Annotated in this window: 113 protein-coding genes, 1 other RNA gene, 2 riboswitches and 1 other annotated feature; of the genes, 6 read left to right on the forward strand and 108 right to left on the reverse strand. The window is 29.9% G+C overall.

Annotation, left to right across the window (positions count from 1 at the left end):
• Positions 1–85: 85 nt before the first annotated feature.
• Positions 86–892 carry a GTP diphosphokinase gene (yjbM, locus tag GOQ27_RS04455; RefSeq protein WP_203365630.1) on the reverse strand — a complete coding sequence of 269 codons (807 nt, stop codon included), beginning with the start codon at positions 890–892 and terminating at the stop codon, positions 86–88.
• Between the two features lie 85 nt (positions 893–977).
• Positions 978–2,369, reverse strand: a complete 1,392-nt coding sequence (asnS, locus tag GOQ27_RS04460; RefSeq protein WP_203365631.1) for an asparagine--tRNA ligase — start codon at positions 2,367–2,369, stop codon at positions 978–980.
• 52 nt (positions 2,370–2,421) lie between these two features.
• Positions 2,422–2,631 (reverse strand) — a binding site (T-box leader).
• A gap of 132 nt (positions 2,632–2,763) precedes the next feature.
• On the opposite strand from asnS, the gene lplA reads away from it, so the two are divergent.
• Positions 2,764–3,756, forward strand: coding sequence for a lipoate--protein ligase (gene lplA, locus GOQ27_RS04465; RefSeq protein ID WP_203365632.1), 993 nt, complete (start codon positions 2,764–2,766; stop codon positions 3,754–3,756).
• 34 nt (positions 3,757–3,790) lie between these two features.
• On the opposite strand, the gene GOQ27_RS04470 is transcribed toward lplA, so the two are convergent.
• From GOQ27_RS04470 to GOQ27_RS04695, 47 genes are all read right to left on the reverse strand, one after another.
• Positions 3,791–3,955: a hypothetical protein gene (locus GOQ27_RS04470; protein ID WP_203365633.1), complete on the reverse strand. Its 165-nt coding sequence runs from the start codon at positions 3,953–3,955 to the stop codon at positions 3,791–3,793.
• Positions 3,948–4,958: an FtsW/RodA/SpoVE family cell cycle protein gene (locus tag GOQ27_RS04475; protein ID WP_203365634.1), complete on the reverse strand. Its 1,011-nt coding sequence runs from the start codon at positions 4,956–4,958 to the stop codon at positions 3,948–3,950. The genes GOQ27_RS04470 and GOQ27_RS04475 overlap by 8 nt, the downstream gene beginning before the upstream one ends.
• 217 nt (positions 4,959–5,175) lie before the next feature.
• A complete protein-coding gene (locus GOQ27_RS04480) occupies positions 5,176–5,607 on the reverse strand; it encodes an FHA domain-containing protein (RefSeq protein WP_203365635.1) in 432 nt (143 codons plus the stop codon).
• 154 nt (positions 5,608–5,761) lie between these two features.
• Positions 5,762–7,147: a dihydrolipoyl dehydrogenase gene (gene lpdA / locus GOQ27_RS04485; RefSeq protein WP_203365636.1), complete on the reverse strand. Its 1,386-nt coding sequence runs from the start codon at positions 7,145–7,147 to the stop codon at positions 5,762–5,764.
• 12 nt (positions 7,148–7,159) lie between these two features.
• Positions 7,160–8,479 (reverse strand): dihydrolipoamide acetyltransferase family protein, encoded by a 1,320-nt coding sequence (locus GOQ27_RS04490; protein WP_203365637.1) that lies wholly within the window; start codon positions 8,477–8,479, stop codon positions 7,160–7,162.
• A gap of 15 nt (positions 8,480–8,494) precedes the next feature.
• Positions 8,495–9,475, reverse strand: a complete 981-nt coding sequence (locus GOQ27_RS04495) for an alpha-ketoacid dehydrogenase subunit beta (protein WP_203365638.1) — start codon at positions 9,473–9,475, stop codon at positions 8,495–8,497.
• Complete coding sequence (gene pdhA, locus GOQ27_RS04500) at positions 9,475–10,563, reverse strand: pyruvate dehydrogenase (acetyl-transferring) E1 component subunit alpha (RefSeq protein WP_203365639.1); 1,089 nt, start codon at positions 10,561–10,563, stop codon at positions 9,475–9,477. The genes GOQ27_RS04495 and pdhA overlap by 1 nt, the downstream gene beginning before the upstream one ends.
• A gap of 124 nt (positions 10,564–10,687) precedes the next feature.
• Positions 10,688–12,412, reverse strand: coding sequence for a phospho-sugar mutase (locus GOQ27_RS04505; protein WP_203365640.1), 1,725 nt, complete (start codon positions 12,410–12,412; stop codon positions 10,688–10,690).
• A gap of 101 nt (positions 12,413–12,513) precedes the next feature.
• Positions 12,514–13,020, reverse strand: a complete 507-nt coding sequence (locus tag GOQ27_RS04510) for a DUF2179 domain-containing protein (RefSeq protein WP_203365641.1) — start codon at positions 13,018–13,020, stop codon at positions 12,514–12,516.
• 32 nt (positions 13,021–13,052) lie between these two features.
• On the reverse strand, positions 13,053–13,298 hold the full coding sequence (locus GOQ27_RS04515) for a hypothetical protein (RefSeq protein ID WP_203365642.1): 246 nt from the start codon (positions 13,296–13,298) through the stop codon (positions 13,053–13,055).
• Between the two features lie 130 nt (positions 13,299–13,428).
• Positions 13,429–13,635 (reverse strand): CDGSH iron-sulfur domain-containing protein, encoded by a 207-nt coding sequence (locus GOQ27_RS04520; RefSeq protein ID WP_203365643.1) that lies wholly within the window; start codon positions 13,633–13,635, stop codon positions 13,429–13,431.
• Positions 13,636–13,773: 138 nt separating this feature from the next.
• A complete protein-coding gene (locus GOQ27_RS04525) occupies positions 13,774–14,316 on the reverse strand; it encodes a GrpB family protein (protein ID WP_203365644.1) in 543 nt (180 codons plus the stop codon).
• Positions 14,317–14,332: 16 nt separating this feature from the next.
• Positions 14,333–14,854, reverse strand: a complete 522-nt coding sequence (locus GOQ27_RS04530) for a GNAT family N-acetyltransferase (protein ID WP_203365645.1) — start codon at positions 14,852–14,854, stop codon at positions 14,333–14,335.
• Positions 14,855–14,904: 50 nt separating this feature from the next.
• Positions 14,905–15,342 carry a GNAT family N-acetyltransferase gene (locus tag GOQ27_RS04535; protein WP_252187749.1) on the reverse strand — a complete coding sequence of 146 codons (438 nt, stop codon included), beginning with the start codon at positions 15,340–15,342 and terminating at the stop codon, positions 14,905–14,907.
• A 60-nt stretch (positions 15,343–15,402) separates the two neighbouring features.
• On the reverse strand, positions 15,403–16,296 hold the full coding sequence (locus GOQ27_RS04540; protein WP_203365646.1) for a GNAT family N-acetyltransferase: 894 nt from the start codon (positions 16,294–16,296) through the stop codon (positions 15,403–15,405).
• Between the two features lies 1 nt (position 16,297).
• Positions 16,298–16,864: a GNAT family N-acetyltransferase gene (locus tag GOQ27_RS04545; RefSeq protein ID WP_203365647.1), complete on the reverse strand. Its 567-nt coding sequence runs from the start codon at positions 16,862–16,864 to the stop codon at positions 16,298–16,300.
• A 58-nt stretch (positions 16,865–16,922) separates the two neighbouring features.
• A complete protein-coding gene (locus GOQ27_RS04550) occupies positions 16,923–17,978 on the reverse strand; it encodes a hypothetical protein (RefSeq protein ID WP_203365648.1) in 1,056 nt (351 codons plus the stop codon).
• A 79-nt stretch (positions 17,979–18,057) separates the two neighbouring features.
• Positions 18,058–18,306, reverse strand: a complete 249-nt coding sequence (locus GOQ27_RS04555) for a hypothetical protein (protein ID WP_203365649.1) — start codon at positions 18,304–18,306, stop codon at positions 18,058–18,060.
• A 680-nt stretch (positions 18,307–18,986) separates the two neighbouring features.
• A complete protein-coding gene (locus GOQ27_RS04560) occupies positions 18,987–19,415 on the reverse strand; it encodes an NUDIX hydrolase (RefSeq protein WP_203365650.1) in 429 nt (142 codons plus the stop codon).
• A gap of 432 nt (positions 19,416–19,847) precedes the next feature.
• A complete protein-coding gene (locus GOQ27_RS04565; protein ID WP_203365651.1) occupies positions 19,848–20,294 on the reverse strand; it encodes a GNAT family N-acetyltransferase in 447 nt (148 codons plus the stop codon).
• 158 nt (positions 20,295–20,452) lie between these two features.
• Positions 20,453–20,806, reverse strand: coding sequence for a hypothetical protein (locus tag GOQ27_RS04570; RefSeq protein WP_203365652.1), 354 nt, complete (start codon positions 20,804–20,806; stop codon positions 20,453–20,455).
• A 222-nt stretch (positions 20,807–21,028) separates the two neighbouring features.
• Positions 21,029–21,592 carry an AAA family ATPase gene (locus GOQ27_RS04575; RefSeq protein ID WP_203365653.1) on the reverse strand — a complete coding sequence of 188 codons (564 nt, stop codon included), beginning with the start codon at positions 21,590–21,592 and terminating at the stop codon, positions 21,029–21,031.
• A 226-nt stretch (positions 21,593–21,818) separates the two neighbouring features.
• Positions 21,819–22,622 (reverse strand): GNAT family N-acetyltransferase, encoded by an 804-nt coding sequence (locus GOQ27_RS04580; RefSeq protein WP_203365654.1) that lies wholly within the window; start codon positions 22,620–22,622, stop codon positions 21,819–21,821.
• A 65-nt stretch (positions 22,623–22,687) separates the two neighbouring features.
• The gene (locus GOQ27_RS04585; RefSeq protein ID WP_203365655.1) at positions 22,688–23,056 is read right to left on the reverse strand and encodes a YybH family protein; all 369 of its coding nucleotides are present in this window, start codon (positions 23,054–23,056) and stop codon (positions 22,688–22,690) included.
• 4 nt (positions 23,057–23,060) lie between these two features.
• The gene (locus tag GOQ27_RS04590; protein WP_203365656.1) at positions 23,061–23,300 is read right to left on the reverse strand and encodes a hypothetical protein; all 240 of its coding nucleotides are present in this window, start codon (positions 23,298–23,300) and stop codon (positions 23,061–23,063) included.
• Between the two features lie 118 nt (positions 23,301–23,418).
• A complete protein-coding gene (locus GOQ27_RS04595; RefSeq protein WP_203365657.1) occupies positions 23,419–23,910 on the reverse strand; it encodes an NUDIX hydrolase in 492 nt (163 codons plus the stop codon).
• 174 nt (positions 23,911–24,084) lie between these two features.
• Positions 24,085–24,729 (reverse strand): class I SAM-dependent methyltransferase, encoded by a 645-nt coding sequence (locus tag GOQ27_RS04600; RefSeq protein WP_203365658.1) that lies wholly within the window; start codon positions 24,727–24,729, stop codon positions 24,085–24,087.
• 152 nt (positions 24,730–24,881) lie between these two features.
• Positions 24,882–25,520, reverse strand: a complete 639-nt coding sequence (locus GOQ27_RS04605) for a hypothetical protein (protein ID WP_203365659.1) — start codon at positions 25,518–25,520, stop codon at positions 24,882–24,884.
• 534 nt (positions 25,521–26,054) lie between these two features.
• Positions 26,055–26,432 carry a hypothetical protein gene (locus GOQ27_RS17050; RefSeq protein WP_252187750.1) on the reverse strand — a complete coding sequence of 126 codons (378 nt, stop codon included), beginning with the start codon at positions 26,430–26,432 and terminating at the stop codon, positions 26,055–26,057.
• A 458-nt stretch (positions 26,433–26,890) separates the two neighbouring features.
• Complete coding sequence (locus GOQ27_RS17280; protein WP_286673012.1) at positions 26,891–27,022, reverse strand: hypothetical protein; 132 nt, start codon at positions 27,020–27,022, stop codon at positions 26,891–26,893.
• Between the two features lie 43 nt (positions 27,023–27,065).
• Positions 27,066–27,641: an ANTAR domain-containing response regulator gene (locus GOQ27_RS04615; protein ID WP_203365660.1), complete on the reverse strand. Its 576-nt coding sequence runs from the start codon at positions 27,639–27,641 to the stop codon at positions 27,066–27,068.
• Positions 27,642–27,703: 62 nt separating this feature from the next.
• Positions 27,704–29,038, reverse strand: a complete 1,335-nt coding sequence (gene glnA / locus GOQ27_RS04620; protein ID WP_252187751.1) for a type I glutamate--ammonia ligase — start codon at positions 29,036–29,038, stop codon at positions 27,704–27,706.
• Between the two features lie 258 nt (positions 29,039–29,296).
• Positions 29,297–31,675 (reverse strand): glycogen/starch/alpha-glucan phosphorylase, encoded by a 2,379-nt coding sequence (locus tag GOQ27_RS04625; protein WP_203365662.1) that lies wholly within the window; start codon positions 31,673–31,675, stop codon positions 29,297–29,299.
• Positions 31,676–31,680: 5 nt separating this feature from the next.
• On the reverse strand, positions 31,681–33,156 hold the full coding sequence (malQ, locus tag GOQ27_RS04630; RefSeq protein WP_203365663.1) for a 4-alpha-glucanotransferase: 1,476 nt from the start codon (positions 33,154–33,156) through the stop codon (positions 31,681–31,683).
• A 78-nt stretch (positions 33,157–33,234) separates the two neighbouring features.
• Positions 33,235–34,062, reverse strand: a complete 828-nt coding sequence (locus GOQ27_RS04635; RefSeq protein WP_203365664.1) for a carbohydrate ABC transporter permease — start codon at positions 34,060–34,062, stop codon at positions 33,235–33,237.
• Positions 34,062–34,925 (reverse strand): carbohydrate ABC transporter permease, encoded by an 864-nt coding sequence (locus GOQ27_RS04640; RefSeq protein WP_203365665.1) that lies wholly within the window; start codon positions 34,923–34,925, stop codon positions 34,062–34,064. The genes GOQ27_RS04635 and GOQ27_RS04640 overlap by 1 nt, the downstream gene beginning before the upstream one ends.
• 65 nt (positions 34,926–34,990) lie before the next feature.
• Positions 34,991–36,355 (reverse strand): ABC transporter substrate-binding protein, encoded by a 1,365-nt coding sequence (locus GOQ27_RS04645; protein ID WP_203365666.1) that lies wholly within the window; start codon positions 36,353–36,355, stop codon positions 34,991–34,993.
• Positions 36,356–36,480: 125 nt separating this feature from the next.
• The gene (locus tag GOQ27_RS04650; protein WP_203365667.1) at positions 36,481–37,503 is read right to left on the reverse strand and encodes a LacI family DNA-binding transcriptional regulator; all 1,023 of its coding nucleotides are present in this window, start codon (positions 37,501–37,503) and stop codon (positions 36,481–36,483) included.
• A 107-nt stretch (positions 37,504–37,610) separates the two neighbouring features.
• Positions 37,611–38,360 carry an AlbA family DNA-binding domain-containing protein gene (locus tag GOQ27_RS04655; RefSeq protein ID WP_203365668.1) on the reverse strand — a complete coding sequence of 250 codons (750 nt, stop codon included), beginning with the start codon at positions 38,358–38,360 and terminating at the stop codon, positions 37,611–37,613.
• Positions 38,361–38,545: 185 nt separating this feature from the next.
• Positions 38,546–39,301: a DUF975 family protein gene (locus tag GOQ27_RS04660; protein ID WP_203365669.1), complete on the reverse strand. Its 756-nt coding sequence runs from the start codon at positions 39,299–39,301 to the stop codon at positions 38,546–38,548.
• A 157-nt stretch (positions 39,302–39,458) separates the two neighbouring features.
• Positions 39,459–39,887: a hypothetical protein gene (locus GOQ27_RS04665; RefSeq protein ID WP_203365670.1), complete on the reverse strand. Its 429-nt coding sequence runs from the start codon at positions 39,885–39,887 to the stop codon at positions 39,459–39,461.
• A 128-nt stretch (positions 39,888–40,015) separates the two neighbouring features.
• Positions 40,016–40,522, reverse strand: coding sequence for a flavin reductase family protein (locus GOQ27_RS04670; protein WP_203365671.1), 507 nt, complete (start codon positions 40,520–40,522; stop codon positions 40,016–40,018).
• A 13-nt stretch (positions 40,523–40,535) separates the two neighbouring features.
• Positions 40,536–41,975: an NAD-dependent succinate-semialdehyde dehydrogenase gene (locus GOQ27_RS04675; RefSeq protein WP_350445879.1), complete on the reverse strand. Its 1,440-nt coding sequence runs from the start codon at positions 41,973–41,975 to the stop codon at positions 40,536–40,538.
• An 88-nt stretch (positions 41,976–42,063) separates the two neighbouring features.
• Complete coding sequence (locus GOQ27_RS04680) at positions 42,064–43,356, reverse strand: sensor histidine kinase (RefSeq protein WP_203365672.1); 1,293 nt, start codon at positions 43,354–43,356, stop codon at positions 42,064–42,066.
• A 167-nt stretch (positions 43,357–43,523) separates the two neighbouring features.
• Positions 43,524–44,696: a dicarboxylate/amino acid:cation symporter gene (locus GOQ27_RS04685; protein WP_203365673.1), complete on the reverse strand. Its 1,173-nt coding sequence runs from the start codon at positions 44,694–44,696 to the stop codon at positions 43,524–43,526.
• 141 nt (positions 44,697–44,837) lie between these two features.
• On the reverse strand, positions 44,838–45,563 hold the full coding sequence (locus GOQ27_RS04690; RefSeq protein WP_203365750.1) for a sulfite exporter TauE/SafE family protein: 726 nt from the start codon (positions 45,561–45,563) through the stop codon (positions 44,838–44,840).
• A gap of 128 nt (positions 45,564–45,691) precedes the next feature.
• Entirely contained in the window at positions 45,692–45,916 is a 225-nt protein-coding gene (locus GOQ27_RS04695) for a DUF1450 domain-containing protein (RefSeq protein WP_203365674.1), read from the reverse strand.
• Positions 45,917–46,060: 144 nt separating this feature from the next.
• Positions 46,061–46,192: riboswitch (cyclic di-AMP (ydaO/yuaA leader) on the forward strand.
• Positions 46,193–46,199: 7 nt separating this feature from the next.
• On the opposite strand from GOQ27_RS04695, the gene GOQ27_RS04700 reads away from it, so the two are divergent.
• Positions 46,200–47,102, forward strand: a complete 903-nt coding sequence (locus GOQ27_RS04700) for a peptidoglycan-binding protein (protein ID WP_203365675.1) — start codon at positions 46,200–46,202, stop codon at positions 47,100–47,102.
• A gap of 67 nt (positions 47,103–47,169) precedes the next feature.
• Here GOQ27_RS04700 and GOQ27_RS04705 read toward each other — a convergent pair whose 3' ends face one another.
• The 57 genes from GOQ27_RS04705 to GOQ27_RS04985 form a co-directional block, all read right to left on the reverse strand.
• Entirely contained in the window at positions 47,170–48,633 is a 1,464-nt protein-coding gene (locus GOQ27_RS04705; RefSeq protein ID WP_203365676.1) for a 4Fe-4S dicluster domain-containing protein, read from the reverse strand.
• 20 nt (positions 48,634–48,653) lie between these two features.
• Entirely contained in the window at positions 48,654–49,826 is a 1,173-nt protein-coding gene (locus GOQ27_RS04710; RefSeq protein WP_203365677.1) for a SpoIIE family protein phosphatase, read from the reverse strand.
• A complete protein-coding gene (locus tag GOQ27_RS04715) occupies positions 49,826–51,550 on the reverse strand; it encodes a [Fe-Fe] hydrogenase large subunit C-terminal domain-containing protein (RefSeq protein ID WP_203365678.1) in 1,725 nt (574 codons plus the stop codon). The genes GOQ27_RS04710 and GOQ27_RS04715 overlap by 1 nt, the downstream gene beginning before the upstream one ends.
• 2 nt (positions 51,551–51,552) lie before the next feature.
• Positions 51,553–51,798, reverse strand: coding sequence for a (2Fe-2S) ferredoxin domain-containing protein (locus GOQ27_RS04720; protein WP_203365679.1), 246 nt, complete (start codon positions 51,796–51,798; stop codon positions 51,553–51,555).
• A gap of 535 nt (positions 51,799–52,333) precedes the next feature.
• On the reverse strand, positions 52,334–52,921 hold the full coding sequence (locus tag GOQ27_RS04725; protein ID WP_203365680.1) for a hypothetical protein: 588 nt from the start codon (positions 52,919–52,921) through the stop codon (positions 52,334–52,336).
• Between the two features lie 424 nt (positions 52,922–53,345).
• Positions 53,346–53,555: a heavy-metal-associated domain-containing protein gene (locus GOQ27_RS04730; protein ID WP_203365681.1), complete on the reverse strand. Its 210-nt coding sequence runs from the start codon at positions 53,553–53,555 to the stop codon at positions 53,346–53,348.
• Positions 53,556–53,606: 51 nt separating this feature from the next.
• A complete protein-coding gene (locus GOQ27_RS04735) occupies positions 53,607–53,759 on the reverse strand; it encodes a hypothetical protein (protein WP_203365682.1) in 153 nt (50 codons plus the stop codon).
• A 110-nt stretch (positions 53,760–53,869) separates the two neighbouring features.
• Positions 53,870–54,046 (reverse strand): Spo0E family sporulation regulatory protein-aspartic acid phosphatase, encoded by a 177-nt coding sequence (locus tag GOQ27_RS17055; protein ID WP_203365683.1) that lies wholly within the window; start codon positions 54,044–54,046, stop codon positions 53,870–53,872.
• 40 nt (positions 54,047–54,086) lie between these two features.
• Positions 54,087–54,914, reverse strand: a complete 828-nt coding sequence (lgt, locus tag GOQ27_RS04745; protein WP_203365684.1) for a prolipoprotein diacylglyceryl transferase — start codon at positions 54,912–54,914, stop codon at positions 54,087–54,089.
• 24 nt (positions 54,915–54,938) lie between these two features.
• Positions 54,939–55,220 carry a hypothetical protein gene (locus GOQ27_RS04750; RefSeq protein ID WP_203365685.1) on the reverse strand — a complete coding sequence of 94 codons (282 nt, stop codon included), beginning with the start codon at positions 55,218–55,220 and terminating at the stop codon, positions 54,939–54,941.
• A gap of 507 nt (positions 55,221–55,727) precedes the next feature.
• Positions 55,728–58,205, reverse strand: coding sequence for a heavy metal translocating P-type ATPase (locus tag GOQ27_RS04755; RefSeq protein WP_203365686.1), 2,478 nt, complete (start codon positions 58,203–58,205; stop codon positions 55,728–55,730).
• Between the two features lie 1,064 nt (positions 58,206–59,269).
• Positions 59,270–59,622: a transfer-messenger RNA gene (gene ssrA / locus GOQ27_RS04760) on the reverse strand.
• 3 nt (positions 59,623–59,625) lie between these two features.
• Positions 59,626–60,090 carry an SsrA-binding protein SmpB gene (smpB, locus tag GOQ27_RS04765; protein ID WP_203365687.1) on the reverse strand — a complete coding sequence of 155 codons (465 nt, stop codon included), beginning with the start codon at positions 60,088–60,090 and terminating at the stop codon, positions 59,626–59,628.
• Positions 60,091–60,158: 68 nt separating this feature from the next.
• Positions 60,159–61,241, reverse strand: a complete 1,083-nt coding sequence (locus GOQ27_RS04770) for a GIY-YIG nuclease family protein (RefSeq protein ID WP_203365688.1) — start codon at positions 61,239–61,241, stop codon at positions 60,159–60,161.
• Between the two features lie 58 nt (positions 61,242–61,299).
• Positions 61,300–61,992 carry a TrkA C-terminal domain-containing protein gene (locus GOQ27_RS04775; RefSeq protein ID WP_203365689.1) on the reverse strand — a complete coding sequence of 231 codons (693 nt, stop codon included), beginning with the start codon at positions 61,990–61,992 and terminating at the stop codon, positions 61,300–61,302.
• Between the two features lie 30 nt (positions 61,993–62,022).
• Complete coding sequence (gene rnr, locus GOQ27_RS04780) at positions 62,023–64,146, reverse strand: ribonuclease R (protein WP_203365690.1); 2,124 nt, start codon at positions 64,144–64,146, stop codon at positions 62,023–62,025.
• A gap of 122 nt (positions 64,147–64,268) precedes the next feature.
• Positions 64,269–65,909, reverse strand: a complete 1,641-nt coding sequence (locus tag GOQ27_RS04785) for a Mur ligase family protein (RefSeq protein WP_203365691.1) — start codon at positions 65,907–65,909, stop codon at positions 64,269–64,271.
• A gap of 211 nt (positions 65,910–66,120) precedes the next feature.
• Positions 66,121–68,130: a sodium-translocating pyrophosphatase gene (locus tag GOQ27_RS04790; RefSeq protein WP_203365692.1), complete on the reverse strand. Its 2,010-nt coding sequence runs from the start codon at positions 68,128–68,130 to the stop codon at positions 66,121–66,123.
• A gap of 33 nt (positions 68,131–68,163) precedes the next feature.
• A complete protein-coding gene (secG, locus tag GOQ27_RS04795; protein WP_203365693.1) occupies positions 68,164–68,403 on the reverse strand; it encodes a preprotein translocase subunit SecG in 240 nt (79 codons plus the stop codon).
• 177 nt (positions 68,404–68,580) lie between these two features.
• On the reverse strand, positions 68,581–69,870 hold the full coding sequence (eno, locus tag GOQ27_RS04800) for a phosphopyruvate hydratase (RefSeq protein ID WP_203365694.1): 1,290 nt from the start codon (positions 69,868–69,870) through the stop codon (positions 68,581–68,583).
• Between the two features lie 136 nt (positions 69,871–70,006).
• Complete coding sequence (gene gpmI / locus GOQ27_RS04805) at positions 70,007–71,539, reverse strand: 2,3-bisphosphoglycerate-independent phosphoglycerate mutase (RefSeq protein ID WP_203365695.1); 1,533 nt, start codon at positions 71,537–71,539, stop codon at positions 70,007–70,009.
• Positions 71,540–71,553: 14 nt separating this feature from the next.
• Positions 71,554–72,300 (reverse strand): triose-phosphate isomerase, encoded by a 747-nt coding sequence (gene tpiA / locus GOQ27_RS04810; RefSeq protein ID WP_203365696.1) that lies wholly within the window; start codon positions 72,298–72,300, stop codon positions 71,554–71,556.
• 12 nt (positions 72,301–72,312) lie between these two features.
• Positions 72,313–73,506, reverse strand: a complete 1,194-nt coding sequence (locus GOQ27_RS04815; RefSeq protein WP_203365697.1) for a phosphoglycerate kinase — start codon at positions 73,504–73,506, stop codon at positions 72,313–72,315.
• Between the two features lie 85 nt (positions 73,507–73,591).
• The gene (gene gap / locus GOQ27_RS04820) at positions 73,592–74,605 is read right to left on the reverse strand and encodes a type I glyceraldehyde-3-phosphate dehydrogenase (RefSeq protein WP_203365698.1); all 1,014 of its coding nucleotides are present in this window, start codon (positions 74,603–74,605) and stop codon (positions 73,592–73,594) included.
• A gap of 40 nt (positions 74,606–74,645) precedes the next feature.
• Positions 74,646–75,671 carry a sugar-binding transcriptional regulator gene (locus GOQ27_RS04825; RefSeq protein WP_203365699.1) on the reverse strand — a complete coding sequence of 342 codons (1,026 nt, stop codon included), beginning with the start codon at positions 75,669–75,671 and terminating at the stop codon, positions 74,646–74,648.
• 220 nt (positions 75,672–75,891) lie between these two features.
• Positions 75,892–77,274, reverse strand: coding sequence for an RNA polymerase factor sigma-54 (gene rpoN, locus GOQ27_RS04830; protein ID WP_203365700.1), 1,383 nt, complete (start codon positions 77,272–77,274; stop codon positions 75,892–75,894).
• A 146-nt stretch (positions 77,275–77,420) separates the two neighbouring features.
• Complete coding sequence (locus tag GOQ27_RS04835; protein ID WP_203365701.1) at positions 77,421–78,356, reverse strand: ABC transporter permease; 936 nt, start codon at positions 78,354–78,356, stop codon at positions 77,421–77,423.
• On the reverse strand, positions 78,346–79,497 hold the full coding sequence (locus GOQ27_RS04840; protein ID WP_203365702.1) for an ABC transporter permease: 1,152 nt from the start codon (positions 79,495–79,497) through the stop codon (positions 78,346–78,348). Before GOQ27_RS04840 ends, GOQ27_RS04835 begins: the two co-directional genes overlap by 11 nt.
• Positions 79,487–80,986 carry an ABC transporter ATP-binding protein gene (locus tag GOQ27_RS04845; protein ID WP_203365751.1) on the reverse strand — a complete coding sequence of 500 codons (1,500 nt, stop codon included), beginning with the start codon at positions 80,984–80,986 and terminating at the stop codon, positions 79,487–79,489. Before GOQ27_RS04845 ends, GOQ27_RS04840 begins: the two co-directional genes overlap by 11 nt.
• 116 nt (positions 80,987–81,102) lie before the next feature.
• Positions 81,103–82,164, reverse strand: a complete 1,062-nt coding sequence (locus tag GOQ27_RS04850) for a BMP family lipoprotein (protein ID WP_203365703.1) — start codon at positions 82,162–82,164, stop codon at positions 81,103–81,105.
• A gap of 194 nt (positions 82,165–82,358) precedes the next feature.
• Positions 82,359–83,543, reverse strand: a complete 1,185-nt coding sequence (gene grdD, locus GOQ27_RS04855; protein WP_203365704.1) for a glycine/sarcosine/betaine reductase complex component C subunit alpha — start codon at positions 83,541–83,543, stop codon at positions 82,359–82,361.
• Between the two features lie 15 nt (positions 83,544–83,558).
• Entirely contained in the window at positions 83,559–85,094 is a 1,536-nt protein-coding gene (gene grdC, locus GOQ27_RS04860) for a glycine/sarcosine/betaine reductase complex component C subunit beta (RefSeq protein ID WP_203365705.1), read from the reverse strand.
• A 68-nt stretch (positions 85,095–85,162) separates the two neighbouring features.
• Entirely contained in the window at positions 85,163–86,470 is a 1,308-nt protein-coding gene (gene grdB, locus GOQ27_RS04865; protein WP_203365706.1) for a glycine reductase complex selenoprotein B, read from the reverse strand.
• Between the two features lie 37 nt (positions 86,471–86,507).
• Positions 86,508–86,984, reverse strand: coding sequence for a glycine/sarcosine/betaine reductase complex selenoprotein A (grdA, locus tag GOQ27_RS04870; RefSeq protein WP_203365707.1), 477 nt, complete (start codon positions 86,982–86,984; stop codon positions 86,508–86,510).
• A 29-nt stretch (positions 86,985–87,013) separates the two neighbouring features.
• Positions 87,014–88,300 carry a glycine/sarcosine/betaine reductase component B subunit gene (locus GOQ27_RS04875; protein ID WP_203365708.1) on the reverse strand — a complete coding sequence of 429 codons (1,287 nt, stop codon included), beginning with the start codon at positions 88,298–88,300 and terminating at the stop codon, positions 87,014–87,016.
• 69 nt (positions 88,301–88,369) lie between these two features.
• Positions 88,370–88,687 (reverse strand): thioredoxin TrxA, encoded by a 318-nt coding sequence (trxA, locus tag GOQ27_RS04880; RefSeq protein WP_203365709.1) that lies wholly within the window; start codon positions 88,685–88,687, stop codon positions 88,370–88,372.
• A gap of 38 nt (positions 88,688–88,725) precedes the next feature.
• Positions 88,726–89,664 (reverse strand): thioredoxin-disulfide reductase, encoded by a 939-nt coding sequence (gene trxB, locus GOQ27_RS04885; protein ID WP_484477103.1) that lies wholly within the window; start codon positions 89,662–89,664, stop codon positions 88,726–88,728.
• Between the two features lie 92 nt (positions 89,665–89,756).
• Positions 89,757–90,125, reverse strand: coding sequence for a GrdX family protein (locus GOQ27_RS04890; RefSeq protein ID WP_203365711.1), 369 nt, complete (start codon positions 90,123–90,125; stop codon positions 89,757–89,759).
• Between the two features lie 147 nt (positions 90,126–90,272).
• A riboswitch (glycine riboswitch) is annotated at positions 90,273–90,373 on the reverse strand.
• A 121-nt stretch (positions 90,374–90,494) separates the two neighbouring features.
• Positions 90,495–91,601, reverse strand: a complete 1,107-nt coding sequence (locus tag GOQ27_RS04895; protein ID WP_203365712.1) for a DUF362 domain-containing protein — start codon at positions 91,599–91,601, stop codon at positions 90,495–90,497.
• A gap of 159 nt (positions 91,602–91,760) precedes the next feature.
• Positions 91,761–93,380: a Na/Pi cotransporter family protein gene (locus GOQ27_RS04900; RefSeq protein ID WP_203365713.1), complete on the reverse strand. Its 1,620-nt coding sequence runs from the start codon at positions 93,378–93,380 to the stop codon at positions 91,761–91,763.
• Between the two features lie 111 nt (positions 93,381–93,491).
• Entirely contained in the window at positions 93,492–93,962 is a 471-nt protein-coding gene (gene trmL, locus GOQ27_RS04905) for a tRNA (uridine(34)/cytosine(34)/5-carboxymethylaminomethyluridine(34)-2'-O)-methyltransferase TrmL (RefSeq protein WP_203365714.1), read from the reverse strand.
• Between the two features lie 17 nt (positions 93,963–93,979).
• Positions 93,980–94,456 (reverse strand): chemotaxis protein CheX, encoded by a 477-nt coding sequence (locus tag GOQ27_RS04910; protein ID WP_203365715.1) that lies wholly within the window; start codon positions 94,454–94,456, stop codon positions 93,980–93,982.
• Positions 94,443–95,372 carry a DUF362 domain-containing protein gene (locus GOQ27_RS04915; RefSeq protein WP_203365716.1) on the reverse strand — a complete coding sequence of 310 codons (930 nt, stop codon included), beginning with the start codon at positions 95,370–95,372 and terminating at the stop codon, positions 94,443–94,445. Before GOQ27_RS04915 ends, GOQ27_RS04910 begins: the two co-directional genes overlap by 14 nt.
• A 75-nt stretch (positions 95,373–95,447) precedes the next feature.
• Entirely contained in the window at positions 95,448–96,269 is an 822-nt protein-coding gene (locus GOQ27_RS04920; RefSeq protein ID WP_203365717.1) for a Cof-type HAD-IIB family hydrolase, read from the reverse strand.
• Positions 96,270–96,301: 32 nt separating this feature from the next.
• Positions 96,302–98,536 carry a transglutaminaseTgpA domain-containing protein gene (locus GOQ27_RS04925; protein WP_350445880.1) on the reverse strand — a complete coding sequence of 745 codons (2,235 nt, stop codon included), beginning with the start codon at positions 98,534–98,536 and terminating at the stop codon, positions 96,302–96,304.
• Positions 98,537–98,550: 14 nt separating this feature from the next.
• Positions 98,551–99,726: a DUF58 domain-containing protein gene (locus GOQ27_RS04930; RefSeq protein WP_203365719.1), complete on the reverse strand. Its 1,176-nt coding sequence runs from the start codon at positions 99,724–99,726 to the stop codon at positions 98,551–98,553.
• Positions 99,727–99,737: 11 nt separating this feature from the next.
• Positions 99,738–100,658: an AAA family ATPase gene (locus GOQ27_RS04935; protein WP_203365720.1), complete on the reverse strand. Its 921-nt coding sequence runs from the start codon at positions 100,656–100,658 to the stop codon at positions 99,738–99,740.
• Positions 100,659–100,803: 145 nt separating this feature from the next.
• Positions 100,804–102,087: an esterase/lipase family protein gene (locus GOQ27_RS04940; protein WP_203365721.1), complete on the reverse strand. Its 1,284-nt coding sequence runs from the start codon at positions 102,085–102,087 to the stop codon at positions 100,804–100,806.
• A 77-nt stretch (positions 102,088–102,164) separates the two neighbouring features.
• A complete protein-coding gene (locus tag GOQ27_RS04945) occupies positions 102,165–102,839 on the reverse strand; it encodes a DUF2225 domain-containing protein (RefSeq protein WP_203365722.1) in 675 nt (224 codons plus the stop codon).
• A 21-nt stretch (positions 102,840–102,860) separates the two neighbouring features.
• Positions 102,861–104,246 carry a VanW family protein gene (locus GOQ27_RS04950; protein WP_203365723.1) on the reverse strand — a complete coding sequence of 462 codons (1,386 nt, stop codon included), beginning with the start codon at positions 104,244–104,246 and terminating at the stop codon, positions 102,861–102,863.
• A gap of 125 nt (positions 104,247–104,371) precedes the next feature.
• Positions 104,372–106,342, reverse strand: coding sequence for a cell division protein FtsA (locus tag GOQ27_RS04955; protein ID WP_252187752.1), 1,971 nt, complete (start codon positions 106,340–106,342; stop codon positions 104,372–104,374).
• Between the two features lie 23 nt (positions 106,343–106,365).
• The gene (gene nth / locus GOQ27_RS04960) at positions 106,366–107,025 is read right to left on the reverse strand and encodes an endonuclease III (protein WP_203365725.1); all 660 of its coding nucleotides are present in this window, start codon (positions 107,023–107,025) and stop codon (positions 106,366–106,368) included.
• Between the two features lie 10 nt (positions 107,026–107,035).
• Positions 107,036–107,317 (reverse strand): DUF503 domain-containing protein, encoded by a 282-nt coding sequence (locus GOQ27_RS04965; protein WP_203365726.1) that lies wholly within the window; start codon positions 107,315–107,317, stop codon positions 107,036–107,038.
• 130 nt (positions 107,318–107,447) lie between these two features.
• Positions 107,448–108,626: a glycine C-acetyltransferase gene (locus tag GOQ27_RS04970; protein WP_203365727.1), complete on the reverse strand. Its 1,179-nt coding sequence runs from the start codon at positions 108,624–108,626 to the stop codon at positions 107,448–107,450.
• A gap of 139 nt (positions 108,627–108,765) precedes the next feature.
• Positions 108,766–109,335 carry a signal peptidase I gene (gene lepB, locus GOQ27_RS04975; RefSeq protein WP_203365728.1) on the reverse strand — a complete coding sequence of 190 codons (570 nt, stop codon included), beginning with the start codon at positions 109,333–109,335 and terminating at the stop codon, positions 108,766–108,768.
• Positions 109,336–109,431: 96 nt separating this feature from the next.
• Positions 109,432–110,262 carry a deoxyribonuclease IV gene (locus GOQ27_RS04980; protein WP_203365729.1) on the reverse strand — a complete coding sequence of 277 codons (831 nt, stop codon included), beginning with the start codon at positions 110,260–110,262 and terminating at the stop codon, positions 109,432–109,434.
• Positions 110,263–110,277: 15 nt separating this feature from the next.
• Positions 110,278–110,760, reverse strand: coding sequence for a DUF456 domain-containing protein (locus tag GOQ27_RS04985; RefSeq protein WP_203365730.1), 483 nt, complete (start codon positions 110,758–110,760; stop codon positions 110,278–110,280).
• Between the two features lie 123 nt (positions 110,761–110,883).
• On the opposite strand from GOQ27_RS04985, the gene GOQ27_RS04990 reads away from it, so the two are divergent.
• The 3 genes from GOQ27_RS04990 (at position 110,884) to rodA (ending at position 113,926) form a co-directional block, all read left to right on the forward strand.
• Complete coding sequence (locus GOQ27_RS04990) at positions 110,884–111,150, forward strand: DUF3243 domain-containing protein (RefSeq protein ID WP_207751263.1); 267 nt, start codon at positions 110,884–110,886, stop codon at positions 111,148–111,150.
• A 93-nt stretch (positions 111,151–111,243) separates the two neighbouring features.
• The gene (locus tag GOQ27_RS04995) at positions 111,244–112,653 is read left to right on the forward strand and encodes an aminotransferase class V-fold PLP-dependent enzyme (protein ID WP_203365731.1); all 1,410 of its coding nucleotides are present in this window, start codon (positions 111,244–111,246) and stop codon (positions 112,651–112,653) included.
• A gap of 172 nt (positions 112,654–112,825) precedes the next feature.
• Positions 112,826–113,926 carry a rod shape-determining protein RodA gene (gene rodA, locus GOQ27_RS05000; RefSeq protein WP_203365732.1) on the forward strand — a complete coding sequence of 367 codons (1,101 nt, stop codon included), beginning with the start codon at positions 112,826–112,828 and terminating at the stop codon, positions 113,924–113,926.
• A gap of 18 nt (positions 113,927–113,944) precedes the next feature.
• On the opposite strand, the gene GOQ27_RS05005 is transcribed toward rodA, so the two are convergent.
• The gene (locus tag GOQ27_RS05005) at positions 113,945–114,517 is read right to left on the reverse strand and encodes a GerMN domain-containing protein (protein ID WP_203365733.1); all 573 of its coding nucleotides are present in this window, start codon (positions 114,515–114,517) and stop codon (positions 113,945–113,947) included.
• A gap of 99 nt (positions 114,518–114,616) precedes the next feature.
• Between GOQ27_RS05005 and GOQ27_RS05010 the strand changes: the two genes are divergently transcribed.
• Entirely contained in the window at positions 114,617–114,829 is a 213-nt protein-coding gene (locus GOQ27_RS05010; protein WP_203365734.1) for a YgaP family membrane protein, read from the forward strand.
• A gap of 25 nt (positions 114,830–114,854) precedes the next feature.
• On the opposite strand, the gene GOQ27_RS05015 is transcribed toward GOQ27_RS05010, so the two are convergent.
• Positions 114,855–115,313, reverse strand: coding sequence for an NUDIX domain-containing protein (locus GOQ27_RS05015; protein WP_203365735.1), 459 nt, complete (start codon positions 115,311–115,313; stop codon positions 114,855–114,857).
• Between the last annotated feature and the right edge of the window lie 30 nt (positions 115,314–115,343).

Genomic DNA, 115,343 nt, shown 5'->3' on the forward strand with positions numbered 1-115,343 from the left:
CACCTTCAGTGTTCGGGACTTTCACCCTATAGACTATGCCCATGCCGGGCACACTTAAAAAAATAGGTACTTGTTAAACAAGTACCTATAGTATCATTTGAATATTATATTTTTTTGCTAGCTCATCTAATCTTTTCTTAAACTCTCTTAGTTCTGCAAAATCTCCTCTTTCCTGTATTCGAAAGAATTCTTCTCTATAATCATCAATATCTTTTATTTTACCTGAAAAATATAGAGTTTGTATCTTATTTAAGATATCAGCTACTAAACTGCTTTTCACTTGAAAAACTTCCTGAGAGTCGATTATCTCTTCTCTAATTTCTGACATTTCCTGATCCAACTTTGATGCCGCCTCAGCAGCATTTTTAAGTCTAACCCTTATATGCTTAGGAATATTTCTTTCAAACTTATAATTTAAAGAATGTTCAATGGTTGACCAAAAATTCATAGCTAAAGTTCTAATTTGAATCTCTGCTAAAATCTCTTTTTCACCAAATGCAGTATGAACAGGATATTTAATTATCATATGATAACTTCTATATCCGCTTTCCTTTTTGTTTTTTATATAATCTTTCTCATAAGCTACTTTAAGATCTTTTCCATCTCTCTCTCTAATCAAATCAACAACTCTATCAATATCCTCAACCATTTGACACATAATTCTGATGCCTGCTATATCTTCCATCTGTTCTGTCAATTTATCTAAAGGTATATCTAGCTTCTTGGCTTTATCCAAAATACTAGAAATTTTTTTAACTCTTCCTGTAACAAATTCTATAGGTGAGTATTCATCCATTCTTCTATATTCATTTCTAATACTCTTAAATTTAATTTTAAGTTCTTCTACTGCTTGATCATAGGGTATGAGCAATTGATCCCAATTTTGTATCATGTAATCACTACCTTCCATCATAACATTAATGATGATAAATATATTCTACAAATGTATAGTAAATACCTTTAAAAATATATTTTTCCTAAAATTCTGCTGACTTTGTTGTTCTAGGGAAAGAAATTACATCTCTAATATTACTCATGCCTGTTAAATACATTATTATTCTTTCAAAGCCAAGTCCGAATCCTGCGTGCTTAGTAGTACCATACTTTCTTAAATCTAAATACCACCAATAATCTTCTGCATTAAGTTCAAATTCTTCTATTCTTTCTTCTAGTTTATCCAAACGTTCTTCCCTTTGGCTACCTCCAATAATCTCTCCCACTCCTGGTACTAATAAATCCATAGCAGCTACAGTTTTATTATCATCATTTAGTCTCATATAGAAAGCTTTTATATCTTTAGGGTAGTCAGTAACAAATACAGGTTTATTAAATACCTTTTCTGTAATATATCTTTCATGCTCTGTCTGAAGATCTGAACCCCATTCTATAGGAAACTCAAATTTTTCTTTTGCTTTCTTTAAAATTTCTATTGCTTCAGTATATGTTATTTTTTCGAAGTCAGAGTTTGCAACATTAGTTAATCTATCTAAAAGACCTTTATCTATAAATTTATTAAAGAACTCTATTTCTTCTTTTGCATTGTCCATAACATATTTAATGATATACTTCATCATATCTTCTGCTAGTTTCATATCATCCTGAAGGTCAGCAAATGCTATCTCAGGCTCCACCATCCAAAATTCAGCTGCATGTCTTGGAGTATTTGAATTCTCTGCTCTAAAAGTAGGTCCAAAGGTATATACATTTCTAAAGGCTTGAGCGTAAGTCTCTGCTGCTAATTGACCACTTACTGTTAATCCTGTCTCCTTACCAAAGAAATCTAGTCCATAGTCAACGTTACCATCTTCGTCTAATGCTGTGTTTTTAAGATCTATTGTAGTTACCCTAAACATTTCTCCTGCACCTTCAGCATCACTTGTAGTTACAATAGGTGTATGGGTGTATACAAAGTTTCTCTCTTGAAAAAACTTATGTATTGCATAAGATGCTAATGATCTAACTCTAAATACAGCAGAAAAAGTATTACTTCTTGGTCGTAAATGAGCAATAGTTCTTAAGTACTCAAAAGTATGTCTTTTCTTTTGTAGTGGATATTCATTAGTAGACTCTCCTTCTATTTCTACCTCTGTTGCTTGAATTTCAAAGGGTTGTTTAGCATCTGGAGTTAATACTAATTTTCCTGTCACTACTATAGCACTACTTATAGATAATTTAATAAGTTCCTTGAAATTTTCTAACTCATTTCCAATAACTACTTGTATTCCTTTAAAAAAAGTACCATCATTAAGCTCTATAAACCCAAAGTTTTTTGAACCTCTTGAAGTTCTAATCCATCCTGATACTTTAATTTCTTTATGACTATAAAATTCTTTGTCTTTGTATATTTCTCTAACTAATGTAGTTTTCATATTTAACCTCCTATTTATTATTATTAGGCAATAAAAAAAACCTCTCTTCCCTATAAGGGACGAAAAGATTCCGCGGTACCACCCTAGTTGCCACTTGGCCAACTCATCAAATAACGGTTTGAATCCGTCTAAGCCTACTATCAAAAAGATTTCGGTTAGAAACTCAAGGATGTTCTTCAATATAGGGTTCATGTTGAACTCTCACCATAATCAACTCGCTTAAATGTTTACCTATATCTACTCTTCCTATCATTGTCTATTAAATATATTATAACCTTTTATATTATCGTTATTATAATATATAAAAAAATATATGTAAAGACTATTTTATACTATTAATATATATTTTTTTGGGTATCAATTACTCACATTAAATCTTTAGGGAGTGAATTATATGCTTTATATTAAAAATGATAAAATAAATCCCCATTATAACTTAGCACTAGAAGAATATGCTTTGAAATATCTAAATATTGAAGAAGATATACTTATATTGTGGCAGAATGAGCCCTCAGTTATTATTGGAAGAAATCAAAATACTATAGAAGAAATAAACCCTCAATATATTAAAGATAATGATATTAATGTAGTTAGAAGACTTTCTGGAGGTGGAGCAGTTTATCATGATTTAGGAAACTTAAACTTTACCTTCATTACTAAAAATGACAAATCAAATGTCAATAACTATAAAAAATTTACACAGCCAGTTATCGATGCATTAAAGAAGCTAGGGGTAAATGCCGAATTTCATGGAAGAAATGATATTGTAGTAGATGGAAAGAAAATATCAGGAAATGCACAGTATTTTTACAAAGATAAGATGCTTCATCATGGTACAATACTTTTTAATTCTACCTTAGAAGATATAGTGAATGTACTAATGGTTAATAATGAAAAAATCAAATCAAAGGGCATTAAGTCAATTAGAAGTAGAGTAACAAATATTTATCCATATTTAGAAGAAAAGATCTCTATTGATGAATTTAAAGATATATTACTAAAATTTATTTTAGATACCAATGACATATCTTCTCAAGAATATAAACTGGAAGAGAAAGACTTAAATAAAATAAATGAACTTATGGATGATAGATATAAAAAGTGGGAATGGAATTTTGGAGAGTCCCCAGAATTTAATATTCAAAAGACTAAAAGATATGAAGCAGGATCTTTAGACATTAGATTAACCGTTAAAGATGGTAATATAAAAGAGTGTAAAATATATGGAGATTTCTTTGGAGACAAAGATGTGAGTAATTTAGAAAAGGAATTTATAAATAAAAAATATGACGAAGAATTTATTAAAGCTACTTTAGATGAGATAGAATTAAATGAGTTCTTCTATGGTATAGAAAAACAAGATCTAATAGATTGTTTATTCAATTAAATAAATAATAATATAGCCACAGTGTTATCTGTGGCTATATCTCTATATCCTGTTCAATTGTATTTCTAAAGTTATTAGGATGTTCTTTTAACTTCCATGCATCAAATAAATTAAAATAGGTTAAATAGACAATTATTAATACAAAAAGACTTATTATAAATACAAATAATTTTATTATTCTCTTATTATCTCTATTCACTATGAAATTCCCCCTCCAATTCTTGAGAAGCAACCTGTAATAATCCTATTGATACAAAACTCATAACTATAGAACTGCCACCATAACTAACAAATGGTAATGTAATTCCCGTTAATGGAATTAACTTAATAGATCCTCCTATAATTATAAATGCTTGAAATCCAGTCATCATAGTTATACCTAATGCAACTTGCCTGATAAAATTATTTTTTTGATTTAAAGTTATCTTTATTCCTTTATATATGAATAAAATATATAATAATACAATAGCAATACCCATCAATATGCCCATTTCCTCAATTATTGCCGAAAATATAAAATCAGTTTGAACCTCAGGTATATATTTGGGGTGACCTTTACCTAACCCTACCCCTAAATATCCTCCTTCAGAAATAGCAAATAGAGACTGGGTTATTTGATATCCAGCACCATCAATGTACTTCCATGGATTTATCCATGATATCATCCGTACTTTTACATGATCAAATATAATAATACTATTAATTCCTACAATAATTGCTCCAAATAGATTCATTAATAGTGCAAATTTATTTTCCTCATTTAAGTAATATATTGACATGAATACTAAATATAATAAAAGGGCTGACCCTAAATCTTTTTGAAAGAAAAATAATCCTATAATCGAATAAACTATGAATAAGAAGTAGGATTTTTTTAATTTTTTATCTCTATTCGTAAAATAACTGGCAATAAATAATATAAATAATATTTTTATTACTTCTGAAGGTTGAAAGCTAATGCCATTAAATTTTATCCAATTTATTGAGCCTTTAATTCTACTACCAAATATAAAAGTCATAATAAACATTATATAGATTACACCCATATATAAATAGGTATATCTGTTTGTAATAAAATATTTTTTGAAAACAAAAATTACAATAAAAAATACTATTAGTCCAAATATATACCAAAGAGTCTGTCTAAAAGCTAATTCTTTATCTATACGATATATCATAGGTAGTCCTATAGTTAGGAGCATAAATACTATTGAAAGTATAATATATTCTCCTTTAAATATTTTTTGATATAAAATACTAGATATGAATATTATCAATGAGAAAATAATCCATATCATAGAAAATTTGTATGTATTCTCTTGATATAAATCTTTAATAATAAAAAAATATAATATATTAGTTATCAATAAAATATATATAGGTAGCAAACTTTTCTTTAAAAATTTATTATGATCCAAGTTATTCACCTATCTCTCTAATAAAAACAAATTTTATAGTTCCTATTTGTAAAATATCGTTATTTTTTAATTCTCTTTCACCCTTTATAACCTTTCCATTAATCATTAAACTAGTATTAGCATATGTATTAACAAAATACTTCTCCTCTTCAATCTTTATTTCTGCATGATATTTATCTATAAAATCATTCTTTATTACTATATCATTATGAGTGGCTCTTCCAATCTTCATGCTTTTATATATATTATAAGTTTCTTCTACTTTAAAAGAAATATCACTTTTTCTATTCAATAACTTTAAATAAGGATATTTATCATATCTTAAATTTCTCATTAATTTCACATCTAAATACAAATACTTAAAAATAATAAATATAAAAATATATACTGATATAATTAATAAAATCTTTATGAGTTCTGATATTCCCTGCAAATATATGCCTCCTTTTCAAAAAAATTTAATCTATATATGAATATAATATCATATTTATTACTAAATATATCCTTTGTAATCATACCTTAATATTAAATGAATCCATAAAATTATTTGTCTTTAAATAATTTAAAGACTAAAGGGATCGATCCCTTTAGTCTTTAAATATATGAATTGGTTTATCTATTGCTCCATGGGCTGCTTCCATAACTATCTCTGATAAAGTTGGATGAGGATGAATAGCTTTAGCTAGCTCATACACAGTACCTTCTAACTCCATTGTAGTAACAGCTTCTGCAATCATATCTGTTGCATGGGGGGCTAAAATGTGTACTCCTAATACTTCTCCATATTTTTTGTCTGCTACTATCTTAATAAATCCATCACTTTCTCCTTCTGCTAGAGATTTACCATTTGCAGACAGAGGGAATGTACTAACAAGAACATCATGCCCTTTTTCTTTTGCCTCCTTCTCAGTTAGCCCGGCTACACCTATTTCTGGGAATCCATAAATACAAGATGGAACTGTATTATAGTTGATTTTTGATTCTTCACCTAGGATGTTCTCTACTGATGCTATACCTTCTGCTGATGCTACATGAGCTAACATAAACTTGCCATTTACATCTCCAATAGCATATACATTTTCCACATTAGTTCTCATGAATTCGTCTGTAACAATACCTCGTTTATAGGTTTCTAGGTTTAAATTTTCTAAACCTTTCATATTTGGCACTCTACCAATACTTGATAAAATTTTATCTCCTTCCAGAACTCTCTCTTTTCCATCTATAACTACTGTAACTTTATTATCTTCTATCCTTTCGATGGAGGTATCATATATTATCTCCACCCCATCTCTTTCAAGAATTCTAGACATATTATCTCTAATATCTTCATCTATATTTCCTAATATTCTGTTAGATCTTTGAAGTATAGTTACTTTAGAACCTAAAGTGTTATAAAGAGTAGCGAATTCTACTGAAATAACTCCTCCACCAATAATTAGTAATTTTTCAGGAATTTCTTCTAAATCTAATATTTCCTTACTGGTTACTATGAACCCCTTCTCCATAGCTTCTTTAAATCCTGGAGTATTGGAAATTCGAGGAGATGATCCCGTGGCTATAATAATATTTTTAGTGTTTATTTTCTCATCATTTATTTCTATAGTATTTTTATCCACCACTGTTCCGAATCCATTATATACATCCACACCGTTTTTCTTCAGAAGAACTCCAACTCCACCTGTTAATTGCTTCACCACTTTATCTTTTCTGTTTTTAATATTATCCCAATTTATATTAATACTACTTTTATCTTCTAAATCAATTCCATACTTTTCTGAGTTCATCATATATTCATAAACCTTGGCACTCTTTAATAAAGTTTTTGTAGGGATACATCCCCAATTAAGACATACACCACCTACATTATCCTTTTCTATTAAGGCTGTCTTTGCTCCCATTTGAGCAGCTTTTATGGCTGCTACATAGCCTCCTGGTCCTCCTCCAAGGACTGTAATATCATAATTCTTCATATTATTACCTCCTTAGCTTAGTAACAGAAGCATAGGATCTTGTAAATATTCTTTTATTCTATTTAAGAATCTACCTGCATCTGCTCCGTCTATCACTCGATGATCTATACTTATTGATATAGGCATAATGTCTCTTATTACAATATCATCCTCAATTACTACAGGCTTCTTAGATATTTTACCAATACCTAATATAGCTACCTCTGGATGTTTGATAACTGGTACTCCATAGGTAGAGCCTACTGCTCCATAATTTGTTATAGAGAATGTACCTCCTCGAAGTTCATCTAAACCTATAGATCTATCTTTAGATTTCTCTATTACTTTATTCATATCTCTAGAAATCTCTAATATTCCTTTTCTATCAGTTTCTTTAATTACTGGTACCATAAGCCCTTCTGGAGTGTCCGCTGCTATACCTACATTGTAGTATTTTTTCAATACTATTTCTTCATTATTATCATCATAGCTTGCATTAAACATTGGGAACTCTTTCAGAGCTAAGGTTACTGCTTTAATGATAAATGGCATATAAGTTAATTTTGTTCCTTGGGCTTCAGAAATATGTTTTTGTTCCTTTCTAAACTTCACTAATTCTGTAACATCAAAATCATCCATAGAAGAAGCATGAGGAATTACAGTTTTTGATAATACCATATTTTCTGCTATGGTCTTTCTCATCTTTGAGATTGGTACTCTTTCAACCTCTCCTTCTATCTTTAATTCTGGAATTTCAATATTCCTTTGATGCTTAGATTTCTTAGTTTCTTGTTTTTCTTCTTGTTTTTCACCTTTCTTTTCCTCACTAGCTTTATAGATATCTTCCTTCATAACTCTTCCATTAGCTCCGGACCCTTCAATAGTAGTTATATCTACTCCTAGGTCTTTTGCCAATTTTCTAGCTACTGGCGTAGCTAATACTTTTCTTTTGGAAGAACTTTTCTGAGTTTTAGTACTATTTTCATCACTGCTCTCTAGAACATCTTCTCCTATTTCTAACTCTCCTACAACTCCAGCTACTTCTTCATCACCTTCATCAACAGTTTCTTTTTTTGTTCCTTCATTAATAGTAGTTTCAGTTGTTTCTGTACTATCCTCACCATCATCTATCTTAACTACAATATCACCCACGTGGATGATATCTCCTTCTTCTGCTAACTTCTCAGATATCTTACCATCCACAGGAGATGGTATCTCTGCATTAACCTTATCTGTTTCTACTAAAAATAAGGTGTCTCCATCCTTCACTTCATCTCCAACATCAAACATCCACTTTAAAAGTTTACCTTCATGGATTCCTTCACCTATATCTGCGAATTTAAACTCATACATTTATTATCACCTCTCCTAATACTCTACTAATTCTTTAATCTTATCTGCTATTTTTCTAGTATCCACCATAAAGTAATGTTCTGACTTAGGTAAAGGTACAGTTACGTCTAAGCCTGTTACTCTAGTAGGAGGAGCTTCTAAATACAGGAAGGCCCCTTCATTTACTATAGACATTAATTCTGCACCGGGTCCAAAGGATTTTATTGCCTCATGAACTACTAAAAATCTTCCAGTCTTCTGTACAGATTTTATTATTGTTTCTTTATCAATTGGAGAGATTGTTCTAAGGTCAATTAATTCTACACTAATATCTTCTTTTTCTTCTATTTCCTTGATAGCCTTTTGTGTTTCCCTTACTAAAGCACCCCAAGCTACCACAGTAATATCTTCTCCTTCTTTCACAACTTTAGCCTTACCTATAGGTATTGAATAGTCTTCTTCAGGTACTTCTTGCTTGAATGCTCTATATATTCTTTTTGGCTCCATAAATATAACAGGGTCAGGATCTCTTAGAGCTGATATCATAAGTCCCTTTGTATCATAAGGAGTAGAAGGGATTACAACCTTTAATCCTGGTATATGAGCGAATAATGTCTCTAGACTCTCTGAGTGATGCTCTAAGGCTCTTACTCCTCCACCATAGGGCATTCTTATCACCATAGGAAGATTATAGCTTCCTCTAGATCTATTTCTCATTCTAGCTACATGGCCTACTATCTGATTATAGGCTGGAAGCATAAATCCCGAAAATTGCATCTCTACAACTGGCTTTAGGCCGTTTATTGCCATTCCTACCGCTGATCCTACTATCCCTGCTTCTGCTAAAGGTGTATCAAAGCATCTATCTACCCCATACTTCTTTTGAAGTCCTTGAGTAGCTCTAAATACTCCACCTTCATATCCAACATCCTCACCATAAACTACAATAGTATTATCTCTTTCCATTTCCTGGTCTAGTGCATATGTTAATGCTCCAATATTATTTAATAATGGCATTATTTTTCGCCCCCTTCATAATATCTTTTTTGTTCTTCATATTGCTCTTTAAGATTAGGTGGCATTTCTGCATAATTATATTTAAATACATCAATTAGTTTAGTATCTGCACCTGTTTTTTCTATTTTCTTGAAAGTTTGTGTCACTTGATCTGCATATTCATCTCTTAATTTCTCATCTTCTTCTTGAGTTAGTATGCCTTTATCCAATAAATATTTTTGGAATCTTGTTAATGGATCCTTAAGAGCCCATTCTTCAACCTCTTCATTTGTTCTATATATTGTGGGGTCATCAGAAGTTGTATGGGGTCCTAATCTATAGGTTACCGCTTCAATCAATGTGGGTCCTTCTCCTCGTCTTGCTCTTTCCACTGCTTCCTTAGTTACAGCATACATAGCAAGGACATCGTTACCATCCACCTGAACTCCTGGTATCCCATATGCTATTGCTTTTTGGGCTAAAGTTTCTGATTTGGTTTGAATATTTCTAGAAACTGATATAGCCCACTGATTATTTTGGATAATAAATACATTTGGTGTATTAAAAACTCCAGCAAAGTTTAATGCCTCATGAAATTCTCCTTCACTAGTTCCTCCATCACCAACATAAGCTAGAGTAACATCATTTTCTTTCTTTATATTTGTTGCCATTGCTATACCTACTGCATGATTCAATTGAGATGCTATAGGTACAGATATAGGTAACACCTTTACATCCTTCTCAAACCTACTTCCTTCTTCATTACCATACCAATATAAATATATCTGATCTAAAGATACTCCTTTATATAACCATGCTCCTAATTCCCTAAAGGCTGGCACTAACCAATCTTCCTTTTCTATTGCAGCTACTGAACCTATTTGAGCAGCTTCCTGACCTTTATTAGGTGCATAAGTAAGCATTCTACCTTGTCTTTGATATTGTAATGTTTTAGTGTCAATTATTCTTGTGAAAAGCATTGTTTTGTACATGTGTTTTAATTTATCGTCTTCAATATCTGGAAGAATGTCTTCTCTAACAACCTCCCCTTCTTTATCTAATATAGTTACCATTTCATCCTCAAGAGGATTAAAGTTTTGTATAATCATAACTAACCTCCTTCAATTAATATACTCATTAGATACCCTAATAAAATTAAACATAACAATTAATTATATCTGTTACAATTAATTTTATTTTTAACAATATAAAGAGCCCTTATATTTAAGGACTCTACTTTATACTATGAAGTTTATCTAAAACATTTTCCTTTATTTTTTTAACTATTTCTTCTGCCTCAGACTTATTTTTGCCTTTACTATATATATATATTTTAATCTTAGGCTCAGTTCCAGAGGGCCTTATAGCATACCAGCTGTCATTATCAAATTCAAATTTTAAAGCATTAGTCTTTTTCATTTCTATTTCTTCCTCTGACTCATTTAAAAGATCTCTTCGTAACTGATTTTCAAAGTCAGTAATCCTAGTTAATTTAGCTCCTGCTATTTCTGTTAAGTAATGTTTTTTATAGTTTTCCATCATTCTACCTATCCTTTCCTTCCCTTCTATACCTTCTAAGACAAGAGAGAATAGATCCTCGCTATAGTAACCATATTCATTATAGATATCTTCTAATATATCTAAAAGGGTTTTCTCTTTATTCATATAAAAAGCTGCCGCTTCTACTATTAACATAGCTGCTATTACACCATCTTTATCTCTTACAAAAGTATCATATACATAACCTATACTTTCTTCATATCCAAATAAATATGTATACTCTCCTGTTTTTTCAAATTCATTTGCTTTACCACAAATATTTTTAAATCCAGTTAGAGTTTCTACAGTATGAACTCCATAGGATTTGGCAATATCTTTACCTAAATCTCCTGTTACTATAGATTTCACTATAACTGCATTAGAAGGAATTTCATTCTTTTCTTTTAATGCTTCTAATACATAATTTATGAGTATTGCTCCAGTCTGATTCCCATTTAGAGGAATGTACTCTCCCTTTTTGTCCTTGATCATACACGCCATTCGATCACAGTCAGGATCATTTGCTATTAGTAAATCAGCATTTTTTTCTTTTCCTAATTTAATAGCATATTCAAAGGTTTTAATATCTTCAGGATTAGGGTAACCAATGGTGGTGAAGTTAGGATCTGGGTTTTCTTGTTCCTTAACTACAAAAACATTATTAAATCCTCGTTCATCTAATACTCTTCTTACAGGAATATTTCCAGTTCCATTAAATGGAGTATATACTATTTTTATATCTTTTTTTATTTCATCTCTTAAGGATAATTCTTTTACTTTTTCTATATACTCATCATCAATATCTTTTCCTATAATCTCTAATAGTCCTTCTCTTAGAGCTTCGTCTTCATCCATTCTTTTGATTTTTGCAATATCCTCTATCTCATCTATTTTTTCAGTTACTCTAGCTGCAATATCAGATAGTATTTGACTTCCTTCATCCCAATATACTTTATATCCATTATAATCCTTTGGATTATGACTAGCAGTAACTACTATCCCTGCTTGAGTACCTAATCTTCTAACAGCATAAGAAAGTTCTGGGGTAGGTCTTATACCCTCAAATAGATAGGCTTTTATTCCGTTATTCGCCAATACTAATGCTGCTCTTTTAGCAAATTCATCTGATTTATGTCTTACATCATATGCTATTACTACTCCCTTTTTGCAAGCTTTTTTTCCTTCAGCTTTTATCACTTCTGCAATTGCTTGAGTAGCCATGGAGATAATATATTTATTCATCCTATTAGTTCCTGCCCCCATTTTCCCTCTAAGTCCCGCAGTACCAAAGGATAAGTCAGTATAAAATCTTTCTTCGATTTCTTCTTTATCATCTTTAATTTTCATTAACTCATCTTTTGTTATCTTGTCTATATTCTCATTACTAATCCATTTTTCATATTTTTTTATATAATCCATTTGCTTCACCTTCCTATTTATAATATCTAAAGTCCCCATTATTATATATTTACCCTAACAATTTAAAATAATCAAAAAAATAACCACAGCTTAAGCTGTGGTTATTTTCGTATACCGTATCCTCCATATATAACTTTAGTATCATTTACAGATATTACAGTAGGTATATCTGAATTATCAATCAATCTAAGAATCTCGTTTTTCCTTTTTCTTTTGGCATGCACAATGAGTAAATGTCTATTTTTCTCTATACCTTCTGCACCTATTACTGTGACTCCAATTTTTTTATCTCTTAAAATTCTTGCTAACTTTATTCCATTTTCTTCAGTCACAATTATATTTAAGGTCATAAGTCCTAATGCTAACTTCTCTTCTATATATGATCCTACATAATTACCACAAGCAAATCCTAATCCATATACTACCATTCTTAAAGGATCATCTTGTATCCCTATAAGAACACTTCCTATTAAACTAAGCCATATCATAACTTCGAAAAAGCCTATTATTGAACCATATACTTTTTCTCCTTTAGTTATAAGTACTACTCTTAAAGTCATAAAAGCTACTTCAACAATTTTTGCTAAAAATATAAATAAATAAGTCATAACTCTCTCCTAACTAATATACAAGGTTATTACTAAAATATTAAATCCCTCAATAACTGGATTTCATCATCTGTAATATCTTCCAAGTCCGCATCACAATATATTGCTAAATCAACTCTTAAAAATTCTAAAATATTATTAATCTGTTTATTAGTAATTTGATTATTATATTTTTTCAATGCTAATTTAAAAGAATGAAAATCAGTATAGTTTCTATAGTCTACACCTAATAACAACTGATTTGATGAAATTTTATAATTTACTGCATTTGCTTCCAATTCTCTCTTCTCCTTTTACATTAAAATTATCACACTTCTTATGAAAGCCAAATCACCAGTAAATTATATTAATTTTTTAAAAATAAATCAATATATTTTTAAAAAATATAGTCTAAATAGACCATATTTTTTATTTTATTTCTTCTGCTCTTACAACGCTTTCAAATCTCCCTCTATGAGTTCCATCGCAAAAAGGTTTAGTTTTAGATAACCCACATCTACAAAGATATTTATTATTCTTTGTTTCTAGTTCTTTACCTTTTCCATCCACTAACTCTACATCTCCATCAATTTCATAAGAACCATTGTCATTAACTTTAATTTTTACTTTTGACATTAAAAAACCTCCTACTATTAATAATCTCTTAATATTTTATTACCCATCTATAGGTAATAAAAATCAAAGTTATTTTATAAAAAAATAACTAATTATTCCTTTGCTAAAAGAAATGACTAGTCATTTATATATTATTCTTTAATTATTTTTCTTATGTCCTTTTTCCACCATGGCCAGTTCAATAGTATTCAAAATAAAATCTTCTTTTTTACACGTATATGTATTTCTATCATCTCCATACTCTCGAGCAAGTCTTTTCTTCAACACTTCATACTCATGCTTAAAATCTTGATGTTTTATTAGGTAATCTCTGAAGAGAATTAAGTTAGTCCAATTTTTATCCCCATATTCTACAATATTAACATGGTGAGTTCTATTATCTTCATTACCTTTAGCAAAAAACAATCGATTACTTTTTCCCATATGGCCTTTGTAATGATATCCTAACTTCTCCAAGGGTTTCATACACTGTAATCCATCTTTAAGTTCTTTTATACCAATTACTATATCTATTATAGGCTTTGAATCCATATGAGGAATGGAAGTACTACCTACATGTTGAATATCTATTATAAACTTTCCAATACTTTTTATTAATTCATCCTTTTCCTTTTCAAATAATATACTCCATTCCTTAGAATAAGGACTTAATTTAACTTTCCCTCTAGGCAACCCTATCATTTTGATACTCCTTTTCTTAGATGTATTTCAAGTTTTTATTCTCAAAACTTTTAGTTTTAGCATATAGCGAATAATCAAAATAATTGCATTGAAATTCCACTGCATTATGCAGTAATCCTTCTTTTATATAATTATTCTTTATTGCAACCTTTTCACTTATCTTATTTCTCGGATCCATTCTAATTTCAATTCTACCTAAATTTAAATCCTCAAAGGCAACTCTCTCTAATTCTTGTACAGCTTGAGTAGCAATACCCTTTCCTGAATAATATTTATCCACAAAATATCCTATTTCACCGATATGATCATATTCTTGGTAAATAGTAAGACCACAACCTCCTACAACTTTTCCATTGTAGATAATAGCATAGTTGTATTCTAATTTATTTTCTCTTTTATACTTTCTTCTTTCTATCCATTTTATTTCCATTTCAATTGAATCAGGAATAGTTGCATAATAATATGTAGTATCAATGTTATTTAATATTTCATAAAATCTCTCTGCATCTTCTACCATGGGATATCTAAGTTCTATCATATTGTTATCCTCCTATAAGTTTTTTTAAACGTGCATTAAATATACTAAATTTAGTAATCTAACCTCATAATATGTTCATCACCAAATACTTGTCCATTAAAATAAAACCCAAAACTCTTATATAGTTTTACTGCATAAGTATTTTGTTTATGTACTCCAAGAAACACCTTATTGTGAGATTTATCTTCCTTTATAATTCTCAAAAGTTCTTCTAAAGCCTTCTTACCATATCCCTTTGATTGATAGTTCTTATCAGTCATCATACGATAAATCCAATATTCTCCATCATCTTCATCTATACAATACATTAAAAATCCAATTATTACTTCCTCATCATATACTGCAAGGGGTATACATTCTGGTTGAACTTTAGACTGAGCTATTGAAACAGCATTTGAGGTTACAAAGTTAACTTGTTCTTGGGTAACTTCTAAGGAAATACAATCCCAAAAATTTTCCTTAGTTATTTCTTTAAATAATATCATCATTAATTACCTTCTTTCTAATTTAATATTTTCAACAAAGAACCTTTTATACTTACTATTCATTTACATCTTTTCATTATTTTTTATACTCTTAGTAAAATAACATAACTGATTAGTCTGCTTAAAACCTATCCTCTTATATAATTCCACTGCTTTTTTATTTTCTGAATTGACACATAAAGTAATGTCATTTACTCCTTCAAAAGTAAATAACCACTTTAATGCCATAGATAATAGTTTATTTCCTATTCCTTTACCCCTTTGTGTTTCTTCAACAGCAAAGAATTCAATACTCCCTTCTCCAAACCGTGGATTAACTTCTGTATATATATAACCTGCTAAATCATTGTTCTCAGTATTAATAAATACCTTTCTATAGTTATTTAATCTTTCTATTATCTCCTTACCAGTATAATAGGTTTTTGGAAAAACTTTATCATGTAAAGATTCCATATCTTGATAGTAAATAGGAGAAAGTTCAATATTTGGTATACCCAAGAGTTTAGAAATGTTTCTCCTTTCAAAATTAAAAATTATCTCCTCACTCTTTTTATTGAAATTTAAATTTTCTACTAAACTTAGACATCTTTTATTTTTCTTATTAATAAACATACTTATTAACTCTATTTCATCAGCTAATCTTTCTATCATCTTACCCCACATATCATAGACAATATTCCATTTCGATTCCTTAATAAATGGCCCCCAAACTTCAACATTATTGCTACTAAAGTCAGTATCGAAACCCAAAACACCAATAATTTTCTCATTCTGATAAGCTATTATAAAGCTTTTATAAAAGGGAATATCTGTGATATCTTCTATTAATGAGTGGAAAATTTCGTTATTATCAATTCCACAAAATCCAATATTACTTTCTTCTACTTTATTAATTTCTGCAATAAAGTCAGATATTTGATTTATATCTTCTTTATTAGCTAATTTAAATTCTATCAAGCTAATCACCTCCTATATTTAACCTTCTGGCATCTTGTGCTTGTACAACTTTAAATCCTAAGTCTTTATATAGCTTTAATGCTTTCTCATTACTAGCTAGTGCATTTAAATTCACACTTGTTGGACTCTGTTCTAAACCTCTATTTATTGTATATTCTAATATTTTCTTACCATAACCTTTTCTTTGGTATTTAATATTAACAAATAGTAATTCAATTTCCGCATTCTTTACCATTGAAGCTCCTAGGATTTCATTGTTTTTAAAAAATAGATAATTGTACTCTTTTTCTTCTAAGCTTACTTTTCTATTGTTTTCAATTGCCTCTTTACTTGCATTTAAATACCAATTATCAGGTATTATCAATTCACTTGTAGCAGCCCCCATTTCAACATAACAATGATTACCACTCATCTCTAAATGAATAAATCCTTTAATTCCTCTATCCTCATATACAAGAATTTTTGACGCAGACTTCAAGTTTTCAATCTCTGCTGGCATTGCCTTATATTCTAATGTATGTAATCTAACGATCTCCTCAATATCAGCTTGATTATAATCTCTAATCATAATTACTTTCCCTTTAATTAGCTAAATTCATTACCTTTTTACAATACGTCTTTCACTCTTAATTATGACTCCTTAAAATTTTATTTATTTTCAGTACCCTAAATGTCGATTCCAGTTCATAGGCTAATAATTTTCGTCTATTTTCTCCTAAATCCATATGTCTACCGTGTACCCAACATCCTGTTTTTTTTTGTAGAACAATTTTAGGAAATTGATATGTACCTTTTTCACTTCTGTACTCTTTCAGTTTATTATAGTTACTTTTAAACCAATTATCTTCTACGGCATTTTTAAAATGAGCCATTAATTCAAGGCGATGTAATATTTCAGGAGTTAATATATCATCCTGATTTATCGGTAACTTGGCATCCCAACCCATTGCAAGATAATTTCTATCACCATTTACTAATATACCATACCCATCATCAAACTGAAGGTAAGCTGAATCTAAAATATAATCAATGACTGATTTTATCTTATTTAAAGTAGTTTCATCAGCCTCTTTACTCATTTCAGCTAATCCATAAATGTCATATATTAAGGGAATCTTAAAATGACCATTTATATAAAGATCTGGTTTGATAATTCTTCTATTTTTAAATGAAGTGGGTATACTTTTATAATAATTATTATTATCATAAATATCATAATTTTTTTGTATGGTAAAGTTATAAAGTATATCTAATCTTTCAACCATGAAATTTTTTATCCAGCTTTCTCTAAATCCTGATTTATATAGAAAAGGAAAAATAATAATATTAATAAAGTTTGAAAAGACATGATCTTCTGGAAAAACTTGCTTTTTAAGACGTTCAAGAATCGGTTTCATAATCTTATCAAAAGTAACAAATCCTTTCTTTACACCATAATCAAGTAACATAGGCAAAGAATTTTCTAAATGATAATTTGTGGCTCCATGCACTCCATTAAAATCATGAAGCTTGTCTTTACTTTCCAAATAATATAATCTCTTTTTGGTTTTACTATATTCCACTAATTGTTTTTTAAGATTTTGAACTTGATTGTCATCAGTGACTTCTAGTAATTCTGTCATTGTGCGATATTTAATAACTGGATCACCATGATTTAATAAAAAATCAATTGTATTTTCCACATTGATTTCCTCCTAAAGAATTTATAATTTAACTAATGTTAAAAAAAGTAGGTGGTTCGTAAAAGTTCCTGCTTTTAACCTAAATCTTTAATTTTGGTAGGGTTTCATCATAGTCATAGATCCAAAGTTCAAGAATGATTACTTTTTCATCACTTTTCATTAGAATAACATCATTCAAATAATTAATAAATTCTTCTGTTCCCCAACATCCTGGATGCTCATAATTATCAAATTCTAATAAATACTCTTTAAGTCTTTTAATAATCTCTTCTGGTCCCTCAATTATCGAAGCTCCCTCATCATATTCATCTGTTATTAGAGCTTTCACTAGGATCACCTCTTCTCGAAGTTTATTGTACTTATGTAATTTCCAACAATGCTACTCATTCTATATTTTTTCATATAGTATGGTTATCTGGCTACTTATTATTTTGTTTATTATGTCTCATGTTTTTCAACATACCAATTCCCCTACGCTAAGTCTTCATGAGTAAATTATTTAATATATAGCCTTGTGTTTATTATGATATGTTTAAATATTCTATATATAATTCTCCAATACACAATATAACTCCTGTTTTTTTCTTTTCTTACCAATACTTTTGAATCTATATTCAAAAAAATTAAAGGATAGCCTATTGTCTACCCTTTCTCATACTTATATATTATCCATTTTAGATATAGTTTCTACCTTAGTTTTAATCATTACTAAAACTTATACCAATAATATGTATATTGATATTATTTTTCAAGACCAAGTTTTTCTGCAATAGATTTTGATCCATCATTATCTTTACTACAATCCCATTGTAGTTATATATCCTTCATCCTACATTCATTTTAAAAAATTAGCTACTTTATACCCATATCCTTTTCTTCCCGGATTGCTTTACCCAAAAATTATATGCATCGAACTCCCATACTTTTTTGTTTTTCTCAATATAATCTTTCATTAGCACCTTTGTGCAAAAAAATGTTATAAAACGAGTGTCGCCCGCAAACCTTCTGCTACCATTTCCTATTTGCTTTTAATTCAATAACCTTTCTATGTATTAGTGGTTGTATTTCTGGATAGGTTAAATTTGTTGGCATTTCATTAAAAAGTCTTACTTCTTCTATTTCCATATTAGGTAGATCCCCAAACACTTCAATTTCACTATAAAATAGTCTCCCATAGCTAGTCTTTTCTTCTCTTGAAACTGAATAATCACACACCTTATGTATTGAGAATTGCTTTGCACCTGTCTCTTCTTCTAATTCTCTTTTACCTGTTTCTTCAATCACCTCACCAATCTCTCTCCGTCCACCAGGTATTTCCCATGTTTCCCTTTCTTTATGTCTTACAAAAACAAATTTCCCTTTATATATACAGCAAATAACTGCATACTCTAATTTTTCATTATCAATAGTACCTATATCATAAAAATCCACTACCATTTCATTAACTCCTTCTGTTCTTCTTTTTAATAAACATACTCTCTATAGCGAGAATGTGTGGCACTCATCCCCATAGGCTTCTTTTATCCTAGAACGTCCTTACACAACCATAGTTTTAGCAGACCGTTTTCCCCTATACATTAATGAACCAACTCAATCTATCATAATGACTACTTTCATAACCTTAGTAAAAACTATTTCTATCTAACTCATCTTTAAAATAATAATCTATTACTGTTAAATCATAATAAGGATCTCCAATGTCTACAAAACCCTAATCAATAATCTCACTATTATTCTCTTTATCTAACATAATATATTTTGTTCTAAAATCTCCGTGAAGTAGTGAACCTTGTTCTCTTCCAGTTTTGTTTTCAATATGCCACTTAAAAATCTTTTCAGGAAATTCTCCTCTCTTGTAATCAATATATCTTATAGAACTTGTTGCATATATAAAGTGTTAGGATAAAACCCTAATTTTCTATAAAAGTTAATAGTAGATTCATTTTCCTGAGATACTGTAACCCCAATAGATTTACAATTCTTTTCTTTCATCCACTCAAGATGTTTAACTACAATTTCTTTTCCAATACCAATACCTCTTTTGGATTCATCTACATGGATTGATTCAAGTTCCCCTTTTTCTTCAACTATAGTTGATATGCAATAACCGATATACTTATCATTATATTTAGCAATGGTTATTTTAAGTGTATCCCTGCAAAACTCATCATAGCCTTTAATCCTATCTTCAAAGCAAATAGAGCGATATGCATCACTAAAATATTCTGAGCTATCTTCATGGTACTGCCGATTCTTCTCCCATAATTTTTTTATAATTTTAATATTATCAAAGGGTATATCAAATATCTCAATCATAATTAAGTCTCCTTTTTTTAATTTTATTTTCTACCGAAAATTTCTCCATTATGGTGATTTCATTAATATAAGTCATCAATTATGTAGCAATATTTTAAATAATGCATCATAAATTAATTCTTCGAATATATATCCTTTACCATCCTTTTTATATCTTTCTAATCAATATGTTTTTCGTCAAAATTTTTTTTGATTTTATAGTAAATAATTGTAGAAATAAATATACCAATTAAAGATGCAATAATATCATTATTATCCCATGCCCCTAATTTGAGAATCACATGTAGATATTCTATAAGTAAAAAAACAGTCATATTAAGTATATTAATCAACCATATAAACACAGGCCTATGAATTACATCAAGCCCTTTAAAAAGTATAGGTGCTATATAAAATATACCTACTAAGGTGAAGAGAAAACTTGGTACAAGATTTGGTGCCGTTTCTGCGAATAAAGTAATATATTGATTTCCTAATTTATATAAATTTTCTCTAAACAAATACACTAACATAAATAAAGCGTATATAAGAATAATTGTTCTACTTAAATAATTATATGCTTTGATGTTAAATAAATTTTTGTTTATATTAATTGGTTTAAAATTATTAATTATACTCACCTCTGAAATTTCACTTAAGTTTTTCTGCAATTCTTTACTCTACAATACATTCAATTTTTATGACTTTTAAAATATATATTAAATCTTATTCTTAATTACGTATAACTTCTAGCCCTAAAGATATTTTTGCCTATTAATAAACCTATTTACTTTAAGATAATCTAGTACTATATTAACTCTTTCTTGGATAGACTGATCTCCCTCTATTCGCAAAATTGGACAGGATAAGCTAGACATCCAATACTCATGTAGAGTCTTGCTCCTAACCTCTAAACCACCTTTATCATACAATGATGCCCACTCAAGATAAATCTTTGATTGTTCATATCTACTTCCACCAGGTAAGATTTCATCACCATACCTCTGCAATTCTCTCTCCTGCAACCTTTTAAGTCTTATTTCTTCGGGGGTATAGACAAAGATAACCAAATCAAAATATGACTTGAATTCATCACCCCATCCACAAACTGCCCCTGATAAAATCCATTTTTTATAATTTTTAATATCTTCTTTTAACAAGTTCACTCTATCTTTAGGTGCTCTCTGTTTACTAAACTTTTCAGCCCAAAAATAATCATCACCATCAAAATTCACATGTGGAAGAATTAAAGATAACTCCTTCCCTAGGGTAGATGCTCCAGAACCCGATGCTCCAAGGATATGTATTCGATCTTTCATAATAGTCTCCTTTTATAATTTATGATAATTTTAATATAGCATATTTACGCCTTGCACAAATTAACTTTTTTCTTCATAAAAAACTACTTCATAGTTCCTCCCTCATTTCTTAGATATTACAAGTTTCATACTTTTGTACTTGCTATATTTGTGTAGCCAATATTCTTTATAGACTGTCTTAAAATACAATGTTAGGTGTAAGTTTTTACATCATTTTTAATAATTACTAGAACTTATACCAATAACATGTATAATCATATTCTTTTTCAAGACCAAGTTTTTCTGCCATAGATTTTGATCCATCATTATCTTCACTACAATCCCAGTGTAGTTCTATCCCCTTCATTCTACATTCCTTTATAAAAGCCTTAGCTACTTTATAACCATATCCTTTTCTTCGATGTTTTTCTAATGTTTCTATTCCAACTGTATGAATATTACCTTTCACTAAACCAGAATAACAAATACTCACTATTTCATTTTCTATTAAGTAATAACTGCATATACCCTTATTCATAAAATTCTCTATATTTCCCCAGAATTTTTGTGTCTCATTTTTCAGAAAATCAATATTAGAAATTTGTAAGTTAAATGTATTTTTATTAAACAGCCTTATATTTTCTATACTTTTTTCACTAATTGATATTTCATTTTTTAGCTTATATACTAATTGCTTATCTTTACCTAAGTTTTTGTTTGAAAAAACTTCCTCAATTATTCTATTCCATTCCTCTGAAACTCCTGAAATTTCGATCCAACTTATACCTATATTATTTAACCTTGAATAGACTACCTCTTCAACGAAAGACAAAAGTTCACTTTTAAATTGAGTATTAGTATAGTCTCCTAATAAATAAAAACCTCCCATACCTTTACAAAATATCAATGCTGTTTTTGGATTATTTATGTTATCAACAAAAATCCAACCTGGGTTATTCTTTAAAATTACTGATGTAGCTTCTGGAAACTTATCATTTTTAATTAAATTATAGACTTCACAATATTTATCTTTACTCAATTCTTTAATCATTGCACCTTTATCCTTTCTGCTAATATTGCTTATTGTAAGTGAAGTTTTATATTCATTTTTAAAAATTATTTATGTATAGTGTTCTGATCATGTATTAAAAGCCATTTTTCTTCTTGTTTACGAAAAATTAAATTCAAATAATAATTCATTTTAATTATGTTTCCTTCTTCATCATAATCTTTATAATCAACTTCTATTAATGCATATGCCATTTCTGAACTTTCTTCAATATTTAATATTTTATAGTTTAAATTCCAATCATTATCTTCAAACCAACTTTTATGTAACTCTAAAAATTCTTCCTTATCTCTTACTAGGTCTCCGTTAGGCATAATCAAAATAATATTTTCTAATTTAACTGTTGAAAGAAAATTGTTTAAATCTTTGTTTTTCATAGAATTTAGATGCAACATTAAAGTGTTCTTAAAACTCATATCCTTACCTCCCTTTGTTTATCTTTTCATTTCCACGCTTGAAATTGCCAGTAACTTTAGCCATTATTAATTGTGATTCTATTGTACCTGCTGTAGATATTTTAGATAAAAATTTCTTGCTTTCTTTCCCCTTTAATATCTTAACTTGTTTTCCTTCCCAAAAAATAAATATCTTATCATCCTTTGATACTTTATACGAAAAAATTTCTTCTTCAAGTTTATTTCGTTTATCTACATTTTTCAATTTATTCAGTCCTCCTTCAACTCAACTATTGTTATTACATTATACCTAAGAACACAAAGACCCATAAAATAACTATGATATAAATAAATCACTTCATAGCATTTAATTCAAATTATTTCTAAATTAATTGTAACCACTCTATTATTGAAGGCTTCCCGACCATAAATATTCCTTCTTCAAATAACCTGTAAATTTCTTCCTTTGAAACTAATTTTGCTTCACTGACTTCTTCTGGTTGGCATATCACGTCTTCTATATCAATATCTTGTTCGAATAACCAAACATCTGCGAAATACGAACACTCTCCTTCATGCACTGTACTCCTTATAATCCTTCCATTACTAGTTAACTCTATCCCTAATTCTTCTTTTACTTCCCGTACTATAGCTCTAAAGCTATCCTCTCCTGCAATTGCTGATCCACCCGTTATCTCCCATGTATTGGGGAATGCTTTATTCGGTGTTCTTTTAGAGATGAGAATTTGACCCTTTGAATTCTTAATGAATGCAAAAACAACTAAATGAAACTCACCAGGATTCATTGGTTTACCTCGTTCAACTATTCTTCTTGTTTTTTTCCTATTCTTATCTAATACATCCCATAATTCCATAATAATCCTCTTTTCATTTTAGTTACTGTTCAGAAACTCTCTTGAATTCACAACACTAGTTTTTTAATATCGTCTAACGTTCTTGCTATCGTAGCTATGGTCCACATACTTTTCGTGGACTCTCTGCAAATAGCATGTTAAATGATGGTTAGTTTGGAACTACCTACAGCTTCATTATTGTTTTTTTCCATGAATAAAGTAATGCCAACTACTTGTATCATTAAATATATCTTCTATATGCCTTATTCTTATAATATGAAAATCTTTTAAAAGTTCTCTCACATCTTCTAAGTTTGAATAAAAATGAGGCACATCAATTTCTGGCTCTTCAATTTTTATAATTGTGTTATCATCGATTCTTGGATAGTTCTTCTTACTAAACGAAGGGCTATTTTTTGAACATAATGTTACGAAAAATTCTCCACCACTTTTCAACACTCTATTAATCTCACTGATTATCTTTATTATCCCTTTTGTATCTGTATGAGAAATAACATGATATGCTAACAAACAATCAAATGAACTTGTTTCATAAGGTAAGCTATTTATATCGCCTAACTTGATATCGATATTTAGATTATCATCTTTAGCTTTCTTCTTTAGTACATCTAGTCCATCTTGTGATAAGTCAAAACTGTACGTTTCAAAGCCATTTTGAGCAAATAATATCGAATGTCTACCAAGTCCACAACCTAAATCTAAGAAATTATTATACTCTTTACTTTTCCACCTATTTACATAATAATAAACATCTTCTGATGGCACATTCCAAAAATTTTCTTTTACTTCTTCCCAATTCCATTCTTTTGATTTAACCATGCTATCCTCCACTCCTTCTTAATATTTTCGTTCTCAAGTTTTTATTCTCAAAACCAACTGTCATTTAACATTTTAGGTATTGACCTTGTACAAAGTATTTTTATTGTATAGGGGCAATGCCTTGTTAAATGATGTGCTTGACTGAAAAATACTTACCTTTCCCAATCTATACGATATCTTTCATCTAACCATTCGCAAATATTTGTTCCTAACCAAAGAGCTAATACCGTTATTGCTGTGAATGTCCAACCTTCATCAAAGAGCCAACTTGCCTTCTGGTTCAATAAATTCAACGTTATATCTAGTGTATATAGAGATACAATAATTGATATAGCTAGTGGAATATAACGTAAAATCTTGATTTCATATTTCTCTTTCAATGCTTGTCCTAATCCAACCTCATCTTCAAGATTTAATCTTCCTCTTTTTATCACTCCCCACAATGCATTACCACATGGAATTAGTCTCATCAACGAGTTAGTGTATCCTACTGCACCAACAATAATAACTGTTTTAGTTGATAATTCTACTCTAAGTAAATTACTAAAAATCATAGCAATTAATAGTGTTATTGGTACCCCTAGATCCCAAATCATTTTGGGTGAATTGTCATATTCCATACGAAATTCAACATCTGAAGGCTTCTTGCCTAGGTCACCAACTTTATTAAACCCGGTACTTACCCTGATTCCTGATAAATAACACGAAATTCCATGACCTAATTCATGAGCAAATGTAGAAATAATAATTGAAACCACTAGCGTGCCTAACCATAGAATAGAATTAGTCACCTTTTTTCCTCCTAAATTAATAAACTTCGAAATCTCTAAATAAAATCTATACAACTCAATATCACAAGCATTTCATTTAACGTTCCGTGTTTGCGACTCCTTCGAACTGGACCTCAAAGCACTACTTCCTTGGCGGTGCTTCGCTCCTAGTTAAAAGGTGTGGTTCACACCACCCAAAAGCCTATCCATAGTGCACCCTTGTACAAACATATTGTTATCGGATGTTTGTAGTTTACATCTACTATTTAGCCTTATTTTTAGCTCGCATTGATTCGTTTATATGCACAAGATTGTGTCGAGTAACTGGCATCAATAAAATACCTGCATAATTTCTCTTACCCCAATAATTGATTTGCCAGTTAGAACTTTCTACATCTAATACAGCACCTTCATCTAATACTCGTTGTAATCTTTTTTCATCTATTATTGTTCTTAAATCTGAAGGATTAAGATTTTGTATAATTTTTCTCGTTTTCCTACCTACAGCAATTCTATATTTTTTTAATTCTTTAATATTTATATCCTTACTAAATTCTAAAATTCTTCTCGTGACATTGCATTTCCAGTATCACATATGTTTGACCCTATTTTTTCTAGCCAATTATTTGTACTAATAATTTGTTTTTCATTGGCAATTAATATATTCAAGGTTATATCCTCTATTCTAGTTGAATGCCATAAACCATAAGCAACTGTGCGTCCTTTATTATTTGTTACTGTTCTGAATGTAGCTTCATCAATCTCTTCCCATAACTCATCTTCTAAAGTAGTCTTGTTTATTTGTGACATTTCTGATGAATGAACCATTGCATGTTGTTCTAGACATAAATTAATCGCCTCATCGAAATATTTTGATTTCAATATTTCTCTCAATTTTTTCTGTTTTGAATTCCATACCTGTTTTTTATTCATTCAATATCTCTCCTTTTAAGTATAAAAATGTCCGATAACAATATCTTCCCGAACCTGTGGTTCGTATTTTATTACTAAATATAGGTATTCCCGGACTTTGTTTCGATAATATCTACTTATGTCTGATGTTTATCTCCCTTTTTTAAAAAGCCTATCTAATGGACTTTCTATTTTATTTAAATTCGTTTTAGTTACATGTTTATATATCTCTGTTGTTTTTGAACTTTTATGTCCCAGTAATTCTTGAATATATCCTAAACAGTTCCTCCTTCCAATAAATGTGTTGCGAAAAAATGTATCAATATATGTACAGAAACTACTTTCTTGATTTGGTTTTTTCACAGTCTTTATCAAAATTATATAATTCATCAAAATTTATAATTGTAAATTTGAAAATATTACTCCAATCAATATCGTAATTTAATAGCAGTTCCATAAGCTTAGTCTTATTACTGGGATTACTTAGAACAATCCAGCATCTCATTATTAGTTCCAATCTTCTTCTTATTACTCTCTAATTTGTTTGAATATTCTATATATAATTCTCCAATTACTAATATAACTCCTGCTATTTTTTCTTTTTTTTTCAATATTTTTAAATCTAGTACAAAAAAATAAAGAATAGCTTCTCAGCTATTCTTTACTATATTTATCAATTATCCTATTTGCTGTTTCTTCAATCTTTTCGCACCTATCCATACTTTCTCTTCTAATGCTTTTATAGGCTTCTTCTTCTGTTATCTTTTCTTTATCCATTAATATACCCTTTGCTTTATCAATTATCTTTCTTCCTTCAAGCTTAGATTGGAGTTTACTAACCTTTTTCTCTAGATTTTTGATTTTATTAGCATTCATTAATGCAAACTCAACCATTTGATATAGATTATCCTTCATGATTGGATTACTAATATAGGCAAAGACTTTCATTTTTTTTATTTGTTCTAAAAAATTCGAGTTTACATTATTAGTTATATATATAACTGTGGAAAGATTATCTTCCTCTATTATCCTGCCAACTTGAAAAGCATCCATTCCCCAAAGATTTGTATCTATAATAACTAACTCTGGATATATTGTTCTGCACATTCTTATAGCACCAAGCCCATCTGTTGCCTCATATATCTTATAGCCTCTTTTAGTTAATAAATCTTTTATACTTTTTCTAGTATATTCTCCACTATCAGCTATTATAATTTTTCCCTTCAACATATAACCACTCCAACATTATACCTTAATATAGATATTATATTGATAAAAGCTAATATTTTCAATTAGAATTTCATTAGATATCTATCGATCTCCCACTGAGATATATATTTAGAATATTCATTCCACTCATATAATGCAGCATTTATTACTCTTTCAAATAAATGATCTCCTAAAGCATCTTTCATAGTCTTATCTTGTGAAAATTCAATTATTGCTTCTTTAAGATTCGTAGGTAATCTATCTATTCCTAAATCCTTCAGTTCTTTTTCATTCATGTCATATAGATTACTACTCACTTTATTTTTAGGCTCTACTTCATTTTTAATTCCATCAATTCCAGCTTTTAATGTAGTAGCTAGTGCTAGATATGGATTAGCTGATGGATCAGGACTTCTTAATTCTACTCTAGTAGAATTTCCTTTTTTAGCTGGTACTCTTATCAAAGGACTTCTATTACTCTCTGCCCATGCTATCATTACAGGAGCTTCATATCCAGGTACTAATCTTTTATAAGAGTTTACAGTAGGGTTAGTTATAGCTGTAAATGCTTTAGCATGTTTAACCAATCCACCTAAAAAGTGATATGCAGGCTTGGATAGCTGGATCTTATCATTCTCGTCATAGAAAGCATTACTTCCATCTAAATTAGCTAGAGATATATTAAGATGCATTCCTGATCCAGCAATATTATCCTTAGGCTTTGGCATAAATGTAGCATGCAATCCATGTCTTTGAGCTATAATTCTAACTACCATTTTAAATGTCATTATATTATCTGCTGTAGTAAGAGCATCTGCATATTCAAAGTCAATCTCATGTTGCCCTGGAGCACATTCATGATGGGATGCTTCTATCTCAAATCCCATTTTCTTTAACACAGTAATCATAGATTTTCTAGCATTTCCTCCTAGATCAACCGGTGCTAAATCAAAATATCCTGCATTATCATGAGTTTCTAAAGAAGGTTCCCCTTTTTCATCTGTATTAAACAAGAAAAATTCACATTCAGGTCCAACGTTCATTGTATATCCCATTTCTTTAGCTTCATTTATTATTCTTTTTAATGTGTTTCTAGGGCAGCCTTCAAAGGGTGTGCCATCAGCATTATAGATATTACAAATAATTCTTGCTTCTTTATACTCACCAGACCATGGAAACACTTGAAAAGTTGATAGATCCGGTCTTAAATACATATCAGATTCTTCAATTCTTACAAAACCATCTATAGAAGATCCATCAAACATAATTTCATTATTTAAAGCCTTACTCAATTGTTCACTAGTAATTGATACATTCTTCATTACTCCCATGATATCTGTAAACTGTAGATGTATAAATTCCACCTCAAGTTCCTTGACTCTTTGTAATAATTCCTCTTTACTATAATTCTCTTTCAACATAATCCCTCCTAATTTTCTTATACATTTTTATATCTCTTATGGAACGTTCTAAACACTTTACAATAATATTTAATAATTAGACAATAAAATAGCGTCCCCAACAAAAGGGATTAATTCCCTTATGTTTTGGACGCCTTTGCCCTGTCAATATTTTATTATAGACATATTATATACATAATTATTTAATTATGCAATACTTTTAAATTAATATCTTAATATTATTATATTTTTTTCAGTAATTTATGTGATTAATTCTTATATTCTCTTAGAATTAATACTCCATATTTCCTCAGCGTACTGTCTTATTGTTCTATCACTATTAAATTTGCCAGCATTTGCCATATTAATCCAACACTTTTTCGCCCATACTAATTTATCTTTATATGCATTACTTACTTCTTCATGGGACTTTCTATAATCATCAAAATCTCTAAATATGAAATAATGATCTGGTTCATGCCAGCTAGCTCCTTTTAATAATGCATCGTATAGTTCTTCAAACATACCTGTTCCTTCGTCATCAAAAGTACCATCTATTAAAGTATCTACTACTCGTTTTAATCCTTTTATATTTTCATAGTATTTTTCAGGATCATAACTATTATTCTTTTTCATTTCTTCAATTTCTTCTACTCTAGCTCCAAATATAAAGTTATTATCTTCTCCTGCTTCTTCTACTATTTCCACATTAGCTCCATCATATGTTCCTAATGTTGGAGTACCGTTAAGCATGAATTTCATATTTCCAGTTCCTGAAGCTTCTTTTCCTGCAGTAGATATTTGCTCAGATACATCAGCTGCTGGGAACAGTTTTTCAGCATAAGAAACTCTATAGTTATGAACAAATACAACTTTAATTTTCTCATTTACTTTAGGATCATTATTTATCAACTTCGCTATTTCATTGATATATTTTATTATTCCCTTTGCTCTAAAGTATCCTGGAGCAGCTTTTGCACCAAATATGAATGTTTTTGGAACAAAGTCCATATTAGGATTTTCTTTAATTCTATAATATAAGTCTAAAATATGGAATGCATTTAATAATTGTCTTTTATATTCATGAAGCCTTTTAATCTGTATATCAAATATTGAATCTATATTGATATCTATACCTTCTTCTTCCTTTATATATCTTGCTAATTGTTCTTTCTTTTCTCTCTTAATACCTAAGAATTTATTTAGAATTTCTTCATCATCACTATATTTTTCTAATTCTTTTAGCATACTTAAATCAGTTAGCCAATCTTCTTGTCCTAGCAGCTCCGCAATAAAATCTGTAAGCTCTTTATTTGCTAATGCAATCCACCTTCTAGGAGTTATACCATTAGTTTTATTTTGGAATCTATTAGGATATAGTTTATACCAATCATTTAATTCTTGATTTTTTAATATGTCTGTGTGTAACTGAGCTACACCATTAGTAGTATAAGTTCCATGGATAGCTAACCATGCCATATGAATCAATTCATTCGATATAATTCTCATTTCTTCTATTTTATCTTCTTTAATATTTTTTGATTTCAATTCTTCAACAAATCTCTCATCTATGAGAGTAATAATTTCATATATTCTAGGAAGAACTTTTTTAAACAACGGTACATACCATTTTTCCAATGCTTCTGATAATATAGTATGGTTTGTATATGCAAATGTCTTCTGAGTTATTTCCCAAGCTTTACTCCAATCTAGCCCTTCACCATCTATAAGTAATCTCATTAATTCTGGAATTGCTACTACAGGATGAGTATCATTTAACTGTATTGCATGATACTTTGGAAATTCAGAAAAATCAATGTTTCTTAATTTAAACTCTCTAATTAAATCCTGTAATGAAGCAGAAGCTAATAAATATTGTTGTTTTAGTCTTAATATTTTACCTTCTTCCTTTGAATCATTTGGGTACAGAACTCTTGTTATATCCTCAGCTCTGTTCTTTTCTTTAACTGATTTATCATATTCTTGTTCATTAAATAAAGTAAAATCAAACTCCATAATTGGTTCTGCTTGCCATAACCTTAAGGTATTAACATTGTTTGTTCCATATCCTATTATCGGAGTATCATAAGGTACAGCTTTAACTTTACTATCACTAAAATCAACTATAACTGTATCTTCTTCTCTTTTAACAGACCAAGGATCACCATGCTTTAACCAGTTATCTGCCTTTTCCACTTGAAATCCATTTTTAAACTCTTGTTTAAAAATTCCATAATTATATCTTAATCCATATCCTGTCACAGGTAAACTTAATGTAGCACTAGAATCCATAAAACATGCTGCTAATCTACCTAACCCTCCATTACCTAAACCTGCATCCTCTTCTAAGTTTTCAATATTGTTTATATCTATTTCTAACTCATTCAATACTTCTTTAACATCTTCATATAAACCTAAATTAATTAAATTATTTCCTAAAGCTCTACCCATTAGATACTCAGCAGAAAAGTAATAGGCTTCTTTTCCTTCTTTATACTTTATATCTGTTTTAATCCAATTATCTGTAATTAAATTCATTATAGCTTTAGAAACTGCATAATATTTTTCATTACTTAATGAATTATCAAGACTTTTCCCAAAATGAATTTTTAAGATTTTTAATATGTCTTCCTTAAAATCAACTTTATTAAACATATTCTCTACCTCCCATAAAGCATAGTCATATCGTATATTCTATTCGCTAAATCATCAGTTAGTTTTTCTTTTTTCACTCTCCATTGCCAGTTACCTCCAAGAGTTGATGGGATATTCATTCTAGCTTCAGATCCTAATCCTAGAAAATCTTGCATTTGTGCTATGGCTAAATCCCCTACAGAACTCCAAGCACCTCTAATAAATCCCCAGTTATAACCTTCCTCTTCCGTCAATTTCAAGTAATTAATTGCTAAATTTAAATCGGTCTTATCCACCGTTTCTAACCATCCATTGATAGTATCATTATCATGAGTACCAGTATAAACTACACAATTTTTATTATAATTATGAGGTAAATAGTCACTCTCTTCCCTTGGATCAAAAGCAAATTGTAATACTTTCATCCCAGGATAGCCTGAATCTTCTCTTAGTTGAATTGTATCTTCAGTTAAAAAACCTAAATCCTCTGCAATAATATTAACTTCTCCTATTTCTTTTCTAATTGCATTAAATAATTTCATACCAGGTCCCTTAACCCATTTACCGTTCTCTGCTGTTTTATCCCCATAGGGTATAGACCAAAAGGATTCAAATCCTCTAAAATGATCAATTCTTATCACATCATATAGTTTTATATTTCCTCCTATCCTTTCAATCCACCAGTCAAATCCCCTTTTCTCTAATACTTCCCAATTATATAAGGGATTTCCCCATAATTGACCTGTACTTGAAAAAGCATCTGGAGGACATCCAGCTACTTTAGTAGGAGAATTTCTTTCATCTAATAAAAAGATTTCATTGTTAGCCCATGTATCTGCACTATCATTGGCTACATAGATTGGGATGTCTCCTATTATTTTTATTCCCTTTTCATTTGCATAAGTTTTTAAATTTATCCACTGTTGAAAAAACAAGTATTGAAGAAAATTCCAATATTCAATTTCATATTTTAATTTTTCTTTGTATTTTTTAAGTGCACTTTCCTCTCTTAGTTTTATATCTTCATCCCATTCATGCCACGGTTTTAACCCAAATTCATTTTTCACAGCCATATATAGAGAATAATCCTCCAACCATTCTTTATTATCCTCTTTGAATTTTAATATCTGCTCTTTATATTTATTTTTACCATTTTCATAAGCTACTTTTAATACTGGCATTTTGTTTACAAAAATCTTACCATAATCTACTTTATTATCATCACCAAAGTCTATATTTTTGTAATCTTCTATTGATAATAATCCATCTTCTGCTAATAAGTCTAAGTCAATAAAATATGGATTTCCTGCGAAAGATGAAAATGACATATAAGGAGAATCTCCATAGCTAGTAGGTCCTACAGGTAATATTTGCCAATATTTTTGGCCTGATTTCTCTAAAAAATCTACGAAATTATATGCTTCTATTCCAAAAGTTCCTATTCCGTAGGGACTTGGAATAGATGTAATATGCATGAGTATACCACTGCTTCTTTCTGCCATAATACTTCTCCTCTTTTTTTATAATTTATAATAATCAATTTAAAGTAATTGATTTGTTTTCAATTTAAACATTATTAACTATTTAATTGATCCATCTGTTATTCCTTTAATAATGTGTTTTTGAGCAAATATATAGAATATTACTATTGGTACCATTGATATAACTAATCCAGCTAATGCTAAGTGCCATTTTTTAGAATACTGTCCAAAGAAGTAGAACATTTTTAACGGTATTGTTTGCCACTCTGGTCTATTAATAACTAGTTGAGGTAATAGGAAGTCATTCCATATCCACATTACATTTAAAATACTTACAGTCACTGTGATTGGTTTTAATAATGGAAAAATTATATACCAAAATATCTGGAATGTATTACACCCGTCTATAATTGCTGCTTCTTCCAATTCAACTGGAATATTCTTAATAAATCCATGATACAAAATAATTGATAAACTAGACCCCAATCCTAAATACATAAATATCAAACCTAAAGGATTTAAAAATCCTATTCTTCCCATTAAATTCACTAGCGGAAGCATTACTGCTTGAAAAGGTATAAGCATTGCTACTGCAAATAGAAAAAATAAGAATGCACTTACTTTTGTCTTTGTTCTTACAAGCATCCAAGCTGCCATTGAGGCAAATATTATTATAACTAATGTGCTTCCTACTGTGATGAACAATGAATTGAAAAATGACCTTATGAAATCTAATTGTTCAAAGGCTTCTGGATAATTCTCTAAAGTGAAAAATTCTCCAAAGGGAAGTCCCATTACATTCATAAATATTCCCTTCTGGGTTTTAAATGAATTTGTTAATATTATATATAATGGCAATATGAATATTGCTGCTAATGTTAATCCAAGAGCTGGAGTTATAATTTTTTTCTTTTTTTCCTCTACCATTACATTTCAACCTCCCTTTTTTTGCTATAGTATAATTGGGTAACGGTTATAACTGCTACTGCTAAAAGGAAAACTACAGCTTTTGCTTGAGCTAATCCTAGTTTATTCATTGTGAAGGCTGTTTTATATATATTTAATGCTAGCATTTGTGTAGAGTCATAGGGACCTCCCCCAGTTAATGCTAAATTCTGATCAAACAACTTAAAAGAATTTGATAAAGACAAAAATATACCTACAGTGAAGGCTGGTGCCACTAACGGTAATATAATATGTCGTAATTTTTGTAAGCCATTAGCTCCATCTATCTGGGATGCCTCTATTAAAGAATCTGGAATACTTTGAATAGCTGCAATATATATGATCATCATATATCCTGACATTTGCCAACTCATCAATATCACTAACCCCCAGAATCCAGTAGCAGTTGTTGATAGCCACCCTTCCAGAAAACTCCATCCAAATATAGATCCTAATGAAGCAAAACCTTTAGTAAATATGAATTGCCAAACAAAACCTAAAATAATTCCACCTATAAGATTAGGCATAAAGAATATACTTCTTAGAAAATTACTTATTTTCATTTTCTTTGTAACTAATAAAGCTAGTCCGAAGCCAATGATATTTATAGTGAAAACTGATACTACTGCAAATGAAGCTGTAAATTTAAATGCATCTCCAAATTTTTCGTCAGAAAAAGCTTTTATATAGTTTTCTATACCTACCCAGTTTGGAGTATTAGTTATACCATTCCAATCTGTAAATGAGAAGTAAATACCTACTATCATAGGTATAATAACTACCATTAAAAAAGCTAATAGAATAGGCCCGACAAATATAGGAAACCATTTTTTATAATTATTCATTATGGACCTCCTTTATAGAAAATTTGAGGAGAGATAAAAATCTCTCCTCAATGATTATTTCATTATTATCTCATTTCTTCCCATTTTGCTTGAGAATTAGATATTAATTCTTCCCATGTAACTTCTCCAGCAAAGTATTTTTGAATTTCAACACCTAAAGCATCCATACCCCATCCTGTTGGATAACCCATAAATACCCATGGAGTAGTTTTTCCTGCTTCAGCATATCTCTTAACTGCTTGACCTAATGAGTCTTTAGGTTCTAAATTATCATATCCTTTTAAAGGTGGTATAAAGAAGAACTCATTAACAACATATTCCTTACCTTTTTCTGAAGTGTATAACCAGTTTAAGAAAGCTTTAGAAGCTGCCTTATCAGCATCTTCACTGTTTTTATTAACTGTCCAATACATAGGTACTCCTACTGGAATTGAATCTTCCTTTGCTCCTGCAATAGGCATTGGTAATATATCAAGTTTTTGTGCTACATTCTCATCTATATCATTTACTCCACCATATATCCAGTTACCTTGTTGAATTATAGCTACTCTCTCTAAAGCTATACCTTCATCAACTTGTGTTGCATAATCTACTGCATTTAATTTTGCTTTTGAATCAGCATATGGAGAATAGTCAGCTTGTAAATCAATTAAAGCTTTTAATCCGTCCCCATGCTCAAAAGCTACTTTATCAGCATCAAATGAATCTAATGAACTATCAAATTCTTGACTTAATGCTACATTAGAAGTGTGTAAACCAGTTACCCAAGTTTCTTTTGCAGGATAAGAGAACACAGCTTCAAGTAAGGGATAGTCATCTTCTAAATCTCCTGCTTTTATTTTGCTATCTAATTCTTTAACTGCAGATTCTAAACTTGAATAATCTTTTATATCTGCTACATCAATACCTGCATCTTCAAATATAGCTTTATTATAGATAAATCCATATCCTTCAATTGCGAAAGGTAATGCATAAACCTTGTCTTCAACAGTTACTCCAGATAAAACTCCATCTAATGCTTGATCTACCCACGGTTCATCTGAAAGATCTTCTAATTTTGACATCCAATCCTCAACATCCTGTGGTCCACCTACGTTGTATATATCAGGTTCTTGACCAGATTGAAATTTAGCTCTTAATGCAGCACCATAGTCGTCTCCACCACCAACTGTTTCTATGTTAACTTTAACATTTGGGTTCTCAGCTTCAAATTCTCTCGCAGCTTCTTGTAATTTTTCTGCAATTTCTACTTTAAATTGGAATATATCTACTTCTGCCTCTGCTAATTCGTCTCCTGTGCCTTCTGAATTCTCGTCAGTTTGAGGTTCTTTAGTATCATCAGCTGTATCATTAGAACATGCTCCTAAAAACATTGTTGAAACTAACAAAAAGATAACTGCTAATGCTAATACTTTTTTTGATCTCTTCACATTAAATCCCCCTTAAAATTATTTAAATTTAATTTATATTATCCAGTTATTAATCGTTAATAAAAAAGAAAAATAACTAAGAATTAATATCTAGAATAAATTTTCACAAAAATGTAGTTTAATAATTAAATTTGTCTACAAGATTCTCTTTTTAATAATTTCGTATCTAATATTATATGTTGATGGTCAATTTTCCCATCAATTAATTTAAATAATATATCTATACTCTTATGTCCAAATTCCTCCTTTGGTTGCTCTATAGTTGCTAAAGAAGGATGAAAATATCGAGAATACTCTATACCATCAAAACCTATAACTGATATATCTTCTGGAATTCTTAACCCCCTAGATAATATTGCTTTAGCAGCACCAATTGCCATAATATCAGATATTGCGAATACTGCTGTAATTTCTTTATTTTTATCTAGTAAATCATTCATCTCATTATAGGCAGATTCAAAAGTAAATTCTCCAACTCTTACATACTCTTCATTATAAGAAATGTTATTATCTTCTAATGCTTTCTTATAACCATCTAACCTCAATTCACCAATACTCTTTTCTTTTAACTCGGTAACAATAGTTGCAATTTTTCTATGACCTAATTTAATAAGATAATCTACTGCATTATAGGCAGCTTCCTCATTTTCTATTACGATACTTGAGAAGGTTTTCCTATATGCTTCTTCAATAATATTTGGAGATGTTATAACTATAGGGGTCTTGATATATCTTAATTGTTCATCATCTTCATCGTTAAAGTCTCCCCCTAGATATATTAGACCTTTTAATCTTTTTTCTTTTATGAATTGAATTGCTGCTCCAATATCATTTATGTTGTCATACTTATAATGGATAATCATAGAGTAACCAGCATCATTTAGCCTATTTTCTATTGTATGAACTATTTCTGAGAAAAAAGGATTATATATACCTTTTACTAATAATCCAATATTGTTAGTTTCGGTTTTCTTTAAGTTTCTAGCACTATTATTAGGGATATAATTATGCTCCTCAATAACCTTTAATATTTTCTCCCTAGTTTTATCTGAAACATCCGGATGATTATTTATTACTCTTGAAACAGTACTAACACCAAAACCTGATATTTTTGCTATATGTTTGATATTTAGATTCCTTTTAATCATAAAGCACCTTCTTTATAAACTAATTATTAGAAACGTTACTGGTAACGTTTCCAACTTTAAATATATTCTAACACACAATATTCAAAAAATAAAGATAAGAGTTAAAATTATTTTTTAGTATTTTCTAATATCTTCTCTATACCTTCTATTCTCTTATCTATACTTTTGATTAGATTTAATGATTTATCTGAATAACTCATTGCTTGATTAGAAATATATTCTGCATTCTCCGCGCTTTTAAATACTCTATCTAAGGAATTTTCAACACTTACTTGCATTATTTCTACATTTTTCAAGAGATTATCCATTTCAGTATTAACTTTATTTTTAGTGTCAGTAAGATGGTTTTCAAATTCTTTTGTAGCTATTTGAAATCTATTTATAAATATTTCACTCTCAGATTGAAGAAACATCTGTAATAATTTTCTAGGTAATATTGCATTATTTCTACCATCTCCTCTAATTTTATATGTTCCTCCAGATGTACAATAGGGCTTTTCCCTTCCAGTAAGAATTTCTATTCTATAAAAAGGAGTCTTTTCACTGTTTTCAATATATACTTTCACTTCTATTGGTGGAATACAACTATCTGCTTTACTTAATATACTCATTTTTTCTGTATCACCTACTGGACAACCTACAACTTGACCTCTTTGACGACCTTTTATTTCCACTTCCTTTACTCCAATAAGTATTGCTCCCCCTTTGTCAGAATTAGCAAAAGCAACAAAATCGGAACTATCTAAACCGCTTAAACTTTGTTTAAAGTCTACGTCGTATCCTTCTTCTCTATTTAAAAGATATTTAGCTCTATCTGATATATTTTTATATTCCATATTTCTTTTATTCGCTCCCATATGATTTGTCCTTCCTTCTTATTTTAGAGGACTTAATAAATAATATCTAATAAAAGCCTCTATTATTCCACTATTTTTTATCATACAATTAAATATTTAACTTCCCTTTACCCAAATAAAGATCTGAATAATCTAATCCAGATCTTTATTACAAGTATTTTATTATATAAAAATTATATCATTTCTCAATCTAAAGGTTTTTTTAACCTTAACTCTTCATGGGTAGATAGATTATTTGCCAATGTATATTTTCGCAACACTATATATAACTCACCTTTAGTTGCATATACATATGGCATTACAAATAAAACACCTATACCTAAAGCAATTAATCCCAAAATATACCATCCCAAAAATGAAAGGTCTAGTACAAACATGTCAAATTTATGTCCCCTAGTCATTTTCTTACTTAAATCCAATGCTCTTTTATAGCCAATATTAGGGTTATCCCCTAGTATATATGGAACCATACTATAAGAGTAAGCTTTAATAATTCCAGGGATGAGCAATAGTAAATACCATAAAAAATTTAATATTCCTTTCCACAACATAGATTTAATAACATCAAAATATATACCTTTTTCAAAAGCAAACCCTAAATTATTCATATTTATGTCGTCTTGAGCTGACTTTACAAAGTATTTCTTACCACCTACTTCTAATGGATATCCTAAAAATATGCGAATTCCCATTGCTATAGTAAGTGCAAATAATCCTACAATAATCATGATAAAGATTATAACTGGTAAGGCCGAATACCCTATGTCTCCACCAAAATTTTGTATACCATCTCTGCTCCCACTAAAACTTGAAGCTCCACCGCTCCTACTACCAAGATTTCCACCAATAAAAACAAGTACTAAGCTCACAACAAAAGCTTTCCAATAGGATTTTCTTAGTACATCCTTCGCTCGATTCTTAAGCTCTTTTCTAGTCCACATTTTAATACCTCCTAAAACATCTATATTTATATATTTTTTTTATTATAAAATTATACAAATATATTAATACTATTATAATTCTTTAATGTATATACTTTTCCCTTCTTATTCAGAAAGAAAAGGTTATGAATTGTAAAAATTCATAACCTTTTCTCATCTAATAAAAATATCCTCGTCTGTATCCTCTTCGATATCCTCGTCTATAATAAGGTCTTCTAAATATAGCTGTCACTAATAAAAACCACAGCAATAGACTAGACCCACCAAAATATTGAGCACTTCCACTGTTATATCTTCTAGTACTAGATTCTTCCAATTTAATTAATCCTTTAACACCATCAATTCTTTTTCTAACATCACTATCTATGAATCCTTCCATCCTTGATAATCTATCTAAATTTCTTAAATGAATTTGTTTAATATCATTTGGAACTTCTTGTTGAACTTTATTGATTTCATCAAATAAATCTTTATCTGACTTCTGACCATACTCCTTTAAAAATTCATCATATCTATCTACATTCTCTTCCCCTAGTATCATTCTATTTAATAAGTTACTCATATTCACATTATAATTGTCATCCATTTATCTTTTACCTCCATCCTATTATTCATACTTATTCAATAATACTATATGTCATTTAAGCCTAACCGTTACACTATCTAAATAAATTTAAAGAATAAAAAGGAAATCACTTAAAAGTGATTTCCTTTTTATTCTTTAATATAACTTGCTACAATCTCTCCATAATATAGGACATGATAGTCATAATTCGGATATTTTTGATCTTTAATTTCTTTGTTTAACATTCCTGGCTCCATTGTTTGTTGATATACTACTTTACATTCATAATGAAGTTCACATTCATCTATTATAGGTGTGTCTATAATCTTACTTTCCTTAGGTGTTAATTCACATACTTTAAACTTATCAATTTCTCGTCTTGATTTTGTACCACAGATTCCTAATTCTTCTTTTAAATTACCCTTTAAGGGAACACTAACTGAAAATTCTTTTGCATTTTCAAGCATTTCATAAGTATATCTTGAATACCTTACAGCAACCATAAATACAGGTTTATTCCATATAAATCCTATACTTCCCCAACCTATTGTCATAGTATTTAATTTGTCTTCATTCTTTGTAGTTAAGAATGCTCCCCTGGGAAGTTGATCTAACATTTCTTGTGAGTACTCATTATATTTTATATTTCTATACATCTTATCTCCCTTTCTATAATCCTATTGATATATATTTTACTTCTAAAAATTCCTCTATTCCTAAATGTCCACCTTCTCTTCCTATTCCACTTTCTTTGAATCCTCCAAAGGGGGCTTGAGGTGTGGAAGGTGCTCCATCATTTAACCCTACTATTCCATATTCTAATGCTTCAGTAACTTTAAATCCTCTAGATAAGTTTTCAGTAAATACATAGGCTGCTAGTCCATAATTAGTATCATTGGCTAGTTTTATTGCTTCATCTTCGTATTTAAATGTAGTTACAGGTACAATGGGTCCAAAGGTTTCTTCATTCATCATTATCATCTCTTCATTGGCATTATCTAAGATTGTAGGTATAAAGAAGTATCCAAAGTCATTACAATCACCTTCATGCTTTCCATTTCCCCCGGTAACAATACTAGCACCTTTGTCTATTGCATCCTTGATATGCATATTTATCTTATCATAACCTTCTTTATCTATTATAGGACCAATATCAGTATCATTATCAAACCCATTACCAACAGTTAGTATACCTACTTTTTCTTTTAATTTAGATAAATACTTTTCTTTTATACTCTCTTGTACATATACTCTATTTGTAGCAATACAAACTTGACCTCCATTTCTAAATTTTGAAGACATGGTTCCTTCTACAGCTTTGTCTAGGTCAGCATCTTCAAATATTAATAATGGCGCATGCCCTCCTAACTCTAAAGAAATATTTTTTACTGTTTTCGATGACTTTTCCATTAGCATTTTACCTACTTTAGTTGATCCTGTAAAGGTTATTTTTCTTACTCTTTCATCATTTAATAAAACCTCTCCAATATCATTTGCTGAGCCTACTATTAGATTAGCTACTCCTTGAGGTAATCCTGCCTCTTCTAATAATTCAAATAGTTTAACTGCTGTTAAAGGTGTAGCTGATGCTGGTTTAACTATTGCTGTACATCCAGCTGCTAATGCAGGAGCTATTTTTCTTGTTATCATTGCGGCAGGAAAATTCCAAGGTGTAATGGCCCCTATAACTCCTACTGGCTGTTTATGAACTAATATTCTCTTATTATTACTATTAGATGGTATTGTTTCACCATATATCCTTTTGGCTTCTTCAGCATACCATTCTACAAACCCTGCTCCATATATTATTTCACCTATAGCTTCCTTCATCGGCTTCCCTTGTTCAGAAGTCATTATTTTAGCTATATCTTCTTTGTGTTTAATTATTAGTTCATACCATTTTCGAAGTATTCTACTTCTATCTTTACCCGGAGTTTTTGACCAAGATGTAAAAGACCTATGAGCAGCATCAATTGCATCTGAAGTATCCGAGGTAGTTCCTTTTGCCATTTTTCCTATTAAATCTCCATTAGCAGGATTATTCACATCTATCCACTCATTACTTGATGATTCTCTCCATTCTCCATTAATAAACAATTTATACTCCACTCTAACATCTCCTTTCTAATCTATTATATTTATACGCTAATACTAGTATAATACGCTTATTATAAAAGTGCTCTATAAAAGAGCACCTTTAATTATTATAATCTATGCCATAGATATCAGATAACTCTACGGTTATTCTTTCGATTCTTTGATCCTCTATATCTACTTTTTTATTTTCATCATTATTTTTACTTATAGTATGTACTGGTATATTAATAATAAATTCTGTCCCCTTACCTACTTTAGAATTTACCAATATATTCCCATTATGTAATTCCACAATAGATTTCACTAATGATAATCCTATTCCACTACTTTGTATATCTTTTAGTGAAGAGTGGTCAATTTGAGTGAACCGATCAAATATTTTTTCCAACTTATCTTCTGGTATACCTCCTCCATTATCCTTAACAGATAAATCTATAGTGTCACCTTTATCCTTTACACTAACATAAACTTCACCATCATCATGAATATTCTTAATTGAATTAGACAATAAATTCAATATAACTCTTTCTATCATATAGGGATCACAAGCTATTATCTTTTCTTCAATATCTGTATCAAATACTATCTCAATATTTTTAATCTTTACATACTCAGCTATAGATTGTGTAATATCTTCTACTATTTCTACTATATTATAATTACCTAAATCAATATCAAAAAAATTGGCCTCCATTTTTGATATATCGATTATATTATTAATTAACCTCAATAAACGATATGAGTTCTGTTTTGCAATTCTTATAAATTTCTTAGATTGTACTTCTTTCTCTATTAATGGAAAAACATTAATCAATATGTTTAAGGGTGTTCTCAACTCATGGGATAAATTAGCAAAGTACTCTGATATTTTTTTATTATAGTCTTGACTTTCCTTTAATAATATCTTATCTTTTTTTAGCTTTTCTTCTAATTTAACCTTGTCTATAGCTATTCCAATACTTTGTCCAATTGTATCTAATACTTCTCTTTTCATAGTATCAACAAAAAATGTCTGTTCCCATTTTAATAGTATAAATCCTATAATGTTACTTTTAGATATTATTGGTATTCTTGTTATAGATAAATCTTCGTACTCTAGACTAGAAACAACTTCATAAACATCAAAATCTTCTTTGACTATGATATCTTCATCATTAAAAGAGTAAGGAAGTGACTTAATAACATTTTCGTCAATATTTTTAGAAATAATTATATCATCCTCACTGAAATCTTCAAACAAATAAATAGTACCTCCATCAATTTCAAAATTAACTAATAATATATCTAAAACAAAATCTAAAAAACCTTCTATATCCGAAATTTCATTAGACTTCTTAATTATTTCAGATAATACTACTCCAAACTTATCTCTATTTCTGCATATCTCTACCATATTAACTTCTCCTTTTTAACATTAATATTGGTACCCCTTATATACATTTCTATTTTTCTTTTAATATTCCTGCCTAGTATAGAAATTAATGGTAAAAATTTTTATTAGTCTATTGTCTTTATATTAACAAAAAAAAGGTATTCATTAATGAATACCTTTTTTATATATTATTTATTTACTTTCCTTTTTGCAACTTTATCCATTATTATTGCAATTGCACCGTCTCCAGTAACATTCGTTGCTGTTCCAAAACTATCTTGAGCAAAATGTAAAGCTATCATTAATGCTTGTTTTGCTGGTCCGAAACCTAACATAGTCTCTATAAGACCTAAAGCTGCCATTACTCCCCCTCCAGGTATTCCTGGAGCTGCAACCATAGTTACTCCTAACATTAGTATAAACGGAACCATTACAGCTAACGTTGGTTCATTTCCATGCATAAGCATAACGCCCATAGAAGCAAGCACTAGTGTTATAGTATCTCCTGCAAGATGAATCGTAGCTCCTAAAGGTATAACAAAATCAATTATATCTTCTTCAACTTCATTTTTACGAGTACTTTCAATTGTTACTGGGATTGTTGCTGCTGAAGATTGAGTACCTAAAGCTGTAAAATAAGCTGGAAGCATATTTTTGATACTCTTTATAGGATTCTTCCCTGTATAGAAGAATGCAATTAAATATTGAATAATAATATAGCTTAATTGAAGAATAATAATCATAGCAAATACTGATGAGAACGTTTTTATAGTATTAAAAATTTCCCCTGTAGCTGTAATTTTAGCAAATATACCTGCTATGTGTAATGGTATAAATGGAATTAAAAAGTACTTTACTACACCTTGAATAATTGATTGGAAATCTTCAAGTACTCCAAATAATCTCTGTTGTTTAATATATGCCATTCCTAATCCTAAAATAAATGCAGTGATTAAAGCTGTCATTACACCCATCATAGGATCTATCGTAATTTCAAAATATGGATCTACATTAACACTTGCACCGCTAGCTAATTCACCAACTTTAATTACATGAGGTAATATAGCTGATCCTATAAAGAATGCCATTATACCTGCTACAACTGCTGATATATAGGCAAATAAAGCTGTTATTCCTAATAATTTACCTGCACCTCTTCCTAAATCAGCAATACCTGGTGCCACAAAGGCAATTATTACAAACGGAATAATAAAGTTTAAAAAGTTACCAAAAAAACTACTAAAAGTACTTAAAAATCTTACTACTACATACATCTCAATTTGCTTTGATATAAGTCCAATAATGATACCTAAAATAATTCCAATTATCAGTTTGGGTAATAAACCTAACTTCTTTTGCATTTTCTCACTCCCTTTTTGTATTTTTTATAGAAAATTCTCATAACTATTTTACTTTATTTTCTGAATATATGCAATAGTGCGACAGACTTTTCTTTAATAATAACAAAACAGAGAAAACACTTTGATTTTTATTCTTCTTTATTATCTAACTCCTGATATAATAGATAAAATCCCCATAAATATTATTAATACTACTGTAAGCTTTTCAAATACTTCTTCTTTCACTTTATCACCTAATCTTATTCCTAGAGTTACTCCTATAATTAATGATGGTAACAAATATACTGAGTACTTTATTACCTCTTCTGTTATTAGTCCTTTATATATAAATGTAAATATAGTCATTATATTTAGTATCCAAAAATATGCAGTTAAAGCAGATCTGAAAATTTGCTTTCCTACTCCTTGATTTGTTAAAAATATAATCACAGGAGGTCCACTTAAACTTACGCTTCCATTTAATAATCCACTTAAAATTCCAACTGGTATATATGCTAACTTTTCATTCTTAAATTTCACTTTATAACCTAGATAAAAGGCTATGGCAGAAATAGTAACTATAATTCCAACTCCAATTTTCAATAAGTTTTCATCAAAATTCATCAATATATTCGCACCAATTGGAGTTGCAATTATTGCCGAAATTATTAATAAAATTATCTTCTTTAAATTTACATATTCTCTTACCTTATATAAAATCATAGAATTCATTATAAGACTAAAAATCACTAAAATAGGAACTATTAATTTTAATGGCATAATTATACCTAACAAAGGTACAGCCAATAAAGAAAATCCAAAACTTGTTATTCCTTGTATCATTCCAGCAGTAAAAATAATAATAATTCCAATTAAAATCAATAACATTTCACTCAACTTTTCTTTTCCCCCTTATTTCAACTAATATTTATTATAACATCCAAGGATAGAAAAGTCCTTTATAAAAATTCTAGCCAATTACTTGAATCAACTATTCTATAATACTAAATTAATTATTATTTATTTGTTTTAGATTTTATTTTATTATACAAATCTTCTTTATCTTCTGCCAATATAATATCTTCCTTAATTTTAGCTATAGGTTGTAATGCACATTCGACACAATACCCTATACATGGTTGTACTTCGATTGTAGTATCTTCTAAGGAATTCTTAACTCTTTCTGCTATTTCTTTACTTCCATGTTTAAAATTATTTTCACAAAATTTAACTTTATTCATATATAATCGCCTCCAACTTATTGTTATCAAATATATTCTTACACTAAAGATTGATATTCATTCATGTACATATGTAATATATGGTATATTCTTTGATTGGTTGACATAATGTCTTTTACTCTGTATAATATTGATACTGTAAACAAGCCACACTTGCTGAAATCTATTTTTATAGATGCGGAGGAACCAACTAAGGGGTTAATCCAAATATTTTGGTAGGGAACCTTCTATCCCGAACCCGTCAGCTAACTTCGTAAGCAATTATAGGAAGGAGTGTATAAAGATGAAGAAATTTAATATTGCAATATCCATAATAGCAATACTATTATTGCTAACAATATTAACTACTAATGCATTTGCTGAAAACTATAACCTATTGAACATTGGAAGTAGAGGTAGCGAAGTTGTTAATCTACAGAAAGCTTTAAATGAACAAGGTTATAATTCAGGTGTTATTGATGGTATATATGGTTATAATACTAGAAGTGCTGTTACTAACTTTCAAAAAAGTAATAGTCTAGTAGTAGATGGGATTGCTGGCCCAAATACTCAATCTAAATTATATAGTTCAAATAAAGAGCTACTAAAATATGGTATGAGAGGTAGTCAAATTACTAAATTGCAAAAAGCTTTAAATAATAAAGGTTTTTCTGTAGGTGCTATAGATGGAATATTTGGTTATAGAACTAAAACTTCTGTAATTAATTTTCAAAAGGCAAATAGTCTTTTAATAGATGGGATAGCTGGCCCTGAAACTCAGAGTAAACTATATTCTTCTCAATCAGTAAATAGTACAAGCATTGCAGAGAGCAACTATTCTTCAAATGATGTATATTGGCTGTCAAGAATTATCCACGCTGAATCAAATGGTGAACCTTATAAAGGTAAGGTAGCTGTAGGAAATGTAATAGTAAATAGAGTAGACTCAAAGGATTTTCCTAACACTATAAAAGGTGTTATTTTCGAAGATTATAAGGGTATTCATCAATTTAGTCCAGTAGCTTCAGGGACTATATATAACGAGCCATCACCACAAAGTGTACAGGCAGCTAAAGAAGCTTTAAATAATAGCAATCCTGTAGGAGATTCAACATATTTCTTCAATCCAGATAAAGCATCATCTACATGGATTGAAAATAATAAAACTTATGTAGCTCGAATTGGTGACCATGTATTTTATAAGTAATTTAATTTTAAAAAAGCTATGGCTTAATTTTTAAGCCATAGCTTTTTTATTCATTTCATTCTGTCTTTTAACTAAATTTTCTATGAAATTCAATATCATCCACGTCAAAAATTCTAAGAGAATCTTTCACTTTGGATTCTAAGGCTAATTTCCCATATTTATCTACTTCATTTTTATCCTTTGGTCCATGAGTCAGGGAAGCAGCACCTCCTATACAGCCTCCTTTACAGGCCATTCCCTCTATAAAATTACCATTTAGTCTATTTACTTTAGTCATTTTTAATGCTTTATCACATTCATCAAGCCCATCACATCTAATTGGTCTAAAATCAACCTCTAAATTTTCTTCTTCAATGATATGATTTATCGCTTCTGATAGACCTCCTGATCGAGCAAATATACGTCCGAAGAAAGATGCATTATTTAATAGTCCTTCCTCGCATTCTTCTAACCTAATGTCTGCTGCATCAATCATAGCTGCTAGTTCCTCAAACGTAATAACATAATCTGTACTCTCACTAAAGTTTTCCTGCTTAATCTCCATTTTTTTTGCTGTACATGGGCCTATAAATACTACTTTACCCTTAGGATCTATTTTTTTAATTAATTTTGATATAGCTATCATTGGTGATACAGTGCTAGATATCTTGTCCTTAATTTCTGGATAATTTTTTTGTATGTAAGAAACAAATGCAGGACAACATGAACTAGTTATTACATTTTTTTCTTCTATGGACTCTGCATATTCTTTAGTTTCATGTAAAGCTACCATATCAGCACCTAGTGCTACTTCTACCACATCGTGAAAACCTAGTTTTTTTATACCAGTAATAACCTGTTCAATTTTAACATAGGTAAATTGACTAGATATAGCAGGAGCAATAATTGCGTATACATTGAGATTGCTATCTAATCTTGATTCTTTTAATAATTCTAATGCGTCAATAATATAAGACTTGTCCATTATTGCTCCAAATGGACATTGGTACACACATGCCCCGCATTGAATGCACTTTTCATCATCTATAACAGCTTTCTTTTTTTCATTAATAGATAAAGCATCTGCTCTGCATGCTCTTCTACAGGGTCTCATCACATCAGAAATTGCATTATAAGGACAAACATTTTTACATTTCCCACACTCTATACACTTATGTTGATTGATGTATGCTCTATGATTTATAAAGGTAATTGCTCCCACAGGACAAACGTCCGTACATCTATGTGCAAGACACCCTCTACAGGCTTCCGTAACTACAAATCTATCTATTGGACATTCATCACATGCTTCATCTAAAACTTGTATCACATTATTACTTGTATAATTATCTCCTATAGCTAAGTTAACTCTTTCAACTGTAATAGCTCTTTCTTTATGTATACAACACCTTGTTCGTGGCTCCGGTCCTTTATCTATAACTTCAGGAATTAAATGTTTTTTTTCTTTAAGAGTACCTTCTAGAACTAGTCTAGAAATCTCTCTTAATACTTCATATTTAATTTTCTGAACATGATTTTCAAATCTTCGCATCCCGAGAACACCTCACTTATTTATATGTAATTAACTTTGACTTTTTTTCCTAACCGTTCCATTAACATAACTAACTCATCTACTACTTTTAATTTTATACTTAGATCAATAGGTAAATCAGGATTTTGGTGTGCTGGATTGATAGCTTTTCCAACCCAAAGATTTAAGTGAGTACAATTATTTAATAAATGATCTACTAATATGGAAGCCCCATCTTTATTATTAAAAATTATATTTGAATTTGTATTTGTACTAGGATCAATAAATACTTTTATTTTTTCTACCGTCTTACTTAATGTTAAAACTCCTTCTGTAGCTAAATCTATTCCTTTTATTGTAGCTGTAGGAGGAACATCGACTACCATTGAGTCCATATTAACTTCTAATTCAGCACCTAGCTCCCGGGCCACAATTTTAGATGCTGTACCACCACATACAATCTTTTTTCCTTTAGATCTCATTAAATTTATTACAACTTCCTTATCCATATTATTATCTTCTGGTGGACCTGTGAATAAGTTGATTATCTCAGGGTTTCTTACCTTTACTGCAACTACTGTTGTATCATCTCCAGGTCTATTTGCATAAAGATTATTACATACTCCTAATAATTCATTTGATATATTTTTAGAGCTTTTTTTATTGGTAGATATACCTTCTAAATACTCAGCAACATTTTCCCATTGCCAACCTAGGTTTAACGTTCCTCCTACTCCTGCATGTACTACTCCATCACTTACAATAGTTAATAAATCTCCCTCATTTAACTCAAAGTTACTTTCTTTTATAACTTTTCCTTCTATTTCAATATTAATTTTCTTTGTTTCATTTATTTTCTTCTTTTTAACTAAAAAATATGGAGGATTATCATATTCAGCCACATATACCTTTCCATTACTTTTTACTTTTATTATAGTGAATGTGGAGTATGCTAGTTTTCTTACATTGCAAACTGGCAAAGTATTACTGATAGTTTTTACTGTTTCATAAATACTAGCTCCTTCTCTAAGCATAGTAGCAGCAATCTTTGTGGTCAAAGTTGCCAAAATATTTGCCTTTACACCACTACCTAAACCATCTGCTAGAACAATGATCACACTATCTTCATTTCTAATAATTTCTACATTATCACCACATAATTCTTCATCTCTTTTATTTAAATGATCATAGGCTACATCAATAAAATAACTCATTAAAAATCACCCATTTCTCCATTTGTTATATTCTTTAATTTTGTAAGTATCATTTTAGTTTCAGCCGTAGTTTCTCCTAATAGACTGGCAATTTCTTGAGCAACTCTCATTTGCTTCTCTATAACACTTTGGGCAGCATCTATAGTTTTTTCTTTCACTCTATGTAGCTCTTTCTTATTAGATTCCTCTATTGTTGCATCAATCATTATTGCTAATATTATATTTTGATCTGATAGATACATGATATTTTGAATAAGAACTAATCCATACTCATCATAATATACTTTCTGTCTTATGATATCCTCTTTAGTTCTACGAACATTATTAAAAATTTCTTCATCAATAATTAAAGATATAGGTTTATCTTTAATAAAACTAGATTGTATATTAAATAACTTTTCAGCTGCAGGATTAAATTCTTTAACATTTAAGTTTTCATCAATAAGCATTATGCCATTAGGACTTTTTTCAAATATTACATTTTTTAAACTTTCTGCCTTACTCCTCATATAAGGTAAACACATATTCATTTCAGCCATACCCTCAATTATTGCTCTAGCTTTATCTTTACATGTGTCGTAACCACATGCTCCACAATTTAACTCATCTAACTTAGAATTCTTCCCCATATCTCTTAAGGTTTTTTCAATATCCTCTTGACTTATTTTATTATTTATTATTGATCTATCGAAAAACCGTTTTATAAATTCTTTATTATCATATTTTTTCCCATCAGATATTACTATATTTTCTTTTCTTTGAGATACATAATTTCTAACTTTATATTTTCTTTTATAAAAGTCTGTTTGTTCCTTTGGCATTGCAGGTCCACCAATACAACTCCCTTTACAAACATGTGCTTCTATACAAACCCTATCTAAGGTATTATTCTTTAAAGAATCAAATACTTCTATACACTCATCGATTCCATCTACAGTGATCAGTGAATACTCTTTCTCTAATTCTCCCTGTAATAAGTTATGTATAACTCCTCCCTTCAGAGGATAAGATATTCCATCATCTGTAGTAAAATTATCCAGTGTAGAGGGTTCTAAAGAATTTAAGTCAATATTTTCTCTTTCAAACCATTCAGAGATTTCTTCGAAAGTTAATACAGCATCTATGACACTACTATGTTGAAAATTTGATGCTTCAATCTTTTTTGCAGTACAAGGTCCCATAAATACAACAAATGAGTCCATGCCATAATGTTTTTTTAATATTTTACCGTGAGCTAACATAGGTGATACAATTGGTATCATGTATTTCATAATAGACGGATAATATTTCTCTATTAAATAACAAGATGAGGGACAACTAGTTGTGATTATATTTTTTAGATTATTTTCTTTTATATGCTTTCTATATAAATCAGTTACAACATCAGCTCCTATTGCAGTCTCTTCAACCACTTTAAAACCTAATTCTCTTAATCCAGAAATAATTTTAAGAGCATTATCTACGTCAAATGCCCCGCTAAAAGATGGTGCAATGCTAACTATTACTTTTTTATTCTCTGTAATTGCATCTCTTACTTCATATAAATCACTTTTTATATTTCTTGCCTCTTGAGGACAAATTCTCATACACTGTCCACAGCCAATACATCTTTCCTCTACAATTGTAGCTTGTTCATTTTTTATTTGAATGGCTTTAACAGGACAATATCTTAAACACTTATAACAATTCTTACAATTTGCCTTTGAAAAGTTGAGGAAGTTCAAGGTTATAACCCCCTTAAAATATACTCTTTAAAAAATTCTTCAACTTCAGTATCACTTACCGACACTATAGGCTTATCATCAACTTTTACCGAAACTGCCTTTGTACATTCCCCTAGACAAAATGCAGCTTTTACAGTTACTTCATCCTTTAGTCCCTTCTCTTTAACTATTTTTTGAAGGCTGTTGACTACATTATAGGCCCCTTTTAAATGACATGCACTTCCTATACATACATTAATTGTTTTCAAACAATCAACCCCTTTTATGTAATATATCATTCTAATATTTTAAATAAAATTTATAATTTGTTATTCTATCTTAGTATATGATATTGTTATTTTATAGTCAATCTTGTGGAGATCTATTATATGTTTAAGATTTATTAATATATTATTTGTATTATATTTACTGTATTAAGCCATTAATTTTACAGAATTATTGCTATATTATTAAATTTTCATTCACTGAAAACTTTGTTATATTATTAACTATATTAATCAAATGAAGATTTGCTTTATTAATAAAAGAAATTTTTATGATATTTTATAGCATTATAAAGTTCCTCTCAGCATATTCTAATTTTTGAACCAAATAATCACCACAATATAATTTTCAGAAGCATAAGTTGATCAATATATTATGTATTATCTAGTTAAAGAGCTACTCTATTGGTTAGCAGGATAATGATAAAAACTTTATGCAAAGGGAATACCTACTAGAGGTATACATGATCAGTCGAACGTTATTTATAGAATTGAGCTCTTGGCAGAGATGGTAAGTTAATTAATAGTTAAAAAATTTTAATACATCTTGTTCCCACCTAAATTTTCGAGATTCAATATTATCTAAACCTCTAATTTCTATCTCAATAAACTTAGTAGAATCATCAATTATATTTGTTCCTTCATATTTTCTAGGGATTTCTAGATATCCAGAAATATGGTGTCCACCTCCTTCAGTTTTCTCCCATCTAAAACCATCTGATATAACTATTTCTTTATCAGTAGTCAAGCTAACTAAATTAGCATAATCAATATCATCTAAATTCACTGAATGAGTGTTTAACATTAATTCGAAGGTAAGATTCTCTTTATTCTCTTCTACTAGATTTAAAAAGAGTATACCAGCTCCTATACTTCCCTGGCTATCATATCTTATATAAGTGTCCTTCTCTCTCTCGTTTTGACTTAAGTTAGATTCATCCTCTCTATTATCCTCTCCCTTATTTGCTCTAGTAGAAGTGGAGGATCCTTGTTCATATTCCCCTTTAACTTCTTTTTCATTATCCTCTTTATATCTCCCTTTAAACATTATAGATCCTATTAAAACTACTAGGATTACTACTAACCCTAAATATATTAATTTTTTCATGCTTTCTTCCTCCATTTCTTAAATGATTATATTTTCTACTAGTTAATATAAAGCAAGATTTATGCCAATCAATATATATTTCAAAGTATAATAAATTCTTTAATCAATAGGTTGTCCTACTTTTTTACTTATGAATAACTAACCATAACCACCATCCTCCACCCATCATTCCAAATCCCATCATAAGTTATTCACCTCTTTTTAAGTTTGATTTTAACGCTAATCAATTTTTAATGTGTATTAACTATATGTTTTGCTTAGCAATTTAAACAACTAAATACTTAATTCTACTTATAATAATACTATTATTATCATACTCTTAAGTAAATTATTTAATATACTAAACCTTTTTAAATTCTGTAAAATAAAATACCCTAAAAGCTTATAATTGACTTTTAAGGTATTTGAGATATTGTCTATTTAATTATTGTACTGATATTGGTGTATAACCAGCTACTTCAACAGCCATTTCTAATTTATCAACTGCTATATCTTTATCTAATTCTATTATAGCTCTTTTATTCTCTGAACTAACCTCAGCAGACTTTACTTCGTCTAAAGCTTCTAATTCTTTCTTTACTCTACCTGCACAATGTCCACAAGTCATACCTTCGATATTAATTATTCTTTTCATTTATATTCCTCCCTTTATTTAATACATCATTTATTTTGATTGCATATAAACCTATTTAGGTTTAAAATCCTTTAATTTCAATGTATTAGTTAATACTGATACTGAGCTAACCAACATTGCAACATCTGTATCTGATCCTATTGCCATATCTACATCTGTAACAGCTATAATTCCCACTAAATTATCATTTATTGCTATAAACACATAAAAGTAAATTTATTTATAGATTAGCTAAAAATAATTATAATAGAGATTGATAAAAAATAATAAATACATTGTTCTATTCCTTAGACATTTTCTAATTATTCATTATATTATCCAATAAGTTCACTCTTCTTTAGCATGTAGTATGAAACAATAAGCTGATCCATTTGATCACTTACTTTTATTACATTAGCATCGGTAAGATTCTCACTTAAACTGTATTCAAGTACTTGTCTTTGCTTTTGAATTTGTTCATTAATTTCTATAATTTTATTTGAAATCCCCACTTTGTTTCCCCCTTTACTATTGTTTAATACGTTATATATATTAATGTATATAGTAGTAGAACCATACTCCTACTACTCCAATTAGTCCAATAATTATATACTCTAATAATGAAGAGTTAGAGCCTCTATTATTTTGTTTACCCTCTTGAATTTTATCCTTCTTTATATATTTATTTACTAATAGAGCAATGATTATTATAACTAAACTAGTTACATGGGCAACTGTGAAAGGACCAAATACAATTGGATTAAATCTAAAGAATTCTACTATACCTCTAATTATAGAAAATCCTATTATATACTTTATAAATATTTCTCCATTATATTTAATCTTATTTCTTATTCTCCATAGATACATAAATAGCAATAGATCAAGTATTGCCTCATAAATCTGAGTAGGATGAAGTAATTGATTATTGATTTTTATACCCCAAAAATACTGTTCTGACATTGGAATTCCAAATACATCACAACCTATCCTTCCAATTGCCTGTCCAATTATTATTCCTGGTGCAAAGGTATCAGCTATTTTCCAGAAGTTCAAGTTATTCTTTTTGGTATACCATAGAGCAAACATGATACCAAATATTAGTCCTCCTTGTATGGATAAGCCACCTTCTCTTATAGCAAATATTGCTTTAGGATTATTTAAATAATATTCTAGGTTAAAAACTAGGATGTAAAAAAGCCTAGCTCCTATTACAGAAATTACTAATGTGTATATCAATAAATCCATAAGTTTATCAGTACTTATTCCTTTTCTTTTTCCTTCCTTTAACATCACCAATGATCCCACTATCATTCCTAAAGCTATGGTTATTCCAAATAAATATATTGTAAAATGTCCTACTTTAAATATTTCTACCATCTTTATCCTCCTTTTTATTGTCAATTATTTAAATAAAATATACTCAGTTATCACAACTGTATTTTTTGCAACAGTAATTGTGGCATATAACACAATATATAATATTTCCTGAATATTTATTGCATTTTGTTTTACTGTATCTGCTATAATTAAATTTTCTTTATTCTTATCTTTTTCTTCATACTCATAAGTATCATTATGCCTATGATGTCTTCTGTGTCCACTACAGCACACACCTCTTTTTATAATTAAAGAGATTAAGCAAACTAAAGCTAATAAATAAAAAATTATTCCTATCACTATCATTTAAACTCCCTCTGTAAATACTTTAGAATGATTACTTAGAGTATTGACTTTACCTAGGATACTATTTTTACATTAATCTATATATTACATATATAAAAGCAATAATTATGCCAAATAATAAAATGATTTTTTAATAAATCTGTTTATTTAGCTTTATTAAAAAGTTTTTTACAATATAAAGTCCCTTAGTCTTAGGACTAAGGGACTTTCATACTAATCTACTTTTAAAAGTTTAGTATGAATTGCTACTATCACCGTACTTAAAGACATTAGTATTGCACCAACTGCCAGTAATATCACTATTCCTATTCCATAAAGTACTCCTGCTGTTAAGGTATTGCAAATATATTATAACCTGTGGCCCATATAAGATTTTGAACCATCTTCCTATATGTAACCTTACCAAATTTAATTAATGAGGCTACGCAATACCTACATCAAATATTTCTATAAAATTTACACCAAACTCTCCTATTGTTTTTTATATTTAAGCTTTTCTGACTTATATCATCTACTGAAGCTTGGTTCAATATCTTTCTTCTTTAGCCTTAATGAATTATATACTACATTTAAAGAGCTTACAGCCATAGCAGCAGCACCTATCATTGGATGTAATAATCCCATCACAGCAACTGGAATAAATACTGCATTGTATATCCATGCCCAGAAGTAATTTTCTCTAATTTTTCTAAATATAGCTCTAGATAATTTGATTGCTGATATAATTCCACTTAGTTCTCCTCTTACTAATGTAACATCCGCAGCTTCGATAGCTATATCTGTTCCTGTTCCTATAGCAATACCTACATTGGATTGTTTAAGTGCTGGTGCATCATTAATACCGTCTCCTACCATTGCTACTGTACCATATTGTTTTTGTAATCTTTCAACCTCTTCTACCTTTCCATCAGGTAAAACCTCAGAAATCACATGAGTAATTCCAACTTTCTTTCCTATTGCAGCAGCAGTTCTTTTATTATCTCCTGTAATCATAGCGGTATTAATACCCATACTTTCTAACATCGCTATAGCTTGTGCTGAGTCTTCCTTTATTGGGTCTGCTACAGCTACAATTCCTAATAGTTGATTGCCTTTTGCTAGTAACATAGCAGTTTTAGCTTCATCTTCTAGTCTAATTAATTGATTTTCATACCTCTCATAGGATACCTTATTCTCTTTCATTAGTTTCCTATTACCTACGAGAACACTTTCTCCATCTATAGTTCCTACTACCCCTTTACCTACAACTGCATTAAAATCAATTACTTCTCCCAATTTGATCTTATCATTTTTTGTCTTTTCTACAATTGCATGAGCTAGAGGATGCTCTGAACCCTTTTCTATTGTCCCTGCATAATAGAGAAAATCTTTTTCTTCAATCCCATCTACCATAACTAAGTCAGTTACTTCTGGTTTACCCTTCGTAATAGTACCAGTTTTATCAAATGCAATAGTTTTTACTTCTTTAAATGTTTGTATTGCTTCACCATTTCTAATCAAAATTCCCTTCTCTGCTCCCATACCACTACCTACCATTAAAGCTGTTGGTGTTCCAAGTCCTAATGCACATGGACAAGAGATAACTAAAACAGCAGTAGATGTAATAAAAGCTAATGTTAAAGGTGAAAGCTCAGGATTTACCCATGGCAAGAAGGTTGCTCCCCACTCAATAATTCTTAAATGAAACTCAGGAAAAATATTAAAGGAAATAAATGTCCCAATTGTTATAATAATTATTGCTGGAACAAAATATCCTGTGATACGGTCAGCAAATTCTTGAATCGGCACTTTAGATCCTTGACATTCTTCCATCATTTTTATTACTTGAGATAGGAATGTATCTTTACCTACCTTTGTTACCTTAACCTTTAGTAGCCCCTGTTTATTAATTGTTGCGCCAATTACTTCATCACCTTTTTTACGTTTTACAGGCATTGATTCCCCTGTAGCCATTGATTCATCTAATAACCCATTACCATCAACTACAACGCCATCAGTAGGTACTTTTTCTCCTGGACGTATTACCATGATATCTCCTGTCTGTAAATCTTTCACAGGAACTTCCATTTCTTCTCCATCAACAATAATTTTTGCAGTCTTAGCACCCATTTGAAGTAATTTTTTAATTGCTTGAGAAGCCCTACCTTTCGCCCTAACTTCCAGATATTTTCCAACCAAGTGAAAACTCATAATAGTTGTTGCCATTTCAATGAAAGATTGAACTGGAATAAAGAATCCCATCAAACCAATAATATAAGGGGGTAGCGAACCTAGTGTTACTAAAACATCCATATTTGGACTTTTATTTTTAAGAGCTTTCCAGCTTCCAACATGAACATGCCAGCCAGTCCAAAATACTATCGGAAATCCTAATAAAGAAATTATCGGTAAATATCCTGGAATAGGTATAACAAACATGTGAATTATCATAAGTCCCATGATAATACTTGATAAAGCAATAGATATCTTCATTGTCTTTTCTGATTTTTTAATTTTCTTTTCATCTTCATCTATACCATTATTATCTTCACTATCCTCTAAAACTAACTCATATCCTAATCCATCGACCTTTTTCTTCATATCTAGTAACCTAACTTGATTAGGATCATATTCTATAGTTACTTTTTCTACTGCAAAGTTTACATTTGCTGACTTAATACCTTCCATTCCATTTAAGTTCTTTTCAATATTACCTGCACAAGCTGTACATGTCATTCCCTTTAATTTTGCTGTTATTTTTTCATTCTTTTCATCAGCTTCAGAAACTACTTCATAACCTAGGTCTTTTATTATTTTAATTACCTTGTCTTTATTTAAAACTTTTTTGTTAAATTCTACTTGCCCCTTTTCAGTAGCATAGTTTATACTTGCTTTTATTATGCCATTAGTTTCATTTAGTTTTTTTTCTATATTAGAAGCACAGCTAGTACAGGACATTCCTTCAAGAGCAAATCTCATATTTTGAGTTTTTGTTTCTTCTGTCATATTATCCCTCCTATAATTATAATTTCTGTTTTTTCGGTAAGTAATAAGATATCTATACCCCACCCTATATGGGATGGGGTATAATCATAAAATAACATTTATATTTATATTTGTCAACACTCAATCACTACAATATTCAATATTAATATTTTCATCTATCTAAGCAATGCTTATTCAATAAGGGGCTACTTAGTTGTATTGTCTTTAGTTCCACTATCATGACCGTTACAACAGCTCCCTTTATTATCGTTTCCATGACTACTCTGTCCATGTCCTCCACAACAACCCCCAGCTCTTCTCATTAGAAAAAAATTACTGATACAATTACCAAAGTAACTATAAAATCACCCATGTATATTCCTCCTTATTATGAATTTAAATTAAGTATTTTTTATTTATATAAAATCCTAAGTAATTACACTGAGTATCTTGTTAGAATCCTTAACACTTCCCTAGATCATTATTTGAGCTATATTTATATAATATGCAATTCTTATGCCACTGAAAATCTATAATTAATAGAAGAATATTTAATTTAGCATATAAGTTTAAACTAGCAAATTTCTCATTTTTTAATTCCTACCATTACTTTTTAAAATTTAGATCTAATATTAATAAGTGTTTTAAATCATACATATACTGAGTCATTTCCATCACAATATATATGTTAATTAATTTCAAAGTAGATATTGATACCAGATTAAAGTTCTGACAGAAAAATTGTCTAAAGGAATTAATAATAAAAAATTCTAAAATTGATATAGGTCTTGATACTATAACCATTGGTGAAAACTTAGTTTGATTATAAGATGAGTAATTGGTAATTTTCTAGTTTAATTCATATATATTCTTACTTATATTTGCAATAAATCTTTACTCTATTTCCTTAAATGGAACTTTGCTGTATATTTTCTTGATTATAAAATATTAAACCGTGATTTAATGTTCTTTATAATAATTATTAGCGAATCATAAGTTTACCAAAATAAAAAAAGAAGCATAAAATGACCAAATGGTCATTTTATGCTTCAGTTCACATATAGAATCATGGCTTTTATTCATTATGGTGGAGGCGGTGGGAATCGAACCCACGTCCGAAGGCAATTCATATGGAGCTTCTCCCGAAACAGTTGCTGATTTATATTCATTCATTATAGCGCCCAACAACCAGCTCTATAATGAACTATCTTCAATTGTTCTACTTAAGGTCGAAGAAACCCCTTAAGCAGTGCCCCGCAATTTAATGGCGCTTACTCTCTAATAGGCGGGACTATTAGAGGAAGCGAGTTGCCTATATTAGGCAGCTAATGCGTAATTATCGTTTGCGTTTAATTTAAGTTTGCCACTTTTTAGGTTGTTTGGCGACAACCTTCGGCTACTCCATACTCCATGCCCCCGTCGAAGCCATGTCGCCCCCATATTAGTAGTTCTTAGGACTCATATGCTTTTGTATCCTTCGCTGAGCATCTCTCTTTGCTATATCGTGTCTCTTATCATATAGCTTTTTACCTTTGGCTATTGATATCTCTATCTTTACCAAACCATTTTTTAAATATACTTTTAAAGGTACAAGAGAATATCCTTGCTGAGAAGTATATCCAATAAGCTTTCTTATTTCTCTCTTATGCAAAAGAAGCTTTCTTTTTCTTAAAGGGTCCTTATTATAAATATTACCTTGCTCATAAGGGCTTATATGCATACCATTAATATATGCTTCTCCTTTATCAATAGATGCAAAGCTTTCTTTTATATTAACTTTCCCTTGTCTTATTGATTTAACTTCAGTACCAGATAAAACAACTCCTGCTTCAAATACTTCTTCTATAAAGTACTCATGTGTTGCTTTTCTGTTCTTAGCTATAATCTTGAAATTTTCTTTTGACATATTATCACCTTCAGAACTTTTTTAACGTTCAAGTTATATGATAACAAATTCCTTTGAATTTGTCAATGTTAAACACTATCTCTATCCCCTTCAATAAGGATAATAAGCTTATCATAAAGTTTATCTACTAACATATCAATAGTTGATTTATCAGTGATTTCAATATAATCTACATTATTCCTGATAACCCAGCTTTGTATAATCTGTGCTTCATCTATCTCTTCTTGAGGAAGTATAGATATATTTTTCTTTTCTTTTGTATATAAGGGATTAATAAATGACCTGATCATATTTTTATCAATGTTTCTATTTTCTTTATTAATCAGTAGCTTATCTAGTATCCTACCCCCTCTTATATAATATACTTTTCTATGTTTATGAATAGTCTTTTCTATTATTATTATCTCTTCTTCCGATAATGCTTTTGAAATTATTTTCTGTTTGTAAATAAGAGTTTTAAAGGTTTTTATTTTATTCTTATACTTTTCTGCTTTTTCAAAATTAAAAATTTTTGCTTCATTTTTCATTTTATGCTTCAATTCTTCTAATATTTTTGTATCTTTACCTTGAAGAATTTTAGTAATCTCATCAATGATACTATCATATTCTTTTTTTATATAATCATATCCCATACAGGGGGCAACACATTTCCCCATATGGTAATATAGACAGGGTTCTCTTTTTATTCTTATACCACATTTTCTTATAGAAAAAAGGTCTTCAATATCCTTTATCACACTATAGACTAACCTCTTTTTACTATATGGTCCAAAATACATTCCACCATCATCAGAAATTTTATATACCATTTGTACTATAGGATATTCTTGGTTAGTTATTTTTATATATGGATAGCCTTTAAAATTTTTAAGAAGACTATTATATTTAGGTTTATATTTTTTTATCATTCTACTCTCTAAGACTAAGGCTTCTAACTCAGTATCTGTTACTCTATATTCTAAATCATAGATATTGAATATTAGCTTTTCAATCTTAGGTGAATGATTTTTAGATTTATAAAAATACTGTTTGACTCTTTTCTTTAATACTTTTGATTTTCCTATATAAATTATATTGTCAAATTTATCTTTAAAAAAATATACCCCTGGTAATTCTGGTAGGTTGTTTATCTTTTTGTTAAGATTGTCCATATTCAGCATCCTTCAAAATAAATACTATTATTATGTTTATATAAAATATAAATATCAATTAAATATTTTGCTCTGATTTATATTGATTTAATATTAACCTATTTATATTATCTAAATTTCCATATACAATTACTTTATCACCAGCTCTAAATATAAAATCAATAGTTGGGAAATGAATTATATAAGATGCTCTATCCACATTTAACACCTGAATATGCCGTTCTGATAATCCAGAGTTTTTAAGATTTTTATTCAATAGTTTAGTGTCTTCTTCTATAACAAATTCAACTACTCCATATTCATCGTTAAGTTTCAAGACTTCATCGACGGTTTTATATTTTTTATTTCTTTTCATTCTTTTTCCTAATTGTTTTTCTATAAAAACTTCTAATCTTCTTCCTATCCATTTCTTACGTATAAATATTAGGATAGCTGTAACTAGTAGCAATATCGCTATTGCTACTAGAGTAATACTATTATCATTTTGTAAAATATATAATACTAACCCTATTACTGCAGCTTCTCCTACATAACTAACAAGCATTAGAATCTGAGCTATTTGCCTTCTACCTTTATGTTGAGCTATTAGCTCAGATTCTCTAGTAGTAAATCCTGTACTTGTAATTATGGAAATCACTTGAAATCTAGCTTTTTCTATATCTAGTCCAGTCATCTTTAATGCAACAGATAATATTTCTACTACAGAAATCAGTATGGCTAATATTAATACTCCACCTATTATGCCACCCATATGTTGATTTCCCCCTTATTGTAATACTAATTACTCTTCATCTTTAACTAATAAAAAATCTATTTCTTTTTTTGCTATATTTGTATTTGCTACTTTAATTTTCACTGAATCACCTATTCTATAGGTCTTCTTAGTTCTTTCTTCTACTAAGCTATAATTTAACTCATCATATATATAATATCCATCAGTTAAAGAGCTTACATGAACTAGACCTTCTATTGTATTGTCTAGCTCTACAAATATACCAAATGAAGTTACTCCTGAAATTACTCCTTCATAAACTTCACCAAGTCTTTCACTCATATACTCTACCATCTTAAGTTCATTAGTTTCTCTCTCTGCTTGATCTGCTATTCTTTCAGTTGCTGATGTCTGTTCTGCTATTTTAGGTAATCTCTTTTCTAGTTTAGATTTCTTTTTATTATCGATTTCATTGTTAATAAACCACTTTATTATTCTATGAATCATCAAATCAGGATATCTCCTGATTGGAGAAGTAAAATGAGTATAATATTTTGCTGCTAATCCAAAATGACCCTTTCTATTTGGACTATATTCTGCTTTTTTTAATGACCTTAACATGATTGTATTAATTACTGTTTCTTCTTTCGTTCCTTTTATCTTTTCCAATAATTTTTGAAGTTCCTTTGGATGTACTTCTTCATCCCCTTTAAGACTATAACCAAAGTTATAAATAAACTTCTTAAATTCACCCATTCTTTCTTCATCTGGATCTTCATGAATTCTATATAGGAATGGTGTTTCTGTAGAATGCATATATTCTGCCACAGTTTCGTTACATACGAGCATAAATTCCTCTATTAATCTATTTGAAGTTCTTCTATCATATTTTTTAATATCAATTGGTTTACCGTCTTCGTCTAAGATTATTTTTGCTTCATCAAAGTCAAAATCAATACTTCCTCTTTTTTCTCGTCTTTGTCTAAGAACTTTGCTCAATTCAGCCATAATTCTAAAGTCATCCATAAGGTGGCTATATTCTTCCATAAGTTCTTTATCTTCATTTTCTAAAATATCTGACACATCTTTATATGTCATACGAGCTTTACTCTCTATTACTGTCTCATATATCTTGTTTTCCTTTACTTCACCATTTTTATCAATTGTCATAAATACACTTAAAGTTAATCTCGGTACATGAGGATTTAAACTACACATTCCATTGGATAACTTCTTAGGTAACATAGGTATAACTCTATCAACTAAATATACACTAGTCCCTCTTCGCAAGGCCTCTTTATCCAATTCTGAGTTCTGCTTAACATAGTGTGTTACATCTGCAATATGAACGCCTAATTTATAATCTCCATTTTCTAATTTCTCTACAGATACCCCATCATCTAAGTCTTTAGCATCTGCTCCATCTATAGTAAATATAGTTTTATCCCTTAAATCTAGTCGTCTTTCTATCTCATTTTCAGGTATTTCTTCTGGTATAGCTTCTGCTTCTTCCATTACTTCTTCTGGGAATGTTTCACTTAAATTATGCTTTCTTACTATAGATAAAATATCTGTGCCTACGTCATGAACACTTCCTAATACTTCAACAACAAAGCCTTCAGGACTTCTGCGTTTTTCAGGCCATTTAGTAATCTCTACTACAACCTTATCATCATGTTTGGCTCCGTTAACTTGAGACTTTGGAATAAAAATATCCATACTTATCTTCTCATCATCTGGAACTACAAAACCAAAATTTCTACTTTTTTCAAATGTACCTACAACTTTGGTATTACCTCTTTCGATTACTCTTATTACTTCTCCTTCTGGTTTCTTATTTTCTGCTCCTTTTCTGTTCAATCTTACTAAAACTTTATCATTATGTAGTGCACCATTCATATCATTAGGAGATATAAATACATCTTTGATTTCTTGATTATCTGGTATTAAAAAACCAAATCCTTTTGCATTTCCTTGTAATCTACCAAATACCAAATTCATTTTTTCTGGCACACCATAATTTTCTTCACGAGTTTGTACTATATACCCTTCCTTTTCCATCTCTTCTAAAAGCTCAAAAAAATCCTTTAATTGTCCTTTTTCAACATCAAAAATATCTGCTAATTCCTTTTTGTTCATTGGTTTATATGCTTTTTCCTTCATAAATTCTACTAACTTTTCCTTTGTATTCATATCATACCTCCAAAAGCTTAATTTATTAATATACTTACCCTTTATGACACATTTTATTTATTCATTAAACTAACACTTTATTATTATAAATGAAAAGAGACACTTAAGTGCCTCTAATATCTTTAGATGCTAGGAAACTCATTTTCCCAGAGTACTACATCTCCAGACTTCATTAATTTAGATAATTTCTTTTTAGCTTCTTCCATAGAATTAACAACTATTATATGTTCCTTAGAAAATGCTTCCTCTAGTAATCCTTCATATAGATCTTTTGTTTGCTTCCTACCTACTAATATAACATAATCAAATATCTTAGCTATACTGTTACCTAAAATTATATCATCTTGTTTTCTATTTCTATCTATTTCAAAAAGACCAGGAGTAACAATAATTTTTCTTCCATCAAACCCATTAACTATTTCTATTGATTTATTAGTTTCTTTAGCTCCAGTAATAAATCTATCATCAATCTCTATTATGTCACTTTCTATATTACATAATTCTAATCTTTTAGGAAAAGGCTGTATACTTTCTATTGACTTAGATATTTCATCTAAAGATAATCCTAATACTTTTGCTGTAGCAGTTGCTGCTAATATATTTAAAATATTATCTCTTCCCAATAGCTTCGTTCTACATTCAATACTTTCTCCTTCTTTATCCTGTAATATAAAGCTCGTTCCATAACTATAGACTTTGATATCAGTAGCATAGAAATCTAATTCCTCAGGGTTTTCTATTCCATATAAAATTTTTTCTTTATAGGTTTTATCTGCTAACTTTTTAATATATTTATTATCATAGTTAAAAATAGCAATCCCATCAGTAGGTAATTCTTCTATAAGTTCATATTTAACTTTCATTATATTTTCCATGTTATTCATTGCTTCTAAATTTGGTTGTTCGATCCCTGTTAATATTCCTATCTGTGGTTTAGTAAGCTTAGCAATTTCTTCAATATCTCCTATATTTTTAGCAGCCATATCAATTATAAAAACCTTATGACTTCTATTTAATTTATCATTGATGATTCTAATAATATCTTTTATTGAATTATTATATTCTTCTGATTTCAATATACTAAACTTATTTTCCAAGATTTTAGAAGTTATCATCTTTGTTGTGGTTTTACCAAAGCTTCCTGTTATCCCTATTGTTTTTAATTCCTCAATATTAGATAGCTTATCATAGGCTAACTCATAATCCTTTTTATATAAACTTGTTTCTACAGGCTTCACTAAAAAATTAGCTAGCAGGATATTATAAGGTACCTCTAAATATATAATTGTCATTCCTAATAATATAATTGGATAATAGAATATATTTTCTCCAAAAACAAGCATATATAATAAAACTATTATCAATATTTCTATTGTACTTACAATTAAAGAAAATATTATTAACCTCTTTAATCTCTTTGAAAATAATAATATATTTTGACCTATTTTTCTTTGGTATTTTATAGAGACTAACATTAATATTACCCAAATAACTATAATTATATAAGATGCTATGATCTCTTTTATATAAATAGATGATATTATAAATATACATGTTATTATAATATAAATAATTAAGGGAATAACCATTTCTTTTGGATAAGATACTAATCTATTATTTTTAAGCCATTGTAAATAGTCTTTACTTTCATATCTCTCCACTCTAAATACATTTAGGAAAAACTTATTTCTCCTAAATAATGAGTAAATAACTATTAGAATGGTACTGATCACAAACAAACTAGTATAATTACTAATATTCATAATATACTCTCCTTATATTAAACGACTCAAAGGATATAGGTTTTAATTAATATTCATATTATTAGATAAAATACCCTGTCCACATTTTAATTGTTTATCCTCTTATAATAATATATTTAATTTATTATTAATTAATTCATAAAACATAAATTCTATATTAATAAATAATAAGGGCGGACTAAAATTGTCCGCCCTTATTATATTAAAATATTTATATGAATAACGGAGCAAATACTAATGCAACGATAGTCATAAGTTTTATAAGAATATTTATTGAAGGTCCAGAAGTGTCCTTAAATGGATCTCCTACTGTATCTCCAACAACTGCTGCTTTATGAGCTTCACTACCTTTTCCGCCGTGATTTCCTTCTTCTATAAATTTCTTAGCATTATCCCATGCTCCGCCGGAATTAGCCATAAATATAGCCATAAGAACTCCAGTAACTAAAGCACCCGCTAATAGTCCTCCTAATGCTTCTACACCAAGAATTAAACCAGTAGCAATTGGTGCTAAAACTGCTAAAACACCAGGAATAATCATTTCTTTAAGTGCTGCTGCTGTACTTATATCAACACATTTTCTATACTCTGGCTTAGCTTTACCTTCCATAAGACCAGGTATTGTCTTAAACTGTCTTCTAACTTCTTCTATCATACTGAATGCTGCTTTACCAACAGCCTTCATTGTAATAGCTGAGAATAGGAATGGTAACATACCACCTATAAGAAGTCCTACTATTACTGTAGGTTCAGTAAGATCTATAGAATCTAAATTAACTGCTTTTGTATAAGATGCAAATAGTGCTAATGATGTTAATGCAGCAGAACCAATAGCAAATCCTTTACCAATCGCTGCTGTTGTATTTCCTACAGCATCTAATTTATCAGTTATTTCTCTAACTCCACTAGGTAGTTCACACATTTCTGCTATACCACCAGCATTATCAGCGATAGGACCATAAGCATCTACCGCTACCGTCATACCAGCAGTAGATAACATACCTACAGCAGCCAGGGCTATACCATATAAACCTGCTACGTTATAAGCTAATAATATACCACTAGCTATAACTAAAATTGGGAATGCTGTAGATTGCATACCAACAGATAGTCCACTTATTATGTTCGTGGAAGCTCCAGTTTCTGACTCATCTGCTATTCTCTTTACAGGACCATACTCTGTAGATGTATAATATTCTGTAATTTTAGCTACTATAATTCCTACTAATAATCCTATAACTATAGCATAGAAAGGTTCTAAAGAATCTAATAACATCCTACTTAAGAAGAATGCTACTATTACTGTTAAAATACCACTTACTAATGTACCTGTATCTAAAGACTTTTGTGGATCTGAATTTTCACTTGATCTTACAAAAAATGTTCCTATTATAGATGCAATTATTCCAGTAGCCGCTAAAATTAATGGGAATATTGCAGCATTCATTGCCATATCAAAATTTTCAGCATATGCTACAAGACCTAATGTGATTGCTGATATTATTGAACCTACATAAGACTCAAATAAGTCTGCTCCCATACCAGCTACGTCTCCAACATTATCTCCTACGTTATCTGCTATAACTGCAGGGTTTCTTGGATCATCTTCAGGTATTCCTGCTTCAACTTTACCAACAAGGTCTGCACCTACGTCAGCAGCTTTAGTATAAATACCTCCACCAACACGTCCAAATAAAGCTATTGATGATGCTCCAAGACCAAAACCAGTTATATAACTAGCAGCTTGCTGAGCTTGTTCTAAAGTCTGTGCATCTCTTGAAAATAAGTAATATAATGTACCTATACCTAATAAACCTAAACCTACAACAGACATTCCCATAACTGCTCCACCAGAGAATGCTACTGATAAGGCTTTATTCATTCCTGATTCCTTTGCTGCATTTGCTGTTCTTACATTTGCTTTAGTAGCAACTCTCATACCAAAGAATCCTGCTAATGCAGAAAATACTGCTCCTACTATAAAGGAACCCGCTGTTTCCCAGTTTATACCTATTCCTAAAATTATGAAAAGAATTATTACAAATATTGCTAATGACTTATATTCTCTTGAAAGAAATGCCATCGCACCTTCTTGTATATAAGATGAGATTTCTTTCATTTTGTCGTTGCCCACTTCTACTCTATTTATTGTATTTGATTTATATAGAGCAAACACTAAGGCCAATATACCAACTATTGGTGCTAAGTATATTAGATTCAATTTAATATCCTCCTTTGTATTCAGTTTTATTATCTATTGTACTGCCACTAAAATTAATGCTGATAATATAAATGTTACAGCTGATATAGTTGTTACCTTGCTTAACATAGCTTCATAACTTCTGCCTTGTTTTTTCCCCCAAATGCTCTCTGCACCACCGGCAATACTGCCTGATAATCCTGCGCTCTTTCCTGATTGCAATAAAATACTAGCTATTAATACTAAACTTGATATTATTAATAATACTGTAAATATGATTGCTACTGGATTCATACTCCCACCTCCTATTATACGATTAACAAACCTATTTTAACATAGGAGCAGCATAAAATCAATGAAATATTAAGTAAGTAAATGTAAATAATAAGGGCATCAATGCCCTTATTATTTATTCCCTCTTATTTATTTAGTATTTTATCCTGCAATTTATTTTTTTAAACTTAGAAAAGTCTATTTTAAATTATAAAATACTTCTATTCCATCATATCTAGCAGTTGTTGATAAATAATCTTCTAGTCTTAGTAATTGATTGTATTTAGATACTCTATCTGATCTTGAAGGAGCTCCGGTTTTGATTTGGCCTGAGTTTGTAGCTACTACTAAATCTGCTATTGTATTATCAGAAGTTTCTCCTGATCTATGAGAAATAACTGCAGTATATCCTGCTCTTTTTGCCATTTCTATAGCATCTAATGTCTCTGTGATAGTACCTATTTGATTTAGTTTAATTAGTATTGAATTTGCTGCTCCTTCTTTTATACCTCTTGATAATCTTTCAGTGTTAGTAACGAATAAGTCATCCCCTACTATTTGAATTTTATTGCCTAACTTCTCAGTCATTAATTTCCAGCCTTCCCAATCTTCTTCATCAAGACCATCTTCAATTGAGATTATTGGGTATTTTTCTGTTAATTTGCTATAGAAATCAATCATTTCTTCAGAAGTTAGCTTTTTACCTTCTGCCTGTAAATTATATACTTTGTTTTCCTTATCATATAATTCTGTAGCAGCTACATCTAATGCTAAACGTACTTCTTCAAAAGGTTTATACCCTGCTTTTTCAATAGCTTCAACAATAGTTGATAATGCTTCTTCGTTAGATGATAAATTTGGTGCAAATCCACCTTCATCACCTACTGATGTATTAAGTCCTTTCTCTTTTAATACTTTTTTTAGATTATGGAATATTTCTGCACCCATTCTTAATCCTTCTTTAAAAGATTTAGCTCCTACTGGCATTACCATAAACTCTTGAATATCAACGTTATTATCTGCATGCTCTCCACCATTTAATATATTCATCATTGGCACTGGTAAAGTTTTTCCATTTACCCCACCAAGATATTGATATAATTCTAATCCTAAAGAATCAGCTGCAGCTCTAGCAACTGCCATAGATACACCTAGTATCGCATTAGCACCTAATTTCCCTTTGTTATCAGTACCATCTAATTCTATCATTGTCATATCTATACCAACTTGATCTGTTATATCAAATCCTATAAGTTCAGGTGCGATAATTTCATTTACATTATCTACTGCATTACTAACACCTTTACCTAAATATCTATCTTTTTCTCCATCTCTTAATTCTACTGCCTCAAAAGCCCCAGTAGATGCTCCAGAGGGTACAGCAGCTCTACCGAATGCTCCATTATCAGTTTTTACTTCTACCTCTACTGTGGGGTTACCTCTTGAATCAAGAATCTCTCTTGCATAAATATCAACTATCATATCCATATTAATTTTCCTCCTCAAATTTTAATTATCTAATAACTTGCATCTCAAATACCCTATCTTCTATAGTTTAGAGTAGTTAATTGCATATATCTTAGCTAAGATCATTTCTAACAAACAAGTATGTGATTACTTTTGTTTATTTTAATATAATAGACTTACCTGTCATTTCCTGGGGAATATCTTCCCCTATCATGTCTAATATTGTAGGGGAGATATCAGCTAATATCCCCTCTCTTAGCTTAACGTTTCCTGCACCAACAGTTATACATGGTACTTTATTAGTTGTATGGGCAGTAAGTTTAGCTCCAGTATCAGTATCTCTCATCTCTTCTGAATTACCATGGTCTGCTGTAATAAGAATACGACCATCCTGTCTTATAATCTCATCTACAACTTCACCTAGGCATTCATCAACAGCTTCTAATGCTTTTACTGTAGCTTCAATATCCCCTGTATGACCAACCATATCTGGGTTAGCAAAGTTAAGAACTAAAAGATTGTAATCTTCTTTTTTTAACCTTCCTATAACCTCATCTTTAACTTCATATATACTCATTTCAGGTTGAAGATCATAGGTTGCCACCTTAGGAGATGGTATCAATACTCTATCTTCTCCGGGGTTAGGTGTTTCAACTCCACCATTGAAGAAAAATGTTACATGAGCATACTTTTCTGTTTCAGCTATCCTTAATTGTCTCATTCCTTTACTACTTATATACTCACCTAAGGTATTCTTATAGGATTGAGGTTTAAATGTAACTTTTACATTATTTATTGTTTTATCATATTGAGTCATAGTTACATACTCAGTATCAACTTTTTTACTTCTATTAAAACCTTCAAAACTTTCATCTACTATTGCTCTAGTGATTTGTCTTGCCCTATCTGGACGGAAATTATAAAAAATAATAGAATCATTTTCATCTATGGTAGCAATAGGATTGCCATTTTTTTTAATAACTGTAGGTACTATAAACTCATCTGTTACATTATCATTATATGAGTTTTCTATTGCTTCTTTTCCAGAGCTAGCTTCTAACCCTTCTCCTAATAACATAGCGTTATAAGCTTTCTCTGTTCTTTCCCATCTCTTATCTCTGTCCATTGCATAGTATCTACCTGAAATAGTGGCTATCTTTCCTACTCCTATTTCTGCTATTTTTTCTTCTAATTCTTCTATATCATTTATTGCACTCTTAGGTGGTACGTCTCTTCCATCTAAGAAACAGTGAATATACACTTCATTAAAATCTTTTTTCTTTGCTAGCTCAAGTAACGCATATACATGAGAACTATGACTATGAACTCCTCCATGAGAAAATAGCCCTAATAAATGCAATTTTTTATTATTCGCTTTAGCTTTATCTATAGCTTGATTGAACTCTTCTTTTTCATAAAAAGATCCGTCTCTTATTGATTTATTAATTCTCGTAAATTCTTGATATATAATTCTTCCTGCACCAATATTTAGATGTCCAACTTCAGAGTTACCCATTTGCCCTGATGGTAAACCTACTTCTTCGCCACTGGCTGTCAAAGTAGTATTAGGGTACTTCTCCATGAGTAAATCGAAGTTTGGAGTATTAGCTATTTTAGTAGCATTTCCTTTATAGTCTTCTCCTAAACCCCATCCATCTAACACAATGATTGCAGCTAATTTGTTTGACATAATCAACCTCCTCTTTAGAATCTTACTAGATCAGTAAAATCATCCTTTTTAAGGCTTGCTCCTCCAACCAAGGCTCCATCAATATCTGGTTGATTCATAATTTCTGTTACATTTGCTGGCTTAACGCTGCCACCATATTGTATTCTGATCTCTTCAGAAATTTCTTCATTATATATATCTTCTATAATATTTCTTATAAAAGATATCATTTCATTTGCATCTTCACTGGAAGCAGTTTTTCCAGTTCCTATAGCCCATATTGGTTCATAAGCTAATACTATATCTTTCATTTGATTCTCTTCTACTCCCTTTAAAGCTTTTATTACTTGGGTCTTCACTTTATCTTGGGCTTTATTTTCTTCTCTTTCCTCTAAAGTCTCACCAACACAAATTATAGGATTGATACCATGATTTAAAGAAGTTTTTACTTTCTTATTTACAGTTTCATCTGTTTCATTAAAATACTGTCTTCTTTCAGAGTGACCTATAATAGCATAATCTATGCCAATTTCCTTAAGCATTAATGGAGATACTTCTCCAGTATAGGCCCCGCTCTCTTCCCAGTGAATGTTTTGAGATCCTAGTTTTACATTAGTTCCTTCTAATTCTTTTTTAACTCTATCTAAGGATATAAAAGGCACACATACTACAACCTCTACATCTGTGTTATCTCCCAAATGTTTGATTTCCTTAATAAAATCAACACTTTGTGATAATGTTTTATTCATTTTCCAATTTCCTGCAATAATTGGTCTTCTCATATTATGACCTCCTTATTTATCTTCTATAGCTGATATACCTGGGAGTTCCTTACCTTCAAAAAACTCTAAAGAAGCTCCTCCCCCAGTAGATATATGCGTCATCTTATCATTTAATCCAGTTTGTTCTACTGCTGCAGCACTATCTCCGCCACCAATTATAGTAATAGCACTTGAGTCAGCTAATGCCATAGCTATTGCATTTGTACCTTTAGCAAAATTTGACATTTCAAATACTCCCATAGGTCCATTCCAGATTACTGTTTTTGCATCTGATATTTCTTTAGAAAATAATTCTATAGTTTTCTCTCCAATATCTAATCCCATCATATCTTCTGGAATTTTATCTTCATCTACAGTCTTATATTCTGTATCATTTTTAAACTCTTTTGCTACAATAGTGTCTATAGGTAATAATAACCTAACACCTTTTTCTTCAGCTTTCTTCATTAGATCTTTTGCTAATACTACTTTATCTTCTTCTAGTAAAGAAGTTCCTATATTATAGTCTTTTGCTTTATAGAATGTATATGCCATACCTCCACCTATAATTAAACTATCAACTTTTTCTATAAGATTTTCTATTACTCCAATTTTATCTGATACCTTTGCCCCACCTAGTATTGCTACGAATGGTTTTTCAGGGTTAGACATAGCTTTACCCATTATATCCATTTCTTTTTTTACTAAAAATCCCATAGCTGAAGGTAAGAACTCAGTAACTCCTACATTAGATGCATGGGCCCTATGAGCAGTTCCAAATGCATCATTTACAAACAAATCTGCTAGAGAAGCTAATTCCTTAGCAAATTCTTTATCATTTTTCTTTTCTTCTTTTCTAAACCTAGTATTTTGAAGTAGTACTATATCACCTTCAGACATTTCTGAAACTGCTTTTTTAGCACTCTCACCAACAACATCATCATCTTCTGCAAATATAACTTCTTTACCTAATAGATTTGCTAGTCTTTTAGCTACAGGCTCTAAGCTAAATTCTTTTTTAGGTTCTCCTTTTGGTCTTCCTAGATGAGACATCAAAATTACTTTTCCACCATTTTCTAATATGTACTCTATTGTAGGTAATGCGCTTCTTATCCTTCTGTCATCAGTAATATTTTGATCTTTATCCATTGGAACATTAAAATCACATCTAACTAATACCTTTTTCTCTTTTATATTTATATCTTTTATAGACTTTTTATTTAGCATCTACTTCACTCCTTTAGGATAGTAATAATAGTCTTATTAGTGAAACCGGTTATATAGTAACTATATAACCGGTTGATATTTTTTATTAAAGTCCTTTATTTGCCATGTATACTGCTAAATCTACAACTCTTGCAGAGTATCCCCACTCATTGTCATACCATGATACTATTTTTACCATGTTATCCCCTACAGTCATAGTAGATAATGCATCTATAATTGAAGAATGAGGATCTTTTCTGTAATCTACAGATACTAATGGTTCTTCTGAATATCCTAATATACCTTTCAATTCACCTTCTGCAGCTTCTTTTAATGCCTTATTAACTTCTTCTGCAGTAGTTGATTTTTCTACTTCAAATACAATATCAACTACTGAAACAGTAGGAGTAGGTACTCTCATAGCCATTCCATTTACTATACCTTTAAGTTCTGGGATTACAAGACCTACAGCTTTAGCTGCGCCTGTAGTAGTAGGTATGATAGATTCCGCTGCTGCTCTTGCTCTTCTTAAATCACTATGAGTTCCATCTAATATTCTTTGATCATTAGTATAAGAGTGAACTGTAGTCATAAGACCTTTTTTAATTCCAAAATTATCTAGTATTACTTTAGCAAATGGTGCTAAACAGTTTGTTGTACAAGAAGCATTTGAAACTATATGATGATTGTCTTTATCATAGTCTCCTTCATTTACTCCCATAACTACTGTTACGTCTTCACCTTTTGCTGGTGCTGATATAAGAACTTTTTTAGCTCCTGCTGTAATATGCTTAGAAGCTCCCTCTTTATCTCTGAATATTCCTGTTGACTCTATTACTAAATCAACTCCAAGATCACCCCATGGTAATTTTTCAGGATCTCTTTCACCAAATACTTTAATTTCATTTCCATTTACTATTAGTTTATCTCCTTCTACTGATACATCTCCTTCAAATTTACCGAAGCATGAATCATATTTAAATAAATGAGCTAAATCTTCTACCTTTCCAGGATTATTAACTGCTACAATATCAATATCCTTTACATTGTTTTCCATTGCAACCCTTAATACATTTCTACCTATTCTTCCAAAACCATTAATTGCTACTTTCATACTCATTAACAATTCCTCCTCTAATTATATTATTAAGCTTAATTGCTTATTTAATCTTATTTAGTATTTCCTTTGCAGCTCCTTCATCTATCAATAATGTTATATCATTCCTTAAGGCGGCTATAGCTATTATAGCCTCTGCCTTTTGAGCTCCAGCTGCAATTCCTATCACATTTCTAATACTTTTAAAATCTTCAAGATTAAGACCTACCGTATTGGATTCTCGTATTATCTCACCATTAATATTAAAATAATATCCAAAGGCTTCAGATACGGCTCCTTCCTTCTCTAGTATATCTATGATATCTTTAGACAAGTTTCGTCTTTCTGCCATAGTATCAGATCTTCCTATTCCAAATACTAAAACATCAATTTTTTTAATAGAATCGATTAGAGATTTTATTTCATCAAATTGCATTAATGTATCTAATGCTTCTTTTCCTATATTATCTGGTATATGTAATAGCTTATATTTTCCATCTAATTTATAAGCAATGTTTGCAGCAATATTATTTGATTGAGTCTCTAAGCTTTTCCCTATTCCACCTCTAGCTGGCAGGACTAATATGTCCTTAATAGAATTACTTTTAGGCATTTCCTCAGCTACTTTGGCCATTGTAGTACCACCAGTTATACCTAATATATTATTATCTTTTATAACATTTAATATGTGTTTTGATGCTTCTTTTCCTATATCAGATAAGATATATTCGTCTTTATCAAAATTTCCTGGTACTACAAATATGTTTTTCAGATTAAGTAACTCTTTCAACTTATCTTCTAGGTTTGATAACCCTTTTAATTGATAAATGAAACCTTTTAATTCTTCAATTACTTGAATTCCTTCTTCAGTTACATTCATACCCATTGATTGAATTTCTAATAACCCTTGTTTTTTAAGGATATTAACCTCTGTTCTTATAGCTCTTTCTCCTAAGTCCATATAACTTGCTAGAGTTCTTCTACCAATTGGTTTATTATGATATATTGTCCTTAAGATATTATACCTCTTATCAAGTATTTCTATCATTTCTGGTATGATTTTTTTTTGAAGATTAATAATGTCATTCATATTTTACACTCCTGATGGTCGATTTGAGTCCCTAATTTGTAAAATTTGTCCCACCTTGATTAAAATAAATGGGTCTTCCAAAGTCCCGGGTGTTTAGTATAAGTCCCATATCTAATAAAAAAATATTGCTTTCGTTATTAATTATAATTTAATATAGGAAAAACTTCAAGTAAATAAACAAAAAAAATAATAAAAGATTTAGTTCCACCTAAATCTTTTATTAATATCTTCTACGTTTCGATGATGAAGGAATTTTTAATTCATCTCTATATTTTGCTACTGTTCGCCTTGATATTTTTATATCTTTTTCCTTTAATATATCTGCTATTTTTTGATCACTCAACGGCTTTTTAACATGCTCTTTCTCAATAAGATCTTTTATCATACTTTTAATTCCTGTTGAAGCTACTCCACCATCTTCTGTTCCAATTCCACTTGAGAAAAAATACTTTAGCTCAAATATTCCTCTAGGGGTTTGAACATACTTGCCATTTGTAGCTCTACTTACTGTAGATTCATGCATTTCTATATCATCAGCTATCTCCTTCAGAGTTAATGGTTTGAGAGATTTTTGTCCTTTTTCAAAAAAATCATGTTGAAATTGTACAATTGAGCTTACTACTTTATATATAGTCATTCTTCTCTGCTCAATACTTTTTATTAACCACATAGCTGAGTTTAATTTATTATTAATAAACTTAGATATATCATTATCCCCTTCATTATTTAACATATTTTTATAAAAATTATTTATTGTTAATCTAGGAGCAGTTATATCATTTACCATTATTACATATTCGCCATCAATTTTTTCTAGTACAACATCTGGGGTAACATATCTAATGTCGTCATTATCACTTGGAAATCCTCTTCCAGGCTTAGGTTCTAAAGTTTTAATAATATCACATATACTTTGAACTCTTTTAATACTTACATCTAAGTCTTTAGCGATTTTATTTAATCTATTATTTCCTACATCCTCTAGATGATTATCTATTACTGTTAATATATCTAGATTATCAAAATTCTTATCTCGTAATTGTATCGTTAAACATTCTTTTAGATCCCTAGCACCTACTCCTACTGGATCAAAAGTTTGAATAATTTCTAAAACATTTTTAACATTTTCTTCTTTTACACCTATCTCTGAGGAAATATCTTCTATAGTGGATGATAAGTATCCATTACTATCTATATTCTCAACAATTTGTATTCCAATGAATTTATCTTTAGGATTAAAAAATGTCAAATCAATTTGAAATAAAAGATGATTTTTTAAGGACTCCTCCTTTGTTATAAAATTCTCATAATTATATTCTTTTGATTTACTAATATTATTTTTATAACTGATATCATCATATTGGCTAATGTATTCTTTCCAATCAATATCATTATCAACTTTATCAGATACCTTATCTATATCCACATTTTCTTTATTATTTTTTATTTCCATCTCAATTAATGGGTTAGATTCCATTTGAGTTTCTAGATATTCCCTAAGTTCATTACTATTGAATTGTAGTAGCTTTATGGCTTGTCTCAACTCAGGGGTCATGACTAATTTTTGGGTCTGTTGTAATGCTAAATCAAATCCCAATCTCATAAATTTCACCTCAAACTATTTTATCTATAGTATATATATATGTCTATATAATTATATTATACCAAAAGTAGCGACTTTCTCAAATAGCAAAGATAGGAAGATTAAATAAAAAGGCGGACAATAAAAATATGTCCGCCTTAAATATATTATCTTTCTCCTTTTTCATAAGGTTGCCCACTAGCTGCTGGAGCTGTAGCTCTACCTACAAATCCTGTAAGGATTACTAAAGTTAATGCATATGGTAACATTGCTAATATCTGTGAGGATATATTTATAATATTAGAGCCTCCTAGATATACTGTTAAACCTTGAGCTGCACCAAATAATAGGCATGCCCACATTGCTCCTTGAGGTTTCCACTTACCAAATATAACAGCTGCTAAAGCAATAAAACCTTGCCCAGAGATTAATGTAGGTCTAAAGTTAGAAACTACTGCTATACTCATAGCAGCTCCTCCAAACCCTGCAAATACACCAGATAATACAACTGCTAAATACCTTATTTTCACTACGCTAACTCCTAAAGTATCAGCTGCTGCTGGATGTTCTCCTACAGCTCTAATTCTTAATCCCAATTTGGTCTTATATAATATAAACCACATAATAAAAACTAAAATGAAAGCTAAATATACTGTGGCATAATGATTAAATATTAAATCCAAAAATGAATTTGATTCAAATACACCATTTAATGGTCTCGGCATTTTTGCTTCAAAATCCAAAGACTTTGTCATAGTAGATCCATTAAAAAATAAACGACTTATAAATAAAGCCACTCCTGGTCCTAAAAAGTTGATTGCTATACCTGAAACTACTTGATCTGCATGGAAAGTAACTGAGGCTATAGCATGTAAAAGTCCAAAAACACCTGCTGCCAGCCCTGCTGCTATAAATGCTATCCATGGGTTCCCGGTAAAATATCCTACTGCGGCTCCAGTAAAAGCCCCCATCGTCATCATACCTTCTAATCCAATATTAACTACACCTGATTTTTCAGAAATAACTCCACCTAATGCAGTGAATATTAAAGGTGCTGCATACATCAAAGTAGTTCCTATTAAGAATCCTAAATCATCTAGCATTTTTTTCACCTCTTTTTCTGGTGTTTATATTAAAAATCATTCTCATAAATTTAGGTACAGCTATAAAGAATACTATGGTACCTATTACAATATTAACAACTTCAGATGGAGCTCCTAAAGGAGGCTGAATCTTAGGTCCACCATACTTTAATCCTCCAAATAATAATCCTGCAAATATATTTCCAAAGGCCGTAGTTCCACCTATAAGAGCAACCGCTATACCATCAAATCCATACCCTTCCATACCAGGTAGTACACTGATACCTTTAGTTACTCCCATAACCTGTAATGCTCCTGCACTTCCAGCTAAACCACCAGCAATCATCATAGATGTGATTATACTTTTCTTAACTTTAATACCACCATATTCAGCTGCATGCTTATTATATCCAACGGCTCTTAGTTCATAACCTAATGTTGTTTTATTTAATATATACCATACTAAAACTGCTAATAAAATTGCAATAACAAAACCTAAGTTAGCTGGAGTAGCTAAAAAGTCTTTAATATAAGGATGTTGACTAAGCCACTCTCTTCCTGCATCAGTATATTTCCAATCTTCCAATATCGTTATACTAGCAGTGTCTAATATTTCATAAGAAGAATCACTTTCAGGTCTTCTAAGAAATGGTTTCATAACCATGTAATTACTAAAATACAATGCAATCCAATTCAGCATAATTGTAGCTATTACTTCATGAACACCAAATTTTGCTTTTAAGAATCCTGCTATTCCTCCCCATACTGCTGCTGCAATAATAGCTGCTAAAAATACCACTATCGCATGTAATCCTATAGGTAACTCTAAAAAATATCCAACTATTGTAGCCACTAATGCACCGACTATATATTGTCCTTCTGCTCCAATATTAAATAATCCAGTTCTAAAAGCAAATGTAACAGAAAGCCCGGTAATAATTAATGGTGTGGCATATATAATCATATAAGATATATACTTAGTTCGGCTGAATATTCCATTAATAATAATGCTATAAGCAGTAATTGGATTAAAACCCGCAATCAGTAGAACTATAGCTCCTATAATCAAACCTATTATTACGGAAACTATTGTAAAAGTTAAGTTACTAGATAATAGTCTTTGCTTTACACTATATTTATTTTTCTTCTTTTTATTTTCCATCAGTTCCACCTCCTGCCATCATTAGGCCTAAGGTCTTTTCATCAGCATCTTTAGCATTTATAATACCTACAATTTTACCCTCATATATAACTGCTATTCTATCTGCCACATTAATTACCTCGTCTAATTCTAAAGAAACTAAGAAAACAGCCTTACCTTTATCCCTTTGCTCAATTAATGATTTATGCACATATTCAATAGCACCTACATCTAATCCTCTTGTAGGTTGTGCAGCAATCAATAAATCAGGATCATTAGTAACTTCTCTTGCAATTATTACCTTTTGTTGATTTCCTCCTGATAAAGATCTTGCTTTAATCTTTTCATTTTCTGGTCTTACATCAAATTTTTTAATTAGATCTTTAGCAAATTTCTCTATATTTTCATAACTAAGAATACCTCTTTTAGCAAAAGGTTTCTTATGATAATTTTCTAAAACCATATTTTCAGCAACAGTAAAATCTAATACTAGACCTCTTCTTTGTCTATCTTCTGGGATTATAGAAATTTTACTATTTAAAATTTCCTTAGTTGACTTGTTAGTCATATCTTTTCCATTCATATAGACTTTTCCAGATTCTACTTGTCTTAGTCCATTTAGAGCATCTATTAATTCACTTTGTCCATTTCCATCTACTCCTGCAAGACCTAATATTTCTCCAGCATGAATTTCTAATGATAATCCGTCTACTGCATTTATTCCTCTATTATCTTTTACTACTAAGTTTTCAATTTTTAAAGTTGTTTCCCCTTTTTCTTTATGCTCTTTGTCTACTTTAAAGCTTACTTCTCTACCAACCATTTTTGATGCTAAGTCATCCTCACTTGTTTCAGAAACTTTCACAGTGTCGATATGTTTTCCTCTTCTAATAATAGTGCAATAATCTGCTATCATTTTAATTTCTTTTAATTTATGGGTAATTATTATTATCGTTTTACCCTCTTCAGTCAAGTTACTTATTATTCCCATTAAATCTTCAATTTCTTGAGGAGTTAATACTGCTGTTGGTTCATCTAGGATAAGTATTTCTGCTCCCCTGTACAAAGCTTTTAATATTTCAACTCTTTGTTGCATCCCTACACTTATATCTTGAATTTTTGCATCAGGATCTACATAAAGACCATATTTCTCTGATAATTCTTTAACATCTGCTATAGCTTTTTGCATGTCAATAGTTACACCTTTAGTTGTTTCCATTCCTAGGATAATGTTTTCCGCTACCGTAAAAGGTTCAACTAACATAAAATGCTGATGTACCATTCCTATTCCCTTTTTTATAGCTACATTAGGATCATTAATATTTGTTTTTTCACCTCTAATGTATATATCTCCAGATGTAGGATGATATAGTCCATATAGTACATTCATAAGAGTAGTCTTCCCAGCACCATTCTCACCTAGCAATGCATGCACTTCTCCTTTGTGTACCGTAAGGTTTATGTGATCATTTGCTGTGAAATTACCAAATTTTTTCGTTATATCTTTCATCTCTACAACCTTATGGTTAAAATCAATGTTACTCAACAAGATAACCTCCTATTCTAAAATACCTAAACAGCTCAGGCCTTAGCCCGAGCTGCTAGTATTTACTTTCTTGAAGTTAATTATTTTGCTTCAAATTCCTCATAAGTATCTTCATTATAAGGTACTACTATTTCACCATCTATAATACTTTGCTTTATTTCTTCAACTTCAGCTAAAATATCTTCTGGTACATGCTTATCAGATGTAGGAGCAATACCCACACCATCATCATCTAAACCATAAACAATAGTTTCTCCACCAGGGAATTTTCCATCTTGAAGTCTTTCAGCTATATCAAACATAGCAATGTCTACACGTTTTACCGCTGATGTTAAAACGTTCTCAGGAGCTAAATCACTTTGGTCTCTATCCACACCAATAGCCCACTTATCTTGCTCTTTAGCTGCTTCTATAACACCATTACCTACTCCACCAGCTGCATGGAATACTATGTCCGCACCATCTTGGTACATTGAATTTGCAATAGCTTTTCCTTTTGTTGAATCTACGAAACTTTCAGCATATTGTCTTATTACTTCTGCATCTGGATTAGCATATTTTACTCCTGCATGGAATCCATAATCAAATCCATCTATTACATTACCTTCAACTCCACCAACAAATCCTACTTTGTTAGTTTCAGTCATCTTGCCTGCAATATATCCTACTAGGAAAGATGCTTGATTAGCTTCAAATACTACTCCAACTAAATTTTCAGGAGTATCATCATATGCAAAATCTATTATAGCATATTTTTGATCTGGATTCTTTTCAGCTGCCTCTTCTATGTCCTTAGACATATTAAATCCTATACCCCAGATTAAATCATTTCCTTCATCTAAAAGGTTTTCTAGGTTAGGACCATAATCAGCCTCTTTCTCTGACTCTTTATATGTTGCTTTTATTTCTAATTCTTCTTGAGCTCTTTGTAATCCTTCCCAAGCTGATTGATTAAATGACTCATCACTAATTCCACCAAAATCTGTTACCATAGCAATTTTGATTTTTTCTCCATCGCCATTGTCTGTACCTTCGTTTGTACCTTCATCAGTATCGTTATCTGTACCTGGAGTACCACATCCAACTACAGTACCTAATACTAGAACTAGTACTAATAATAAAGATAAACTTTTCTTTAACATAAATACCCTCCTCAAATTTTTAATAATATAGAACTTTATACCTAGAATTATTCATATTCGACAAAAGTCCTATAACTCCTTCTTTTTTAAGAGAATTATTATATTATATTTTAGTATGTATTCTCTTAATAAAAATTATAGCATAAATAAAAATTAATTAAAAATAAAAATAAAACCCCAGAAAAATCTGGGGTTTAACAATGGTCTGATTCTTGAGTGGTATACCCGGATTTTGCAAGAACTTCAATAGATTTTGATAATTTTTCTTCATTAACCATAACTATTGGTCCCGTACAACCCATGCCACTTTCAGCATATATACCATTCTTCCATAACTCTTTCACTGCATCTTCTAGCTCCATTATATCTATACCGGAAATAGATCCAGTTACTATTTCTTTTTTCGGTGCTTTAACTTCTTCTTCTGAAGCTTCAGATTTATTTTTTTCTTTTGTTAATCCCTTTAATATTTCATCATATTTTGCATTTTTAGCTTTCTTGTGCTCAGCTTTATTAACATTTAAGATATTACCCTTTGCAAGATCTGCTCCATACTCTATAGCATTTGCTACTACTGGAATACCTGAAGCTCTTGAAAGAATAAGAATATTTCTTTTATATCCATCTCCTACACCAGGTCCATATCCAAATCCTAAAGCTTCATAGCTTCCACCAGTGTTAAAGGAAGAGAATATTTTCATAAGAAGATTTCCCGTTAAACTATCAGTAATCATTACATCTGGTGTTCCTGTAAGCAGATCATTCCCTCTCATTACGGATCCACCATCTTCTCTCATTGATTCTGAAAAGTTAATATCATATCCATTTTCATTTAATTCTTTTAATGCTCTTTCTACTTGCCTTGCTCCATCTACATTAAGTATCCCTATTGAGGGATTTTCTATACCCATAGCTTTAGCAGTTATTATACCACTTAGGCCATTTTTCACCATAGCTTCTACTCTATGAGGAGATGAAGTACCAGTAGTAGTAGCAATAAACATTTCCTTTCCTACACCTGGAGTTACTACTCTACCTACAGTTGAAACACCAATTGGAAAATTATAATGCATAGTCACTGCTGCATCTATTTCTTTAGAGTCTAGTAGCTCTTCCATTTTCTTATGTTGTTCATCTTCATCATTAGCTTCTACTACTCTAAGTTCTGTCTCAACCTTTGGTCCTATCAGAACAACCTCATAAGAGTTATTTCTTTTAGATGCAAGTTCTGCACCCTTTACGATATTCTCTATACCATGCTCGCTTCCCAGTAATGTAATACCTACTTTTACTTTATTACTAAATCCACCAGTTTCTATTCCTGTTGCTATGTCGTTAAATACTTTTCCTATTAACTGTTTTACGTTTTCTTCACTCATAATTTTCACCCCCTACTATTTTAATAGGTGTGATGCAAAATCTCTCATAGCTTCTGCTACCATTCCTCTTATTTTCTCTTCAGATACTCCGGCAACTTCATCTACTACACCATTATTTTTCTCAATAACTACAGATACACCATCAAAAAGATTTGTCATCCTACCAAGGAATAAACTTCCCTTTCCAACTATCATAGCCTTATTTATATTTCCTGCTAGCATTTCTTCCCTAGCAAATCCTATATATGGAACTCCTGATGGAATATGTCCTTGAGTAGGTGCCCATCCTGGCATACCATGACCAGTAACAAAATTCATGAGTTCTTTTCTTTCTAATTCTTGTCTCTTAACTCCTAGAGCACCAATCATTTTATAGTTTGATGTAGGAACGTCTCCAGCTCCTGCTGGCTTTGTTATATCTGGATTTTGCATTTCCACTGAATATTTATCTATATCTGTAATCTTTAAATCACCCTTATCTAATGGGGCAGTTATCAAAGCTGTTATTACTGCTTGTGGTGATGATCCAGTACCAACGGTATGTCTTCCTACTAGGTCAGTTCTTATTACAGGATTTACCCCATCATTTTTGCTTATTAATACAGCAAAACCACCTAATACATCCTCTAATATTGGCATTTCCTTTTTAATATGGTCTTTACCATTCATTCCTAGTTTGGCAGTTGCTCCACCAGCTACTATAACTACATTTTCATATACTCCAGCTTGAACTAATGCAGCAGCTTCAATCAATGAATGAGTAGGTGCAGCACAGAATCCTCTTGTATCTGAACCAGTAGCATTTATACAACCTGTAGTTTCAGCTATTGCTTTAGCAAAGTTTCCTCCACCTCTTTGATTCATATCGCCACAAGCTTCCTCAGAGCATTCAATTACATAGTCTATGCTCTCTGGATTTATATCATTCTTTGCTAATAAGTTAAGCATAGATAATACTCCAGATGCTTTAACTACTAGATTCTCAAAAATAACATGGGCATTAAGGTTTACATCTATATCATGGGCTCTTTTAACACAGCCTACTATTTTACCATCATTATATAAAGCTTCTGCATGATTTTCATTTATTTCTTTTTCTATTGTAGCTATTTCTTCACCAGCTTTTAAACCATTAACAAGTTCATCAGTCATAAGAGGATGATTAGTTAATTTTTCTCTAACCATATCTGTGAAAGAATTATCTAATAGTACTAGATCGAAAACATCTACTATTTTCATTAGTCCTATAAACTCATCTTGAGGCATTATTTCACCGAATTTACCAAATCTTTCGGCTCCCTCAACCTTTTTATCAAACCAAGGAAGATCATATTCACCTAATTTTTCTGGTGTCATATTTCCTATATAAGTTTGATTTGCAGGATAACTAACAACATCTTCATAACTTCTTAAGTGGTTAGGAATCTTCTTTAAATATTCTGAATCTGGATTTACATGTCTTTCCATAGTTTGGGTTGTACCATTATGAATTATCATATCTGGTGTATGAACTAATACATAAGACGAACCATTAATTACTGAAAATGACATAATTTTCACCTCCGTAAGGAATTAATCATATTTTTTAAAAAGGGTGATATTTCTATCACCCTAAAGTTTTATTCAAATACTTTTTGTCCATCAACTTCAGTTTCAAGAGCTTTTAATGCCTTTTCAACTAAGTTTCTTCTTAATGATTTTTCTTCATCCATATCTAAACTTGGGTTTCCAAGAGGATGTGGTATTGCTATTGTTGGTACTATTCTATTGGCACCAACTGTTAATGAGATAGGTACTACAGTACACATATGAACTACTGGTAGCCCTGCTCTCTCTATTTCTTTTACCATCGTTGCACCGCAACGTGTACAGGTGCCTCAGGTAGATGTTAATATAACTGCTTCTACTCCATCAGCTATAAGTTCCTTAGCAAACTCTTCTGCGAAAGCTTTAGAACTAGCAACAGCAGTTCCATTACCTGTAGTAGTATAGAAATATCTGTGAAGCTCTCCAATTTTTCCTTCCTTTTCTAGGTCTCTTAATACATCTACAGGAAGTACTCTATCTGCATCTTCATTAGCATATACTGGATCATATCCACCATGAGCTGTTTCATGAGTTTCACTAGTTAAATCATTAAATCCTTGTATATCATATTTACCATATTTAGATGCACTAGATGATTCAATATGATCAGGATTTCCTTTAGGTACTATACCACCAGAAGTTACTAATGCTATTTTCGATTTAGTTATATCTTTGATAGCTGGATTTGGATCTACTCTATCAAAATTTGGCATAGGGAACTCAGTTTCAAACTTCTTCTTATTTAATTTATTGATAAGCATATCTACTGCTCTAGCAGAACCTCTCTTATCAGCAAAATAGTTCTTTCTAATACCTCTAGCCATATATCCTTCTTCTTTTGGTCCACCTATTTCTTCACCTTTTGCAAGTTTAATAGCAAATGGTGCCATAGTTTTTATTGCTTTTCTCATACCTGCAGCACTATTTTTTGTTTCCATTATATAAACGTCTTTCTTAAACATATCTGCTCCTGGATTTTCTTCATACATTCCAGTCAGTACAGGGATGTTAAGCTCCTCTTTCACTGCATTTGCGATAGTTCCACAAGCCACACCATATCTTCCAGCGTTGAAAGCAGGACCTGCAATAAATAAATCAGGGTTATACTCTTTTACCATATCAATAACTTTAGCTTTTGCTTCATCAAGGTTTTCATTAAAATATGAGTCACCACATATTATAGTAGCTACTATTTCAGCTTCATCACCAAACTTTTTATTAAACTCCATACCAGGACCTACAATGCCCTCTCTTATTTCTGGCTTATAGTCAGCTTTTTCTTCACCACCAATACCAGCAAAGAACTGGTTAATGTAATGTACTATTCTTATTTTACTCATTGTTTCCCCCCTCTCGAATTTTTCGGGTGTTTTTTTATTAGTCGTTAAATTTACAGAATTCTTCTCTAATATCTGTCATTTCTTCAATGATTTCATCTACTTCAAGAACCATTTCCATCATTCCAATTTGATCTTCGTAAACGTCAGCATCTACTTCGCCTTTGAATTGTGGTTCTACTGCATGATATACTCTAAGTCCTAACTGGACTCCTGCTAATGGACCTGCGAATGTTGGGTCTCCAGCTGTTACAGTTTCTGCAGCTAATCCTGCAGCTTCTGCTTCAGCAGCACCTAAAACAACGATTACATTCTCTGCACCGTGCTTTTCAGTTATATCTTTAACCCTCTTTTGATTCTCTAAGTCCATTGCTCCTGCGGCAGTTCAGACAAAACACTCAGTTGATGAAAATACTACTTCTGCTTCTGTTGATTTTAAGCATTCTTCCATAGCAGGACCTGGTATACCATCTCTGTCCCCTATGATAACTACTTTTTTGCCATCATATAAGCTCATCTTTAACATCCCTTCTTTTTAAAATTATATTAGTATCCTTTAGCTGTTAACTTGTTAAATCCTAATTCGTTAGTAGCTCCTGTTATAGCTTGTATCTCAACAACAATACTACCATCTTCCTTAAGACTTCCATCAAATCCACCAGCAATTTTGTTTGCTACTCTTGCATCTCCTATAACTTTATCCATTGGTGGTAACTCTATAACCTCATTAGCATTTCCACCTGTTACAACAGCATCCGCTTTAGGATCTGCATCTGCAAGAGATTGACTTGCACCATCTCTTCCAGCATACTCATCTGTAATTATTACAGTATCTATACCTTTATCTTCTATCTTTTTACAGTTCATGATTAAATCTGTATCAGGGTTACCAAATCCCTCTTGAGATATTATAACACCATCTAATCCTAGATATTCAGCTAATTTAGCTGTCCAATCTGATGATCTTTCTTTATCTGCAAGGTAAACATTTTCATTAGTTATAATCATTCCAACAAAATTTATTTCTTTTCCATGCTTCTCAAACATATCATGGATAACTGGATTGTTTAAATGATGATAAGTTGTGTTTTTATCACAAGCAGAAACACAGTTACCACTAATTATTGCACCATCCATTATTTCTGTTGGATTTATTAAAGTAGATAAGGTTTGCTTAGCGTCTACTCCATATACATATGTATCATGCATCAACCCTTGACTTTGAAGCATTTGAACATATGCTACCTTTGGAAGTTCTGGATACTTTTCTACACTCTTAAGTAATGATAATGTCTCATAAGTATTTATCTCGTCTGGCTCTACATCTCTACCAGCTTCTCCTAAATATTTACTAGACTTTAATCCTACCATTCTTAATGCTTTTTCATGCTCATGTTGTTTTAATCCTTCTTTTACTTCACATGAAATAACAACATTATTTAGTTTAGAAAATGGTGTATAATCAGCTCCAGGACCAGTCATATCAACTATACCCTCTTGGAAAGCTACTATCTTACCAGTTGTAACTACTGCTGCACCCTTAAGTACATGAGTTCTACCAGTACCTACTGTTTCTACCTTTGATAATACTCCTGGGAAAATTCCACCTGGGCCATCTACCTTTACCCTAGGTTCCACTACATCCTTTACAGGTGTAATTCTAATACTTTTACCTGGCCTAGCCATCTCTATGCTTACACTAGTGATGTTCTCATCTTCTAATAATAGATTTGTAAGCTCATCTTTGTTTACATAAAGTACGCCATCAACAACTTTTGTTTCTTCTCCAAATTGTACATCCTTTATAAGGATATTACCTAATTCCAGGCGCATACAATTCACCTCCTCTTTTTGTTTACCTAAGGCTATATCTAAAGACATATCCTTAGAAAATTTGAAAATTTATATATATTTATTAATCATTTCTTCAATTTTTTCAGGTTTTGCTTCGTCTTTAGTTAATTCATCAACTTTCTCGCCATCTTTGTATATTGTAACTGTAGGTAATCCTAACACCTTTTGCTTGATAGCTAATCTTCTTGCAGCTGAAGTATCAAGTTTAACAAATTTTATTTGCTCACCATATTTACCTTCTAATTCCTCGATATGAGGCATTAAAGCCTTACAAGGTTCACAGCTTTTTCCCCAAAAATCTACAAGTACATATCCTTCAGTTTGTAAAACTTCTTCTTCAAATGTCTTCTTATCTACCTCTAACATTTCACAACCTCCTTTTATATTATAAGTAGGAATATATTTTATTCCTCAAAATTGTTTTCAATATATTTTTCAGCTTGGATAGCAGAAATAGCTCCATCTGCTGTTGCAGTAACCACTTGTCTTAGAGTTTTAACTCTACAATCTCCAGCAACAAAAACTCCTTCTACATTTGTCTTCATGTTTTCATCACCGATTATATATCCTCTATCATCCATATCGATGATTCCTTTAAACAATTCAGTTTGTGGAAGATACCCAACCATTACAAATATTCCAAATGTGCCATCTTCTTCATTTGCAACTATTTCTTTCTCTTCCCCTGTTTCTCTGTTTCTTAGTACCATTGATTCAACGATACCATCACCTTTAATTTCTTTTACTTCAGTATTCCAGATAACATCTACTTTATCATTATTAAATACTTTTTCTTGAATTGATTTAGCTGCTCTTAGTTCATCTCTTCTGTGAACTATAGTAACTTTTCTAGCAAATTTTGATATGAATAAGGATTCTTCAACTGCAGTGTCTCCTCCACCAATTACATATACATCAAAATCTTCAAAGAATGCGGCGTCACATGTAGCACAGTAAGATACACCTTTACCAGTTAGTTCTTTTTCTCCTGGTGCCCCTAGAAGTCTAGGCTTGGCTCCTGTTGCGATAACTATAGCTTTAGCTTTATACTCGCCCTTCTCACCTTTTACCACCTTTATTTTTTCATCTAAGTTTATTTCTTTTATCTCATCAAGTTTTCTTTCAACACCAAAACTGTCTGCTTGTTCTACCATCCTAGCAACTAATTTAGGACCTGTAGGATCTTCTACTCCACCTGGATAGTTCTCTACTTCTTCTGTAGTAACTATTTGCCCACCAGCCTTTTCCTTCTCTAAAATAAGAGTGTCTAATTTAGCTCTACCTGCATATAATCCAGCAGAAAGTCCAGCTGGTCCAGCACCAATTATTATAACATCATAAATTTTTTCCACTTATTTCAACTCCTTTTTAATGTTTACTCAACATTTTATATTATACCCAAAATTGGTATTTTAAAAAAAACTAAATTTACAAATTATTTAAAACATCCATCAATCAAAGATAAATCTACAACTTGGAAATCTTCTTTTGCCTTATCGATAAAACTAGTTTTACCAATTTTATTGATAAACTTATCAGCAGTTTGTATACTTTCTTCAATTATCATTAATGATTCCATATCTAACTTCTCTTTTTCCTTAGAAATAATAATTGACTTATATGGAGTTTCATTGGGTTTTATACTACCTGACAATGGATGTGTTAATAACTTATGTCCAATATGTATATGGTCTCTTGCTTTTTGTAATACTTCAAGATATTCAACATCAAAATATTTCACTTCATAATATTTTGAATATTTTTTATCTACTAAAGGATTATTGGTTAATATTATCTTTGCCATAGTTACCTCCTGTCCTTAGGAAAAGGTTTTTATAGTTATTACTAAAAAAGAGCATAGACACTTAAAGTGCCTACGCTCTGTTCCAAACCTGAGAGATTCTTCCTACTTAAGGAGTTGCTCCTTCGGTGCTTTCGCTTTTCAGAGTGCTGTCCAAAAACGGTCCTTTTGCCTGAGAGCTTCACTATAGTTTGGCTTTCTATAACTTACCCCTTCGGCGCCATAAAATTGGTCTCTTCCGCTTCTTTCATACAGCCTATATTTAATTTCTATACCCATATTATAATATATAGAAATCCTTATTACAATTACTTTTTTGTAATAAACAGTAAGTTTTTGTTAAAAATTTGTCTATCTCTTTATTTAGGCTTATTATTTAACCTCTATTAAGTCATACTCTTTAGTACCTAAGCCTATTTCCTCACAATAATCTAATATTTTTTTGCCATCTATTTTATGTATGGATTTGAATTTATCATCTCCTATTTGATGATCACAAGGTAATTGACTATCTTTGTTCCCTAATGCCTTATCTATTAAATCTACACTAGCTTTATCAATAGCAACAGGGTCAAAAGAAGCTAATATACCAATATCATTAACAATAGGTACATCATTCCAAGGTACACAATCACATAAAGGAGTGACATTCATTACGAAATTAAAATATGCCACCTTACCATCTTTATTTTTAACTGCTCCATATGCATATTCAGCCATTTTTTCTAAAAATACATCAGAGTCTGTCTCCCACTGAACCTCAATTGCTCTTTTAGGACAAACAGTTGTACATTCTCCACACCCAATACATATATCATGATGTATAAATGCTTTATTCTTCATTTCTATAGCATCCACAGGACAATTCTCGATACAAATTCCACATGAAATACATTTTTTATCTATTACCGAAGGTTTTGAATCAGAATGTTGTATTTGTTTCCCACTAGCTGATGCACATCCCATTGCAATATTTTTAATGGTACCTCCAAATCCTGCCATACCATGACCTTTTACATGACTTAATACAATCATTGAGTTAGAATTATATATATCTCCTGCTATCTTAGCAGTTTTACAATTTTTTTGATTAATTTCTACATCTACAGAATTTTTACTATATAACCCATCAGCGATAATAACTGGAGCATTTACTACAGAATATGCGAATCCATTTTCAATTGCCGTTTTGATATGATCTACACTATTTGTTCTACTACCTGTATAAAGGGTATTTGTATCAGTTAAAAATGGCTGGGCACCGTACTCCTTAGTCTTATCTACAATTTGTCTTGCAAAGGTAGGATGTAGATAAGCATGTCTACCCTTTTCTCCAAAATGAACTTTTATTGCGGTAATGTCCCCTTCAGTCAATACATTTTTTATATCTGCCTTCTCAAATAACCTTTGTATTTTATTGTGAATATTATTTCTTTTATTCTCAGATCTAAAGTTAATAAAATATACTTTACTTTTCAAAAATTTACCCCCTTTAAAATTATTTATAAACACCTAATTCTATTATAGTATATAGGATAGAAATTTAAAAATATTATTACAATCAAAGTAATCAATTTTCTATTTCAAGTATTAAAGATTGATATAAAAAAAGGCCCTAGGGCCTTTTTTTATATTAATCTATTTTATTTGTCCACCTTCTATTGCATCCATAATTGATAATGCAATGTTTGAAGAGTGATCCGCAATTCTTTCTAAGTTGCTTATTGTATCTAAGAATACGATACCTGAGCTAGGATTACAAGCTAGTTTATTTAATCTATCTATATGATTTGCTCTATAATCCTTCTCCATTTTATCAATCATACCCTCATATTCAATAACTCTTCTAGCTATATTTGTATCAGCTGTTTTATAAGCAGATAGTGATAATTCAAAGGATTCTTCAACATTCTCAAACATAACTTTTAATTCAGATAATGCGCTATCTGATAGTCTTACTTTATTATCAATTTTATATTGAGCTAGTTCTGCTATGTTATCTGCATGATCTCCTACTCTTTCTAGATCATTTATTGTGTTAAATAATGTTGTTATTGTACTATGTTGTTCATCTGTCAATGGGGCATTCATCAATTCTGCTAAGTATTCTGTTATATCTCTTTCTAATTGATTGATTCTTTTTTCTTCTTTAAATACTTTCATAGTTAATTTCTCATCATTATTATAAAAAGCTATCTTAGATAATTCTAAGTTTTGTTTAACTATTTTACCCATTCTTAATACTTCCCTAGATGCCATTCCAACAGCAATAGATGGGGTTTCAATAATTCTTGAATCTAAGTATTTAAGTCCTACTACTTCTTCATCTTCTCCTGGTACTAATTTCTTAGCTGCTATAACTATTAACCCAGCAAAAGGTAATTGAACCAATACATTTACTATATTAAAAATAGTGTGAGAGTTTGCTATCTGTCTTTGTACATTTCCTGGACTTAAACTTACAACAAATTCCTTCATAGGTGTTACATATATCAAGAACATAAAAAATGCTGTACCAAAAATATTGAATAACAAGTGCATCATTGCAGCTCTTTTAGCAGTTTTACTAGCTCCTATACTAGAAAGCAGTGCAGTAACACAAGTACCAATATTTTGTCCAAATAATATGGGAAAAGCTATATCAAGAGTTACTAGACCTGATGCAGTTACAGCAAGTAATAGTCCAGTAGATGCACTACTACTTTGTACTATTACAGTTATAGCAAATCCTACTAATATTCCCAATATAGGATTATTCAAGCTAACCATTAAATCTTTAAAGACCTGAGAACCGCCTAAGGGTTTTAATTGAGAACTCATCATTGCCATACCCAAGAATAATATACCAAATCCAATTAATATTTCAGCAATATCTTTATTCTTTCTTTTAGATGTAAATAACCAAATTCCTACACCTATAGCTATAACTAATGGTGCTATGTCTGTTAATTTAAATGCTATTAATTGAGCTGTTATTGTTGTACCAATATTAGCACCCATAATAACACCTATTGCTTGAGTTAAATTCATTAATCCTGCATTTACAAAACCAACAACCATTACCGTTGTCGCACTACTACTTTGTACCAATACAGTAACAAAAGCTCCTACAAGAACTCCCAAAATTCTATTATTAGTTAGAACTCCTATTAATTTCTTTAGTTTATCACCAGCTACTTTTTGTAATCCCATTCCCATTAGATTCATACCGTATAGGAATAGTCCTAGTCCACCTAAAACACCAAACAATAATTCCATAATAAATCCTCCCACTATTTAAATATTTATAAGCGCAAATAATATAATACAATAAAAAATGTCGACTTTTGTTAAATCCATGTTAAATTTATTATTTTTGTTTATCCTGTGTTAAATCATATTGGGAAAATCTATCTGTCTTAAAGCTTCATAAACAATAATATTTACTGAATTAGCCAAGTTCAAGGATCTAGCATTTTTATTATTAATCATTGGGATCCTTAAACAAGTTTCTTTATTTTCATTTAATATTTCTTCTGGAATACCTTTGGTCTCTTTTCCGAATATAATGTAACAGTCATCATTAAACTCCATATCAGTATAGGAATGATCAGCTTTTGTAGTGGCATAAAAAACTTTGTTTTGCCCTACTTTCTCAATTAATTCTTCATAACTATCATAATAATGGACATCCAATAAATCCCAATAATCTAATCCTGCCCTTTTTAAATGTTTACTATCTAAAGAAAAACCTAATGGTCTTATTAAATGTAGTGATGATCCAGTAGCTGCACAAGTCCTAGCAATATTACCTGTGTTTTGTGGAATTTCTGGTTCCATTAATACAATATTTATAGCCATAAAATAACCTCCATTTCTTATTCTAAATCTATATATAATTCTACTTTATCATTTCTCCAAAGAAAAGGTATACTGTATATTTTATTATTAATAAAATATAATAATATATCCTTACCCATGATTATAGTAGGAGGAGTAAAATTCAAATGAATATTCAATTCAAATAATCTTGATATAGCATTACCTAAAACAATTGATATCAACTCATTAATTGAATTTTTTACATTATCATCAAATATTATATTTGGTAAACCATTCATCATGTTTGATGATATTTCCATCGCTATATTATGAGACAATTCTATAGCTACTTGTCCTTTAAAATCTCCATTAATCCCTATCAATATAATTACATTTTCATATGCATTTACTTGATTTGTTAAGTAATTACTATCACTATTCAATTGAATATTTACCATTTGAAGAAATATATCCTCTAAAGCTTTTTTAAAAGACTTGATTATTTTACTGTTTATATTGTTATTTATTCCCATGAAAATCCTTAATTTTACCTTTGTCTAATATAACTTCTTTATTATACGCTTTTAATGAAAATTCTCTCTCTATTTCTTCTAATGGTATTCCTTTTAAGTTTACGTTTTTTAATTCTGCTTCACCTATACCCATTTTATGTAGTTTATATAGGTAATTGATGGCTTGAGGTAAAAAACCTAACATTCTAGCACCTATAGTATCCGTAGATATTGGATCAGTTCCAGCAACAATAATTCCATTTGTATCTATAGCTCTACCATCAGAAGGACCAGTACCAATCATTACTTTATCAGCGGATATTATTGTTAAGTCTATGGGTATTCTTTCAGTTATTGCACTAATAAAACCATGTAAATCCTCATGAATTCCTAAATCTTTTTTAGGAAATCCATGTATTTCAGCTGGAGGCCACCCTAAGGCTATATTCTTAATCCCTGCACTCATAGTAGCTTCTTCATGCATTTTTAATTGAGTGAAAGATACTAGGACATCCATGTTTTCTAATATATTATTAATTTTTGTTTTACTAGGATTATTATGATTTATTTCTATTTCTGTATATGGACCATAATTTAAATCAATAAACTTCACATTGTTATCTTTTATTACTTTATCATATCCTACATAATTCATAACTTTAGGAGTTTCATCCCCTCCAGATCCTGTTGCCACAATTATTTCTCCTGGATTATATTTCTTCAGAAGCTTTATCAATTTATCTAGTGTTTCTGGACCTACTACTGTAGCAGTGTTAGGAAGTTTTGATTTTACCCAATTCGGAGTAATAACTACTCTGTCATTTTCATTAATAATTCTTTCTAAAGGTAGATGCCTTAAGCATTTTTCCAATGAGTTTATTTCTTTATTGTCTTTTTCAATAGCTACTATAGATTCTCTTACTTTTCTTGTTCTCATTATATCACCTCATAAAAATAATAGACCTTATATAAGGTCTATTATTTTATATACTCAAGAAATTTATTCTCCCTTTTATAAAATGTACTTTTTTATAGCTTTGGCTACTCCATCATTATCATTTGTATCTGTTACGAATGTAGCATATTCTTTTACTAAATCAATCCCATTTTCCATAGCTACAGAAGTTCCTGCAAACTCTAACATGGATAAATCATTTTCATTATCCCCTATTGCAATTACTTCTTCTCTTTTAATATCATAAATATTGCATAGTTCTTTTAAGGCTTTTCCTTTTGATACACCTTTATACATTATATCTAAACTGCTATGCCAAGAACTAACTATTTCTATGTTCTCGTTTAATGATAGTTCTTTTCTGACTCTCATTATTTTTTCTATATCTTTATCCATTACCACAAATTTATATATTTTAATATCATTATTATGAACAAATTCTATTGGATTATTAATTATCTCAATATGAATTTTATTTTCTTCCTTTTGTTTTTCATTCCATTCATAATATTTTAGTGAATTATAATCTAAATCTTTTGTATAGAATATTTCATTATCATAAAAATGATAGTATAAATTATTTTTTTCAAATACTTCAATTATTTTTTGAACATCTTCTTTATTTATTGGATGATGTAGTAATACGTTTTCTCTGTGGTATTCACTAACATAAGCTCCATTACATGCGATTATCGGCGTTATAACACCAACAAATTTTGCAAAATATATTGCTGATGTGAATATCCTTCCTGTAGATATTACTACTTGAATGCCTTTATCTGTAGCCATTTTAATAGCTTTTCTATTCTCTTCTGATACTTTTCCTTCATTATCTAGTAAAGTCCCATCCATATCTATTGCTATTAATTTGTACTTCAACTCAATTTCCTCCTCTGTTTAATATTACTAATCTAAATTATATACTTATATACTAATAATTTTAATGTGCCTTTTTTATTTTTTACCTCGTTTTCTAGTTTTTCTATTAACCTTTTACCTGTAACCTGCTCTTCAAAGGATATTTCTTTATTTCCATAGACAGATTTCATATAAACATTAATAAATCTATATAACTCATTATTTAACTCTCCATTTAAACTAATCCTATCTACATACTCTAAATCCGTTTCACCAAGTTCCTTATCATATCCTAAGAAAGATAATAATCTATTGATTTTCATATGATATACAACTATTTTTTCACTTGTAGTTAATTTTTTAATTCTTCTATTTTTTATAGTTGTTATTATTATTCTATATATTAGATAAATTAATAATAAAAATGCTATTATCAATAAAATAGATACAATATAAAACCCATTAGATCTATTTCTAATTTTATTACTTCCTCTAGTATCAATTTCTCCTACTTCACCCATAAGTTCATCTTCAAACAAGTCTTCTCTCATTCTTTGGCCAGCGAGGCCATCATTTGGCTGAGAATCATTACCATCATCTTCAGCTATAGAATCATCTTCTACTTCCTCTTTTTCTTGATAGTCTGGTGTTTGATATGCAGGTGTGGCTTCAAAAATCATCCATCCGTAACCACTTATATAAGCTTCAACCCAAGCATGAGCATATTTACTATAAACTTTATAAGTACCATCTTCTTTTTCATCACCAGTAATAAATCCTTCTACATATCTAGTAGGTACATCAACACTTCTTCCCATTACAGCTAATGCTGAAGCAAAATATGTACAATATCCTTTTTTAGTTTCAAATAAAAAGTGATTTACAAAATCATCATTATACCCATTATTACCAGGAGTTAATGTATATTCATAATTCTCTCTCAAATGATTTTGTAGCATCATCATCTTTTCATAATCATTCTTAGCATTCTTTGTTATATCAAATGACAAATCATGGGTAGCAGAAGGTACAGAATTTGGAAGTTTAAGATATTCTTGAAATCTTTCCTCTTTATCATATTTGGCATCTAATTTACTTGTATCAAAATAAGGAATTCTTGATTTTACTGTATACCCTTTATCTTTTAGAATAACTTTATTAGTATATATTTCATATTCATCACTTACATAATAATCATCATCATAATCAACTTTTATAGGAACATAACTATTAAATATTGTAGATGTAGTCATATTATTATATTTGATTTTATAGGTTACCTCACTATAACTATTTGTATCCATATCTCGTATATCAATAGTTGAGTCTTTTAGTTGTCTACTTACATTGTCATCTTCACTTTTCCAAAAAAAGCCTGTATATTTGTTACTTACTCTACCTTTTAAATATAATGGACGATCACTTTCAACCTCCATAACTAAGGTGTTCTTTAGTTTTATATCCCCTCCAAGTCTTTTTTCCTCTTTTTGATATTGTGTATAGGATAAATCAAACTTTAAACTATTTCCATAACCTCTAGATTTTTTTAAATTATTTCTCCATTCTGTAACTTCAGGAAATGTATCTTGAACTTTATTATCCATCCACCTCCATGTTATTGGTGGATTATCTTTAGGTAAAATAAAAGCTATTAATATTATTATTACCGATGTGAGAATAGAATATATAAAAAGCGATTTAATATTATAGTTACTATAATCTTTTTTATTCATCTGCCATTCTAATTCATTGTACTTATATCTATTATAAACATAAAGTAAAAGCACAGATAATATAAAAACATAGTAATAAGTTAATGCAGTATCTTGGTACAAAAACCATCTATATAGAAAATAAGCCGTACCTAGTATTAATAATGGGTATACCCTTTTAAATTTAAAAACAATAATATATATAAATAATGATAATACCATTGTAAATAATACTATAAAAAAATTAAAATATTTTAAGTTTATAGCTATATCATAGTTAATATATTTGATTACCCAAAAGCTAAAATCCTCTAATTCATTTATATAACTTCTATAAACTTGATTATAATATCTATTAGCTATTAGTGAAACAATAAGCCCTAAAGACATCAAAATTATTAAGGTTATGGGCTTTTTATCAACGATATAGAAAATTAATATAAATATAAAAGTTGAGATAGAAATTAGACTTATATGGGTCAATGATATTGTATCACCTATTGCATCAGTGGATATTTTTATTATGGTGAAATTTATTATAAAAGTTAAAAATAACCTATAGAAAAATCCTAACACTTTTTTCAAGTTTATCACCCCAATACCTTTTCTATCTCATCATTATCATATAATTTATATACCTTCACCAGTAATTTTTCTAAAGAAATAATATCTTCTTCTGTTTGTTTATTGTAACTATCTTTAATAATAAATAATGTAACATTTAAACCCATTTTTCTTATACTATATATAGCATGAGTTAAATCTTTATCTAAATCTACAGTAACTATTACTATGGTAGTGCCTATGGAAGACAAATTTATCTCATCTAAAATTACATCTGATATTTTTCTATTACTTTTTGGTCTTATCATTACCATAGCATCTAAAAAGTTATTTAAAAATGAAATATTAGTTCTTTTAATATTTAATCTTTTATCCGAATATGTAATAAGTTCAGTCTCGATGTTGTTATAAAGAGTAAAATATATTATGCTAACAGTTAACTCTACTATTCTATCTTCAGTAATTTCATCTAAATTTTTATATTTATCTATTTGAAAATCCATAAATACCTTAACGTTTAGATTTGCAGATGTATTATAATTTTTAACAAATAATTCTCCCTTTCTGGCAGTTGTCTTCCAATGTATTCTCCTTAAACTATCTCCTCTAGTGTATTCTCTTAGATTTTTAATGTTTGAATAATCTTCATTGTGTTTTTCATTGGTTTTACTAGTACCAAAAAATTCTTTCCCAAATAGATTTATTTTTTTAATCTTATATACTTTAGGATATACCACTATGTTTAAAGGATCTTCTATAGTAGCTTTGGATTCTTTTAAAGTAAAAATATCTTCTACATTCACTGATAACTTCCCTATATCATATTTTCCTCGATGCATACATAGAAATTCCTTTTTTATTCTTACATAGTCATAGGGTTTTATAAAAAATAATTGGGAACCTCCAGTTGTAGATGTTAATCTATTATCTAGATCGTCTCTTACATCTGCATAAGGTACCGGTAATATCCCGCCATTATATATTTTGTATTCTATACTAATAGTATCGCCTCTTACAAATTGGTATTTATTACACCAGAAGACTCCAGCTAGATTTTTGATGGTATAATAGTTAGAGAATCTAGAATATATTGTTACTAAGATTATTAGAAAAAACAAAAGAAAAGGAAAACTTCCTCCTACAAAGAGAGAGAATATCAATATTATTGCTGCTAATATATAAAATACAATTTTTCTATTCATATTATCACCACTTATATTTTTAATTTAGAAAAGATCCTTTTAAGAACTTCCTCTGTGTTAACGTCATTCAATCTAGCTTCTGGTTTTAAAATTACTCTATGAGAAAAAACATCTAAGTATAATTTTTTAATATCATCAGGAATTACATAGTCTCTACCATTTATATAAGCAAATGCTTTACTTGCTTTATATAAAAGTAATGATCCTCTAGGGCTAATTCCTAAATTAATGTCTGGATGGTTTCTGGTGTTATCTGCCAATCCAATAATAATGTCTTCTATTTCTTCTGATACAAATACTTTATTTACTTCTTTTTTTATTTCTGTTATATCAGTTAAACTCATAATAGGAGTTAATTTTTCTAAAGGTGTAGAACTGGAGAAATTTCTTAAAATATTTTTCTCACTTTCATTATCAGGATATCCTATAGACATTTTCATCATGAATCTATCTAATTGTGCTTCTGGTAAAGGAAATGTCCCTTCATACTCAATTGGATTCTCTGTTGCTAGTACCATAAAAGGATCATCTAAAAGAAATGTTTTACCTTCTACTGTTACCTGTCCTTCTTGCATAGCTTCTAATAAACTTGACTGAGTTTTAGGGGATGTTCGGTTTATTTCATCTGCTAGTAATATATTAGTGAAAACTGGACCTTTATTAAACTCAAACTTTGACAATTTAGGATTGAAAATAGATACTCCTGTTATATCAGAAGGTAATAAATCTGGTGTAAACTGTATTCGGCCAAAATCACTATCAATTGATTTTGCTAATGCATGAACTAGTGTCGTTTTTCCTACTCCTGGCATATCCTCTAATAGTATATGCCCTTCTGCTAATAAGCAAGTAACTATATTTATAATTTCTTTTCTCTTTCCAAATATAACTTTGCTTATATTTTCAATCAACAATTCAATTTTTTTATTCATAACCACACCCCGTTTTCAGAATTTTCTATCTTATTATGATTATAACCTAAATAATTCACTATTTGTATTAATAATCTGTAAATATTATATCACTAAAATTTTTTCAATTAATACAATAGATAAAAGTCCTGGTCAGGACTTTTATCTATTGTATTAATTGAAATTTAGTTTTTGATGATAATTTTTCTTCTTTAAAATTATCAAAACCTATCATATCTTTGTTTGATGAAAATAAAAGTGAAGCTTCTTTAGCTTCTTTAGGGTCAATTTCTAATTCTAAATGTTTTATATTCTTTCTTTTTATTATCAACCAATATCCCTCATTCTCTAATGGTATTGGAGTTATATAATTATACTTATAAACTTCATTATTCTTTATCATATCCTTATCAATTTGAAGTTTTAAACTTTTTACATCTTCTAATAGTAAGCTTATATATACATTCCTATCCTCTATTGCTTTTCTACTATATCTTAATCCTAATATATCTTTTATAATATCATTACTATATTTTACTAAATCCGAATGATCTTTTTTTATATAATATTTATTTACTCCAGAAATCTTGCTACTGTTTACTGTAACTGTACCATCCCCACTGGTTGTTTTATTAATTTTTACAGGTTTCCCATCCATCCATTTATTCCTATCACCATATTTTATCTGGATAGAATCATTAGTTAAATATCCATAGCCAATAATCTGATGAATATTCTCAACTCTTTCTTTTAGACTTTCTATCCTAATATTCAAACTTTCCAAAAAACTATTCTGTTCTTTCATATTTTCAATATTTATATATCTTTTTCTTCCATATTTATTCTGCCTATAAAGATAAGGACCATAAAATAATTTAGTAGGAAGAAATTGTTTTATAGATGGAAAGTATTCCTGTAACGAATATAACTCTCCACTATTATAATTTTTTTTCAAATGCCATAAATAAGAATTCCAAAAAATCTTAAATAAAATATTACTATTAAGGTTTTCATAGGGAACTTCTCCTCCCTCCCAAAACAAATAGGATGTGGAAGAACCACTATTAGGAGTTCCTAACATAATTAATGTATCTACATCATTTTGATAATCGCTTCCTTGAATATATGACCTTGCTACTAACCCTCCCATGCTATGACAAATAAGAATTACTTTATTCGTTTTTGAGATGGCTTTAGCTTTATTAATAACTGGAATTAGATATTTTTTAGCACTTATACTATTATCAATTCTCCAGTTGTAAAATGCTATATAAAGATTTTTATAAGGTCTGTATCCATTTTTTATTAAGAAATCTAATAATGGACTATATATCTCTTTGGCTGGACCGAACCCCAAACGATTATTATCCATAAAAATTCCTTCTCCCCAGGAACCAAATAGGCCAGGAATTATAATAATAGGATACTTTAGATTATAAGTGTTTTTCATGATTTCACATCCTTTCTGTATATAATATGAATCCTTCCTTAAAATAGTACAAAATAGGAGAAGCACTAGGGCTTCTCCTATTTTGTACTATTTTTTATTAATTGCCATTGTTCTCTGGCTAAATTTTCAACCCTCATATTAGCTCCAGGATTATTTGACACTACTATGTTATACCATTTAATTGCATTTTCTTTATCATTAGTCTTATTATACAATTCACCTATTAGATACTCCACTGTTTTCTTATCAAAGTAAGACTCACTTAAATTTTCTTTCTCATAACTATATATAAATAACTTCAAGGCATTTTTAAGAAACCTGTACTCATTTTCGTAATCACCTTTCAGACGATATATCCATCCTAGCCTTAATGCTAATGAAGCCAAATATATTTTTTTACTATCAATAAGCTCTGCACAATATAAAGCCAGTTTGTAGGTTTCTTCTCCTTCCTCAAGGGTTCTAGTGTCCATATAATTCTTATTACTTAGTCTACTTGTTATCTTTTCTAATATTACTTTTTTAGATTCCTTTTTTATACCTTTATATTCTGCATCTAAGTATGAAAATCCACATTTATTACAAACAACAACAGAATATAATAATGGATTCTCTCCCTTATAATAGGTCATCAAATCAGTATCTCTTTTTTCTACCCTTAATTTTGAAGACTTTACTTTTTTACTAGTATATTCATTCTCACAAACTGGACAAATAAGTTTTTTATCATATAATTCTGTTATTATTCTCATACTAACACTCCTACTTCGTTTTTAATCTTCAGTTTTTGATTCTTCAGTTTTTGATTTTTTAGGACCTACCTTCTCTATTTGAGTAGATGGTTTATAATAATCAGATGATAATAAAATCCTATCTATAACTTTATTATCTTTATATATAACTTTATATGTTTTAACCTTATAGCCTTTTCTCCCTTTTTGTATAATTTGTTTTTCCCCTGGGGCTAAACTATTATCAATTTCTGTTTTGGTGGTGTAACCTACTGCTTCTATAACTTCTGATTGTATTTTTATATTTAAATCAAATTTATTTGCGTTTCCATATAGTTTAAAAATCACTCTATCATTATAGGTGATACCTTGAATATATATTGGATCATTATAGGTGTTTTTTATCTTTAAATCTAAATATCCATAGGATACAGTTGCATCTTGACCTATATCAACATAAGATGATGGAATAGAGTGATTATGTCTTTCAACAATATCTATGTTAGACAAAAGAGCGGCATTGTACAAAGTAGTAGATACTTGACATACTCCACCACCATATCCTGGTACTAACTTACCATTAACAATTACATCAGCTGGTAGATATCCATTTTCATGACTTCTCTTCCCAGTTGTATCATTAAATGACAACTCTTCTCCCCCAAAAAGTATAGTTCCATTAATTGATCCAGTAGCTATTTGAATATTTTTAACTCTATTTGTATTACTACTTGAAAAATATGTAACGTAAGTAGCTAATTCACCATTAATTTTAGACAATACTTCCCTTGTTACTTTTGGTACTATTTCTTTTACTGGTATCAGAATCTGAAATTCTTCTTTCTTAATAGATTGTCCTACATGAGATAGTAGCATATCTTCATCAGCCTCTAGTCCTATAGTCTCTTCTATTATTTTAAATTTGCCCTTATCAAATTCTAATTGAGCATCTTTCTGTGGACGATGTATATCTTCAGAAGTGTTCTTACAAAATTCTCTTAGTTTATCATCATCAAATCTAATTTCCATATCATAGGTATACTTATCATTTCTCATAGTAAATTGATTAAACATGATACTTATTAAGTTTCCATCTTTTCCTTTTTTAAATGCTTCTTCTACAATCTCATCATAATTATAATCTGCATCAATTTCTTTTAAGAAAAAAGACTTTTTAAAATCATTATAATATAATTCTACACTTGTATTTAATATATCATTTCTTACTTCACCTTTTAATAAGTCGATAGCTTCATCTTTTTCTAATCCACTTACATCAATATTGTTAATTTTAACATTCCCATAAATAATATCCTTATCTATGTATTTAACTATAAATCCTACAATAAATAAAAAAACAAATAAAGATATTATAACCGCCACTTTTAGTACCTTAGTTTTTTTTCTCACCACTTTGTTTTTTTCCATAATTGCCTCCTAATATTACAATATATTAAATAATATTCTGGAAGCTTTATTTTTATGAGAAAAATATACTAAAATACTTATGTAATTTTGTAATGAGATGAACTTAATAGTCAATATATAATATATTAATTATTTTTCCAATAGATTTCAATAACATCACCACTTGTAAGTCTTTGATGATAGTCTGCCCTTTCACCATTTAAGGTTAAATGTAGGTGACCCTTTGGTTTTGATAAATCAAAGTCTATATAATTAAAAATATCTACAAATATAAAATCCTTTTTATCATAACTAAAATTCTTTTCTTCATCATTAATAATGAGACTTATATTGTTTTTACTAGACTTTTTATTTATTTCAATTACATCTTTATGTTTTAATTTATAACCTTTAGTTACAAATTTATTATTTACTTTTAAATCATGAATATCTACTATATTTTTATAACTTTTAATTATGTCATCAATTGCAACTAATCTATTTATATCTATCCTGTCATTTTCTTTAATCTTAATATTCCCATCCAATTTATTGCCGTTTATATAAATATCTTTAATTAAATATTCCTTTACTCCTTCAAGATACACATATTCTGATTTATCAACAATATCAAATAATTTTGGCTCTGTTTTTTTTCCTTCTGTTGCATCTAATATATTAATAATATCTCCGTTATTTAACTTACTATCTAGGTTTGATCTTTTATTGTTAATATATATCACTGCAGGGTCTCCTAACTCCCCTGGGATAGTTTTTATTTCCCCATTAATAAAACACTGGATAGCCTTTCCTCTCTTTGGTATTAATTTTCTAGGATTATATCCAATTAAAATTAATGCATCAGAGACTTTCAATGTTTTAGAATTCAAAAGATTTATACTTTGACCATTTATTTTCAACTCAAGAAAATCCTTATACTTTGTGTCAATAGCTGTCATAGCAATACCAATAGGAGTTATGGCATTAGGTCCTGATAATTTCTCATTAATCCCCTGTACATTCTCAATAATTGAAGTATCTCTCACCACTACTCTCTCTTTAGGTATACCTAAGTTATCTGCTATATATATATCTAACATAGGAATTTGACTTCCTCCCCCTATTAAAAATACTGCACTTGGAGGTTTTTCATTATATTGGGTGATTGCCTGGGTAATCTCTTTTGCTAAGGATTCTATTGTATCTTTTATATCATTAAGTATCTGAGAACTTTTAATTTCATGTTCCATTCCAATAACATCTATAAAGCTTTGTTCCTCTAAACTATTTAATTTTGTTTTTACTCCCTCTGCAACCTCGAAATCTAATAAATATTTTTTTGCTATAGCTTCTGTTATTTCATCCCCTGCTACAGCAGCCATACCATATGCAATTATCGCACCATCTTTTGTAATAGCAATATCCGATGTACCAGCTCCAATATCAACTAATGCTAAATTTAATAGTCTTAGACTTTTCTTAATCGCTACATTAATTGCAGCTATAGGCTCTAATGTCATATTAATAACCTCTAAACCTACCCTATCCATTACTGTATAAAGACTGTCTACAACTACATGGGGTAAAAATGTAGCAATAGCTTCTACTCCTATTTGATGTCCTTTGTGTCCTTCTAAGTTATCTATGTAGTTTCCATCCAATAGATAATTCATTACTGAATACCCAACACAATAATAGCTTGTCTTGTTTTTTTCTTCATTTGTATCTATCATCTTCTGTGCCTTTTGAATCGCCTCCATTTCAAGACTTTCCATAATTCTTTTATCAATTTCTCTAGATATATCAGAATTTCTTTCCAATCTTACCTTATGGGTTTTTAAAGCTCTACCCGCAGCTGCAATTCCTACTTTTTCAAGTTTAATATCTAATCTTTTTTCTAGAGTTGATTTTATACCATTTACTATTTCTACAACTCCATTAATATCATGAATCTGTCCATCATACATATTTCTTTTACTATGTTCTTTTATCTCTGAATCTAATATGATAAGATGTTCTCCATCATATTTTCCTACAATACCTATGACAGTCCTTGTCCCAATATCTAATGAAAAAATCAAATCATCAAGTTCATTATAACTAGTAATTTTATCCATCATTTCCCTCCGTATAGTATTAACTATTTGATATTATCCTTCACTTCATTTTTATAATACAAGCAATAGTCTGTTAAAGGACATTCTTCACACTTAGGTTTTCTAGCTTTGCATATCCTTCTTCCATGAAATATTAGCCAATGGTGAGCATCAGACCATAATTTTTTTTCAATATTTTTCATTAAATCGATTTCTGTATCTTTAACATTATCACTATTAGCTATTCCGATCCTATTAGAAACTCTAAAAACATGTGTATCTACCGCTATAGCATCCATTCCAAAGGCATTGCTTATTACTACATTCGCTGTCTTTCTACCTACTCCAGGAAGCTTAATCAATTCTTCTCTAGTCTTAGGGACTTCAGAATTATATTCTTCTACTAAAATTCTACATGTGTTTAAAATATTCTTACTTTTATTTCTATAAAATCCAATACTCTTTATTTTTTCTTCTAACTCTCCTTGTTTTAGAGACAAAAAGTCTTTGGGACTTTTATATTCTTTGAATAATCCTTTTGTTACAGAGTTTACTCTTTTATCTGTAGATTGGGCCGATAAAATTGTAGCAATAAGTAATTCAAAAGGGTTAGTAAAATCCAACTCTGATTCAGCATTTGGATAAAGTTCCTTTAGTATTTCTAATACATCATTAATTTCTGTTTTTCTCAGTTTTTTCTTCATTTTTACCTCCCTATAGTATCTCGATAGAATGATGACTAATTTCTACTCTATTATCCCGTTCAATAAAATTTAGCACATTTGATATTACACTATTTGCATGATGAGTTTCATTAGTAACACAAGAAAATCCTATTACGGATGATTGCCACTTATCATTATTTCCTATTTCAGAAATTGATACATTAAATCTGGACTTTATCCTACCAATTATACTCTTTATAACATGTCTTTTATCTTTTAAAGAATTAGTATCATATATTAAGAGCTCTACTGTACATACACCAATAATCATGATGATACCCCCTGTTGCAATTTTGAAGTTAAGTTTATATGCTTTTATATCATTTTATCATTAGTATATTATTAATTATATAAAAATATTATACAGAAAAAAAGGACACTCCTCAGAGTGTCCCTCAAATCTATATAATATCCATCTCTTTTCCTACTTTTTCAAAAGCTGCTACTGCTCTATCTAACTGTTCTTTAGAATGTCCTGCAGTAACCATACATCTAACTCTTCCTGTTCCTTTTGGAACTGTTGGGAATACAATCGCAGAAACAAATACTCCATTTTCTTTAAGTTTCTTACTGAATTCCATTGATTTCGACTCATTACCAATAATAACTGGAGTTATAGGAGTTTCACTGTGTCCAGTATCAAATCCTAATTTTCCTAATTTCTCTTTAAAATATTTTGCATTGTCCCATAATTTATCTGTATACTCAGTGGTTTCCATTAACATATTAACTGCTTCAATAATAGCTCCAACAGCTGCTGGTGGTAAAGCAGTTGAGAATAATATTGGTCGACCTCTATGATTTAACCACTCTTGAGCTGATTTACTAGTTGCTACATATCCACCAATTACTCCTATAGCCTTTGATAAAGTTCCTATTGAAAAATCTACTCTTCCATGAAGTCCAAAATGATCAACTGTACCTCTACCACTTTCACCTAACACTCCTGATCCATGGGCATCATCAACATAAGTCATAGCACTATACTTCTCAGCTAATTCAACTATTTCTGGAAGTTTAGCTATATCTCCATCCATACTGAATACTCCATCAGTTATGATAAGCACATTATTGTAATTATCTCTTTTTTCTTTTAATACTCTCTCTAAATCCTTCATATCTGAATGTTTGTATATAGCTTTATCTGCCTTACTTAATTTTACTCCATCAATAATACTAGCATGATTTAGTTCATCTGATATTATTAAATCTCCTTTTTCAGTAACAGCTTGAATAGTACCTGCATTACAGTTAAATCCTGATTGGAATACCATAACAGCTTCTTCTCTTTTAAATTTAGCTAATACCTCTTCTAATTCTTCATGTATATCCATATTTCCTATAATAGTTCTAACCGCTCCAGCACCTACACCATATTTTTCAACTGCTTCTATAGCTGCTTTTTTTAGTCTCGGATGATTAGCAAATCCTAAATAATTATTAGAAGATAAGTTTATTACTTTTTCTCCGTTTAATACTACCTCAGCTTCATTAGCTCCTTCTAAAACTGGTAATTTTCTATATACTCCTTCTTCCTTTAAACCTTCAATTTTTTTGTCTAAAAATTGTGTTTTTGCCATGTTATTACCTCCTTAATTATTTATATGTAAATTTAAAATTATTCTCTTTTCATTTATATATTCAATATAAAAAAGGGTTTTCCTTCTTACATTGCTCTTTAATTTTGTTAAGATATTATAATTTATTTATAAATTCAATCTATTTATTTATATCATTTTCTAAGTTATAGGATGCTTTGATAATAGAGTGAGATTTTATTGGCCAAATTTTTGTGAAAACCTTCCCTTTAATTCTATCTAATGTAACATAACCAAACATTCTACTATCATTACTATTATTTCTATTATCTCCCAATACAAACACACTTTCTTTAGGCACTATTCCTTCTGTAAAAGGATATGGAAGATTACTGCCGTCATTATTATATGCATACTCTTCCTTTAGTAACTCTCCATTAATATATACCTTGTTTTCTTCTACCTTATATTTATCTCCTGAAATAGCTACTACTCTTTTAACAAAAATTTCATTTTCTCTACCGTATATAGGAGGCTCAAAAATTATTATTTCACCTCTTTCAGGAGAATCAAATCTATAACTCATTTTCTCTATAACTAATCTATCATTATTATGTAATGTAGACATCATTGAATCTCCACTTACTACTGTTAAACTAATTAAGTATTTTTCAATTAAAATAGATATTACTAAAGCTATGAGTATTGTTTTAATCAAATCCCCTATATTAAATTCAGAAGATCTTGACATATCACCACTTCCTTCACTATTAGTATAATAGATTATTATGTATTTTTCTATAACCTCTTATACAATAATGTAACACATAATAGAAAAAGGAGAAGATCATCCTTCTCTTTTTTCTATTATTATCTCTATTTCTTTTTTATATCCTTCTAATTCGTTAGGAGTTTCTAAGAAAAATGGAAGATCTTTTAATCTAGGGTGATTGATGATATTAATTATGGCTTCTAAACCAATTGTTCCTTCTCCCAATTTTTCATGTCTATCTTTATTACTACCAAAAGGCATTTTACTATCATTTAGGTGAATAGCTTTGAGTCTATCTAATCCAATAATTTCATCAAATTTATTTAATACTCCGTCAAGATCGTTTACTATATCATAACCAGCAGAATAAATATGACAAGTGTCGATACATACACCTATTTTATCAGAATGTTCAACCTTATCAATAATAGCTCTTAATTCTTCAAAATTTCTTCCAATCTCTGTACCCTTACCTGACATTGCTTCTAATAGAATCCAGGTACTTTCTTCTCCAGTTAATACTTCATTTAATAATTGAGATATTCTATCAATACCATACTCTACTCCCTTACCAGTATGACTTCCTGGATGGAAGTTATATAAGCTACAAGGAATGGTTTCTAACCTGTCTAAATCATCCCTAAAAGCCATTTTAGCAAACTCCCATACATTTCCTTTATATGAGGCTGGATTCATGGTATAGGGGGCATGGGCCAATAATGGTCCAAAATCATTTTCTTTCATTATACTCTTTACCTTTTTTATATCATCTAAATCCAATGCTTTAGCTTTACCGCCTCTGGGGTTTCTTGTAAAGAATTGGAATGTATTTGCTCCTATTTGAATTGCTTCTTTAGAAGCATTAGAAAATCCTTTTGCTATGGATAAATGACTACCTATTATCATATATATCACCTCTAATTATATTATTACATCAAATACAAAAATCACTATCATTATAAGTGCTATTGTACTATTTAAAACTACGCCTATCAAGTAGCCTATAAAAGTGGCTATTCCCACTTTAAAAGAGTCTTTAAATTGTTTTTTTATCAATAATTCCCCTACTATAGCTCCAATGAATTGACCAATTATTAATCCAATAAAAGATAATGATAAAAACCCAATAATGCCTCCTACTATAGCACCTATTATACCATACTTAGATGCTCCCACCTTTTTAGTGGTTATTAAAGAAGTTACATTATCTAAAATGATGGTCAATATTGCAAGAATTCCCAATATTACTATAGTAATTACAGCAATATGTTCAAATCCTGTAATGATTCCATAGAATAATCCAGTAAAAAATATTAAACCTGGTCCTGGTATTGCAGGTAGGAAAGTACCTATAAATCCAATAAACATTATTATTAATGAAATTATAACTAATATTATATTCATATAATTTCTCCTCTCTATGCTCATATTTATTATACCCCTTAAATTTATCATTAATATTAATATATGATATGTAAATGTATTATTAACAACTATAAAACAAATAATATTACTGGAGGTGAAAAAATGGAGATACACAATGATAATTTTGATAATTGGAATAAATGGAAGTCAACATTACATAAGGCTGTAAATTTAGGAGAAACCGTAGGCCTATCAGAAAATACTATCGAGGTAATAGGTACTAAAATAGGTAATGTATTATCATCTAATGTTGACCCTGAAAATCGAGAACAAAGAGTACTTCAAGAACTCTGGAGAGTAGGAGATGATAAAGATAGAAAAACACTTTCAAAAATGATAGTGAAAATGGTACAAAGCGACGATAAATAATATAAGTTAAGCCCTTAGGGGCTTTTTTATTGTGTCAAATATTTTTCTTCTACATAAGCTAATAGTAAATATGTAAAATATGGGGGCAATGATATGTTTACAAGAAAATACTCCATTAATAACATCAGAAAATATATATCTGGAATTGATCAGCATATAAAAGGCGTATCCTATAGTAAAGGAAATTATACTAACTTTGATAACGCTGCAAGTACTCCACCTCTACTTCCTGTTGTTAAAAAGATAGAAAACTTTTCAAAATATTATTCAAGTATTCATAGAGGTGTTGGATTAAAATCGATTATTTCAACAGAAATCTTTGAAAATGCTCGTGAAACAACTTTAAACTTTGTTAATGCTAACAGTAAAAAGAACATATGTATATTTGTAAAAAATACTACAGAAGCCATTAATAAATTATCCTATCGTTTAAATTTATCTAAGGATGATATCGTCTTGGTTTCCTTGATGGAGCATCATTCCAATGATTTGCCATGGAGAAATAAATGTAGAAGAATGTATATAAAGTTACTTGAAAATGGTAGATTAGATTTGGATGATTTAGAATACAAACTTAAATATTATAAAAATAAAATTAAATTAGTATCTGTCACTGGAGCTTCAAATGTAACTGGTTATATTAATGATATCCATAGAATAGCAAAATTAAGTCACCAATATAATACTAAAATATTCGTAGATTGTGCTCAACTGATTCCCCATAGAAAAGTCAATATGTCAGGAACAGGTAATGATGATCATCTAGATTTTATCGCTTTTTCTGCTCATAAGATGTATGCGCCTTTTGGTGCTGGGGTTTTGATAGGCCCAAAAGATATATTTAATAAAGGTGTACCAGAATATGTAGGGGGAGGAACTATAATAAGTGTCACTGAGAACAATGAATACTGGGCTCAATCCCCTGAAAAAGATGAAGCTGGAACACCTAATGTTCTAGGGGCTTTAGCGTTAATGGAATCAATCAATATTTTACAAGAAATAGGAATGGAAAAGGTAAAAAAACATGAGAATGTCCTAACTGAAAAACTAGTATCTAGTTTAAAGACTGTAGATAACATCAAACTATATACATCTATTAATAATATAAATCCTAATAATCATCTTGGTGTTATTACTTTTAATATTAAAAATATTCCTCATAACTTATTAGCTTCTTTACTTTCTTTCGAAGGAAATATAGGTGTTAGAAGTGGCTGTTTCTGTGCCCATCCTTACGTCCATAGATTATTGAACTTATCTACAAATGAGGTAAGGAAAACTCAACAAAAAATGTTATTTGGAGATATTAAAGACATACCTGGACTAGTAAGAGTTAGTTTCGGTATGTATAATACTATAAGTGAAATTGATGAATTTGTTAATTTTTTGAAATTAATAAGCAAAAATATAGATAGCTATAAAGATCAATACATATACAACAAAGGATATAACTGTTATTTTCCTAGAGACTTTATATTAAAGGATATACTTAAAAGCTTGTGATACTGCCAAGTTTATAGTAGAACTTGTATATATTCTATGATTATAAAAAAATAAATTTCCAAATACCTTAAGTTTAAAACCCTATATATATAAATAAAGATCTTTATTTATATATATAGGGTTTTTATGTTATAATTTCATTGTTAAGTCTTTAAGGATGGAGAGTTGTAACATGATGACATTAGGTAGAAATCGTTTTAAAAAGTTTGATTATTTTTTATTGTTTATTATATTTTTATTAACCGCCTATGGGTTCTTTTCTATATATATAGCTACAGGTACTATAGGTTCTCTTAAAAGTCAAGGGGCTGCTTTCATATTGGGTATGGTGGCTGTCATAATACTATCATTTATGGATTATGATATATTTGGAAGACTTTATATACCTATTTATATAATTTCAAATGTCCTATTACTTGTTGTTATATTTGCTGGTACTGGAGGAGACGAATGGGGGGCTGATAGCTGGCTTGTTATCGGAGGATTTAACTTCCAACCTTCTGAGTTTGTTAAATTAGGTATAATCTTATCTTTAGCTAAATTTATCGAAAAGAATGAAAAAGATATCAATAATATATTTACTCTAATAAAGATATTAATATTTGCTGGTATACCTATATTATTAGTTGTAGAAAATGATTTTGGTACTGGTTTAGTTTTTATATTCTTTACATTTATCATGCTTTTTGCTGCTGGTTTAAACTATAGATATATAATATATAGTGCTATAGCAGGAATTATCAGTTTACCTATACTATGGTTGGGATTTTTAGGGGAATATCAAAAATATCGTATATTAGTATTTTTTGATCCTTCTCTTGATACAATGGATGCTGGATATCATGTAACTCAGTCTAAAACAGCTATTGGCTCTGGTCAAATAATGGGAAGATATTTTACTGGTGAAGCAAGTTTTGCTAAATTAGAATGGTTACCCGAGAAACATACTGATTTTATATTTGCAGTTATTGGTGAAGCCTTTGGATTGATTGGAGGGGCTATATTAATATTTTTGTTTTTAATTTTATTATATAGATTAATCATAATAGCAAAAAATGCAAAAGATTCCTTTGGATCACTAACTGTTATTGGAATAACTGCAATGATAACCTTTCATATTATTGAGAATATCGGTATGACTATTGGACTTATGCCTGTTACTGGGATTCCCTTACCATTTATAAGCTTTGGAGGTACTTTCATGCTAACTAATATGATAGCGATGGGTTTTGTATTCAGTATAGCAATGAGAAAGAGTCAAATAAACTTTTAGGGATGCCTTTGGCATCCCTTATTTAGTATCTATCATTTCATTTATCATTTCTTCAGTATAAGGTTCTCCAATATATAAATGTCCCATCAATGACTCCTGGATCTTTCCATCTACATAAAATTGTACTTTATTTATTTCTTCTAATTGCGCTAAAGATTTAACAATAGATGAAGCTAGTAAAATCTCCTGAGTAGATCCCCCTGTTAATTCTTTAGAAGATAGATTAACTTCTGCTATATTACCAACCACCTTCACATCTAGTATCTCTATCTCCGCTGGTAATGTTGGCAACCTATTACTTTCTATTGGTCCCTTTTTTAGTTCTTGAATTATCAAAGTTGCAATTTCATCTACTTTCATACTCTCATCAATTTCTATTATTCTTTTTTCTGTTAAGAGATTCATAGCTTGTTTATCAGTGAAATATAATGTAATTTCTTTTAATTCTTTTTCTTTTTCATCTACTGCACCCTCATCTTCCTTTATGTCCGTATTTTCTTCTGATGTTTCTACATCATTCTCATCTATAGTACAACTTATTATAGATAGAGTTAGAATTATGATTAAAAATAAACTCAAATATTTTTTCATAAAATACGCCTCCTTATATATATATTACCCTTGTAAAGTTTATTAATACTTTTATACTTTTTATCACAAAATAAATTTAAATGTTAAAGGAGGTTTATAATGAAAAAAAATGTAGGTAATCTAGATGCATATGTGAGAATCACTGGTGGCTTAACTCTTTTCGGTTATGGTATCTTAAGAAATTCAAAGTCATCTATTATGTTGGGTAGTATGAAAGTTGCTGAAGGTATAACTCGATTTTGTCCTATGTTGTATTTGATGGGAGCAAGTACCAATGATGATACAATAACTTTTGAACTAACACAAAAATAAAAAATATAAAACAAAAGGGTAATTATTACCCTTTTGTTTTTATATGATCAATTATTATTTTATATATATCATCATCAAAAGATATATTTTCTGGTAATTCATCAAAGAGTTTAACTAAATCAGTTTCACTCCATCTTGGTTTAGGCTCAAATATAGCGATTTCTCCTATATACACTAATGTTTTAAAAGAGTTCTCACCTTTGATTATCCTATAATATCCAATAGGATTTAACTTAGATAATATAGCTCCCGTTTCTTCAAAAGTTTCTCTTATTGCGCATTGTAAAAGATTTTCATTTTCCTCTTGTTTCCCACCTGGAAATTCCCAACCTTTTCTACCAGGATGATAGGTCATCACAAATTTATCTCCATAAAAAGGGATAACAATAGCCCCTCTATATTCTTCATCGATATTTAAAATCTCTGTAATTACAATTTCCATTTCTTTATTATCTTTAACACTTTTATAATAAGCTTTTTCCATATAATCACCTACAATAATAGTCTTCTAGTA

Origin of the sequence: Anaeromonas frigoriresistens (genome assembly GCF_016820655.1) — a bacterium.
Taxonomy (GTDB): Bacteria; Bacillota; Clostridia; order Tissierellales; family SIT17; genus Anaeromonas; species Anaeromonas frigoriresistens.

Coding starts and splice junctions, on each gene's coding strand:
- yjbM (WP_203365630.1), bottom strand. CDS start 892: ATGATACAAAATTGGGATCAATTGCTCATACCCTATGATCAAGCAGTA.
- asnS (WP_203365631.1), bottom strand. CDS start 2,369: ATGAAAACTACATTAGTTAGAGAAATATACAAAGACAAAGAATTTTAT.
- lplA (WP_203365632.1), top strand. CDS start 2,764: ATGCTTTATATTAAAAATGATAAAATAAATCCCCATTATAACTTAGCA.
- GOQ27_RS04475 (WP_203365634.1), bottom strand. CDS start 4,958: ATGCTCCTAACTATAGGACTACCTATGATATATCGTATAGATAAAGAA.
- lpdA (WP_203365636.1), bottom strand. CDS start 7,147: ATGAAGAATTATGATATTACAGTCCTTGGAGGAGGACCAGGAGGCTAT.
- GOQ27_RS04490 (WP_203365637.1), bottom strand. CDS start 8,479: ATGTATGAGTTTAAATTCGCAGATATAGGTGAAGGAATCCATGAAGGT.
- GOQ27_RS04495 (WP_203365638.1), bottom strand. CDS start 9,475: ATGCCATTATTAAATAATATTGGAGCATTAACATATGCACTAGACCAG.
- pdhA (WP_203365639.1), bottom strand. CDS start 10,563: ATGATTATACAAAACTTTAATCCTCTTGAGGATGAAATGGTAACTATA.
- GOQ27_RS04505 (WP_203365640.1), bottom strand. CDS start 12,412: ATGGATTATATAAAAAAATATGAAAAATGGATTAGTAATGAGAATATA.
- GOQ27_RS04510 (WP_203365641.1), bottom strand. CDS start 13,020: ATGACTTATTTATTTATATTTTTAGCAAAAATTGTTGAAGTAGCTTTT.
- GOQ27_RS04520 (WP_203365643.1), bottom strand. CDS start 13,635: ATGTCAAAAGTAAAAATTAAAGTTAATGACAATGGTTCTTATGAAATT.
- GOQ27_RS04525 (WP_203365644.1), bottom strand. CDS start 14,316: ATGATAGGGTTGCCTAGAGGGAAAGTTAAATTAAGTCCTTATTCTAAG.
- GOQ27_RS04530 (WP_203365645.1), bottom strand. CDS start 14,854: ATGATAGAACTTAGATATCCCATGGTAGAAGATGCAGAGAGATTTTAT.
- GOQ27_RS04535 (WP_252187749.1), bottom strand. CDS start 15,342: ATGATGATATTATTTAAAGAAATAACTAAGGAAAATTTTTGGGATTGT.
- GOQ27_RS04545 (WP_203365647.1), bottom strand. CDS start 16,864: ATGATTAGAGATTATAATCAAGCTGATATTGAGGAGATCGTTAGATTA.
- GOQ27_RS04560 (WP_203365650.1), bottom strand. CDS start 19,415: ATGGTAGTGGATTTTTATGATATAGGTACTATTGATAATGAAAAATTA.
- GOQ27_RS04565 (WP_203365651.1), bottom strand. CDS start 20,294: ATGATTGAGATATTTGATATACCCTTTGATAATATTAAAATTATAAAA.
- GOQ27_RS04570 (WP_203365652.1), bottom strand. CDS start 20,806: ATGTTAGTGTATTTGTTTAGAGAAAATTTATATAAATTAGGAAATCAA.
- GOQ27_RS04575 (WP_203365653.1), bottom strand. CDS start 21,592: ATGAAAGATCGAATACATATCCTTGGAGCATCGGGTTCTGGAGCATCT.
- GOQ27_RS04580 (WP_203365654.1), bottom strand. CDS start 22,622: ATGATTAAAGAATTGAGTAAAGATAAATATTGTGAAGTCTATAATTTA.
- GOQ27_RS04585 (WP_203365655.1), bottom strand. CDS start 23,056: ATGAGTTTTAAGAACACTTTAATGTTGCATCTAAATTCTATGAAAAAC.
- GOQ27_RS04595 (WP_203365657.1), bottom strand. CDS start 23,910: ATGGAATTATGGGATGTATTAGATAAGAATAGGAAAAAAACAAGAAGA.
- GOQ27_RS04600 (WP_203365658.1), bottom strand. CDS start 24,729: ATGGTTAAATCAAAAGAATGGAATTGGGAAGAAGTAAAAGAAAATTTT.
- GOQ27_RS17050 (WP_252187750.1), bottom strand. CDS start 26,432: ATGAATAAAAAACAGGTATGGAATTCAAAACAGAAAAAATTGAGAGAA.
- GOQ27_RS04615 (WP_203365660.1), bottom strand. CDS start 27,641: ATGTTGAAGGGAAAAATTATAATAGCTGATAGTGGAGAATATACTAGA.
- GOQ27_RS04625 (WP_203365662.1), bottom strand. CDS start 31,675: ATGTTTAATAAAGTTGATTTTAAGGAAGACATATTAAAAATCTTAAAA.
- malQ (WP_203365663.1), bottom strand. CDS start 33,156: ATGGCAGAAAGAAGCAGTGGTATACTCATGCATATTACATCTATTCCA.
- GOQ27_RS04635 (WP_203365664.1), bottom strand. CDS start 34,062: ATGGTAGAGGAAAAAAAGAAAAAAATTATAACTCCAGCTCTTGGATTA.
- GOQ27_RS04640 (WP_203365665.1), bottom strand. CDS start 34,925: ATGAATAATTATAAAAAATGGTTTCCTATATTTGTCGGGCCTATTCTA.
- GOQ27_RS04650 (WP_203365667.1), bottom strand. CDS start 37,503: ATGATTAAAAGGAATCTAAATATCAAACATATAGCAAAAATATCAGGT.
- GOQ27_RS04655 (WP_203365668.1), bottom strand. CDS start 38,360: ATGGGAGCGAATAAAAGAAATATGGAATATAAAAATATATCAGATAGA.
- GOQ27_RS04660 (WP_203365669.1), bottom strand. CDS start 39,301: ATGTGGACTAGAAAAGAGCTTAAGAATCGAGCGAAGGATGTACTAAGA.
- GOQ27_RS04665 (WP_203365670.1), bottom strand. CDS start 39,887: ATGGATGACAATTATAATGTGAATATGAGTAACTTATTAAATAGAATG.
- GOQ27_RS04670 (WP_203365671.1), bottom strand. CDS start 40,522: ATGTATAGAAATATAAAATATAATGAGTACTCACAAGAAATGTTAGAT.
- GOQ27_RS04680 (WP_203365672.1), bottom strand. CDS start 43,356: ATGGTAGAGATATGCAGAAATAGAGATAAGTTTGGAGTAGTATTATCT.
- GOQ27_RS04685 (WP_203365673.1), bottom strand. CDS start 44,696: ATGCAAAAGAAGTTAGGTTTATTACCCAAACTGATAATTGGAATTATT.
- GOQ27_RS04690 (WP_203365750.1), bottom strand. CDS start 45,563: ATGTTATTGATTTTAATTGGAATTATTATTATTTTTACTGCTGGAATG.
- GOQ27_RS04695 (WP_203365674.1), bottom strand. CDS start 45,916: ATGAATAAAGTTAAATTTTGTGAAAATAATTTTAAACATGGAAGTAAA.
- GOQ27_RS04700 (WP_203365675.1), top strand. CDS start 46,200: ATGAAGAAATTTAATATTGCAATATCCATAATAGCAATACTATTATTG.
- GOQ27_RS04705 (WP_203365676.1), bottom strand. CDS start 48,633: ATGCGAAGATTTGAAAATCATGTTCAGAAAATTAAATATGAAGTATTA.
- GOQ27_RS04710 (WP_203365677.1), bottom strand. CDS start 49,826: ATGAGTTATTTTATTGATGTAGCCTATGATCATTTAAATAAAAGAGAT.
- GOQ27_RS04725 (WP_203365680.1), bottom strand. CDS start 52,921: ATGAAAAAATTAATATATTTAGGGTTAGTAGTAATCCTAGTAGTTTTA.
- GOQ27_RS04730 (WP_203365681.1), bottom strand. CDS start 53,555: ATGAAAAGAATAATTAATATCGAAGGTATGACTTGTGGACATTGTGCA.
- lgt (WP_203365684.1), bottom strand. CDS start 54,914: ATGGTAGAAATATTTAAAGTAGGACATTTTACAATATATTTATTTGGA.
- GOQ27_RS04750 (WP_203365685.1), bottom strand. CDS start 55,220: ATGATAGTGATAGGAATAATTTTTTATTTATTAGCTTTAGTTTGCTTA.
- GOQ27_RS04755 (WP_203365686.1), bottom strand. CDS start 58,205: ATGACAGAAGAAACAAAAACTCAAAATATGAGATTTGCTCTTGAAGGA.
- smpB (WP_203365687.1), bottom strand. CDS start 60,090: ATGTCAAAAGAAAATTTCAAGATTATAGCTAAGAACAGAAAAGCAACA.
- GOQ27_RS04770 (WP_203365688.1), bottom strand. CDS start 61,241: ATGGACAATCTTAACAAAAAGATAAACAACCTACCAGAATTACCAGGG.
- GOQ27_RS04775 (WP_203365689.1), bottom strand. CDS start 61,992: ATGGGTGGCATAATAGGTGGAGTATTAATATTAGCCATACTGATTTCT.
- rnr (WP_203365690.1), bottom strand. CDS start 64,146: ATGAATACAAAGGAAAAGTTAGTAGAATTTATGAAGGAAAAAGCATAT.
- GOQ27_RS04785 (WP_203365691.1), bottom strand. CDS start 65,909: ATGAATATTAGTAATTATACTAGTTTGTTTGTGATCAGTACCATTCTA.
- secG (WP_203365693.1), bottom strand. CDS start 68,403: ATGAATCCAGTAGCAATCATATTTACAGTATTATTAATAATATCAAGT.
- eno (WP_203365694.1), bottom strand. CDS start 69,870: ATGGATATGATAGTTGATATTTATGCAAGAGAGATTCTTGATTCAAGA.
- gpmI (WP_203365695.1), bottom strand. CDS start 71,539: ATGTCAAACAAATTAGCTGCAATCATTGTGTTAGATGGATGGGGTTTA.
- tpiA (WP_203365696.1), bottom strand. CDS start 72,300: ATGAGAAGACCAATTATTGCAGGAAATTGGAAAATGAATAAAACATTA.
- GOQ27_RS04815 (WP_203365697.1), bottom strand. CDS start 73,506: ATGCTAAATAAAAAGTCTATAAAAGATATAAATATAAAAGAGAAAAAG.
- gap (WP_203365698.1), bottom strand. CDS start 74,605: ATGAGTATGAAAGTAGCAATTAATGGTTTTGGAAGAATAGGTAGAAAT.
- GOQ27_RS04825 (WP_203365699.1), bottom strand. CDS start 75,671: ATGAATGACATTATTAATCTTCAAAAAAAAATCATACCAGAAATGATA.
- rpoN (WP_203365700.1), bottom strand. CDS start 77,274: ATGAGATTGGGATTTGATTTAGCATTACAACAGACCCAAAAATTAGTC.
- GOQ27_RS04835 (WP_203365701.1), bottom strand. CDS start 78,356: ATGCTAGATGATTTAGGATTCTTAATAGGAACTACTTTGATGTATGCA.
- GOQ27_RS04840 (WP_203365702.1), bottom strand. CDS start 79,497: ATGGAAAATAAAAAGAAGAAAAATAAATATAGTGTAAAGCAAAGACTA.
- GOQ27_RS04845 (WP_203365751.1), bottom strand. CDS start 80,986: ATGAAAGATATAACGAAAAAATTTGGTAATTTCACAGCAAATGATCAC.
- GOQ27_RS04850 (WP_203365703.1), bottom strand. CDS start 82,164: ATGTTAAAGAAAAGTTTATCTTTATTATTAGTACTAGTTCTAGTATTA.
- grdD (WP_203365704.1), bottom strand. CDS start 83,543: ATGAGTGAAGAAAACGTAAAACAGTTAATAGGAAAAGTATTTAACGAC.
- grdC (WP_203365705.1), bottom strand. CDS start 85,094: ATGTCATTTTCAGTAATTAATGGTTCGTCTTATGTATTAGTTCATACA.
- GOQ27_RS04875 (WP_203365708.1), bottom strand. CDS start 88,300: ATGCGCCTGGAATTAGGTAATATCCTTATAAAGGATGTACAATTTGGA.
- trxA (WP_203365709.1), bottom strand. CDS start 88,687: ATGTTAGAGGTAGATAAGAAGACATTTGAAGAAGAAGTTTTACAAACT.
- GOQ27_RS04890 (WP_203365711.1), bottom strand. CDS start 90,125: ATGGCAAAGATAATATTAACCAATAATCCTTTAGTAGATAAAAAATAT.
- GOQ27_RS04900 (WP_203365713.1), bottom strand. CDS start 93,380: ATGGAATTATTGTTTGGTGTTTTAGGTGGACTAGGACTATTCCTATAC.
- trmL (WP_203365714.1), bottom strand. CDS start 93,962: ATGGCTATAAATATTGTATTAATGGAACCAGAAATTCCACAAAACACA.
- GOQ27_RS04910 (WP_203365715.1), bottom strand. CDS start 94,456: ATGGGAATAAATAACAATATAAACAGTAAAATAATCAAGTCTTTTAAA.
- GOQ27_RS04915 (WP_203365716.1), bottom strand. CDS start 95,372: ATGAGAACAAGAAAAGTAAGAGAATCTATAGTAGCTATTGAAAAAGAC.
- GOQ27_RS04930 (WP_203365719.1), bottom strand. CDS start 99,726: ATGAATAGAAAAATTGTATTTTATATATTAGCAGCAATAATATTGATA.
- GOQ27_RS04935 (WP_203365720.1), bottom strand. CDS start 100,658: ATGAATAAAAAAATTGAATTGTTGATTGAAAATATAAGCAAAGTTATA.
- GOQ27_RS04940 (WP_203365721.1), bottom strand. CDS start 102,087: ATGAAAAACACTTATAATCTAAAGTATCCTATTATTATAATTCCTGGC.
- GOQ27_RS04945 (WP_203365722.1), bottom strand. CDS start 102,839: ATGAGAATAATAACAGAATTATATGATAAAAAACTTATTTGTCCAGTT.
- GOQ27_RS04950 (WP_203365723.1), bottom strand. CDS start 104,246: ATGGAAAAAAACAAAGTGGTGAGAAAAAAAACTAAGGTACTAAAAGTG.
- GOQ27_RS04955 (WP_252187752.1), bottom strand. CDS start 106,342: ATGGATAAAATTACTAGTTATAATGAACTTGATGATTTGATTTTTTCA.
- nth (WP_203365725.1), bottom strand. CDS start 107,025: ATGAAGAAAAAACTGAGAAAAACAGAAATTAATGATGTATTAGAAATA.
- GOQ27_RS04965 (WP_203365726.1), bottom strand. CDS start 107,317: ATGATTATTGGTGTATGTACAGTAGAGCTCTTAATATATGATACTAAT.
- GOQ27_RS04970 (WP_203365727.1), bottom strand. CDS start 108,626: ATGGCAAAAACACAATTTTTAGACAAAAAAATTGAAGGTTTAAAGGAA.
- lepB (WP_203365728.1), bottom strand. CDS start 109,335: ATGTCAAGATCTTCTGAATTTAATATAGGGGATTTGATTAAAACAATA.
- GOQ27_RS04980 (WP_203365729.1), bottom strand. CDS start 110,262: ATGATAATAGGTAGTCATTTATCCATAGCAAAAGGATTTTCTAATGCT.
- GOQ27_RS04985 (WP_203365730.1), bottom strand. CDS start 110,760: ATGAATATAATATTAGTTATAATTTCATTAATAATAATGTTTATTGGA.
- GOQ27_RS04990 (WP_207751263.1), top strand. CDS start 110,884: ATGGAGATACACAATGATAATTTTGATAATTGGAATAAATGGAAGTCA.
- GOQ27_RS04995 (WP_203365731.1), top strand. CDS start 111,244: ATGTTTACAAGAAAATACTCCATTAATAACATCAGAAAATATATATCT.
- rodA (WP_203365732.1), top strand. CDS start 112,826: ATGATGACATTAGGTAGAAATCGTTTTAAAAAGTTTGATTATTTTTTA.
- GOQ27_RS05005 (WP_203365733.1), bottom strand. CDS start 114,517: ATGAAAAAATATTTGAGTTTATTTTTAATCATAATTCTAACTCTATCT.
- GOQ27_RS05010 (WP_203365734.1), top strand. CDS start 114,617: ATGAAAAAAAATGTAGGTAATCTAGATGCATATGTGAGAATCACTGGT.
- GOQ27_RS05015 (WP_203365735.1), bottom strand. CDS start 115,313: ATGGAAAAAGCTTATTATAAAAGTGTTAAAGATAATAAAGAAATGGAA.